We start from the raw sequence: 94,454 nt of genomic DNA on the forward strand, positions 1-94,454 counted from the left end.
CGTCAGATGCACCCAACGTGGCGTTGGGTGCGGTGGGCTGGGTGGGGCTTGTGCCCCAATGTGGCATTGGGTGCGTGGGATGCACCGAATGTGGCGTTGGGTGCGTCAGATGCACCCAACGTGGCGTTGGGTGCGGTGGGCTGGGTGGGGCTTGTGCCCCAATGTGGCATTGGGTGCGTGGGATGCACCGAATGTGGCGTTGGGTGCGTCAGATGCACCCAACGTGGCGTTGGGTGCGGTGGGCTGGGTGGGGCTTGTGCCCCAATGTGGCATTGGGTGCGTGGGATGCACCGAATGTGGCATTGGGTGCGTCGGGGTGGGGCTAGAGGAGCGAGCGTTCGATCCGGTCCATCGGTTTCTCGCCTGCTTTGGGGGTTTCGGCGATCGGTTTCGACGGGGTGCCCATGCGTTCGGACAGGAGGAAGGCGATGATTTCGGCTTCCTGCTCCTGTGCGTCGTCGTAGGTGGCGCGCATCAGCATGTCCCGGACGATGTCCGGGTCCAGGTTGGGGAACAGCGAGCGGGCGCTCTCGTCGTCAAGAAGACCCGAGCCGCGATGGCAGCAGATGATGTGACCCAGCTCGTGCAAGATGATGTGCTCCTGGTGCGCCCCGGTGGTGTTGGCGTCGAAGAAGATCAGGTCCTCGCCCCGTGCGGCCACCCACATGCCGCACGGGTGCGACGCGGGCATCGGCAGCGGCACGAGGGTGATCCGCCGTTCGCGGATCTCGCCGAGGCGTGCGCAGAGCGTCGCCAGGTCGTATTTCGGTGGGAGGTCGAGTTCGGCGATTCGCTGGGCGCCTTCGTCGCGCATCCGCCGCAGCTGCTCGCGCCGCTGCGGGGCTTCGGACGGGGTGCCGGTCACCGCGCCGCTTCGTCCGTGACTGGGGGAAGCCCCTGCATTTTGCGGTACTGGTCCATGATCGTGGTGATCGCCTGGAGGTTTTCCTCGCGCATGCCCGCCGCGCGCATCGCGACCGCCCGGACGCCTGCCTGGCGCATCGCCTCCACCGCGGCCAGCTCCGACAGCACCGACCCGGCGACCTCGTCGTCGAAGAAGTACGCGACGGAGACCCCGAAGAATTTCGCCAGAGCGGCCAGCAGCTCCTGAGAGGGATTGGTCCGCTTGCCGGTGCGCAGCTGAGACAAGTACACCGCGCCGACCTTCAGCTCCGGCGTGGCCCGCTTCAGTTCGGCTGCCACCTCGGCGTTCGTCCAGTGCCGTCCTTGCGGGCGCACGGTGCGGAAGAGGTCGTCGAGTCTGGAGGCCAGGGTGGGCCGGGCATCCGCCGGCTGAGTGTCTTCGGACATGCTGCTACGCCCCTCCAGTTGCAGCTGATTGCTCTCAGCTAAGGCGACTATCTCAGATTAGCTCACAGTTGACAATCGGCGAAGGGCTCCACAAGACTGTGCCTCAACGAGATAGCTGGTGGCTAACTCGCCACATCCGGGCAAGAGCAGCAGGCGTAGTACCGGCCCGGGGCGACGCTGGGGGTGTCGCCCCGCTCGGTCCGCCGAGGCCGGGCCCGGAGGCAGTGGACGTGAGCGGACTGCCTCCGGGCCGGCGCTCCGCGTCCGTCGTGCGGTCCAGGAACCGGTGGTGGAGGACCGGAACCGCGCGTGGTCGGCGGAGAGGTCGGCGGACTGTTTCCTGACGGCGGATCGGTGCCGTGAGGCGGTCGAGGGTGGCCTGCGGACTCGCCGGGCCGCGTGTCTGACGGTCTCCGGGGCATCGGTGATCGAGCGGTCGACGTCCTGGCCTGGTGGGCATGGTGGCGGCGCGTGTCATGCGGAACTGTCAGCGGACCTTCCGGATTGGCGTTCGCGTGCCGGAGGGCTGGCTGAGCCGAACTCCCTGGCGAGCACTGCGACTGCGCGGCCCACTGAGGCAGAACTCCCTGGCGACCGCGCGCCGCCTGGGGAGACGCCAGTGAACTCAGCTTGGTCCGACGGATCAGAACCCGTCCGGCGGCCGCGCACGGCTCATGGAAACGTCGGCGAACCCGGCTTGGTCCGACCGGGCAGAACCCCTTCAGCGGCCGCGCACAGCCCGCCGAGACCTCAGCGAACTCGGTCCGAACGAGCGCAACTCCGGTGCCCGAGCGCAGCCTGCGGAAACGTCAGCGAACCGCTTCCGGCCCAGCGAGCTGCGCCCACTCGGCCGCCCACTGCGCCGCGCGCCGGTGGTCGAGCACTCGCCGCGCCACCCAGAACGCGCCGCCCAGCACTGCGACCGCGCACAGCCAGCAGAAGGCCGCCACGAGCACGCCGTTGGTGACCGCGTCCGCGTGCGTCAGCGGGGCGGTCGTCTGCTTGCCGGTGTCGTCGAGCCAGATCTCGGTGGTCGAGCCCTCGGTCGCGGAAGCGCTGGGCACCGTGATGATCCCGGTCCGCTGCACGCCGTTCGGCGGCTTCCAGACCGCGTTCACGCGCGCGGTGTTGGCGATCGGCGCGCTGTCGCCGACGGAAGCGGCCGGCTGCGTGGCTGTCGTGAGCACCGTGGCGGTGACCTGGTGCCGCGACTGCAGCTGCGCGTCCGACGCGGCGGTCTCCGCGGCGATGTCCGCGCTGCCGATCGTCATGGCGAAGGGAATCGCGATGAGCGCCAGCAGCGTGACGATCCCGGCGAGCACGCCTTCGATCCGGTCCGACCGGCGGACGAGCGGGTTGCGCACGACGCCGAGCCGTCGGAGCAATCGTTTACCAGGGTGTGGTGGTCTGCCTGCCCGAGTCCTGTTCCGCATGCCCCTCATGGTCCTCTTTCGCGCGCGCGAGCGCTGTGTCCCGCACAACGTTTTTCACGTTTTTCCTGGGGATCCGGTGTGTTTCTGCTTACCTCCCAGCCTCGGGTTTACCCGTGTGGGTGACGACGAGTGGAGGTTTGGGCTGCGGTGCCTCGGTTTCGGCCCGGTCCCGGTGCGCGCGCCGCGGTACCGGGGCGAGTGGTCCAGGCCAATGTTTCGCCGGTTCTAACGCCCCGCCGCACGTTGCCCAGACTGGTCTTTCGCCGGGTTTGCCCGCGGATGGGTTGCGGTACCGGAGGTTCAGCGGTGCGGTCGTGCGGCGGATCGTCTGATTCGCACGGTTCGTGTTGGCGGGTAAGCGGTCTTGGGTGTTCACGCCGCGGGCGCCGAACGTTCGGGAGGGGGCAACCGCGGGTTTCCGCCGCCGCCGGCTCGGGCGGGTTCGCCTGCCCGAGCCGCGACGAAATCGTTCACTGCCGTCCGGCCCGGAATCGGGCCATTGCCGCGCACAAACCGAAGAACAATCCCGGTATCCGGGAACCATTCAGTCGACCAGTCGAATCGTCTCGGTAGAGCTGTACGAACGCCGCCGGGTGATCCCGTGTTCGGCGACGATTCCGAGCTGGATGCTGCGATCGGCGGGCGCCCAGTAGCCCGTCCGCACGAAATAGCCGTCCATTGTGCAGAGCCGGTTCGCGCTCTTGCGGGAACTGATCGGTTCCCAGCCCCATTGCCGTCCGGTCTCCTCGACGCCGTTGCGCCGCACGTGCAGCCGCGGGTTCCCGATCTCCCGGCAGTACGCACTGCCGTCCGCGATGTACAGCACGCCGTCGACCTTGTAGAACCGCTTGCCGTCCAACAGGCTCACCTGGCCGGACAGGGTGAAGTGCACCCTGCCGCCATTGTCGCCGTCCATCGTCCAGTCGAGACAGAATTCCTTCGTCGGAACCTCGAGCGACTGGGTCATGGCCGTGTCTCCTTTGCTCGCATGCCGGAGCGTCCAGGAAAATATAAGGAAGAACCGGGTTCCCGGGAGGTATCGGGAACCGTTTTCACCCAAAGAGGCCCAGTGAACACGCATCGTGGTCAGCGCCCGATTAATCGGTGGAATTACCGCCGATGGGGTATCGCGGATACGATAAGTGAATTCCCCTTGCCCGAAACCGGTGGCCGCGCGCGGTCCCGGGCCGGCGGGTCGCGCGGCCCGTGTCGGCAGCGTGACAACTTCCATGACGCTTGTCATAGCCGCCGCCGTGTGCGACCCTCGGGTTATGACGACTGTCATGACCGCCGTGCGACCGGCCACCGCCGGTTCCGTGGCCGATCTCGTCCGGGACTGCTCACCGGAATCGCTGAGCCGCCGGTTCACCCTCGGCGGCCTGCTCGACCCGGAGGTGGTCCTGTCCCGGTACCAGCGATTTCTCCTCGCCGGCACCGCCCTTGTCGCCGAGGTTTCCGGCGTGCCCGCGGGGCTGCTGAACGCGGTCGCAGAGGAGGGCAGCCGCGTTGAACTGGGGCTTCTCGTCGCCGACCGATGGCAGCGAAGGGGCATCGGCCGCGGGCTGGTCGGGCTGGCCGCTGAGCAGTGGCGAGACTGGACGCTCCACGCCACCGTGCAGGATGGCAACGTCGCCGCGGAGGGACTGCTGCGGACGTGCGGGTTCCGCTTCGTCCCGGGGTACGGCGGCGAGAACGAGTACGAGCTGACGGTCACGGAGGAGACGTTCGATGACGGAACGGCCGGCGCGCGACCGGATGGTCTTCAGCGCTGCGCAGTTGCTGCGTACGCAGGGCTTGAGCGGCACCGGCATGCGCGAAGTAGTAGCGCATGCCGGGGCGCCGCGGGGGTCGCTGCAGCACTACTTCCCGGGCGGTAAGGAACAGCTGTTCGGCGAGGCTATCGACTGGGCAGGCCGCTACACCGCGCGCCGCGTGACGCGCGCGATGGACTCGATGACGGACCCGACGCCGTCCGCGCTCTTCGCCGCGATTGTCGAGTACTGGCGCGCGGAGTTCATCGAGATCGGTTACGCCGGCGGCTGTCCGCTGGTGGCCACAGTCACCGACACGGCGGCGTCGAGTGAACCGTTGCGCGAGCGCGCGAAGGACGCCTTTGCGCAATGGCGCAAGCCCATCGTGGCCTCACTGGAGCAGATGGGCGTACCGGCGGCGCGCGCTGCTTCGTTGGCAGTGTTGATGATCAGCGCGCTCGAAGGGGCCGTGGTGTTGGCGCGCGCGGAGCGCTCAGTGACGGCGCTCGACACCATTGTCGAGGAGTTAGGTCCAGTTCTCGACGCTGCAGTGGACAAGCGCCGCCGTCGCTAACGCCGGTTGAGCTTCGCGCGCAACGTCGCGACAGTGTCCGGTTCGTGCAGCAGTTCGGCGAAGTACTTGCTCTCCGACTCCATTCGCTCTTCGACACTCGCGTCGGTGCGGTCGTGCAACAGCGCGCGCGTCGTCGTCAACGCGCGCACTGACCGTGCGGCGAGTGTTGCGACGCGTGCCGAGACACGCTCACGGAGAGCTGTCGCGTCAGGGAGCACTTCGTTGACCAAGCCGAGTTGCTTCGCTTCGACTGCAGGCAGCCGTTCTCCGAACAGCAGCAACTCCGTCGCCCTCTGTGGACCGACTCGGCGCGGCAGTGCGTAACTGCTGCCGAACTCCGGGACCAATCCCAACGGTACGAAGGGGAACTGCAGGTAGCTGCGTTCGGTGGCGTAGACGAGGTCACAGTGCAGCAGCAGGGTCGAGCCGATGCCGACAGCCGGACCGTCCACTGACGCGACCACCACTGCCCGCGTCGCCAGCAATGCCTCCTGAAAGACCCGCGCGGGCGGCTTCGTGCGGTCTCCGGCTTCGTGCGCGAGGAAGTCGCCGAGGTCGTTGCCTGCGGTGAAGGCACCGCCAGCTCCGCTCAGTACGACGATAGGCGTGCGGACAGTGTCGAAGGCGTCTGCGAGGGCGACGTACATCGCCTTCGTGAGCGCGTTCCGCTTTTCGGGCCGGTTGATGGTGATGGTGGTGACCTGTCCGTCGACAGTCGTCTCGATGCTCATTCACAGCTCCGCAACAGCAGCGAGCAGCAGATCGACTTCCGCTGCAGTCGTGTACGGCGCGATGCCAGCGCGTACGGCACCGGTGTCGCCAAGGCCGAGATGCCTTGCGCATTCGATGGCGTAGAACGTCGAAGCAGGCGCGTTGATCCCGCGTGCGCCGAGACGCTCGTACACAGCCTGCGGGGTCAGGCCGGTGACCGAGAACAACACTGTCGGCGTCCGGTGCCGCGTCGGCGAGCCGTAGCGCACGACGCGAGGCAGCGCGGCAAGCCCGTCTTCCAGTCGCCGCAGCAGTGCGTCTTCGTGTGCTTCGAGAGCCGTAAGCGACGTACGCAAACGTTCGCGACGGCTGCCTTCACTCGGCACTAGCCCCGCGAGGAAGTCGATAGCCGCGGTGGTGCCCGCGAGCAGTTCGTACGGCAACGTACCCAGCTCGAAACGCTCAGGCACCGCGTTGCTGGACGGCAGCAGCTTGTCCGGCTGCAGCGTCTCCAGGAGATCCGGCGCGGCAGCGAGAAGACCGAGGTGCGGGCCGAGGAACTTGTACGGCGAGCAGGCGTAGAAGTCAGCTCCCAGTGCAGCGATGTCGACCGGCGCGTGCGGCGTCAGATGTACGCCGTCCACATAGCTCAGCGCGCCTGCTTCGCGCACGGCGTCGGTAATCGCCGGGATGTCCGGACGCGTGCCCAGGAGGTTCGACGCCGCGGTGACCGCTACGAGTCGCGTCCGGTCAGTGAGCAGCGAGGTGATCGATGACGGCGGCAGCTCGCCTGTCTCGGGGTCGAAGTCCGCCCAGCGAACAGTCGCGCCGCGCGCTTCGGCGGCCTGCACCCACGGCCGGACGTTGGCGTCATGGTCCAGCCGGGTGACGACGACCTCGTCGCCCGGGCCCCAGTTCTTCGCGAGAGTGCGGGAGAAGTCGTAGGTCACCTGGGTCATGCTGCGGCCGAACACGACGCCCTCCGGGCGCGCGCCGAGCAAGTCAGCGACGGCTTGGCGGGCTTCGCGCACTACGCCGTCCGCGCGACGCTCTGCCGCGGTGACAGTGCCGCGGTTCGAGATAGCGGCGCAGAGGGTCGAGGACACTGCTTCGCCGACTACGTCCGGGACCTGGGAGCCGCCAGGTCCGTCGAAGTGGGCAGCGCCGCTCTCGAGCGCGGGGAAGTGCTTGCGGATCGCGTTCACGTCGTAGGCCACGGCTGCCAGCTTGCCTGATCCCCGGGCGAGTGTCGTGCTCCGCGCGGGTGCGATCATGCCGCTGTCCCGTTGCCCTTGGAGAGGGGTCCGCCGGTGCTCGCCGAAGAGGTCGAAAAACTGCTCGCCCAGCCGTTGCCGTGGCCGATCGTGCAGGCAGGCGACCCAGTGCTGCGCGCCGCCGCCCGCCCGTACGAGGGCGAACTGAGCGACAGCATGCTGTCCGCACTGATCGAGGGCATGAAGGCGACCATGCACGCCGCGCCCGGTGTCGGACTCGCGGCTCCGCAGATCGGCCTGTCGGTCCGGATCGCGGTCGTCGAGGACGGCGCGCGCGAACGTCCTGGCGTCGCCGAATCCACCCTCGCCACCCGCGGGATCGTCCCCCTGCCGTTCCGCGTGCTCGTGAACCCGGCATACACCCGAGTGGGCGACGAAACCGCCGCGTTCTTCGAGGGTTGCCTCAGCGTGCAAGGCTGGCAGGCTGTCGTCGCGCGAGCCCTGCGGATCCGGCTTCGCGGCAGCGACGAAACCGGTGCCGCGCTGGACGAGGAATTGTCCGGCTGGCCAGCGCGAATCGTCCAGCACGAGACCGATCACCTGCACGGCGTGCTGTACCTGGACCGGGCCGAACTGCGCTCGCTGTCCACCCACGAGGCCGTCGCCCGCCGCTGGACCCAGCCGACCCCCGCCGACGCCGCCCGCGAACTGGGTTTCGACCTCCCCTGATTTCTTCGGCCCCGGTTTTTGTCGGTGCCCGCTGATACGTTCCTCCGCAGTCGCCCCGCCCGGGGCCCGCCACTGGGGAGGAACCTCATGAACTCGTTGCAAGACAAGGCAAAACTCTTCCGCGAACTGCACGCGGCGGACGTGCTGGTGCTGCCGAACGCCTGGGACGCGGGCAGCGCGGTCGCCATCGAACGCGCAGGCGCGCCAGCCGTCGCCACCACCAGCGGCGGCGTCTCCTGGGCACTGGCCAGAGGCGACGGGCAACATCTCACCCGTGCGGAAATGCTGACGGTCATCGCCCAAATCGCCGCGGCCGTAGAGGTTCCGGTGACGGCCGACGTAGAAGGCGGCTACGGCCTGGCCCCTTCAGCCGTCGCGGAAACCGTGACCGGAGTAGTCGAGGCCGGGGCGGTGGGCGTGAACCTGGAAGACTCCCGCGCCGGAACCGGCACCCTGTTCACCCCGGACGAACAGGCCGAACGCTTCACCGCAGCCCGCGCCGCCGCCGCGACGGCCGGTCTCGGAGACCTGTGGCTCAACGCCCGGACGGACGTGTACCTGTTCGGAATCGGCGAACCCGCCGGCCGTTTCGACGATGTGCTGACCCGAGCCCGCGTGTACGCCGACGCCGGAGCGGACAGCATCTTCGTCCCCGGCTTGGTGGACCTCGAGGTACTGGCAGAACTGGCCAAAGCCTCGCCGATCCCGGTGAGCGCCATGGCCGGACCGGGCGCACCCCCGGTGTCAGACCTGGCCGCGGCCGGAGTGCGCCGGGTGAGCGTGGGGACGGCCATCGCCCAGGCTGCGTACTCCTTGGCCCACCACGCGGCGGCCGAGGTGCTGAAGCAGGGGACTTATGGGGAGGTGACTGGTGCGCTGGACTTCGGAACGGTGAACGGCTGGTTCGGCTGACCTGCTCGGGCTGGCGACCGTTGGGGCTGGGGCTGGGCAGGTTCGGCGGTCGGCTGTTGCTGGGCTGAGCCCAGGCAGGTCCGGAGGTTGGACGGTCGGATGGTTGCTGGGCTGGGGTCGGGCGGGTCCGGTGGTCGGCTGGTTGCTGAGCTGGGGCTGGGCGGGTCCGGAGGTTGGAAAGCTGCTGGGCTGGGGTCGGGCAGGTTCGGAGGTCGGCTGGTTGCCGAGCTGAGCCCAGGCAGGCCGGAGGTTGGACGGCTGCTGGGTTTGGGCCCGCCTGGGGGCGGCTCTTCCAGGGGCTGTCTGGGGCTCTTGCACGCTCCGCGTGCAAGAGCCAGGTAGGAGGTCCCAGGCGAGCCAACGCGGCAAGGAACCGTGTTACGCAAGGTGAGGTGAGCGTCTGCGTCGCAACGATTGGCCACTAGCGCGGTCGCGAATCGGCCTTGCGCACGGGCCGCGCTCGGGTGGCTAGACCCGGCAGCTATCCGTGCGCAGGCCAGCTTCGCCGGGCGAGCGGGGTGGTTTTGCCAGGGCGAGCACGGTCAGTTCCGCCGAGCTGAGCTAGGCAGCCCAGTGCCGGGCCGAGCTAGCAGCCCAGGGCCGGGCTAGCAGCTCAAGGCCGAGCCGAGCTAGTCAACCCAGGGCCGGGCCGAACTAGCCAACCCAGGCCGGGCCAAGCCGAACAGGCTGCAGGCTGCGCCGCGCCACAACCCGGCCGTCCACCCGGACAAAGGCTCACCCCACCAAGGCTGCCCCCGCAACCAACCGCCCACCCCGTTCCAGTTCCAGCAACCTCCGCTTGCAGTCCACCCCAGCCGCGTAGCCGGTCAGCGATCCGTCGCTGCCCAGCACCCGGTGGCACGGCACCACGATGCCGATGGGGTTCCGGCCGTTCGCCAGGCCGACCGCACGGGACGCCGTCGGGCGGCCGATCGATTCAGCCAGTTCGCGATAGGTCGTGGTCTCGCCGTACGGGATCCGCAGAAGCGCCCGCCACACAGTCTCTTGGAAAGGAGTGCCGTTGAAAGCTAACGGAAGGTCGAACTCGTCCCGGTCACCGGCGAAGTACTCGTTCAGCTGACGCGTCGTCGCGACGAACGGGCGGTCGTCCCGATCGCCGAAAGCGGCGCGTGGCGGTCGGTATTGCTCGTCGCCGATATACAGGCCGGCGAGGCCGCCGTCGCGGGCCATGAGGGTCAGCGGGCCTTCAGGGCTGTCGATGACGGTGTGCACCACGGTCATGCCGACACCGCGGGAATTCGGTTGATCGGGTGGTCGCCGGTCGCCCAGAGGTGCTGGACCGCGTATGCGCGCCACGGCTGCCACCGGTTGGCGTGCGCGATCAACGCAGCTGGACTCGTTGGCAGGCCTAGGGTTTCGGCGGCGATCTTCACACCTAGGTCGGTCGCGACGAAGGCGTCTGGGTCGCCTAGGGCGCGCATGGCGATGCTCTCCACCGTCCACGGGCCGAAGCCTGGCAGTGCGGCCAGCTGTGCGCGAGCGTGGACCCAGTCACCGCCCGCGGTGAGGTCGACGTCGCCGGAGACCAGGGCTGACACCAGGCCCAGCAGGGTCGCGCGGCGGGACTTCGGCATGGCCAGCGTTTCCGGGTCCAGGTCGGCCAGCGCCTCGGGTGACGGGAACAGGTGTGTCAGGCCGCCTTCCCGGTCTTCGATCGGCGTGCCGTGTGCCAGGACCAGGCGCGCTGCGTGGGTACGCGCGGCTGCGGTCGAGACCTGTTGGCCGAGAACGGCTCGCACGGCGAACTCGGCGGCGTCGGTCGTGCGCGGCACGCGCCTTCCGGGTGCGGCGGCTACCAGGGGTGCGAGGGTTGGGTCGGCGGCGAGTTGCTCGTCGACCGCCACTGGGTCGGCGTCCAGGTCCAGGAGCCAGCGGCAACGGCTGATCGCGGCGGCCAGATCGCGCAGGTCGGTCAGGCTCAGGCGGCACGCGACGTGGTCCGGCTCCGGGCGGAGCGACACCACGCCGTGGCCGTGCGGCAGTCGCAGGGTGCGGCGGTAAGCGCCGTCGCGCCATTCCTCGACGCCCGGGACGGCGGTGGCGATCAGGTGCCCGAAGAGGTTGTCCGGGCACAGGGGTCGGCGGAACGGGAGCCGCAGCGACAGCACGCCCGGAGACTTGGCGCGCTTGCCGCCGCGTACGCGCGAACGCAGTTCGCTCGGCGTCAGGGCGAAGACTGCCCGCACGGTTTCGTTGAACGTCCGGATGCTGGAGAACCCCGCGGCGTGCGCGATATCGCTCATCGGCATCGTCGTGGTTTCGATCAGCAGCCGGGCGGTCTCGGCGCGCTGGGCTCGGGCGAGGGCGAGCGGACCAGCGCCCAGTTCGGCCTGCACTTGGCGTTCCACCTGCCGGACGCTGTAGCCCAACCGTGCGGCGAGGCCCTGCACGCCTTCCCGGTCGACGACACCGTCGCCGATCAGGCGCATCGCGCGCGCCACGACGTCGGCGCGTTCGTTCCACAGCGGCGAACCCGGCGACGCGTCGGGCCGGCAGCGTTTGCAGGCACGGAATCCGGCAGCCTGCGCGGCGGCCGCGCTCGGGTAGAAGCGCATGTTCTCGACCTTGGGCGGCACCACCGGACAGCTCGGCCGACAGTAGATCCGCGTCGTCAGCACAGCGGTGAAAAACCAGCCGTCGAACCGGTCATCCTTCGACTGCACCGCGCGGACACAGCGTTCGGTCTCCTCGTACACGCCGACTAGTCTGCCCCGCCGCGCGCCCGAAACCTCGCGAAAAAACGACATCACCCTGGCGGGGCGACCGGCTCCCGGACCACCGCCCGCGTGTCGACGACGGACAACCGGCACACCAGCCCGGTCAGGCCCCGATGTCCCCGGGTGAAAACCATGAACACCAGATGCGCCAGCAGCCACAACGACGTCCACCCGGAGTCCAGGCCGACCAGGATGAAATAGCCGCCCGAACCGATCAGGAACCGGACGACCGACTGCAGCGCCGAAGGCGGCCGCCCGTCCGCGCGCACGACGGTCAGCAGAACCGCGCGCTGACCAGGCGTCGCGCCGTTGCCCGCCAGCGGCACGATCAGCAGGAGAACCGCAGTGGGCACCCACCGGCCGAGGACGTCGTCGATCAGCGTGTTGTTTTCCAGCGTGCCCTTCGTGACGTACTGCACCGCGAGCGCGATCACGCTCAGCACGACGCCCACCAGCGTGACCGAGATCAGATCGAGCACCATGCCCAGCAGCCGCCGCCGGGCGAGGACTGGACGCGGTTCGTCGGCCGGCCGCAGCCGTCCGGAACGGCGCAGCACGGGTGCGAGAAGAGCGCCGACCGCCGCGCCGACGGTATTCGCCAGCAGGTCGCCGGTGTCGAACAGCCGGTACGGGCACTCCATCAGGAACCACACGCCGGTCAGCTGGGTCGTCTCGATGGCGAGCGACACGAAGAACCCGCTGACGATGGCGAATCCGATGCTCCGGTCGAACAGCCGCCGCAGGAACACGCCCCACGGCACGAAGAAGGCGACGTTGAACAACACCTGGCGCAGCGCCGGATTGTCCAGCAACCCGGTGTTGAACTGCCGCATGTCGTCAAGGAACTGGAGGGGATTCCACACCGGGTGCCGCAGCGCTTCGTGCGTCGCGCAGTACGCCGCGTCGACGTTCGGCAGCGGCAGCAGCGTGTAGGTGACCAACGCGAAGCAGTACACGAGGAAGGCCGGGGCGGCGATCGCTCGCAGCAGGCCGAGTTCGCCGCGTTTGCGATAGCTGATCGCCACGTACGGCATGACCAAAACGAACGCCAGCCCGAATCCGGCGAACACGGCGATCAGCGTGGGACCGCTCCACTGAGTCATCGTTCCTCCACCCGGTGTGAGCGCACAGGCTAGCGGGCAGCAGTAACCTGGGCACGCGGGAAGGAGGAGCAGTGGACGACGACATCGAAGACAACGCCGACACCGGCGTGCTGGATCCCGAGGACACGCTGGAGGACGGCGACCCGTACGACGAGGGTTATTCGCCGCCGGAACGTCCACTCGCGACTCGCGACTGGGGCACCACCGCCGCGGAGGAAGCCGCCGGGGAAAGCTGGGAGGGCCGCCTGGCTCGTGAACTCCCGGAAGTCCGCGCGCCTGACGGCGACGGCTTGGGCGACACCGACGACACCGACGGCGAACTGGTCGACGACGAGGTCGGCGACTTCCGCGCGGGCCGCTTGGTGGCCACCAACGCGGGCTTCGGCCCGGACACCGAGGCTGAGCTGTATGCCTCGGACATCGGTATTGACGGCGGCGCGGCGTCGGCGGAGGAAGCCGCGGTGCACGTCGTCAACCCGCGGGAGTGGTGAACCGCCTGCTGGGCACGTTCTTTGTGCGAATCAGCGGAGTCGGCTGCGGGCCGGGGCAATTGCCGCTGAGCTAGTCCGCCGGGTCCCCGATCCAGACTGACGCCGGAAGCACGTACGGCCGCAGCAGTTTGACCAGTTCGGCGTCCCCGCCTCCGAGCAGGGTTTCCTCGGTCAGCCGCCGGGCGACTCCGGCCAGGAAGTCGGCTATCTGGACCCGCGGTTCGGACCTCGAGTCGACGAATCGCCACCGCGGCACCGGGTCGAGCAGCTGGGCGAGCCGCGCCGGGGTGAGGGACGGCTGCTCGTCGTGAACGACGTTTTCCGGCTGCCAGAACGCGATCGTGTCGGCGAGCGCGGGCATCAACGGGTCGAGCGGCGGGACGAGGCCCGGATCGGCGAGGAGTTCGCCGCGCAACGAGGTCAGCTGCGGGCGGGCCGCGACCAGCTCGCCGAGGACGTCTGTCTGGGCGAAGAATTCGGCGGGGGTGGTCGCGGGGAGGCGACGGCTCGAGGTACGCAGCAGTCCGGTGAACGAGCGCAGGAATTCGGTCCAGCGGCGAGGGCCGTGCCGGCGCGGGCCGTCGTGGTGCAGGGCGCGGGCGCGCGCGTCCGGACGGTGCCGCAGGCATTCCGGATAGGGGGTCTGGTCGACCAGCAGGTCGACGATTTTGCCCGCCAGGAACAAGGCTTTGTCGACGAGCAGCACGCTGGCGGCGTCCGCGAGAGGTTCGGTGAGCAGCCATTCCAGCGCGGCGCGGTTCTTCGCGCGCAGGAGGTGGTTGGCTTTGTATTCGAGCGCGGGCGAACCGATGAGTTCCCGCAGCCGCGCAACGCATTCAGCGGCGGCCTCGGGCTCCAGCCGGACGGCGGCGTGCGCGAAGACCGCGGTGTTCGCGCCGATCAGGTTCACGCCCTCCGAACCGGATTCGTCGCACGCGATCGTCGGCGCCCGCACAAGGTCCGATCCTGCCAGACCGGCGAGGGGAGAGCGACCCCATTTCTCCAGGGGACCCCTGAGGTGGATTCCCGGATGTGCCGGCGGCCCCGGACGTTTCACCATGAAGGGGACGGAGGGAGCCGGTCATGGTGCTCGTCGAAGAGGACGCACACGCACTGGACGACGTCCGGCGCGGGCTGGTGCTGGTCCACAACGGATTCGTCGGGGTCGCGGAATGCTACCTGTGGTCGGTCGGCGGACGGGTCCCGCTGTGGGAAACGCAGGCGATGGACCGGTTGCTCCGCCGGGGCTTGGTGAGAGTCGCCCGCCGCCGGGGCGCGGCGGCGAGCCCGGTGGTGCTGACAGACCTCGGGGCGGCTGCCGCCTGAGTCCTTTATGGACAGTGGGGCTGGGTGGGGTGAATCGGCGCGGCTGGGCGAGCGGTGTGGCCAGGGCGCTGACGGTGCGGCAGAGCCAGCGAGCGATGGGCCGGGCGGAGCGAGCGGGGCGGCCAGGCGATTTCGCGGCGCAGCCGGGCGCGTGAGCGGTGTGGCCGGGCGGGTGAGCGGTGGGTCGGGTGAGCGGTGCGGTCGGGCCGCTGATTGTGCGGCCGGGCGGTTGAGCGATGGGCCGGGCGGACGTCGCGGCTTGCCGCCGACGCGGTCGCGCAGCCACGAGGACACGCGGACACGGAGCGAAACGGTCCCCAGGTGCCCCGGAGCCGCCGGGAGGGCGGTGTGCGCTGCGCTCCCGGCGGTTCCAGGGCGGTCGGGCGGCCGGGGCGGTGATCCCAGTGCACGGCACCGGCGTGCGCCGACCTGGTGAGCAAGCCTTCCGGCTGGATCAATTGCGAACATTAGCCCAGGTCCGAGGCCCGCAGGCGGTGCGTTCCCCGATCGTGTCGGCGGAACCACGCTGGTGGGCGGGTATCGATCGGGGAAAGGGCGGCCAGGGCAGTAGGGGATCGGCACCAGGACTGTGAGCTGCACCGATCAGGGACGCGACACTGGGCGCGGCGCGGCTTGACGGCGGAGCGGCATCGGGCTGGGCGCGGCGTGACGGCGGAGTCAGCGGAGTCAACGGAGCGGCATCGAGCCCGGCACAGCACAGCGGCGAGACCAACCGGCCAGCACCCGGCCAGGAAGCACCACGGCTCGGCCGCGAGGACGAAGCACCACAGCGCGGCCGCGGGACAATCAGCCCCGATCGGGAGGATGATCTGGGCATGGCCGGGTTCAGGGCCCGTCACCGGCGGGCGGTTGCGGACGAGGCGCTGGTCCGCGCGCTTTTCGAGGAGCACGGACGGGCGATGCTCGCCTACGCCACCCGGTTGCTCGGCGATCGCGCGGCGGCGGAGGACGTGGTGCAGGAGGCGCTCGTCCGGGCGTGGCGCAGTCCGGACAGCCTGGTCAACGGGCGCGGGTCGGTGCGCGGGTGGTTGCTCACCGTGGTGCGGAACCTGGTGATCGACCGCTTCCGGGCGAAGGAGGCGCGGCCGCAGGAGGTCGCCGAGTCGCCGTCGGGCGGGCCGGTCGAGCGGGATCACGCGGATCAGGTCGTCGACTCGATGGTGGTGCTCGCCGCGCTCGACGGCCTTTCTCCGGAGCATCGCGAGGTGCTGGAGCAGATGTATCTGCAAGGACGCAGCGTCGCGGAGGCGGCTGAGCGGCTCGGGATTCCTCCGGGCACAGTGAAGTCCCGCTCGTATTACGGGCTGCGGGCGTTGCGGGAAGAGTTCCGGCGAGCGGAAGGGGTGGCCGGATGAACACTGCCGACGAGCACGTCGACCTGGCGGGATACCTGACCGGTCAGCTCTCCTCGGGCGAGCAGCGCGACGTCGAGGCGCATCTGGACGGCTGCGAGCGGTGCCGGGCGGAGGCCGCGTCTCTGCGCGAGGTGCAGAGTTTCCTCGGCGAGCTGCCGCCGGAGGCGTTGCTGGAGGGCCCGCCGGTGGGGGCGGACCTGGTGCTGCGGCGGACGGTCGACCGGGTTCGCGCGGAGTCGCGCGCTCAGGCTGGGCGCGGGCGGTCGATAGCGGTGGTCGCCGCGGTCGTGGTGGCTGCGGTCGCGTTGGGGGCCGGGGTGCTGATGGGGCGCAGCTGGTCTGGGCCCGCGGTGGCGGTGCCGACCCCGCCGCCGCCGTCTGCCAGTGCGGTTCCGGGGACGAAGGTGGTTTCCGGGGCGGACGCCAGCGGGCGGACCCGGCTGACCGCGAGCATCGTGCCGCAAAGCGGGTGGGTGCGCGTGGACGGTGCGGTGACGGGCATCCCTGCCGGACAGAAATGCCTGCTCGTCGTCCTCGGCAAGAACGGCGAGCGCCAGGTCGCGGGCGGCTGGCTGGTGTCGGAGCGGGCGGCGCGGGAGGGCGCGAACCTTTACGGCACGGCGGTGGTCGACCCGGCGCAGGTGGCGGCGGTGGCCATCGAGAACACCGCCGGGCACCGGTTTGTCGAGGCGGCCGTCAGCTGAACCGGCGGTCGAGCCATGCGCGGACGGACTGCCACGGTTCGTCGGCGGGGTCGATCAGGCGGAAGTGGTCGACGCCGGGGAGCTCGACGTAGTCCACGTCGTCGCCTGCTGCTTTCGCCGCGGCCACGTAGTCGCGGCTGTGCGCCACCGGGACCCGGACGTCGGCGTCGCCTTGCACGACCAGTTGCGGACAGCCGATCGGGAGTTGCCGGATGGGCGACGCGGCGGGGTCGTCGCCGGTCAGGAACAGTCCGGCGGCGCCTTCGCCCAGTTCCTCGGTCCGTGCGCGCGGGACATCGGTGATCGGGGCCAGCGCGACGACGCCGGAGAGCCCACCGCCGGCCAGCAGCGCCAGGTGCCCGCCTGCGGAGTGTCCGATCGCGACAGTCGGCAGCGCGTCCGGACGTTCGACGGCGGCGATCGCGGCCTGCACGTCGTCCAGGGTTTGCGGCCAGCCGCCGGTATCGCCGTCGACGCGCCGGTACTCCAGGTTCGCCACGTACCAGCCCGCGGCGACGAGGTCGGCCGCCATCGGGTCGAGCTGGTGCAGGTCGTGCCGGGCGCGCCACCATCCGCCGTGCAGCAGGATCGCGGTGCCCCGCCCGCCCGGGGTCCCGTGGAGTTCGACGAACTGGCTGGGCTCGCTGCCGTAGCGGAGGGTTTCCATGCTGGCCATTAGATCACCATCGCGCCAGCCGTTCGTGCACTCTGGCGAGCCCTTCGTGCGCCGCTCGATACGCCTCGTACAGGCCGGTCAAGTCGGTCTCGGGGGAGAAGGTCCGCTCCACCGAGACGGTCGAGGCCGCTGCGGTTTCGACGTCCGGAAAGCGTCCCGCGCCGACTCCGCCGAGCAGCGCGGCTCCGAGTGCGGCGCTGTCGTGCACCCGGAGGCGTTCGACGGGGCGGGACAGCGCGTCGGCGTGGAGTTGGGTCCAGAGGTCGCTGCGTGCGCCGCCGCCGGAGAATGTCACCGACGGAAGGGTTTCGCCGCAAGCTTCCTCGACGGTTTCCAGTACGTGCCGCGCGGAAAACGCGACCCCGGTCAGCACGGCTCGCGATAGGTCCGCAGTGCTCGTGGACGACGTCAATCCGAGGAAACTGCCGCGCAGGTCCGGATCCCACAGCGGCGCGCGTTCGCCTTGCAGATGCGGCAGGAACACCACGCCGGCCTTGCCTTCCGCGGCGGACGCGAACACCTCCGGCACGGACAGGCCGGACGCTCGGCTCCACCAGCGCACCGCGTCGCCCGCTGCTTGAGTCGGCCCGGCGTGCACCGTGACGTCGCCTCGGGGCGGGAAGGTGACCAGGCCACGGACTGATTCGCTCCGGCGCGAGGCGGCCGCGACCACCAACGACGTCCCGCAGGTGACCATCGCGCGGCCCGGTTCCGTTGTGCGGGTACCGAAAACGGCGCCGAACGCGTCCATGGTTCCCCCGACGACCGGAGCTTCGCCCAATACGGCGGCGTGGCCGAGAGGTTCCTCGGGCGCGAGCAGTTCCGGCAGGCGCTCTCCGAGTCCGTCCACGAGCGCGACGGCTTCGGGCAGGTAGCCGGACGCGCCCGCGATCCGCACGCCGGACAGCAGGTCGGTCGCGACCCGTCCGGTGAGCCGCGCGCCGATGAAATCCTTGGGGCTCAGCATCCAGCGTGCGCGGGACCACAGTTCCGGGTGTTCGCGCGCGAACCACGCGGCTCGCGCGCCGGCGAACGACGCGTCCAGCACGATCGGCCCGCCCCAGATGCGTTTCTTGTCGTCGTCGGTGAAACGCGCGTCGAGTTCCGCGGCGATCTCCGCGCAGCGTTGGTCCTGCCAGATCACCGCCGGAGTGAGCGGCTGCAGTTCGCGGTCGACGAGGAGATGGGTGTTGACCTGGCTGACGATCCCGGCCCCGTGCACCGAACCGGCGGGAAGTCCGGAAAGGACCGTGCGGAGCGCAGTTTCCGTTGCGTGCCACCAGCCTTCCGGGTCCTGTTCGGCCCAGCCGGGTCGCGGCCGCGCGATCGGGTAGGGCACCGAGTGCGCCGCGAGTTCCCGGCCATCCGGCGCGAACGCCGCGACTTTCACCGCGGTCGTGCCGACGTCGATGCCGAGCAGAGCTCCTTCGTCCATGCCACAGGGGTACCAGGGATTCGCTGCCGCCGGGTGTTCGACCTCGGTCGCGGTGATGGCTTTGCGTCAACCTGGCCAAAACCGCGCTGCTGAGGCGGCCGTTCGCGCTAACGTCACGGGCATGATGACGCCCGCCGAAGAGTTCCTGCGCGATTTTCACGACCGGAACCCGGCTGCTGCGTCCGAACTGGCCGAGCGGGGCCGGGTCGACGGGCGCTCGGTGTACGAGGCGTTCGCCGACCACGTGGGCCAGCCGAGCAGCGTGCTCGACCTCGGCTGCGGGGACGGCGCGCTGCTGGCCGTGCTCGCCGGACGCGGTACCGGAAGGCTCGCTGGCATCGACCTTTCGGCCAAGCAGCTGGAGGTCGCGCGCGGGCGGGCCGGGCTCGCCGACGCGGACCTGCGGCCCGGCCGCGCGCAGGAGCTGCCGTTCGAGGACGACAGCTACGACGCGGTCGTGTCGCATATGGCGCTGATGCTCATGTCCGACGTCGAGAAGGTGATCGCCGAGACCGCCCGCGTGCTGCGGCCCGGCGGCACCTTCGCGATCGGCGTGGGCGGCGGCGGGACCGACGCGCTGGAGGTGTTCCTGAAGGTCGCCCGCCCGCTCTTCGCGGTGGTGGCCGAGGACCGTCAGGTGCCGACCTCCGGCGACCCGCGCAGCCGCACCCGCGAAGGCCTGGACGCGTTGCTCGGCCCGGCCGGGTTCGCCCCGGTCGAATGGCGTCAGCTGCTGGTGGACCTGTCCGGCTCGCCGGATGCGGTCTGGCAGACCTGCCACGACACCTATTACCAGGTCGACGCCCTCGACGAGACCCAGCTGATGGGGCTGCGGACCGCGTTCAAGGTGGCGTCCCGGTCGCTGGTGACCCCGGACGGCAAGCTGCCGGCCGGGGCGCTCATCAACGTGGCGACGACACGGCTGACCTGACCGGTGCTCCGAACCACTGCGTGAGGGCGGTTTGGAGCGCTTCGACGTCTGGTGACGCGTCGGAGGACGACCAGGCGACGTAACCGTCCGGGCGGATGAGCAGGGCGGTTGGTGCGTCGCCAGTTGCCGTGGCGGACATGGTGGACACGGTGGTCACGCGGTCGTGCCACGGCGCGGCCGCGTCGGCGAGTGCGGCATCGGGGGTGAGATCGAGCAGTACCGGGCGTGCGGCTCGATACGCGGCGGTCAGCGGGCCCGGATCGGCGAGGGGCAGGTCGGGAGCCCAGCGGCCGCTGTTCGGGTCGGTGCCGTAGTGGATGTCCGCCCCCGACATCAGGTCGGCGACGAGCTGCCGCGCGTCCGGGGAGGCCAGCAGTTCGGCGAAGAATTCGCGCAGCGCGGTGACTTCCGGCCCCGGCGCGACGAGCGCGCTCTGCGCCTGGGTGTGCATCACGACGCGCTCGCTCACCGGGCGGCGCTCGGCCTCGTAGCTGTCGAGCAGTCCCGGCGGAGCCCAGCCCTGAACCTCCGCGGCGAGCTTCCACGCGAGGTTCGCCGCGTCCTGCAGGCCGAGATTCAGCCCGGGGCCGCCGATCGCGGAATGCACGTGGGCCGCGTCGCCGACCAGCAGGACTCGTCCTCGCCGGTACGTTTCGGCGATCCGGGTGTTGCCGCCGGTCAGCCTGCGCAGCAGGAACGGACCGGGGCCGGACGGCGCTTCGAGCGGCAGGTCGACGCCGAGCACCCGCCGCACGCTCGCGCGCAATTCGGCCATGGTCAGCGGCTCGTCCTCGGCGAACTCGGCGGCACCGCCGCGTTCGGCGGTCGACACCGCCGGGTTGGCCGGGTCGAACGGCGCGAACACGAACACCCCGGTTTCCGTCCGGTGGTGCTGGAACGGCGGGAGGACACCGGTTTCCAGCTTCAGCCCGCCGGTCGCCGGATCGACGAAGGATTGCGGGAGCCGGACGTTCGCGCTGCGGGACACCGTGTCGTCCCAGGTGACGCCGGGGAAGCCGATCCCGGCCAGCTTGCGGACGGTGCTGCGTCCGCCGTCCGCGCCGACCAGGTATTCGGCGGCGAGCTGATACGGCCCGTCCGGGCCTCGCACTTCCACGGTCACCGAGGTTTCGTCTTGCGTGAAGCCGGTGATTTCGTGGCCACGGCGGACTTCTGCCCCGAGCGCGGTGACGTGCTCGGCGAGAATCCGCTCCAGTTCGTGCTGCGGCAGGGGCAGCAGATACATCGGATTTCTGGACAGATCGGCGAATTCGATCGGGAACGCGCCGAAGACGAACCGCGGCGCGGGCGTGGGCTCCGGAGCGCCGGCGAGCCGTTCGAACAGCCCGCGGCGGTGCAGCAGCGGCACGACCTGGCCGACGAGACCGTTGGCGCGGCGCACCCCGTCGGGTTCGGCGAGCTGCTCCAGGACGAGAGGGCGGACTCCGGCGAGGCAGAGTTCGGCGGCGAGCATCAGGCCGTTCGGCCCGGCGCCCGCGATGACGACGGCGGTCATGGGGATCTCCTTGCGGGATCAGGGAAGCACTTCGGCGAGAGCGTCGAACGCCTGGTGCACGATGGTGGTCAGGTCCTTCGGCGGAGAGACGCGCAGCCACTCCTGGATGACTGCGCGCAGGACTCCGCCGGCGGTGGTGGCGGTGAGCTGGACGCGGAGGTCGTGGACGTCCGCGCCGAGGCGTTCCGCGATCGCTTCGGCCAATGCTTCTTCGGCCGCGGCGTTGGCTTTGAGGAATTCGCCCGCCAGCGCGGGTTCCGCGATCATGACCCGGACTCCGGCAGTCCATTGTGGATCGGGAGTGTCGCCGGCCGCCGTGTCGCGGTCGGCGTTGAGCTGCGCCAGCGAAGCCTCCCGCAGCGCGGTCCACAGCGGCTCGGATGCCGGGCGCGCACGGAGGTGATCAGCGATCCCGCGTGCCCGGTCCTGGTGCCGCGCGACGATCGCTTCGCCTTTGCTGGAGAAGTAGTTGTTGACTGTGCGCGGGGAAACTCCCGCTTCGCGGGCGATGTCCTCGATTGTCACGTTCGACAGACCGCGCTCGACTGTGAGCCGGATCGCTGCCCAGGAGATGTCGACCCGGGTCTCTTGGCGGCGGCGGTCTCGCAGGTTCGGTCGCTCGGTCATGAGACCACCATAGCGCGGTACTTGCGCGTCGCGCAAAGTTTGCGTGCAGCGCAAGTTTGAGGGCGAAGAAGAGGCCCGGGGCGAGCTGCCCCGGGCCTCTGCGGAGACGCGTCCGGTCAGTCCTTGGTGCTCTTGAAGGCGTCCTTCACCTTCTCGGCGGCCTGCTTGAGGTTGCCCTTGCCCTGCTCCGCCTTGCCTTCGGCCTGCCACTGCTCGTTGTCGGTGACGTTGCCGACGGCTTCCTTGGCGCGTCCCTTAAGTTCCTCGGCCTTGTTCTCAGCCTTGTCGTTCACGATGGGTACTCCCTTCTCGTGCCTCGCGATTCGGCTACCCGCTCTGCCGCCCGGCAAACTCGTGAAAGAAAACACGGAGGTTTGCTCGGCGGGTCAAGGCAGCACCCGGCACAACGCGGCCAGCGCGCCCGACCACGCGCTCGCCGACGGGGTGCTGTAGCCGATCACCAGCGCGTCGCGGTCCGCTGGTGCTTCGGGATGCCGGAACGCGCCGAGACCGTGCATGGCCAGTCCCTGCCACGCGGACCCTTGCACCACCGCGTTTTCCTCGCCGGACGGGACGTCCACCAGTACCTGCAAGCCGGCGGACAGCCCGGTCACCCGCGTATTCGGCGCGTGCTCGGCGAGCGCCGCGACGAGCTGGTCGCGCCGGCGGCGGTAGTGCAGCCGCATCGCGCGGATGTGCCGGTCGTAGCTGCCCGAAGTGATGAACTCGGCCATGGTGAGCTGGTCGAGTACCCCGGAGAACGGGTCTCGTTCGCCCTTGATCTCGGCGGCGGCCCTGGCGATCCGCGGCGGGAGCACCATCCAGCCGAGCCGCAGGCCCGGGGCGAGCGCTTTGCTTGTGGTGCCAAGGTAAATCACGTGCTCCGGATCGAGTCCCTGCATCGCGCCGACCGGGCTGCGGTCGTAGCGGAACTCTCCGTCATAGTCGTCTTCCAGCACCAGGCCGCCGGTCCGGCGCGCCCAGTCCACTACTGCGGCGCGGCGGTCCGGATGCAGTGCGACACCGGTGGGGAACTGGTGCGACGGCGTCAGCAGTACTGCGCCGACGTCGGGCAGGTCGTTGAGGCGCTCGACCATCGCGCCGTCAGCGTCCACCGGCAGTTGCGGGGTGTCGAGGCCGACCTTGGCGAGGTACGCGCGATGCGCCTCCAGGCCGTACGACTCCACGGCGACCGCCGGAGTTTCCCGCTGCTTCAACACTTCGGCGAGGACGATGAGACTGTGCGACGTACCCGTGCAGATCATGATCTGGTCCGGGTGCGCGCGTACGCCGCGCGTACGGGCGAGGTACGCGGCGACAGCTTCGCGCAGCTCCGGGCGACCGTACGGGCCGCCGTAGCCGAAAGCGTCGTCAGGCGCGACAGTCAGCGCGCGGCGCGCGGCTTTGAGCCAGTCTGCCCGGGGAAACGCGGAGAGATCCGACTGGCCGGGGCGTAGATCGTGCACGATCCGGTGTCGCGCCGCGGGCTTCGGCACGGTCGGCGCGGGCGCGATTTCGGCGCGCGGGGCAACCCGGGTAGCGGCCCCTTGGCGTGCGGTGAGCCAGCCTTCGGCGACGAGTTCCGCATACGCTTGCGCCACAGTGTTCCTGGCGATGCCCAGATCAGCGCCGAGCGTGCGGCTGGACGGCAGTTTCGCGCCCGGGACGAGCCGTCCGGTGCGGATGGCGTCGCGCAGGGCCTCCATCAGGCCGTCGCGCAGGCGAGGCCCGCGCAGGTCGAGGTGGAGGTCTTCACTCAGCGAACTGGCCCACTCCGCGCGCACGGAAATGGACCATAACAGAGTGCCAATCGTTCGTAGGGTCGAAGCTATGACCACGACAGAACGACTTCCGGTGCAACCGCCCCGTCTCAAGATGGCGGAGCTGGCGCCCGAGGCCTACAAGGCGATGATCCGTCTCGACGCCGCGACCCGGCGCGGCCTCGATCCGGCGCTGCGGCAGCTGGTGCTGATCCGGGCGTCGCAGATCAACCACTGCGCCTTCTGCATCGACATGCACTCGAAGGACGCGCTGGCCGCCGGCGAAGCGGCCGAGCGCGTCATCCAGCTCTCCGCGTGGGAGGAGTCGAAGCACTTCTACACGGCGAAGGAGGTCGCCGCGCTGGAGCTGACCGAAGCGGTCACCGTGCTCACCGACGGCTTCGTGCCCGACGAGGTCTTCGCTCGCGCCGCCGAACACTTCGAGGAGGCCGAGCTGGCTCAGCTGATCGCGACGATCACGGTGATCAACGCGTGGAACCGGTTCGCGGTCACGACGCGGATGGTGCCCGGCGAATACGTTCCGGGGAAGCACTGAAACTGGTGGTCTGGACCGCTATGTGAGCGGGATCGCGAACCGGTCATACCGCCGGTTTGACCGGGGAATGGGAAAAGGGTGTCCGAGGTTTCGGGCGCCCTTTCCGGGTTTCGTGACTTAATCGGTCCAGTGCGCTTACTGAGCGTGCTTGCGAGGTCTGAAGTGTGCGGGTTTCTCGAAGTAAGCAGCCGCTTAAAAGCTTGGTAGGAGGGCGTTTGGTGTCTTCTTGACGGTCTGTGACGGCGACTACCGACGGTGATTTTGACCCGCGAGGGTGAGGTCGATTCCGGATGCCGTAGTTAGCGTGGTCGGTGCGATCCAGGGACTGTTTCCCGGTCGCTTCCGCTCTCGCTGAAATGGAGTTCCGTGATGACCCGGGGTGACGCACCGGTGGTCTGGCTGATCGCCGGCACCCGGCCGGAGGCGATCAAAATGGCGCCGGTCGTGCAGGAGATGTGCCGGACCGGACGGCTGGACCCGGTGCTCGTCGCGACCGGGCAGCATCCGGAGCTGGTCGACCAGGTGCTCGCGGCGTTCTCGCTGACCCCGGATCTGCGGCTCGCCCTGACCCGGGTCGACGGCGGCCAGCCCGAGTTGCTTTCGCAGCTCGTCACTGGCCTCGACGCGCTCGCCGCGCAGCGCCCGCCCGCGGCGGTGCTCGTGCAGGGCGACACGACGTCCACTGTGGCCGGTGCACTGGTCGCGTTCTGGCGCAAGATTCCCGTGGTGCATCTCGAAGCCGGGCTGCGCTCGTTCGATCTGCAGTCGCCGTTCCCGGAGGAGCTGAACCGGCGGCTCGTCACGCAGGCCGCGAGCCTGCACTTGGCCCCGACCCCGGCGGCGGCGCAGAACCTGCGCGCCGAAAGCATTGACGACAGCGTCTTGCTGGTCACCGGAAACACAGTGGTGGACGCGATTTCCCGGGTGACTGACCGGGGAGTGTCCTTTGCCGACAGTGCGGTCGCCGACGTGGTCGAATCGGCGACGCGGGGCGAGTGCCGGCTGGTGCTGGTGACCGCGCATCGCCGGGAGTCCTGGGGCGAGCCGCTGACTCGCATTCTGTCCGCTGTGGACACTCTGCTGGCGCGGCATCCGGACGTTCGCGTATTGCTGCCGATGCACCCGAACCCGGCTGTGCAGCAGGCGGTCACTTCGGTGCTCGCTGGCAACCCGCGCGTGGTCCTGACTCCGGCGCTGCCTTATGAACAGACCGCGGCGGCGATCGCGGCGAGTTCGCTCGTACTGTCCGATTCCGGCGGTATTCAAGAGGAAGCTCCGACGTTCAAGGTGCCGGTGCTGGTGCTGCGGGACACGACGGAGCGGATGGAGGCCGTCACCGCCGGTTGCGCGATGCTCGTCGGCACGGATGCCGACCTGATTGTGGACACCGCGTCGAAGCTGCTGGCCGACCCGGCGCAGCGGGCGGCGATGAACGCGCGCAGCAATCCGTTCGGCGACGGCCGGGCCGCGGAACGCACCGAGCAAGCGGTGGCCTGGCTGCTCGGCTTGACCGCTGAGGCACCGGAACCGTTCGTGCCTGACCTGGCTGAGGTCGTGCGGTGAACCAGCGGTTCCCGGCATGGTTGCGGCTCGGGATCATTGTCGTCGCGGTGGTCAGCTTGGCGGGCGGGATCGTCGTGGTGGTCTCGGACGACGGCTCCGGTTCGGAAGCGGCCGCTCCGGTCGAACCGGTTCTGCGGCAACCGAAAATCGGACTGGCCGGTCCCGGCGGCCGGGACGACCGGCGCACGCTGGTGTTGTACGACGACGGGCGGCGGTTGCGGCCGAGCCCGCCCGCGACGCAGGTCGCCGAGGAGGCGCAGGCCAACGCGATTCAGACGGCGAACCTGGTTTCCCGTTCCACCGCTTGGCGAATGCTGCCCGCCGCCGACTACCGGCGCGGCGAGCTGAACGAGTACCAGGCGGTCGTCTACGTCGGCACGGTCTACGACGCGCAGCTGCCGCCCGCGTTGCTGGACGACGTTAGCCGGACCCGGCTGCCGGTGGCGTGGATCGGCAGCAACATCTGGCAGCTGTTCGGCCACGCGCCGACGCTCGCGGGGAAATGGGGCTGGACGTGGGCCCCGTTCCGGGAGGACAAGGTCACCACGGTGTCCTATCGGGACACCGAGCTGCGGCGCGATCCGAACGCGGGGGTCGACGTCGTCGGGGTTCGGGTGACCTCGCCGAAGGCAAAGGTGCTGGCGCAGGCGAAGTCCGCTGAAGGCGTGACGTCGCCGTGGGCGGTCCACAGTGGATCGTTCACCTATCTCGCCGAAGTGCCGTATTCCTACGTCGGCGCGGGCGACCGTTATCTGGCGGCTGCCGACATCCTTCTCGGCGTGCTCGCGCCCGACGCTCCGGAACGTCGGCGGGCGCTGGTGCGGATCGAGGACATCGGCCCGCGGACGCCGCCTGCGGAAGTCCGGGCGATCACCGACTACCTCAGCGGTCGCGGAGTGCCGTTCTCGTTGGCGGTGTATCCGTATTACGCGGATCCGCGTGGTGAAGCGAACGGCGGCAAGGCGACGTACGCGCGGCTGGTGGACAGTCCGGATCTCGTTGCGGCACTGCGCGATGCGGTCGCACGTGGCGGAACCCTGGTGATGCACGGGTACAGCCACCAATACAGCGAGACGGCAAACCCGTACTCGGGTACCAGTGCCGCTGACTACGAGTTCTACCGCGCGACCGTTGACCACAAGGACAATGTGCGGCTCAGCGGCCCGGTTCCGGAGGATTCAGCGGAGTGGTTCCGCACTCGGGTCGCTACCGGTCTCGCGGAGTTCGACCGGGTCGGATTGCCGCGACCGGACGCGTTCGAGTTCCCGCATTACGGCGGCTCCGCGGTGGACTACCAGGAGGCGGGCCGGATCTTCCCGATGCGCTACGACCGCGGCAGTTACTACGCCGGACAGTGCGACGGTGGCCAATGTGGACTGACGGATGTGTCCTATCGCGAGGTATACGGCCAGTTCTTCCCGTACCCGGTCCGCGACGTCTACGGGACTGTCGTGGTGCCGGAGAACGTCGGCAACGTCGCTCCGGCCAAGTTCAACCAGCACTCCGCGCGCACCGCCGACGACATCCTGGCCGACGCGAAAACCCATCGCGTGGTGACCGACAGCGTCGTCAGCTTCTACTATCACCCGTTTCTCGGCATCGACGATCTGAAGAAGGTCGTTGACGGCATCGAAGGGCTCGGCTATCGCTTCGTGTCTCCCGCTGCCGTCGCCGCTTGAGTTTCTGCTGGAAGGAAAAGAAATGTCTGTCACCCGGGTCGCTCCTGCGGTCGTGTCCGCCGCCGCGATCGGTGTCGCACCGTTCCACGGGGTGCTGTGGTTCGTCTTGTCCGCAGTCGGATTCGTCGCGATGGCTCTGACGGTCCGTTCGGTCCGGCTGCGTGCCAGCGGATCCCGGGGCCGGCACGCGGCATGACGCAGCCGTGGTGGTTCGTGCTGCTGCTGTGCTGGTGGCCAGCGCACAACCTGGTGCTGGCGGCCTTCGCCTGGCGCGCGCCCCGGCCCGCAGCGGAACGCTCACCAAGGCCGTTGTTGTTCTGGATTGTCATCCCCGCGCTGAACGAGGAACGCGTTATCGCGAATACGGTGCGGAACGCGTTACAGCTTGGCAGTCCGGAAACTCCGGTGCGAGTGCTGGTCATCGACGACGGCTCGGACGACGGCACGCCGGGGATTGTCGCTGGCATCGCTGACGAACGGCTGCATGTCCTACGACGTGACTTGCCGAACGCGCGGCAGGGCAAAGGCGAGGCGCTCAACGCGGGTTACCGCTACATCGACGCCATTGCCGAGCGGGAAGGCACTGTTTCGCAGACTGTCGTCGGCATCATTGACGGGGATGGGCGCGGTAGTGCTGGGCTGCTCACGGAAGTGGCCGCGATGCTGCGGAGCCGCGGTGTCGGTGCGGTGCAGTGCCGGGTGCGGATCCACAATAGACACCGGTTGCTCGCGTTGTTGCAGGACCTGGAGTTCGGCGCGATCGCGGATGCTTCGCAGTCGTTGCGCGATGTTCTCGGCAGCGTCGGGATGGGCGGCAACGGGCAGTTCACCCGGCTGTCGGTGCTGCGGAGGTTCGCTCCGTCGCCGTGGAGCGACTGCTTGGTCGAGGATCTTGAACTGGGTCTGCGGCTGCACCTGGCCGGGGTGCGGATCCGGTACACGCAGCGGGCTTGGGTGACCCAGCAGGGGCTGGAAGACACGCGTCGCCTGCTGCGCCAGCGGACTCGCTGGGCACAGGGAAATCTCCAGTGCTCACGGCATTTGCGCAGTCTCGCGACTTCTCGATTCATCGCGGGGACGGGGTTGTTCGACTTCCTGGTCTACCTCGTGGTGCCCTGGCTGACCGTTCCGCTGTCGCTGCTCGCCGCGGCGCTGCTGGTGATCGTGCCGGTGGCGTTGCTGACCGGGAACTCGTTCGGCGGTCTGGTCGCGGAGACCGGGAACCTGGCGCAGGCGGTGGTGCTGTGGCTGGCCGCGTTGCTGCTGCCGGGGATCATGTGGGCGATCGTCTACTTTGCCCGGTTGCGGGACGAACCGCTGCGCCGGGCGTTGCTGGCCGGGCTGTGTTATCCGGCTTTTCTGTTGCTCGGCGTGCTGGCGACGTGGCGGGCGGTGTTCCGGATCGTCTTGAAGCGGAATGTGTGGGCGAAAACGGAAAGGCTGGCAGAGCTGCCAGCCTGACCGTCCTCACAGGGTGCGCAGCAGCCGTACCGGGTTTTCCATGCAGTCGGCGACGAAGCGGAGGAATCCGCCGGCGGTGCCGCCGTCGCAGACGCGGTGGTCGAACGCCAGGGTCAGCTCGGTGATCTTGCGAGCGGCGACCTGGCCGTCCACGATCCACGGCCGGTCGATGATCCGGCCGACGCCGAGGATCGCGACCTCCGGGTAGTTGATGATGGCGGCCGAACCGTCCACTCCGAACACGCCGTAGTTGTTCACCGTGAACGTCCCGCCGGTGAGATCGGCCGGGGCTAGCCGTCCGGAGCGGGCTTGTTCAGTGCGGCCGGCGAGGGAAGCGGACAGGTCTTCCAAGGTTTGCCGGTGCGCGTTCTGGACCACCGGCACGACCAGGCCGCGGTCGGTCTGCGCGGCGAAGCCGAGGTGCACGGCGGAGGGGATGACGATCTCGTCGCCCTCCAGATGCGCGTTCAGCTCGGGGAACCGGCGCAGGCCGGCGACGGCGAACCGGGCGATGAGCGCGAGCAGGCCGATCTTCGGGGCGTGCGGATCGCTGTTGAGCGCGGTGCGCAGCTGCAGCAGTTCGGTCGCGTCGACGTCCACCCAGACGGTCGCCTCGGGGATCTCGCGGCGAGAGCGGGTGAGTTTGTCGGCGACGGTTTTGCGGAGTCCGCGCAATGGGATTCGTTGCTCGTCCGGTGTTGTCGCCGCAGCAGCGGGGGTTTCGGTCGCGGCGATCGCGCGTTCTACGTCGGCGCGGCTCACGAGGCCGTCGGTGCCAGTGCCGGTGAGCGCGTGAAGGTCTACTCCGGACTCACGGGCAAGGCGTCGGACTAGCGGCGACACTACCCGGATTCGGTCCGAAGCGGACTTCGGTGCGGAGGCCGGGACTGTTGCCGGTGCTTTGCTGCCGCGCGGTCGCCTCGCGCGCCGGCTGCGGGTTTGGCTGGTGCCGTAACCGATCAGGACGTTCCCGCTGCCCTCCGGCGTCACGACGCCGGGTTCGGTGAAGTCCGCGGCACTGTCCACAGTGATCAACGGGCTGCCGACAGTCAGCACTTCGCCCGCCGCTCCGTGCAGAGTCGCGACCCGGCCCGCGAACGGCACCGGAACCTCGACGCTCGCTTTCGCGGTCTCGACCTCCACCACGGTCTGGTCCACGGTGACGGTGTCGCCGACCGCGACGTGCCACGCGACGATCTCCGCCTCGGTCAGACCTTCGCCGAGGTCAGGCAGTTTGAAGACGGCCATCACTTCTCCCCGTCGAGCGGTGCCGCGTCGTCCCACTGGAGCCGTTCGACGGCATCCAGGATCCGGTCGACGCCCGGCAGGTGGTGCTGCTCCAGATTCGGTGCGGGATAAGGAATGTCGAAACCGGCGACGCGCAACACTGGCGCTTCCAGGTAGTGGAAACAGTTCTCGGACAGCTGCGCGGCGACCTCGGCGCCGTAGCCGCAGAATCGGCTCGCCTCGTGCACCACGACCGCGCGGCCGGTGCGGCGTACGGACGCCGCGACGGTTTCGAGATCGAATGGCGCGAGGCTCCGAAGATCGATCACTTCGGCGGAATAGCCCTCTTCGGCGGCGGCTTCGGCAGCTTCGAGCGTCGTGCCGAGGGCACCGCCGTAGGAAATGAGGGTGACGTCGTTGCCTTCGCGGCGGATGACGGCTTTGTCGAGACCGGGCGAACGGCGTTGCGGGTCAACCGTGCCCTTTTCCCAGTACCGGCGCTTGGGCTCGAGGAAAATGACCGGGTCCGGGCTGTCGATCGCCTCGCGCAGCAGGGTGTAGGCGTCGTCCGGCGTGGCCGGGGTGACGACGCGCAGGCCGGCCGTGTGCGTGTAGTAGACCTCGGAGGAATCGCAGTGGTGCTCGACGCCGCCGATGCCGCCGCCGTAAGGCACCCGGATCACCACGGGCAGTTCGACCTGTCCCTTGGTGCGGTTGCGCAGTTTGGCGAGGTGGCTGGTGATCTGCTCGAACGCGGGGTAGGCGAACGCGTCGAACTGCATCTCGATCACCGGGCGCAGGCCGTTCATCGCCATCCCGATCGCGGTGCCTACGATGCCCGATTCGGCGAGCGGCGAGTCGAAGACGCGGGCGTCGCCGAAGCGTGCGGCGAGTCCGTCGGTAACGCGGAAGACGCCGCCGAGTGTGCCGACGTCCTCGCCGAAGACAAGGACGCGCTCGTCCTCGGCGAGTGCGTCGGCGAGGGCGCGGTTGAGCGCTCCGGCGAGGGACAGCGTCGTGTCCAGAGTGGCGGTCATGCCTGGTCCTCGGTGTTCTCGTGTGCCAGTTCGGCGGCCTGCTGGCGCAACGCGGCGGTCGGTTCGGCGTAGACGTGCCGGAAGAGGTCCGCGGGGTCGAGTTCGGTGTCGACGTTCATCCGCTCACGCAACGCCGCTGCTTCCTCTTCGGCGCGCGCGTCGATCTCTTGCTGCGCCTTGTCGTCGAGGAGGCCACGGTCGGTGAGGTACTGCTTGAGCCTGCTGATCGGATCGCGCGTAAGCCACTGCTCGACCTCGGCCTTGTCGCGGTAGCGCGTCGCGTCGTCGGCGTTGGTGTGCGACTCCATGCGATAGGTGAGTGCTTCGATGAGCGTCGGCCCTTCGCCGGCCGCGGCGCGCTGGACGGCCTGCTCGACGACAGCGTGTACGGCTGCGGCGTCGTTGCCGTCAACGAGTACGGACGGCATGCCGTAGCCGACACCCTTGTACGCGAGCGAAGGCGCAGCTGTCTGCTTCTCGAGCGGGACGCTGATCGCGTAGCCGTTGTTCTGTACGAGGAAGACGACCGGTGCTTTCCAGACCGCGGCGAAGTTCAGCGCTTCGTGCGTGTCGCCTTCGCTGGTGGCACCGTCACCGACGAGAACGAGCGACACCGTGTCCTCGCCCTTCACCCGCGCAGCGTGCGCGAAGCCGACAGCGTGCAGCGTGTTGGTGGCGAGCGGCGTGCATTGCGGAGCGACGTTGGCGCGGTACGGGTCGTAGCCGCAGTGCCAGTCGCCGCGCAGCAGCGTGAGCACCTCGACCGGGTCGACGCCGCGCGCGACGACGGCCATCGAGTCGCGGTAAGTGGGGAAAAGCCAGTCCTGCGGGCGGAGCGCGAGGATCGAGCCGATCTCGGCGGCCTCCTGCCCGCGCGCCGACGGGTACACCGCGAGCCGGCCCTGTTTGGTGAGCGCGGTGGCCTGGGTGTCGAAGCGACGGCCGGAAACCATGCCGCGGTAGAGCCGCAGGAGGACGTCGTCCGCGGGCATCGCGAGCTCCGGGCCGGGGACCGGGGAACCGTCGGCGGTCACGAGGCCGAGCGGCTCGTCGCTGGGCAGGAAACAGGACGCGGCAGTGCGTTCCGTGGTGGTCACCGAAAGCTCCCATCGACGAAGACGAGTAGGCCCCGATACTCGTGCTCCAGCGATCAGAGATCCAGACTTGACCGGCAACTGTGGAATGATGGCCGAGTTGTGGAGTCTGGATTGGACGATTGGCTTGCGAGGTGGCGCGGATGTCCCAGCCGGGTGGACAAATGGCAGCGGCGCTGGACGAGGTAGACCTGAAACTGATCGCCGAGCTGAAGAAAGACGGCCGCGCTTCGATGCGCGCCCTCGCCGAACGCGCGCACATTTCCCGGGCCGGTTGCTACACGCGCGTGGAACGGCTGCACCGCGAGGGAGTGATCACGGGGTACTCGGCGGTCACCGATCCGCGCCGGATGGGGCAGGGCTTGGCGGCCTACGTGTACTTGAAGGTCACGCAGAACTCGTGGCGCACGGTGAGCGCGGAACTCAAGCACATCCCGGAAATCGAACACGGCGGCCTGGTGTCCGGCGACAACGACCTGATCCTGTTCGTGCGGACCCGCGACGCGGACAGCTTGCGGGACTTGGTGTTCGAGCGGTTGCAGAACATGCCGGACGTGCTCTCGACGCACACCGTGCTGGTCTTCGACGAGCTGTGACGTTTCGTCAGGCCGCTTTGACCAGGTAAACCGCGAGCCGGAGCGCCCCGGTCGCTTCGAACGGCATCGGCGAGCGGCGGTACCCGGCCCGTTCGTAGAGGGCGATGTTGCGTTCGCTGGACGCGCCGGTGAAGAGGACGAACTGCTTCGTCTCCGGCGGGGCGTGACGCTCGGCGTGTTCGAGGAGGAACCGGCCGAGGCCGCGCCCCGCCAGATCCGGCGCGACCATCAACCGGCCGATCTCCCAGCCGCCGTCCTCGACGGCGCGGGCGCGGACCGCGCCGACCAGCCGGTGCCCCTGCCGGACGACCCAGCCGCGCCAGGTCTCGATCGACTCGCGGACCTGCGCGAGGTCTTCCGTCAGCGCGGGATGCTCCAAGGTGTTGTTGAGCAGGGCTTCCTGCACCCAGCAACACCGTTGGAGCACCATCAGCTCGGCGGCGTCGTCGGGAGTCGCGGGATGCAGGGTCGCGCCGGGGAGGGTTTCGAGGTCCACTGTGCAGTTCTAGCCAGGAACCCCGTCCGGGGCAACGGTTCAGGAGCCCAGGACGAACTCCGTGCCGAAGGGATCGCGGACGGTCACCATGCGTCCGTACGGGCTGTCCTCCGCTTCGACGATCTCGCCGCCGTGTTCGACCGCCCGCGCACCAGCGGCGTCGGCGTCAGTGGAGAGGAACAGGGTGCCCCACACCGGGGCCGAGGCGGTCGGGTCGCCGAGGACGCCGCCGATCTCGTGGCCGTCCGGGCGGCGGAGGAAGGTGAAGTCGACGCCGGGGAGGTCGTCGTTGCCGTCGAGGGTGAAGGCGAAGACCTCGCAGTAGAAGTCACGGGCCGGGCTGGGAGTCGGCGTGACGAGGTCGTTGCGCATCAGGGCGCTGGTCTCGTTGACGAGCCGGGCGCCGGGCAGTTCGCGGCCCTGCCAGATCCCGAACCGCGCCCCGGTCGGGTCTTCCGCGACGGCGACCCGGGCGTGGTCTCCGTCGTCGTGGGGCTGGTCGAGAAGCTTGCCGCCCGCGGCGGTGACGGCTTTGGCGGTGCCGTCGCAGTCGTCGGTGGCGAAGTAGACGGTCCAGCCAGGCCGGGAGTCGGTGGCTTGGCGCAGGCCGGCGACGGGGAGGTCGCGCAGCAGGCAGTGGCTGCCGTCGAAGGTCCAGCCGAGGACGGCGGCGTAGAAGCGTTGCGCGCGGTCCAGGTCCGGCACGGCGAGGTCGATCCAGGTCGGGGTGCCGAGCGGCTGGTTGCTGTCGACGGTGCTCATCGAGGTCCCTTCGTCGGTTATGCCGGCGACGCTAAGGGGCATTGCGGACAGCTGCGGTCCTCGGTTGCTCAGCATGTGGGAGACAGTGGCCGGGCGAGGTTCGGGGCACGCATTCTTGATCGGGAACCCCGGATCGGAATGGCAGGCGAGAATGAGCACGTCCCCGCTCGAAAACCCCGCTTGGGCCGCGCTGAGCGGCCCGCACGCGTCGTTCGCGGAGCAAAAGGGGCAGGTGCTGCGGTATCCGGTGGATGTCTCTCCGTTCCTCGCCGTGCCGGACCAGCCGGACGACCACGTGTGGCACGACATCGCCGACCTCATCGGTCCCGGGGCGTCGACGCTCGTCGTGGGCAAGGTCGGGACGCCGCCGCCCGCGGCATGGACGGTCGAGGCCGAGCTGTCTGGGGTGCAGATGGACGGGTCGGCGGCTCCCGCGGCCGCCGACGCGGAGGCGGTGCGGCTGACCGAGTCGGACGTGCCGGAGATGCTCGATCTGGTGTCCCGGACTAAGCCCGGCCCCTTCCTGCCCCGGACGATCGCTTTGGGCGCCTACTTGGGCATCCGCCGCGACGGGGCGCTGGTGGCGATGGCGGGCGAGCGGATGCGGCTGCCCGGGTGGACGGAGATCAGCGCGGTGTGCACGGATCCGGCGTTCCAGGGACAGCGGCTGGCGGCGCGGCTCGTGCTGGCGGTGGCCGCGGGGATCCTGGAGCGCGGGGATCGGCCGTTTCTCCACGCCGCCGCGACGAACACCGGCGCGATCCGGTTGTACGAGAAGCTGGGGTTCCGGCACCTCCGGCAGATCCAGTTCGGCGCCTACCGGGCTCCGGAGCGGTGATCGGCTGATCCGGCGAGGATTTCGGCCAGGCCGCTCGGGCGGAGCAGCGGATCGATATGGCCGACGGGCAGGGAGTGCACGTCGAAGGGATTGCCGGGGGTCAGTGCGTCGGCTTCTTCGATGAAGTGGTCTTGCAACGCCAGCGGCATGCTGGCGTCTGCGGTCAAGCGGACGTAGCTGTGCGGGATCCGGCCCCAGACGGCCGGGTCGACGAGGTCGGTGCCGGCGTCGCGGGATTCGTCAGGGTCGAGCGTCGAGAGGAAGGCGACGACCTCCGCGTCGGTGCCGCTGGCGGTCCAGGCGCGTTTCAGTGCGGTCAGGTGCGCGGGATCGGTGGTGTGCCAGTTCATCCGGACGGCGCCAAGGCGGTGCGGGTCGCCGACGGCGATCGGGCCGGTGCCGGCCAGCGCGGGGGATCTGAAGGCCGGGGTGGCGAGGTAGTCGGCGGCGGTGCCGGTGACGCAGCACCAGGCCGAGACGTAGACGGTTCGGGCCAGCAGGTCCGGGACGGCGTTGGCGACGCTCGTGACGGTAAAGCCGCCACGGCTGTGGCCGACCAGGATTACCGGCCCGTGTTCGCGTACGCGACGGACGACGTCGATGACGTGAGCGACGTTGTCGGCGTGCGTGATGCCAGCCATCGGTGACGGTTCTTCGGCGAACGCTACGAGGTCTTGGGTTTGGTAGGCGGCAGAGAAGCCCGCCGTGCCGTGGCCGGGCAGGTCGACGGCCAGGCTGCGATGGCCGCGCAGGGCTAGCTCCCGCTGAAGCGCGGTGAAACAGCGTCCGCTGGCGTGGGAGCCGGGCACGAGGACGAACGTGGGCTGCATGCGAGGGATCCTTCCTGGTCTCGGGGGAGCGCAGTGTCCATTGTGGATCTAGGGGGAGTTAGGGGTCGTTGCGCGTGGCGGGCGCGGTTAGCGTGGGTCGGCGAAGAAGGATCCGTGGCCGGGTCGTCCCGGCGCAGACGTCGGAAAGGCGGTGGGACGACATGACGGGTAGCGCGAATTCCGACGAGGACAGCTGGTTTCGCCGCTTCCACACGTCGCCCGAGGCGAAGGCAAGGCTGGTGTGCCTGCCGCACGCCGGGGGTTCGGCTCCGTTCTACTTCCCGGTGTCGCGGGCGCTGACCCCGGACATCGAGGTGCTGGCGGTGCAGTACCCGGGCCGCCAGGACCGGCGGCACGAGCCGTTCCTGACCACTGTCGACGCGCTGGCCGACCGGATCGCCGAACTGCTGCGCGGCCGCGACGACCTGCCGCTCGCGCTGTTCGGCCACAGCATGGGCGCGATGATCGCCTTCGAGGCGACCCGACGGCTGGAGGCCGCGGGCACCGCGGTGGACACGCTCTTCGTGTCCGGCCGCCGGGCACCGTCGCGGCACCGCGACGAGAACGTGCACACCCGCACCGACGACGGCGTGATCGACGAACTGCGCCGGCTGAGCGGAACCGAAATGGACCTGCTCGGCGACGACGACGTGGTGCGGATGATCCTTCCCGTGGTGCGCAACGACTATCGCGCCGTGGAGACCTACCGGTACCGGCCGGGCCCGCCGCTGAAGGCCCCGGTGGTCGCGTTCACCGGCACCGCCGACCCGGTCGCCTCGGTCGACGAGGTCCGGTCGTGGGGCGAGCACACTTCGGCGGGCTTCGAGCTGGTCCCGCTCGACGGCGGGCATTTCTTCCTGACCCGCCACCAGGACGTGATTCTCCGGTATCTGACCGATCGGCTTGTCGACAAGGGGCGTGCACATGTCTGAGGCACTGGCGATCGGATTCGACAGCAGACTCGAGGAACTGCGGGAGATCAAGGAGGCCGCGCGGCGCGGCCCCGACGACGCCGCGACCGCCCGGCAGCACGACCGCGGCAAGCTGACCGCGCACGAACGCATCGAACTGCTTCTCGACCCGGGCTCGTTCACCGAGATCGAGTCCTTGCGCCGCCACCGCGCTACGGCCTTCGGCCTCGAACACCGCAAACCGTACTCGGACGGCGTGGTGTGCGGCTGGGGAACGGTCTACGGGCGCACGATTTTCGTGTACGCCCACGACTTCCGCATTTTCGGCGGCGCGCTCGGCGAGGCGCACGCGCAGAAGATCCACAAGGTGATGGATCTTGCCGCGGCGGCCGGTGCGCCCCTGGTGTCGCTCAACGACGGTGCCGGTGCGCGGATTCAAGAGGGCGTCACGGCGCTCGCCGGGTACGGCGGGATTTTCCAGCGCAACACCCGGTCTTCGGGGGTCATCCCGCAGATCTCGGTGATGCTCGGCCCGTGCGCGGGCGGTGCCGCGTATTCGCCCGCGTTGACGGATTTCGTGTTCATGGTGCGGGAAACCTCGCAGATGTTCATCACCGGCCCGGACGTGGTGCACGCGGTGACCGGCGAGGAGATCACCCAGAACGGTCTCGGCGGCGCGGACGTGCACGCCTCGACGTCGGGTGTCGCCGCGTTCGTCTACGACGACGAACCCAGCTGTCTTGAGGACGTCCGGTACCTGATTTCGCTGCTGCCGTCCAACAACAACGAGATGCCGCCGGTGGAACCGACGGCCGACCCGGCCGACCGCCGCACGGACAAACTGCTCGAGGTGGTGCCGACGGACTCCGCCCGCGCGTACGACATGTGCGCCGTCATCGAGGAAATCGTCGACGACGGCGAGTTCCTTCAGGTGCACGCCGGTTGGGCGACGAACGTCGTGTGCGCCTTGGCACGACTCGACGGTCGGGTCGTCGGAATCGTCGCGAACCAGCCCGCCACGCTCGCCGGGGTGCTCGACATCGAGGCGAGCGAGAAGGCCGCGCGGTTCGTTCAGACGTGCGACGCGTTCAACATCCCGCTGGTGACGCTGGTCGACGTGCCGGGCTTCCTGCCCGGGGTGGACCAGGAACACGGCGGCATCATCCGGCACGGCGCGAAGCTGCTGTACTCCTACTGCAACGCGACAGTGCCGCGGGTGCAGATGATCCTGCGGAAAGCCTACGGCGGCGCGTACATCGTGATGGACTCGCGTTCCATCGGCGCGGACGTTTCGCTGGCGTGGCCGACGAACGAGATCGCGGTGATGGGCGCCGAGGGTGCGGCGAACGTGATCTTCCGGCGCGAGATCAACGCGGCCGACGACCCGGAGGCGGTGCGGCGGCAGAAGATCAAGGAGTACAAGACCGAGCTGATGCATCCGTACTACGCGGCCGAACGCGGGCTGGTCGACGACGTGATCGAGCCCGGCCGGACGCGGGAGATGCTGATCCGGTCGCTGGCGATGCTGCGGGCCAAGCACGCCGACGTTCCGGCGCGCAAGCACGGGAACCCGCCGATGTGATGGCGGCCCGGGTCGCGCGTCGAAGAACGGAGGACGTGATGGGGTCGATTGGAGTGATGGCGGGTCTTGCCGCGGAGGCTCCTGGCGCGCTTGACGAGCCGGACGCCGCGGGGGTGCCGGACGTGGCGCGGGGCGGTTCGCGACCTGGCGGGGCGACTGGCGATGGGCGCGATGAACCGGCAGCGCGCGCAGTCGGTGCCAGCCCGGTGCCTGAATCGCCTGAAGAACGGGCTGGAGCGTCGGGTGGCTTGGCTGCTGCCAGGGGAGAAAACCTTGCGGCGCAGGCGGAGCTGACTGATTCCGAAGCCGCCGGGGCGCAGGATGACCAGCGTGCTGCGGCGGCAGTGCCCGCAGTACGTGTCGTGCGCGGGAATCCGGATGACGGTGAAGTGGCTGCGCTTCTGGTGGCGTTGGCCGCTGTCGGTCAGGCCGCACGTTCTGGGCGCGAGGAAACTGTGCTGCCGTCACCTCGGCAACCGTCGACAAGGTTTGTTCCGGCGACGAGCTGGCGGGCACGGTAGACCCGTCCGGCAAGGACGCGAGAGAGCGGGGCCCGCGTCTGCGCAGGGCGATGCGGGCCTTCTGCCACAAGGTTTTTCCGGCTTGGGCAATCGCGGGGAACGCCGGTCTTCGAGACCGCCGACTGGCGCGAACTGCCGCTCTCGACGGGAACAGCGGCGAACGGCGGCGAGTGGCGGAAACGTTGCGCCACAAGAGAACTACTACGTCGTCCACAACGGACGACACGGGGACAGGTCCAAGATCCATATTCCCAAGCTACCGCCGCAGGTCGAACATCTGCACGGTATCGATCCGGTGAATCAGGCGTGCACCGCGGTGCTGTCCAGATAGGTCAGCACCGCGCGGATGCGGCGGTTCTGGTCCCGGCTGGCCTCCAGGCCGAGCTTCGCGAAGATGTTGCTGATGTGGTTTTCCACCGCTCCCTGCGTCACCACCAATGCCTTGGCGATGGCCGCGTTCGACAGGCCCTGCGCCATCTGCGCCAGCACCTCGGTCTCCCGCGCGGTCAACGCCTCCAGCGGATCCCGGCTGCGGGAAAGCATCTGCGCGACCACGTCCGGGTCGATGGCCGATCCGCCACCGGCGACGCGGCGGACTGCTTCCAGGAAGTCCGCGACGTCGGCGACTCGTTCCTTCAGCAGGTAGCCGACGCCGGAAGTGCCTTCCGCGATCAGGTCTACCGCATAGCTTCCCTCGACGTACTGCGACACCACCAGGACCGGCAGGCCGGGGATTTCCTTACGTGCGGCCAATGCCGCGCGCAGGCCCTCGTCGGTGAAGGTCGGCGGCATGCGGACGTCGGCGATGACCAGGTCGGGACGGTGGTCCCGGATGGCGACCAGCAGGTCGTCGCCGTTGTCGACCGCGGCGGCGGTTTCGATGCCGACGTCCGCGAGCAGGCTTTGCACCCCGGCGCGCAACAGCACCGAGTCTTCCGCGATCACGACGCGCATTTCTCTAGCCTCCACAACAGGATTCACCAGCGGACGGGCAGATCGGCCCGCACGACGGTGGGGCCGCCGGCGGGGCTGACGACGGTGAGCACGCCGTCGATCGTGGCGGCTCGGTCGGCCAGTCCGGCCAGGCCGCCGCCGGGGCGCATCGAGGCGCCGCCGTGGCCGTTGTCGGTGATCTCGACGACCACGGTGTCGTCGTCGCGGGTCACTCGCACGGACGCGCGGTCGGCTCCGGAATGTTTGGTCACGTTGGTGAGCGTTTCGCTCACGATGAAGTACGTGGTCGTCTCGACAGGTGCGGGCGGACGGGGTTCTACGGTAACCTCGACCTCAATAGGGATAGGCATTCTTGCGGTAAGAGAAGACAACGCCGCGTCCAGGCCGCGGTCCTGGAGCACCGGCGGGTAGATGCCGCGCGCCAGGTCGCGCAACTCCGAAACGGCGAGTTTGGCGTCGGCGTGCGCGGCTCCGATGAGTTCGCGGACCGCGGTCGGGTCGTCGAGGTCGAGTTTGAGCTGGGCGCGGCCCAGGCTCATCGCGACGGACACCAGCCGCTGCTGTGCGCCGTCGTGCAAATCCCGTTCGATCCGGCGCCGTTCGGCCTCGACCGCGTCGACTCCGCGTGCTCGCGAGTTCCGCAGCTGCACCGTGCGCGCTTCGAGTTGCGCGGTGCGGTTCGGGCCGAGAAACGACGTCGCCAGTTCGCCGTGCATCGTCCCGATGCGCGGTGCCACGAAAATCCCGAAAGGAGGTACCGCGATGGACACGACACCCGCCACGAATTCCACGATGCCCAAGGGAAAAGCGATGAGCGAGAAGGCGAACTCGCGCCAGGTGGCGGTGTCGAGCAGCCGCGCCTGCCAGACGGCGAGCATGCCCGGTCCGGCCGGGCGGCGGCGGACGGGTTCAGCGATGGCGACGCCGAGCATCTGGTGCGCCCAGCGTCGTTCGAAGGCGCAGTACGAAAGCATCAGCGAGGTCGCGACCAGCAGGATCGGGATGCCGATCCACAGCATCGTCGTGGCGACGCCGACCACCATGGTCACCAGGATCAGCACGAACGCGGCGAACCGGATAGGGAGGCTCAGCACGAGAAACCCGATCGTGCGCATGGTCGGCGGCCGCGTCACGGGCATCGCGCGATCCGTTCCAGTTCCGGTACGAGGTCGTCGAGGGTGGGCGTCGCCAGCATCTCGTCGCGCACTTCGAGCGCGCATTCCCGGAAGGACGGTTCATCCAGCAGCCGGCACACTCCGTCGCGGACGCTCGCGGGCGTCACGTCCTCGAGGTCCACCAGCAATCCGTTGCCGCGCTTCACCTGAGCCACCGCGGAGCCGCGTTCGCTCCACGTGGTGCCCGGGATGACCAGCTGCGGGACGCCGTTCACCACCGCGTTGCCGATCGTCGCGCCGCCGCCCTGGTGCACGATCGCCGAGCACGAGGCGAGGAGTTCGTTCATCGGCACGAAATCGACCGCGCGGACGTTGTCCGGGATCGCGCGCACGGACGCGAGCTGTTCCGCGTTGAGCGTGGCGATCACTTCGATGTCAAGGTCGGCGAGCCCGTCCAGCAGGTCCCCGACGGAGGTCTCCTCGACGCCGAGCGTCTGCCGGTTGGAGATGCCGAGGGTGAGCATCACCCGCGCCCGCTCCGGCCGGTCCAGCACCCAGGAAGGGATCGCCATCGGCTTGTTCTGCGGTACGAACCGGGCCGGGAGGTAGTCGACGTCCACGCCGTCGTAGCGCAGATACGACGGATGACAGTCGATGGTCCGCACGCCGTAGCGGAGGGCTTCGTCGTAGTCGGCTCCGAACCGGCCGACCTCGGCGGACATCCACGTCTCGAACGGGTCCGGCGAGCTGTCCTCGGGGCGGCTGGCTCTGAGGTCGCGGTACTGCGCGCCGATGCGGGCGGTCTGGTCGGCGGCGTACATCATCCGCAGGTGCGGCACGCCCATGGCGTGCGCGACGATCGGCGCGGCGTAGATCAGCGGGTCCCACACCACGAGGTCCGGCTGCCAGTGCCGGGCGAAGCGGATGAGTTCGTCGAGCAGCAGGTCCGGCGTGGTCCAGCGGAACACGTCGACCCAATGCTCGTACACGTTGCGCACGTACTCCTCGGTGTAGCGCTCGGGACGGCTTTCCGAGAGCCGGAATTCGCCGTGCATCGCGTTGTTGCCGTCGACCTGTTGCTGCCGGTGGCGGGCGATGTCGAGTTCGTCGCCGAACCACATGGCGTCCAGCCCGGTTTCGGTGAACGGCGCGACCTCGCGCGGGTTGCGCTGTCCGACGAAGCGCACCTCGTGCCCGGCCGCGGCCAGCGCCCAGCCCACCGGAGCCATGCTGTAAACGTGCGTCCTCGTCGGGAAGACCATCAGCATCACGCGCATCGCGGCAGCTCCGGGTTCGTAGTCAGGGGAGAACAAGGGAAACGGTAGGGCCGCGCCAGGCCGGGGCCCACCCGGTAGGGGACCCCTGAATCCGGCGCGGGCAAGGAGGATTTGGCTCGGCTTTAGATGCCCCTTAGGGGCTAGTGGCGCGCGGGCCGCGGCGGATAGACAGGTAACCGGATCCGGCCGCGTTGCGCCGGAGAAGGACGAGGGAGGCGAACGAGGTGATGAGCATGGCCGTGGCGCCCACCGCGAAAGGCTGGGTCCCGTTCGGCGAGCACCGCACCTGGTACCGGGTCACCGGGCAACCGGGAGGCGCGGCTCCCGCTGTGGTCGTGGTGCACGGCGGGCCGGGCAGCACGCACGACTACCTGCTGAGCCTGGCCGAACTCGCCGGGCACGGATTCCCGGTCGTGCACTACGACCAGCTCGGCAGCGGCGGGTCCACCCGGCTGCCGGACGCCGGGCCGGGGTTCTGGAACCCGGAGCTGTTCGGCGACGAGCTGGACAATCTGGTGCACCGGCTCGGGATCGAAGACAACTACGTCCTCTATGGACAGTCGTGGGGCGGCCTGGTCGTCGCCCGGCACGCCGCCGAACGCCCGGACGGCCTGCGCGGGCTGGTGATCGCCAACTCGCCGGCGTCGTACGAGCTGTGGCGCAGCGAGATGGACCGGCTGCGCGCGCTGCTCCCTCCCGGCGTCGACGAGGGCCTGCGGGCGCACGAAGCGGCCGGCACCACGGACACGCAGGAGTACTTCGACCTCATGCGCGTCTTCTACGACCGGCACGTCTGCCGCGTGCTGCCGTGGCCCGCCGACTATGTCGCCTCGTTCATGGAGATGGCCGACAACAACACCGTGTACTCGGTGATGAACGGCCCCAGCGAGTTCACCGTCACCGGCACGCTCGCGGACTATTCGGTGATCGACCGCCTCGACGACATCGAGGTGCCGACCCTGCTCATTTCCGGTGCGCACGACGAGGCCACCCCGGCCACCGTGCAGCCGTACTACGACCGCATTCACGACGTGCGCTGGGAGATCCTCCCGGAGTCGAGCCACGTCCCGCATCTCGAGGAACCGGAACGGTTCCGCGAAATCCTGCTGGGATTCCTGCAGGAAGTCCATTGCCCCGCCGAAAGAGAGGTCGCCAGTCATGGATGAGGCCAGCCAGGCCGGATCGGCGGTCGTGTTCCCCGGGATGAGCCCGTGCCGGTTCGTCGACTTCGGCAAGTTCCTGCTCATCAACCCGTTCGCGCGCAGGCTCATCAAGGACGCCGACGACCGGCTGGGCTACTCGCTGGTCGACCGCTTCCGCGAAGCCGAGGGCGACTATTCCGAGTACGCCCAGGTCGGGTTCATGCTCACCTGCGTCGCGCTCGCCGAATGGGCCGAACAGGAGTACGGGATGAGCCCGGACTACTGCACCGGCCCGAGTTTCGGCGAGAAACCGGCCAGCGTGTACGCCGGTTCGCTGACTTTCCCGGACGCGGTGTGGATGACCGCGAAGCTCGCGCAGTGCCTCGACGAGTTCTTCGCGACCGAGCACACCGACGTCGTCACGCACTCGTTCGTCCGCACCCCGGAAGAGAAACTGCGCGACGCGCTGACCGAACTCGACGGCCGCGGCGAATGGGCGGACATCTCCTGCTACATCGACCACGACTTCTACATGGTCTCGGTGCGGGAGCGGAATCTCGACTGGCTCAAGCAGACCGTGCGGAGCATGGGCGGGCTGTCGCTGTACACGATGCGTCCTCCGCTGCATTCGCGTGCGTTCGGCGCGTTGCGGCGCAAGGCCGAGGACGAGGTGCTCGGCGGCCTCGACTTCCATGATCCCCTCCTTCCGATCATCGCTGACCAGGACGGTTCGGTGCTGCGGTCCGGCGAGCAGGTCCGCACGATGCTGCTGGACAGCATCGTCGAGCCGTTGCGCTGGCCGGACGTGTGCTCGTCGCTCGAACAGCTCGGCGTGCGCAAGCTGTGGGTGGCCGGACCGGACACGCTGTTCGGCCGTGTCCGGGCCACCACCAGCCGGTTCGAGGTGACCACGGTGAACCCGCGGCTCGCGCTGCAGCCGCGGCGGCGCGGCGCGGGTCCCTCGCGGGTCAGCTAGCCGGCTGCAGCTGCGACAGCGTGCTCCAGAGGCGTCCGGGGTTCTCGAACGTCTCCAGGTTCAGCGCGTCGTCGGAGAACCGGACGTTGTACTTCTCCTCCAGCACCGCCAGCAGTTCCACCGTGGCGAGCGAGTCGAGACCGTATTCCTTGAGCGGGGTCTCGGCGGTCAGCGCCTCGTCGGCGGGCAGGAACGGGAGGTACGGGCGGAGGGCTTCGTCGAAAGAGCTGTCCCACATGGCTACTCCGGTGGCTGGGTCGGGCACTTCACCAGGCAGGGAAACCGACCGCCCGGTTCGGTTTTGAACTTTACCCCGCGCCGCCGCTCCCGGGCGACGCACCGGCACCCCTATTGCTGATCCGGCCAAAAGCAGGCCGACCCCCCACCCGGCAGGCAACCGTTGCTAGGAAGCCATCAGGCCGTGACTGTGGTCGGGTCGGCAAACGATAGGCACAGTACGCGGAGGACCACGATGGACACGACGACCACCTCGGGACTGCACTCGCGGTTTCTGCGCGGGCTGGCCCGTTCCGAGTCCCGCCCGGCGGTCAGCGTCGGCGGGCAGACGCTGACCTACGGCGAGCTGCACGAGCGGGCGCTGCTGTGGGGCGGTGCGCTGGCGGAGTCCGGCGCCCGCACGGTAGGGGTGCTGGCCGGGAAGGGAGTGACTGCCTACGCCGGGATTCTGGCCGGGCTGTACGCCGGGGCGACGGTTGTGCCGCTGCGGCCGGACTTCCCGGCGGCCCGGACCGCGCAGATGGTCGAGGCCGCGGAGGTGGACGCGATCATCGCGGACGAACGCGGGCTGACCGTCGCCCCGTCGGTGAAGACGCTTCTGGCTCCGGAGGTCAGCCAGTCAGGGCTGTGGCAGCCGAAGGCGGCGCAAGCGCTCATCGCGCCGAAGGACGTCCAGCCCGAGGATTCCGCGTACGTGCTCTTCACGTCGGGCTCCACTGGACGGCCGAAGGGAGTCCGGATCGGCCACGGCTCCACCGAGCATTACTTCGGCCTGCTGGACGCGCGGTACGACTTCACCCCGGAAGACGTCTTCTCCCAGACGTTCGACCTGAACTTCGACTGTGCGATGTTCGACCTCTTCTGCGCGTGGGGCGCGGGCGCGGAAGCGGTGGTCCTGCCGGGAGCGGCGTACCGGAACGTGCCGGCGTTCGTGGAGGAGCGCGGCCTCACCGTGTGGTTCTCCACGCCGAGCGCGATCGATCTGGTGCGCCGCACCGGACGGCTGACCCCGGGCGCGATGCCCGGCCTGCGGTGGAGCTTCTTCGCCGGGGAGGCGCTGACCGTCCGAGACACCGCGGACTGGCGGGCGGCGGCGGGCAACGCCGTCACCGAGAACCTCTACGGCCCCACGGAGCTGACCATCACCGTCGCCGGGTACCGCTGGGACGACGAGGAAACCCCGCGCGTGGCGGTGAACGGCGTGGTGCCGATCGGCGCGGTGCACGAGGGACACGAGTATCTGCTCATCGACGAGAACGAGGCGGGGGAAGGCGAACTCGCCATCGCCGGACCGCAGCTGACGCCGGGGTATCTCGACCCGGCCGACGAGAAGGGCCGGTTCCTCGACCGCGACGGGCTCCGGTTCTACCGCACCGGCGACCGGGTGCGCCGGCTCGGCGGCGACGATCTGGCGTATCTGGGACGGCTCGATTCGCAGGTGCAGGTGCTCGGCTGGCGCGTGGAGCTGACCGAGGTGGAGCACGCGCTGCAGGAGTGCGGGGTGCAGGCGGTGGCGCTCGGCGTGGCCGGGGACGGCGGGACCGAGCTGTTCGTCTTCTACACCGGGCCGCGGCGGCCGGTGATCGAGCTGGTGCGGGCGTTGCGGGCGGTGCTGCCCGAGGGCGTCATCCCGCGGCGGTACGAGCACGTGGAGGAGTTCCCGTTGAATTCCAACCGGAAGATCGACCGGAAGACGCTCGCCGCGCGGGCCGCGGAGATCCTCAGCCCGGTCCCCGCCTAGTTGTCCGTGAAGGGCTCCTTGAGGGAATCAGATTCCCTCAAGGAGCCCTTCACGGCTTTCGGGCCGGAGCGGCAGACTGCCAGCTAGGGGCCGTTAGGGGTGTGGATCACCGCCTGCGCGCGGATAGCTTTCCGACGTCGGGGAGCTGTCCCGCGCAGGCACGGTGATTCTACGAATCCTTTCGGGAGTGGCAGTCGTGAACGAATCCGGTTCTCTCGTCCATGCCCTGCTCGACGAGGCGGTGGCCAGCGCGCCGGACGCCGCGGCGGTGCGAGACCGGGCGGGGGTGTGGACGTACGCCGAGCTGGCCGCTTGGAGTCACGCGGTGGAGACGGTCCTCGCGCGGCGCGGGGTGGGGCGCGGCGATCGCGTGGTGGTGCAGTTGCCGACGGACCGGGCGCTGGTCGCGCTCTTCCACGGCACTTCGCGGCGGGGCGCGGTGTTCGTGCCGATCAATCCGGCGATGAAGCAGTTCCACTTCGACTCCGTGGTCGAGAACGCCGAACCGGTGCTGATCGTCCAACCGCCTGAGTTCGCTCCACTGTGGACGGAAGTTGAAGAAGCTCACCGCGAGCAGGCCCGCGTCGAGCCGACTGAGGTCGATCTGGACGACGTAGCGGTGCTCGTGTACACCTCCGGCAGCACGGCCGCGCCCAAGGGCGTCATCGGGCCGCACCGGCAGGTCACCTTCGCGGCCGGCGCGATCCAGGCGGTGCTTGGCTATCGCCAGGACGACGTCGTTTTCTGCCGGTTCCCGATGTCCTGGGACTACGGCCTGTACAAAGTCCTCCTCTCGACGCTCGGCCGCAGCGAGATCGTGCTAGCCGACGCCGAGTCCGATCTTCGGTTGCTGCAACGGATGCGCGAGGTAGGCGCGACGGTCGTCCCGATCGTGCCCTCGCTCGCGACGATGATCGCCACGCTGGCCGAACGCGACCAGGGCGAACCGGCTCCGGTGCGGCTGTTCACCAACACCGGTGCGGCGCTGCCGGATTCGACCATCGCGAAGCTTCGCGCCGCCTTCCCCGGCGTGCGCGTGGTCCGGCAGTTCGGTCAGACCGAGTGCAAGCGGATCACCGTGATGCCGCCCGACGAAGACGCCGAACGTCCAGGCTCCTCGGGCCTTCCGCTGCCCGGCACGACCGTGCACATCCTCGCCGCCGACGGGGCTCCGTTGCCTGCTGGGGAAATCGGCGAGATCGTCGCCGCCGGACCGCACGTGATGCCCGGCTACTGGCGTGCTCCGGAGCTGTCCGCGCGCTCGTTCCGCCGCGACGAAGCCACCGGTGAACTCCGGCTGCACACCGGCGATTACGGCCGGCTCGACGAGGACGGCTACCTCTACTTCGAGGGCCGTCGCGACGACATGTTCAAGCGCAAGGGAATCCGGATGTCCACTTTGGAGATCGAAGCGGCCGCGATGGACATCCCGGGCGTGCGCGCGGCGGGGGCGATCCCGCCGAGCGAGACGCGAGACCTGGCGATCTGCGTGGAAAGCGACCTGCCGCCGACCACTGTGCTCAAGGAATTGGCGCAGCGGCTGGAACCGCAGAAGGTTCCCGCGCTGTGCCACGTCGTGGACGAGTTCCCGCTCACCGCGCACGGCAAGAACGCGACGAAGGAACTGGCCCTGCTGGTGGAAGGTGCCCGCAAATGAGCAAGTACGACGAGCTGGCCGCACGGTTCGGCACGCCGGCCTACGTATACGACCTGGACGTGACCGCCCAGTCGCGCGATCAGCTGTTCGGCCTGCTCCCGGAAGGGTTCGAGGTCTACTACGCGCTGAAGGCCAACCCGCATCCGGAGATCGCCCGCGAACTCCGCGAGGGCGGTTGCCGCGCGGAGATCAGCTCGACCGGCGAGCTGGCCAACGCGCTAACCGCCGGGTTCGCTCCGGAAGACATCCTCTACACCGGCCCGGGCAAGACCGACGGCGAGCTGGACGCGGCGATCACCGCGGGCGTCCGGCTGTTCTCCGTGGAATCCCTGACGGACCTGCAGCACGTGGGTGCCGCGGCGGAACGGCAGGACACCGTCGCACGCTGCCTGCTGAGGGTGAACACCACGCAGGGCAGCGCGTCGACCGGGATCCGGATGATGGGCCGCCCGTCGCAGTTCGGCGTCGACGCTGAGACGTTGCCCGAGCTGATGCCGCTGTTCAAGGCGGTTTCCGGGGCGAAGATCGTCGGCGCGCATTTCTTCACCATGAGCAACGCCCAGGATGAGGACGCGCTGCTCGGCGAGTACGAGTTCGTGTTGCAATCGGCCGCGCAGCTGCGCCAGGAAACTGGACTGCCGCTGGAACTGCTCGACATCGGCGGCGGATTCTCGTCTCCGTATGCGGTTCCCGGCGAGCGCACCGATTACCCGAAGCTGCGCAACGGTTTGGAGCAGCTGCTCGACCTCTATCTGCCCGAGTGGCGCAGCGGCGAGGTCGAGCTGGCTTGCGAATCCGGCCGCTATCTCTCCGGAAGCTGCGGGACGCTGCTGGCTGGCGTGGTGAACGTGAAGGAGAGCCGGGGGCACCGGTTCGTCATTCTCGACGCCGGGATCAACGTGGTCGGCGGGCTTTCCGGGATCGGACGCCTGCTGCCCGCCGCGGTCGGCGTCGAGCAGGTCGGAGACAACCCTGGCCAGCTTGTCGGTCCATTGTGTACTCCTGGTGACTCGCTTTCGAAGGCTGCGAAGCTGCCCGAACTGACGTCCGGAGACTTGCTGACGGTGCCGAACGTGGGTGCGTACGGCGTCACCGCGAGCTTGATCAGCTTCCTCGGCCGTCCCGCGCCGACCGAAGTCGTGGTACGGGGCGACGAGGTCATTTCGGTGTCGCGATTGGACTATCAGCGAGCCTATGAGGTTTCGCCATGAGCGAGGAAGTCCGCGCGTATGGCGGCAGCGTCATCGAAGAGCCCGGCGGGCGCACGGTGATCGTGAGCAGCATGGCGTCGGACTCACACACTTGGAACCTCGTCTACCTCGAACTTCTGGTGGGAGAACTCGGCTTCGACGTCGTGAACCTCGGCGCGTGCGTGCCGGACGAACTGCTGGAGTCCGAATGCGTCAGCCGTCGCCCGGCGATGCTGGTGCTGAGCAGCGTCAACGGGCACGGTTATCAGGACGGGCTGCGGGTCGTGCAACGACTGCGGGCGTTGCCGGAGCTGCGTCGGCTGCCGATCGTGATCGGCGGGAAGCTCGGCACTGGCGGGCCGCTTTCCGACGAGCAGACCGCGGAATTGCTGTTCGCCGGGTTCGACGGAGTGTTCGACGAGCAGAACGCCGCCGCTTTCCGGCATTTCGCGGCCACGCTTCCCGGCGGGGTTACCCAGTTGGAGGGCGCGTGAGCTTCGAGCGGTTCGTAGCGCAGCGGCACGCGGCCGGGGAACTGGTCGTGCAGCCGCGCATGGGCTTCGACAGTCCGGCCGCGATGCGCGCCGGACTGGTCGCGACCAAGCGCGCGAACGCCGCGACCGTCGGCACGATCACGCTCGACAGCTACACCCGCGTCCGCGACACGGAATCCGCGGAACATGCCCTGCGCAACGGAATTCCGCTCAACGGCTACCCGATCGTCACGCATCCGCCCGAGGTGACCCGGGCGATGCTCGACGGTCTCGAAGGCCCGGAGTTCCCGGTGCAGGTCCGGCACGGTTCGGCTCGGCCCGCGGACATTTTCCGTTCGATGATCGCCGCCGGCCTGCACGCCACCGAAGGCGGACCGATTTCCTATTGCCTGCCCTACAGTCGCACGCCGCTCGATGAATCCGTGCGGAATTGGGCGTATTGCTGCGATCTGCTGGTCGACGCCGAACATCCGGGCGGCCGTCCGCATCTGGAGACGTTCGGCGGGTGCATGCTCGGGCAGCTGTGTCCTCCGAGCGAGCTGGTCGCGATCAGCGTGCTGGAGGCGTTGTTCTTCTACCGCAAGGGTGTGCGCAGCATTTCGGTCAGCTACGCGCAGCAGACGAGCCTGCACCAGGACCGGGAAGCTGTTGCCGCGCTGCGCCGGTTGTGCGCGGATTTCTTGCCGGAAGCGACTTGGCACGTGGTGATCTACGCCTACATGGGACTCTTCCCGCGGACGCCGGACGGCGCGATGTTGTTGCTGGGCAAGGCCGCAGAGCTGGCGATGAGCACCGGTTCGGAGCGGCTGATTGTGAAGACCGCCGCCGAGGCGCACCGGATCCCGACCATCGCGGAGAACGTGACCGCGCTCGAACACGCGGCTGCGTCAGCGAAAGGCATCAAGGCCATTGTGGACGAAGACAACCAGGTTTACCGAGAGGCCTACGCCTTGGTTGACGCGGTCCTCAACAGCCACGCGGACCTCGACCGCGCGCTCGTGGTCGCTTTCAAACGCGGCCTGCTCGACGTGCCGTACTGCCTGCACCCGGACAACGCCGGGCAGGCGCGCAGCACGCTCGACGCGGACGGCCGGCTCGGCTGGTCCGAACTCGGTTCGCTGCCGTTGCGCGGGATCGCCGAACGCGCGCCGAGCGGCCGGATCACCTCGTCGACGCTGATGTCGGCGCTTTCCTACGTCCAGCACACCCATGACACCCAGGCATTGGAGCAGCCGATGACCGCGATCGGAGGGGAACCGCGATGAGCACTCGCCGGACTGTCCGGGCGTATCCGTTCGACATGCACGAGACGTCCGTTTCCGAGACCTACCACCAGTTGCAGCGCGACGAGCCGATGAGCCGGGTGCAGCTGCCCTTCGGCGAGCAGGCTTGGCTGGCGACGAAGTACGCCGACGTCAAGCTGGTGACCGCCGACCCGCGGTTCAGCCGCGAGCTGGCACAGGGGCTCGACCAGCCGAGGATGCGCCGTCAGCAGATGGGCGACGGCATCATGGGCATGGATCCGCCGGACCACACCCGGCTGCGCCGCCTGGTGATGAAGGCGTTCACCGCGCGGCGGCTGGAGGCGATGCGCGAAAGCGTCCGCACCCTGACGCACGAGCTGATCGACGCGATGATCGAGACCGGCGCGCCCGGCGACATCGTCGAAGATCTCGCGCGGCCGCTGCCGGTCACGGTGATCTGCAACCTGCTCGGTGTGCCGAAGGAAGACCACACGATCTTCCGCGAGTGGACCCAGGCGCTGGTCAGTGACGCCACGGCGAAGGGCGACGTGCTCGACGTCTACGGCGACCAGCTGGACAACTACGTGGCCCAGCTGGTCGCGCAGCGTCGCGAGGACCCGACCGACGACCTCCTCGGCGCACTCGTCTACGCCCGTGACGCCGGGGACAAGCTCACCGAGAACGAGCTGATCTCGATCGCCGGTGCGGGTCTGCTGACCGGTGGCGTGGAGACGGTTTCCTCGGCGTTGCCGAGCTTCGTGTTCACCCTGCTCACGCAGCCGGAACTGCTCGCGCAGCTGCGGGCACAGCCAGAGATCCTGCCGACCGCAGTGGAAGAACTGCTGCGGTGGGTGCCGATCAACACCGCGGCGATGTTCGCCCGGTATGCCCGCGAGGACATCCGGATCGGCGACGTCGTGGTGCGGGCGGGCGATCCGGTGCTGCCCGCGCTGCACGCGGCGAACCGCGATCCGGAGGTCTTCGCGAATCCGGAGGTCATCGACCTGACCCGCAGCCCGAACCCGCACGTCGCGTTCGGGCACGGCCCGCACCACTGCATCGGGGCGCAGCTGGCCAGGCTGGAACTGCAGGAGGCGCTGAAAGCGATTCTGGAGCGTTTTCCGGAATTGCGGCTCGCGGACGGGCGCGACGGCGTGAAATGGGAGTACGGGGTGATCGTGCGCGGCCCGTCGCTGCTGCGCGTCGCCTGGTGATTTCCCGCCCCTAACGACGTTTTCTGGGGATCCGGCGCGGCGCGAGCCCGCCATACGATCCGACCGACGACCCATGAATGCTGCCTGGCTACCGCGGTGGAGTGCGCAATGCGTGAGAGTGAGAAGAATCGGGAATCCGGCTTCGCGGAGCGGCTGACGCTTCTGCCGTCGGCGGACCGCGCGGGGTTCCTCGCCGGCGTGGTCCACGACGCGACGCGGGCTGCGCTGCAGGCCGCGCTGCCCGAGGTGCCAGCCGTGCTCGACCCGGAGAAAGCGTTCTCCGACCACGGTTTCGACTCGCTCGCCGCGGTGGAGCTGCACGCGCAGCTGACCGATGCGACCGGGCTGGAGCTGCCGGTGACGCTGGCCTTCGACTATCCGACCCCGGCCGCGGTCGCCCGTTTCCTGCACGCCGAGGTGTTCGGCGCGGAGGAATCTGTCGCGGCGCTGGCCAGGGGAGGCTCGGACGACGAGCCGGTCGCGATCGTCGGCATCGGCTGCCGCTACCCGGGCGGCGCGGTGTCGCCGGAAGCGTTGTGGCAGCTGGTCGCCGACGAGGTGCACACCATCTCCGGCTTCCCGGCCGACCGCGGCTGGGACCTCGACAGCCTCTATGACCCGGACCCCGACAAGCCGGGCAGCAGCTACGTCACCTCGGGCGGATTCCTGCCCGGCGCCGGGGAATTCGACGCCGGGTTCTTCGGCATCGCCCCGCGCGAAGCTTCCGCGATGGACCCGCAGCAGCGGCTCGTGCTGGAGACCGCGTGGGAAGCGTTGGAGCGGGCCAAGATCGACCCGTCCACGCTGCGCGGCACTCCGGCGGGCGTCTTCATCGGTGCGGAGGCGCAGGAGTACGGCCCGCGGCTGCACGAAGCTCCTGACGGCCTCGACGGCTACATGCTCACTGGCAACGCCCCCAGCGTCGTCTCTGGTCGCGTCGCCTACGCGCTTGGTCTGGAAGGGCCGACGCTGACCGTTGACACTGCATGCTCTGGTTCGCTCGTCGCGCTGCACTTGGCTGTGCAGGCGTTGCGGCGTGGGGAAACCCAGCTCGCGCTGGCCGGTGGTGTCGCGGTGATGGGCGCGCCGGGCACGTTCACCGCGTTCAGCCGTCAGCGCGGTCTCGCGGAAGACGGTCGTTGCAAGGCTTTCGCAGCCGCCGCGGATGGCACTGGGTTCGCCGAGGGCGTCGGTGTCCTGGTGCTGGAACGGCTTTCCGACGCTGTCGCGAATGGACACACCGTGCTCGCGGTCGTTCGCGGCTCGGCGATCAACTCCGATGGCGCGTCGAATGGCCTTACCGCGCCTAACGGTCCGTCACAGCAGCGCGTAATCAAGCGCGCGCTGGCCGACGCTGGCCTGGGAGCGTCCGATGTGGACGCTGTCGAGGCGCACGGCACCGGCACCCGGCTCGGCGACCCGATCGAGGCGCAGGCGCTGCTCTCCGCCTACGGCCAGGACCGCGAGACGCCGCTGCTGCTCGGGTCGATCAAGTCGAACATCGGCCACACTCAGGCCGCGGCGGGCGTCGCGGGCGTGATCAAGATGGTCGAGGCCATGCGGCACGGCGTGCTGCCGAAGACGCTGCACGTGGACGAGCCGACGCCGCACGTCGACTGGACCGCGGGTGCCGTCGAACTGCTGACTGAACAGCGGGAATGGCCGGAGAGCGAACGTCCGCGCCGCGCTGGCGTTTCGTCGTTCGGCGTGAGCGGCACCAACGCGCACGTCATCATCGAGCAGGCCCCGGCCGTCGAAGCGGCGGAAACCACGAGTGACCAGCTTCCGATCGTGCCGCTCGTTGTGGCCGCGCGCAGCGAAGAAGCGTTGAAGGCGCAGGCTGCTGCGCTCGTGTCCACTGTGGAAAGCACCAACCTGACTGACCTCGGCTTCTCGCTCGCCACCACGCGGGCCGCGCACGACCAGCGCGCCGTGGTGGTCGCGGAGGACGTCGCCGGTGCTGTGCGCGGGTTGCAGGCGCTGGCCGCGGGGGAGCAGGACCCGAACGTCGTGCTCGGCGAGCGCACGCCGGGCAAGCTCGCGATGCTGTTCACCGGCCAGGGTTCGCAGCGCCTCGCGATGGGGCGTGAGCTGTACCTGGCGTACCCGAAGTTCGCTGAGGTCTTCGACGAGGCTGTCGACCACCTCGACGTCCAGATGGAGACTCCGCTGCGTGACGTTCTCTTCGGGGACGACGCCTCTGAGTTGAACGAAACGCAGTACACCCAGTGCGCGCTGTTCGCGGTCGAGGTCGCGTTGGCGCGGCTGCTCGAATCGTGGGGCGTGCGGCCGGACATCCTGCTCGGCCACTCGATCGGCGAGCTGGCCGCTGCGCACATCGCGGGTGTCTGGTCGCTGGCCGACGCGTCGTTGGTCGTCGCCGCTCGCGGACGGCTGATGCAGGCTTTGCCGGAAGGCGGTGCGATGGTCGCCATCGCGGCGACCGAGGACGAGGTCCAGCCGCTGCTCGGCGACCAGGTCAGCCTGGCCGCGGTGAACGGTCTGGCGTCGGTCGTCGTCTCCGGCGAGCGCGAAGCGGTGGAAGCCGTCGTGTCGGTGTTCCGCATGCAGGGCCGCAAGATCAGCGAACTGCGGGTGTCGCACGCGTTCCACTCGCCGCTGATGGAGCCGATGCTGGCCGAGTTCCGCGAGATCCTCGAGGTGGTCGACTACGCGGCCCCGGCGATCCCGGTCGTCTCGAACGTGACCGGACGGATCGCGACCGCCGAGGAACTCTGCTCGCCGGGGTACTGGCTGTGGCACGTTCGCCGCGCGGTGCGGTTCGCCGACGGAGTCCAAGCGCTGGTCGAAGCCGGCGTGACGACCGCGATCGAGGTCGGTCCGGACGCTGTGCTGTCCGCGATGGCAGCCGGCACGAGCGACGCCATCGCGTTCACCCCCGCGCAGCGCCGCGACCGGCCCGAGGCAGCCACCCTCGCGACCGCGCTCGGCCGCCTGCACACCCGGGGCGTCACGATCGACTGGACGGCGTTCTTCGGCTCGGCTCAAGTGGTCGACTTGCCGACGTATGCCTTCCAGCACAAGCACTACTGGCTCACCGCGCCGACCGGACACGGCGACGCGGCGGACTTCGGCCAGCTGGCGTCCGGGCACCCGCTGCTCGCCGCCGAGATCGGCTTGGCGGGCGACGACGGCCTGGTCCTCACCGGTCGCGTCGCGCTGAGGACGCACCCGTGGCTGGCGGACCACGCGATCGCGGGCACCCCGGTGCTGCCGGGCACCGCGTTCGTCGAGATGGCTTTGCACGCCGCCGCCCAGGTCGGTTACGGCGTGGTCGACGAGCTGACGCTGCAGGCCCCGCTCGCGCTGCCGGAGACCGGTGGTGTCGCGCTGCAGACGCTGGTCGGCCCGGATGTCGACGGCCGCCGCACTATCGAGTTCCACTCTCGCCCGGACCACGACGCCGACGCGGCCTGGACCCGGCACGCCGTCGGTGTCCTCGCTGCTGGCCCGGTGGTCGAGCCCGCGCCGCGAGGTGAATGGCCGCCCGCCGGTGCGGAGGTCGTGGCTACCTCGGAGCTGTACACCGAACTGGCCGAGCAGGGTTACGGCTACGGCCCGCTGTTCCAGGGTTTGCGCACTGCGTGGAAGCGCGATGACGTGGTGTTCGCCGAGGTCGCGCTGCCCGCGACCGGCCGTGACGCGGCGTTCGGCGTCCACCCGGCGCTGCTCGACGCCGTCCTGCACGCCACCGACTTCGCACCCGGCGAGGCGCGGGAGCCGGACGAGATCCGGCTGCCGTTCGCGTGGACCGGCGTGCGGCTGCACGCTTCCGGCGCGACCGAGGTCCGGGTGCGGATCACGTCCCCGGCCACCGGTGGCGTCTCGATCGACGTGACGGACGTGGCCGGTACGCCGGTGCTGTCCGTCGAGTCGTTCCGCTCGCGGCCGGTCCGCGAGGCCGACCTCGGCACCCAGGCGCGCGACCTGCTGTACACCGTCGAATGGACGCCGGTCACGGCTTCGGCCGAGCTGCCGGCGCTCGCTTCGCTGGGCTCGATCAGCGGGTTCGACGTGCCGGTGGTCGACTCGCTGGTGTCGCTGGTCGACGTGCCGGACGTCGTACTGCTGCCGGTTTCCGTGCCGGGCAAGAACATCGCAGCCGCTGCCAAGCAGACCGCGCACCGAGTGCGGACTGTGCTGCAGCAGTGGCTGGAAGCTGACCGCTACAGCTCGTCTCGCCTGGTCGTGCTGACGCGCGGCACTCTGGCCGACTCCGCTGTCCGCGGGCTGGTGCGTTCGGCGCAGGCCGAGCACCCCGGCCGTGTGGTCCTGGTGGAGGGCGCGGCCACCGCGGCGACCCTGGCCACCGCGCTCGGCTCGGGCGAGCCGGAGCTGCGGATCGACGGCGACACGGTCTCGGCCGGTCGGATGGTCCGGCTGGTGGCCGAAAGCGGGGAGCCGACCTGGCGCGCTGACGGAACTGTGCTGATCACCGGTGGTACCGGCGGTCTTGGGGCGCAGGTCGCGAAGCATCTCGTCACGAAGCACGGTGTCCGCAGCCTGCTGCTGCTCAGCCGTCGCGGTCTTAACGCGCCGGGCGCGGCCGAGCTGGTCGAAGAGCTGGCGGAGCTGGGCGCGACCGCGAAGGTGGTCGCCTCGGACGTCAGCAAGAAGCGTTCGCTGTCGGCGGCGATCAAGAAGGCTGAGCACCCGCTGTCCGCCGTCGTGCACACCGCCGGCGTGCTGGACAACGCGATGATCGGCTCGCTGACCGCCGAGCAGCTCGACGCAGTGCTGGCCCCGAAGCTCGACGCGGCGTGGGCGCTGCACGAGCTGACCGCCGAGCTGGACCTGTCGGCGTTCGTCCTGTTCTCCTCCTCGGCCGGTCTCGCCGACGGTGCCGGACAGGCGAACTACGCCGCTGGCAACACCTTCCTGGACGCACTCGCCGAGCACCGCCACGCCGCCGGCCTGCCCGCGACGTCGCTGGCCTGGGGCCTGTGGGCACCCGACGCCGGTCAGGCGATCGGCATGGGCGCGACACTGTCCGAAGTGGACCGCAACCGCATCACGCGGCTGGGGCTGGCTCCGCTGACCGTGTCGGAAAGCCTTGCCGCGCTTGACGCCGCGCTCGGCACCGGCGTTCCGGCGGTCGTGCCGACCCGGGTCGACCGGGCCGCACTGCGGTCGCGCGGCGAAGACGTTCCGGCCGTGCTGCGCGGGCTCGTGCCCGCCGGTCGTCGCCGGATCACGGTCGCCAGCGGGGAAGTGACGCCCGAGCAGCAGTTCGCCGAGCGGTTCGCGCACCTCGCCGAGGCCGACCGGGACCGCGCGCTGCTCGACCTGGTGCGCACACACGTCGCGGCCGTCCTCGGCCACGACAGCGCCGACGCGATCAGCCCGGCCCGTCCGTTCGGCGAGATCGGTTTCGACTCGCTCGCCGCGGTCGAGCTGCGCAACATCCTCGACTCGGTCACCGGCATGCGGCTGCCCGCGACGCTGGTGTTCGACTACCCGACGCCGCGCGCGCTCGCCGAATACCTGGCGTCGCGCTTGGCCGGGCTCGCCCCGACTCGCTCGATCACTCCGGTGACCACTGTGGACCCGGAGGAGCCGATCGCCATCGTCGGCATCGCCTGCCGTTACCCGGGTGGCGTCGCGACGCCGGAAGACCTGTGGCGGCTCGTGTCCGAGGGCGAGGAAGCGCTGTCCGGCTTCCCGGTCGACCGCGGCTGGAACGTCGACTCGCTGTACGACCCGGAGCCCGGCAAGCCCGGCCACTCCTACGTCAAGCACGGTGCCTTCCTGCACGACGCGGCTGAGTTCGACGCGGACTTCTTCGAGATCAGCCCGCGCGAAGCGGCGGCGATGGACCCGCAGCAGCGGCTGCTGCTGGAGGTGTCCTGGGAGGCGTTCGAACGGGCCGGAATCGACCCGGTTGCCTTGCGCGGCAGCGCGACCGGTGTGTTCGCCGGTGTGATGTATCACGACTGGGGCACCCGGCTCGGCACGGTTTCCGACGACATCGCGGGCTACCTCGGCAACGGCAGTCTCGCCAGTGTCGTGTCCGGTCGCGTTTCGTATGCGCTGGGTCTGGAGGGCCCGACGGTCACAGTGGACACTGCGTGCTCGTCGTCGCTGGTCGCGCTGCACTGGGCGGTGCAGGCGCTGCGTCGCGGCGAGTGCACGCTGGCGCTGGCCGGCGGTGTCACGGTGATGTCCACTCCGGACACTTTCATCGATTTCAGCCGTCAGCGCGGGCTTTCCGCCGACGGCCGGTGCAAGGCGTTCGCCGAAGCGGCGGACGGCACCGGCTGGGGTGAAGGCGCGGGCATGCTGCTCGTCGAGCGGCTGTCCGACGCTCGACGCAACGGTCACCCGGTGCTCGCGGTCCTCCGCGGCTCCGCGGTGAACCATGACGGCGCGTCGAACGGCCTTACCGCGCCGAACGGTCCTTCGCAGCAGCGGGTGATCGCCAAGGCGCTGGCCGACGCTGGGTTGCAGCCGTCCGAAGTGGACGCTGTCGAGGGTCACGGCACCGGCACCACGCTGGGCGACCCGATCGAGGCACAGGCGCTGCTGGCCACTTACGGCCAGGATCGCGAAGAGCCGCTGTGGCTCGGGTCGATCAAGTCGAACATCGGCCACACTCAGGCCGCGGCGGGTGTCGCGGGCATCATCAAGATGGTCATGGCGATGCAGCACGGCCAGTTGCCGCAGACGCTGCACGTCGACCGTCCGTCCACTGTGGTCGATTGGGAGACCGGCGCGGTCCGGCTGCTGACCGAAGCGCGGGACTGGGACGTCGACCGACCGCGCCGCGCCGCGGTGTCGTCGTTCGGCATCAGCGGCACGAACGCGCACGTCATCCTGGAACAGGCTCCGGCGATCCCGGTCGAGCGGCCTTCCGAGTCGCAGACGATCGTTCCGGTCGCGCTGTCCGGCCGGTCCGCCGCTGCGGTGCGCGGACAGGCGGCGCGGCTGCGTTCTTGGCTCGCTGAGGGCGTTTCCGTCGCGGAGATCGCACGTTCGCTGGCTGCGACGCGGTCCTCTCTGGAACACCGCGCCGTGCTCGTCGCCGAGACTGCGGCAGAACTCGCAGACGGCCTCGACGCGTTGGCTGGCGGGGACGCGCCGACGGGCCAGGTCGTGGACGGGAAGCTCGCCTTCTTGTTCTCCGGCCAGGGCGCGCAGCGCGTCGGCATGGGACGAGAGCTGTACGACGCGTACCCGGCCTTCGCGACGGCGTTCGACGCGGTGTGCGCGGCGATCGACCCGCTGGTGGACGTTCCGTTGCGGGACGTCGTGTTCGGCACCACCGAACTCGCCGACCGCGGCCTGCTCGACCAGACGCAGTACACGCAGACCGGGCTTTTCGCGGTCGAGGTCGCGCTGTACCGGCTCGCCGAGTCGTGGGGTTTCCGGCCCGACGCGCTCGCCGGGCACTCGATCGGTGAGCTGTCCGCGGCCCACGTCGCAGGCGTGCTTTCCCTTGAGGACGCAGCGAAACTGGTCGCCGCGCGCGGCCGGTTGATGGGGGCGCTGAACGACCGGCGCGGCGCGATGGTTTCGTTCTCCACGACCGAAGACGCGGTCCGCGAACTGCTGCACGGCCACGAGGACGCGGTCAGCATCGCAGCGGTGAACGGCCCGGCCGCCGTGGTGATCTCGGGTGACGCGGACGTCGTTGCCGAAATCGAGCGGGCTGCTGGCGATGTCCAAACGCGACGGTTGCGCGTGAGTCACGCGTTCCACTCGCCGCTGATGACGCCGATGCTCGACGAGTTCCGAGAGATCGCCGCCGGGCTTTCGTATGCGGCACCGAAGATCCCGATTGTCTCGACGGTCACTGGGAAACTCGCCACCGACGACGAGCTGCGTTCGCCGGAGTACTGGGTCACCCACGTCCGCGAGACGGTCCGGTTCGGCGCTGCGGTCACGACCCTGGCCGAGAGCGGCGTCCAGACGTTCCTGGAGATCGGCCCGGACAGCGTGCTGTCCGCGCTCGGCCCGCAGAGTGTCGACGCGGAGTTCGTCCCGTTTGGACGGCGCGACCAGGACGAGGTGCGCACCGCGCTCACCGCGGCCGGTCGTCTGCACGTCCGTGGCGCGGTCAAGCTCGGTCCGCTGCTCGGCGACGGTCCGGTCCGGCTCGACCTGCCGACGTATGCCTTCCAGCACAAGCGTTACTGGCTCGACGCGACTCCTTCCGGCGATGTCACTTCGGTCGGCCAGCAGCCGCTGGCGCACCCGATGCTGGGCGCAGTTGTGGCACTGTCCGGTTCGGACACCACTGTCCTCACTGGACGGTTGTCCGCTTCGTCGGTGCCCTGGGTCGCCGACCACGTGGTGAAGGGCGCGATCCTGGTGCCCGGAACCGGGTTCGTCGAACTGGCCGTCGCGGCTGGCGACCAGGTGGGCCACCCGGTGGTGGAGGAGCTGACGCTGCAAGCGCCGCTGATCCTGTCGCCGGACGGCGCGGTCGCGTTGCAGGTCGTGGTCGGCCCCGCGAACGGGGACCGGCGTCCGGTCACCGTGTTCTCCCGCCCGGTCGAATCGGACGGCGACTGGACCCAGCACGCGCTGGGCACGCTGTCCGCGACTGCTCGGCCGGAACCCGCTGGCCTCACCGAATGGCCGCCGGCGGGCGCGACCCCGATCCCGGTCGAGGGCGCCTACGATCGGCTCAACGAGCGTGGCTACGGCTACGGTCCGGCGTTCCAGGGGCTCACGGCCGCGTGGCGCCGGGGCAACGAGGTGTTCGCCGAGGTCGCACTGCCGGAACCGGCCGCGTCCACGGCGGGTTCCTATGGCCTGCACCCGGCGTTGCTCGACACCGCGATGCACGCTGACCTGCTTGGCGACCCGAGCGGTTCGACGCTGCTGCCGTTCGTGTGGAACGGCGTCGCGCTGCACGCGGTCGGCGCTTCGGTGCTGCGGGTACGGATCGTGCGGCTGGACGGCGACGAGCTGTCCTCGATCGAGGTCGCGGACGGCGAGGGCAACCCGGTCGCGTCGGTCGAGTCGCTGGTCTCGCGGCCGGTGCGGACCGAACTGACCGCGCAGCCTGACGCCACGGACGGCTCACTGCTCAAGATCGGCTGGCAGTCCGTGCCGGTCCCGGCCGCGGAGCCGGGCGGCGTGGTCGCGGTCGGCCGTGGCCGGATCGGCGTGGCCGCCACCTACAGCGGGTTCGCAGACCTGCTCGGTGCGGTGGACCGCGGCGAGCCGGTGCCGGGCCTCGTGACGCTCTCGGTGCCTGCCGCGGACGGCGCGGTGCCGGAGGCGGCACGGGCCAACGTGACCTGGCTGCTCGCCGAGATCCAGGCGTGGCTGGCCGAATCGCGCCTGACCGACACGAAGCTCGCCATCGTCACGCAAGCGGCGGTTCCGGCCGGTGGGTCCACTGTGGATGTCACGCAGGGTCTGCTGTGGGGCCTCGCCCGGGCGGCGCAAGCCGAACACCCCGGACGCGTGTTCCTGATCGATGCGGACACGGAGACAAAGGTCGAGACGATCGCCGCGGTGGTCGCCTCGGGCGAGCCGGAGTCGGCGATCCGCGCCGGTGCGGTGCTCGCTCCGCGCTACACCCGCACCGAATCGACCGGCACCGCCTCGTGGGACGGCACGGTCCTGATCACCGGCGGCACCGGCGGTCTCGGCAGCTTGCTGGCGCGTTACCTGGTCGCCGAGCACGGCGTGCAGAGCCTGGTGCTCACCAGCCGCCGCGGTCTTGACGCCCCAGGTGCCGCGCAGCTGGTCGAGGAGCTGACTGATCTGGGCGCGACGGTCCAGGTAGCGGCTTGCGACGTCGCCGACCGCGAGGCGGTTGAACAGCTGATCAACGGCCTGCCGAACCTCGGCGCGGTGGTGCACGCCGCCGGTACCGCCGACAGCGGCGTCTTCGACTCCCTCACCGCAGAGCAGCTTGACGCGGTGCTGCGGCCGAAGGTCGACGCGGCCTGGCACCTGCACGAGCTGACCGCCAACCGGCAGCTGTCCGCGTTCGTCATGTTCTCCTCCGCGGGCGGCCAGGTGCTCCCCGCCGGGCAGGCGAACTACGCGGCTGCCAACGCGTTCCTCGACGGGCTCGCCGAACACCGGCGCGCAGCCGGACTTCCGGCAACCGCGCTGGCGTGGGGCTTGTGGGCAGAGAACACCGGACTCGGCGGCGACCTCGCGGAAGCCGACCTCGCCCGGATGGCCCGCCTGGGCCTGCCCGCAGTGACCGCCGAGCAGGGCCTGGCCCTGTTCGACGCCGCCGTGGCCACCGAAGACGCGGTCATCGCGCCGCTTCGCGTGGACGTCCCGGCGCTGCGAGCACGCACCGACGAACTGCCCGCGCTGCTGCGTGGTTTCGTGCCGCCGAAGGCACGCCGCGTGGCGAAGGCGGCCAAGGCGGCGGACAACGCGCTCGCCGACGAACTGGCCGCGCTGGTCGAAAGCGAACGGGACCGGGTGCTGCTCGACCTCGTCCGCACGCAGGTGGCCACGGTGCTCGGCTACGCGGACAAGTCCGAAGTGGACGGAACACGGGCGTTCAAGGAGCTGGGCTTCGACTCGCTGGCCGCGGTCGAACTCCGCAACCTCCTCGGCACCGCGACCGGCCTGACGCTGCCCGCGACGCTGATCTTCGACCACCCGACCGCCAAGGCCGTCGCGGACTTCGTGAAGGGCAAACTGCTCGGCGCGGTCGCGAAGACCCCGGCGACGACCGCCCGGACGAACGCGTCGATGCAGGAACCGATCGCGATCGTCGGCATGGCCTGCCGCTACCCCGGCGGCGTCCGGTCGCCGGAGGACCTGTGGCGGCTGCTGGTCGACGAGGTCGACGCGGTGTCCGGCTTCCCGACCAACCGCGGCTGGGACACCGAGGGCATCTACGACCCGGAACGCGGCAAACGCGGCAAGACCTACGCCAACCAGGGCGGCTTCCTGCACGACGCGGCGGAGTTCGACCCGGCGTTCTTCGGCATCGGCCCGCGCGAGGCGATGGCGATGGACCCGCAGCAGCGGCTCCTGCTGGAGACCGCGTGGGAGGCCATCGAGCGTGCCGGGATCGACCCGACCGTGCTGCGCGGCAGCCTGACCGGCGTCTTCACCGGCGCGATGTACGACGACTACGGCAGCCGCGCCCCGGGCGCTCCGGCCGACGTCGCCGCCTACATCCCGAACGGCAGCTCCGGCGCGGTCGTCTCCGGCCGGATCTCCTACCTGCTCGGCCTTGAGGGCCCGAGCATGACGGTGGACACCGCGTGCTCGTCCTCGCTGGTCACGCTGCACCTCGCGGTGCAGGCGCTGCGGGCGGGGGAGTGCGGGCTGGCGCTCGCCGGCGGTGTCACGGTGCTGTCGCAGTCGGATCTGTTCGTCGACTCCAGCCGTCAGGGCGTGCTTTCGCCCAACGGCCGGTCGAAGTCGTTCTCCGCGGCTTCCGATGGCGTCGGCTGGGCCGAGGGTGCAGGTCTGCTTCTGCTGGAGCGGCTGTCCGACGCGCAGCGCAACGGGCACGAAGTGCTCGCGGTGGTCCGGTCGAGCGCGGTCAACCAGGACGGTGCGTCCAACGGTCTCACCGCCCCGAACGGTCCGTCGCAGGAACGCGTGATCCACGCGGCCCTCGCCGCCGGTGGGCTGAAGCCGTCCGATGTGGACGCTGTGGAGGCACATGGCTCGGGCACCAAGCTCGGCGACCCGATCGAGGCGCAGGCGCTGCTGGCCACCTACGGCCAGGACCGCGACCGGCCGCTGTACCTGGGTTCGGTGAAGTCGAACATCGGCCACGCGCAGGCTTCCGGTGGTGCCGCTGGCGTGATGAAGGTCGTGCAAGCGTTGCGGCACAACATGTTGCCGAAGACGCTGCACGTCGACGCGCCGTCGCCGGTAGTCGACTGGACCACGGGCGACATCGAACTGCTCACCGAGCCGCGGCCGTGGGTGCGCAACGGTCACCCGCGTCGCGCTGGCGTCTCGTCCTTCGGCATCAGCGGCACCAACGCGCACATCATCATCGAGGAGGCACCGCCCGCCCCGGCGACCGAAATCCGGCGCACCGCACCGGAGCTCCCGGCAATCCCGCTTCCGCTCGCCGGTTCGGTCGCGTCGGCACTCGCCGACCAGGCCGCCCGGCTGGCCGCGCACCTGCGAGCCAACCCGGACGTCAGCCTGACCGACATCGGCTACTCGCTCGCCACCGGTCGCGCAGCGCTCGACCACCGCGCGGTGGTCCTGGCGGCCGACCGCGAAGCGGCGCTGAAGGCGCTCGACGGACTGGCCGACGGCCGGACCCCGGCGGGCACCGTGGCTGGCACGGTCAGCGCGGCGGACCTGACAGCGTTCCTGTTCACCGGACAGGGCGCGCAGCAGCCGGGCATGGGACGCGGGCTGTACGAGGCGTTCCCGGCCTTCGCCGGAGCGTTCGACGAGATCTGCGGACTCTTCGACGCCGAGCTGGACACCCCGCTCAAACAGGTGATCTGGGAAGATTCGCCGCTGCTCAACCAGACCGCGTACACGCAATGCGCGCTGTTCGCGATCGAGGTCGCGCTGTACCGGCTGGTCCAATCCTGGGGCGTCACGCCGGATTACGTCGCCGGGCACTCGATCGGCGAACTGGCCGCGGCGCACGTCTCCGGAGTGTTCTCGCTGGCCGACGCCTGCTCGCTGGTCGCCGCTCGCGGCCGGCTCATGCAGGCACTGCCGACTGGGGGCGCGATGGCGGCGATCGCCGCGACCGAGGACGAGGTGCGAGCCTCGCTGCCTGACGGGGTGGACATCGCCGCGGTGAACGGGCCGCGGTCGGTGGTCATCTCCGGTCCGGAAGAGGCGGTCGTCGCTGCCATGGCGACCTTCGCCGACGCTGGTCGCCGGACGAAGCAGCTGGTGGTGTCGCACGCGTTCCACTCCTCGCTGATGGAGCCGATGCTGGCCGAGTTCGCGGTGGCGGCAGAGAAGCTGACCTACTCCGCGCCGTCGATCCCGGTGGTGTCGAACGTGACCGGCAAGATCGCCACCGCTGCCGAGCTGTGCTCGCCGCAGTACTGGGTGGGCCACGTGCGGGAGGCCGTCCGATTCGCCGACGGCGTCACCACGCTGCTCGGTGCAGGCGTGACCCGGTTCGTGGAGCTGGGGCCGGACGCGGTGCTCACCGGGATGGCGCGCGAATGCGACACCGCGGTGGCCGACCGGCCGGACCGGGTCGTCCAGGTGCCCGCGATGCGGCGCGGCCGGGCCGAGGTGCCGACCGTGTTCACCGCGCTGGCGACGCTGTTCTCCCGAGGCACGAAGATCGATTGGAAGGCGCTGTTCGCCGGTCAGGGCGCGTCCACTGTGGACTTGCCGACCTACGCGTTCCAGAACAAGTCGTACTGGCTCGACGCGACGAAGCCGACCGGAGACGTCAGCACTTTGGGCGCGCAGTCCGCCGGACACCCGCTGCTGGGTGCGCTGGTCGAACTGCCCGACGGCGGTGCGGTGCTGACCGGACGGCTGTCGGTCGCGACGCAGCCGTGGCTGGCCGACCACGTGGTGATGGGGCGGACGATGCTGCCCGGCACCGCGTACGTCGAGCTAGCAGTGCACGCTGGTGACCAGCTCGGGTGCAACCTCCTGGAGGAGCTGACCCAGCAGGCACCGCTGTTGCTGCCGGAAGACGGGGTCGACCTGCGCGTGGTCATCAGCGCGCCGGACGCCAGTGGACGCAGGGAGCTGTCGGTGCACTCGCGGACCGAGGCGGGCTGGGTCCAGCACGCTGCGGGCACGCTGGCCAACGGTGCGGCTGAGGAATTCTCGCTCAGCGAGTGGCCGCCGTCTGGTGCGGAATCCGTTGACCTGACCGGGTTGTACGACGACCTGGCCGGGCTCGGCTTCGGCTACGGGCCGACGTTCCGCAACCTGCGGGCGGTCTGGCTCCGCGAAGGCGAGGTGTACGCGGAGGTCGCGCTGCCGGAAGGCACCGCGGCGAACGAATTCGGCCTGCACCCGGGCCTGCTCGACTCGGCACTCGGCGCGACGGACTTCCTGATCCCGGGCGGTCCGAAGGCGCTGACCGAGACGACCATCCCGTTCGCGTGGAACTCGGTGTCGCTGCGGGCCGGCGGCGCGACCGCGCTGCGGGTGCGGGTCCGGAAGACCGACAGCGGTTCGTCGCTCGACTTGGCCGACGCCTCTGGTGCACCGGTGGCTCAGATTGCCTCGCTGGTCACGCGGCCGGTGTCGGAAGGCCAGCTCGGCGCGAAGGTGCCGGACTCGCTGTACCGGATCGAATGGCAGCCCGCTTCGGGCGTGCGGCTGGTGCCCTCGCTGGACGGCTGGGCCGTGCTCGGTACCGACGACCTCGGTCTCGGCGTGCCTCTCTGCGCTGAGCCGGTGTCTGCCGAGGTCCTGGTGCTGCCGATTGGTTCCGGTTCCGGTTCGGTTCCCTCGCAGGTTCATCAAGTCGTGCAGGAAACGTTGCGGCACTTGCAGAATTGGCTTTCGGTCGGGGACGGCAAGCTGGTCGTGGTCACTCGCGACGAGCTGGCGCAGGCTCCGGTCTGGGGTCTGGTGCGGGCCGCGCAGGCGGAGAACCCGGGCCGGATCCAGGTCGTGGACCTCGACGGTTCGCCCGCGTCGGCTCGGGCACTGCCTGCGGTCGTCGCATCCGGGGAACCGGAAGCGCGGGTGCGCGACGGAGAGGTGCGCGTGCCGAGGCTGACTCGGGTCACCGAGGTCGGCGAGACGGTCGAATGGGACCCGGACGGCACGGTGCTGATCACCGGAGGCGCTGGCCTGCTCGGCGGGCTCCTGGCCCGGCACCTGGTCGCTCGCGGTGCCCGTGACCTGGTCCTGACCAGCCGTCGCGGAATCGACGCAGCCGGGGCGCGGGAACTGGTCGACGAACTGGCCGGCGAGGGCGCAAAGGTGACAGTCGCCGCGTGCGACGTCACCGACCGGGACGAGTTGGCGAAGCTGCTCGACACGCTGCCGCGGCTGACCGCCGTGGTGCACGCGGCCGGACAGATGGACAGCGCGGTGCTGAGCGCTTTGACGCCGGAACAGGTCGAGAACGTGTTGCGGCCCAAGGTCGACGCGGCCTGGAACCTGCACGAACTGACAGCTACCCGGGAACTGGCGGCGTTCGTCCTCTACTCCTCGGCGGGCGGCTTGCTGCTCGCGGCGGGACAGGCGAACTACGCGGCCGGGAACGTGTTCCTCGACGCGCTGGCCGAGCACCGCTCTTCGCTCGGTCTCCCGGCGACCTCGCTCGCGTGGGGTCCGTGGGAAGGCACCGATGGCGAGGTTGACCTGGCGCACATCGCCCGGTCCGGCGTCGCGGAGCTGTCCGCGGCCGAAGGGCTGGAGCTGTTCGACGCTGCTCTGTCGTCTTCCTCGGCAGCTTTGGTGCCGGTGAAGCTCGACCTCAAGGATGCCGACCGCGCTTCGGCTCTGCTCAAGGGGCTCGTCACTGCTGTGCCGCGACGGGCAGCGGTCACCGCGTCGGCAGCGCCGGAAGCCGGGTTCGCCGACAAGCTCGCCACGCTCCCGGCGGACGAGCGGGACTCGGCGGCGCTGAACCTGGTGTGCGAGCACACGGCAGCAGTCCTCGGCTACGACGACGCGTCGGCGGTGGGGGTCGAAAAGGGCTTCACCGACCTCGGCATCGACTCGCTCGCCGCGCTGGAGCTGCGCAACCGGCTCGGCGCCGCGACCGGGCTGCGCTTGCCCGCGACGCTGATCTTCGACTACCCGAGCCCGCTCCCGCTGGCCCGGCACCTGCTGACCGAACTGGCTCCTGCTGCTTCGGAGGAAGCGGTCGAGGAATTGAACGGCACCGACGACGCGGCGGCTGCGGTCGCCTCGATGGACCTGGCCGACCTGGTCCGCTCCGCGATGGGCGGCACCGACGAACGGGGTGAATCCCAGTGACCGACAAGTCCGCTCCTTCGACCGAGCAGATCGTCGCCGCGCTGCGGCAGTCCATGACGGACAACGAACGGCTCCGTGCGGACAACCAGCGGCTGGCCGCCCGGCAGTCCGAGCCGATCGCCATCATCGGCATGGGCTGCCGGTACCCCGGCGGGGTCGCCACGCCCGCGCAGCTGTGGGACCTGGTGGCCGGCGGCGTCGACGCGATCGGCGAATTCCCGGCCGACCGCGGCTGGGACACCGCCGCCCTGCACGACCCGACCGGCACCCGGCCCGGCACGACCTACTCGAACGAAGGCGGCTTCCTGTACGACGCCGCCGATTTCGAGCCGGAATTCTTCGGCATCTCGCCGCGCGAGGCGGTCACGCTGGACCCGCAGCAGCGGTTGCTGCTCGAAACCGCGTGGGAAGCCGTCGAGCGCGCCGGGATCGTGCCGTCGACCCTGCGGGGCAGTGCTACCGGGGTGTTCACCGGCGTCATGTACCACGACTACGGCGCGGGCAGCAGCGACGGCAGCCTGATCTCCGGCCGCGTCTCGTACACGCTCGGCCTCGAAGGCCCGTCGGTGTCGGTGGACACCGCCTGCTCGTCCTCGCTGGTCGCGATGCACCTTGCCGCGCAAGCACTTCGGCGCGGGGAATGCTCGCTGGCCTTGGCGGGCGGGGTGACGGTGATGGTCACGCCGGACATGTTCGTGTACTTCAGCGAACAGCACGGCCTGTCGTCGGACGGTCGCTGCAAGGCCTTCGGCAGCGGTGCGGACGGCGTCGGCTGTTCCGAAGGTGCCGGAATGCTTTTGCTGGAACGGCTTTCCGATGCTCGGCGCAACGGGCACCACGTGCTCGCGGTGCTGCGGGGCAGCGCAGTGAATTCGGACGGCGCTTCGAGCGGGATCACTGTGCCCAACGGCCCCGCTCAGCAGCGGGTGATCCGGGCGGCTTTGGCGGATGCCTCGCTGGAACTGTCCGATGTGGACGCGGTAGAGGCGCACGGGACCGGCACCAAGCTCGGAGATCCGATCGAGGCTCAAGCGTTGATCTCCACCTACGGCAAGGTCGCCACTCCTTCGCGGCCGTTGTATGTCGGTTCTTTCAAGTCGAACGTCGGGCACACCCAGGCCGCTGCCGGGGTCGGCGGGGTGATCAAGATGGTCGAGGCTCTCCGGCGGGGTGTGCTGCCGCCGACGCTGCACGCGGACGAGCCTTCGCCGCACGTCGACTGGGCGGACGGCACTGTCGCGCTGCTGAACGAATCGACGCCTTGGCCGTCGACCGGCCGTCCTCGGCGGGCCGCGGTGTCGTCGTTCGGCATCAGCGGTACGAACGCGCATGTGATTGTCGAGCAAGGCGATCCGGTTCCTTCTCCTTCTCCTTCGGCTGGGCCGGTTACCTGGCTGGTCTCGGCTTCCTCTCCGGAGGCCTTGCGGGCGCAGGCTGGTCAACTGGCTGGGTTCGCGGCTTCGGGTCTTCTTGCTTCGGGTTCTGCAGCTTCAGGTTCTGCTGTGTCGGACTCCGCCGCTTCGGGCTCGGCTGTTTCGGGTCCCTCCGCTTCGGATTCGGCTTTTTCGGGCTCCGCCGCGGATATCGGGCTTTCCCTTGCCACTACGCGAACCCTCGGCGAGCATCGGGCCGGAGTAGTGGCTACCGATCGGGAAGCCGCCGCGCGGGCTCTCGGAGATTATGCAGCAGGCCGAGCCTCCTCCGCGGTGGTCGAAGGCGTGGCTTCTGCTCGACGGACGGCGTTTCTCTTTACTGGCCAAGGCGCCCAGCGAGCTGGCATGGGCCTGAACCTAGTTGCTGCGTACCCCGTCTTCGCCGCTGCCCTGGACGAGGTCGCTGCCGCTCTGGACCTCGACGTTCCCCTGCATTCCCTGCTCGCCGACGCCGACCGGCTCGACCAGACCGGCTACACCCAGCCCGCCCTGTTCGCGATCGAAGTCTCCCTGTACCGGCTCCTGGAGTCCTGGGGCGTCCGGCCTTCTTACCTGCTGGGCCACTCCGTCGGAGAAATCGCCGCCGCACACGTCGCCGGGGTTCTTTCCCTTGCCGACGCCGGAAAACTGGTAGTCGCCCGGGCTCGGTTGATGCAAGCTTTGCCCGCTGGCGGCGCGATGGTGGCGGTGCAAGCTACCGAAGACGAGGTCCTCCCGCTACTAACCGATGGTGTAGGAATCGCTGCGGTGAACGGGCCTCGGTCGGTGGTATTGTCGGGTGCAGAAGAAGAAGTACTTGCGGTTGCTGGGAAATTTACTCGAACTTCGCGGTTGCGGGTTTCGCACGCGTTCCACTCGCCGCTCATGGACCCGATGCTGGACGAGTTCGCCGCGGTGGCGCGCACGCTGACGTACTCCGCCCCTTCGGTGTCCATTGTGTCCACAGTGGAACTTTCGGCGAATGTGGCGACGCCGGACTACTGGGTGCGCCAGGTCCGTTCAGCAGTGCGATTCGCCGACGGCGTGCGAACGCTGGCCGAAGCCGGGGTGGACACGTTCGTCGAGGTCGGGCCGAGCGCGGTGCTGACGGCGATGGGCCAGAGCTGCGCTGAGAGTGCTGTGGTGGGTGGGGCGGGAGGGGAGGGCGGGCCCGCCGGAGGTACCGCCAGCGCAAACGCCATCAGTGTCGCCACCGGTGCCGCCGGTGCCACCACTGTCAGCGCCGACATCGCCACCGCCAGCACTAGCGCCATCGGCACCGCCAGCGCCGACACCGCCAGCACCGCACTCGCCAACGCCGCCTTCGTCCCTGTCCTGCGCAAGGACCGAGCCGAAGCAGAGTCGGCCGCCGCCGCGGTCGCGACCCTGTTCGCGCTCGGCGGGACGGTCGACTGGGACGCGTTCTACGCCGACGCGCACGTGGTCGAGCTGCCGACCTATGCCTTCCAGCGCAAGCGTTACTGGCTGGATAACCCGACCGGCGCGCGGGCTCGCGGCGTCGCCGAGGTCGGCCAACGCGAAGCCGGGCACCCGCTGCTCGGCGCGGTAGTCGGCAATGCGGACTCCGGCGGCGTCGTCCTCACCGGACGGCTGTCGCTGGCCGCGCAGCCGTGGCTGGCCGACCACGTCGTCCAGGGCAACGCGCTGTTCCCCGGCACGGCGTTCGTCGAACTGGCCGTGCGGGCAGGCGACGAGGTCGGCTGCGGACGGGTCGACGAACTCACCCTGGCCGCGCCGCTGATCCTGCCGAAGCAGGGCGCGGTCCGGCTGCAGGTGACCGTCGCCGCCGAGGAAGACGACGGGACTCGAGCGCTGGGGATCTTCTCCCAGACCGAGGACGCTGACGACTGGGTCCAGCACGGCAGCGGCCGGCTCTCCCCAGCCGGTTCGCCGTCCGCGGCGGCCGCGGAATGGCCGCCCGCCGGAGCCACGGAGATCGACGTGACCTCGCGGTACGACGAGCTGGCCGCGCAAGGCTTCGACTACGGCCCGGTCTTCGCCGGTCTGCGTCGAGCCTGGCAGGCGGGCGACGTGCTGGCCGCCGAGGTCGCGCTGCCCGAGCACGCGGACGGCAGCGCGTTCGGCCTGCACCCCGCGCTGCTGGACGCTGCCCTGCACACAATCGGCCTCGCCGGGCCGACCGAGGACAAACCAGTCCTGCCGTTCGCGTGGTCCGGAGTCTCGCTTTACGCCGGAGGCGCGGCGAATCTGCGCGTACTGATCTCGTCGGACGTCGAGAACACCGTCTCGCTCACCGCGACGGATGCGTCCGGCGCACCCGTGCTGCGCGTCGATTCGCTTGCGCTGCGCCCCATCGCGGACGACGCGTTCGCCACCGCCGCACGCTCGGCAGTGGACGATTCGCTCTTCCGCGTCGACTGGATCCCCTGGCAGGGCGACGACGTCACCGCCGTAACCACCGCAATCCTGGGCCACGACCCCTTCGGCCTCGACGGTGAGTCCTATGTGGACCTGGCCGCGCTGCTGGAGTCGATCCGCAACGGCGCGTTGGTCCCGGACGTCGTGTACGTGCCTTTCGCGGCCCCGGAATCCGCCACCCCAGAAGGCGCACGCGCAGCCGTCCATCAGCTCCTTTCCCTGTCCCAAGCCTGGGTTGCCGAGGATGTACTGGCCGCTTCGCGTTTGGTGGTCGTCGCCTCTGGCGCGATCGCCACTCGCCCTGACGAAGGAGCACCGGACCTCACACACGCGGCACTGTGGGGCGTGATCCGCACCGCGCAACTCGAGTATCCCGACCGGTTCATGGTGGTAGACCTCGACAACGGCCCACTCCCGATCGGCTCGGTCCTCGGCGCGATGTACGCCGACGAACCCGGCGTCGCAGTCCGCGACGGCGCGGTTCTAGTCCACCGGCTGGCAAAGTACGTCCCCTCCGGCACCGTCGCCTTCGACCCGGACGGCACCGTCCTCGTCACCGGCGGCACCGGCGTGCTCGGCCAGTTGATCGCCCGGCACCTGGTCACTGAACACGGCGTCCGCCACCTGCTCATCACGAGCCGCCGCGGTCCCGCCGCACCAGGAGCCGACGAGTTCGCCGCCTCCCTGGCCGAACTGGGCGCCTCAGTCTCGTTGGTGGCCTGCGACTTGTCCTCCCGGGACGCAGCCGCCGGTTTGCTCGCCGAGGTCCCGTCCGATCACCCGCTCACCGCGGTAATCCACACCGCCGGTGTCGTCGACGACGGTGTACTCCTGTCGCTGACCCCGGAACGGATGGACGCCGTACTCCGCCCCAAGGTCGACGCCGCGTGGCACCTGCATGAACTGACCGCGTCCATGGACCTGGCCGCCTTCGTGCTGTACTCGTCGGCAGGCGGAACCCTCGGTGCCGCAGGCCAAGCCAACTACTCGGCGGCAAACGTCTTCCTGGACGCCCTTGCGCACCACCGTGCCGCGCAAGGTTTGCCCGCCGTTTCGCTGGCCTGGGGCCTGTGGTCGGAAGGCGGCATGTCGGGCGACCTGGCCGACACCGACCTGATCCGTATGGCCAGGTCCGGCGTCTTCGGCCTGTCCTTCGCCGACGGCCTGGAACTGTTCGACGCGACAGCAGCCGCCGGTCAGCCGTCGCTGGTTCCGGTACGGCTGGACATGTCCGGCCTCCGCGCCGACGCCCACAGTGTCCCCGCGATGCTGCGCGGCTTGGTCCGAGGCCGCCGCCGCGTCGAGGTCGTCGACGATTCCTGGAACCAAGTGCTGCGCCTGTCCGGTGCCGAACGAGTCCGGGCCGCCGTCGACCTGGTCTGCGGCACCGCTGCGGTCGTCCTAGGCCACGAACGACGGGACGCAGTAGACCCGCGAAAGGGCTTCATCGAACTGGGCTTCGACTCGCTCACCGCGATCGAACTGCGCAACCGCCTGGACGTCCTCACCGGAATGCGCCTGCCCGCGACGCTGATCTTCGACTACCCGTCCGTGCAGGTCCTGGGAGAACATCTCGTCGCGGACGGTGCCCCGTCCGCCGTCGACGTGCAACTGGATGCGCTGGAAAACGTCGTGCGAGGCCTGGAACCAGACGAGGTCTCCGGAGTCGTGACGCGGTTGAAAGCAGTGCTGGCGTCGCTGGTCCCGGACGAGGAAGTGGAAGGAGCCAGCGCCGACGAGTTGTTCGCGCTGCTGGACGAGGAGCTGGAAGCCAGGTAAACGCCTTGGGGCCGCCCAAATCCGTCGGGCGGCCCCACCGCTATTTGGTCTCGACCCACCTGGGCAAGTCCCGCGCGACCTCCTCCGGCGACGGCATCCGCGCGATCTCCTCCGCGATCGCCCGAGCCGCATCGCGGTGCTCACTGTGCCGTGGCATCAGCTTCCGTGCGCTCTCAGCAACACTGTCCGCACTCAGTTCTCCGGGAAGAATGCGCAACGCAGCTCCCGCAGCGCTGAGTGCTTCGGCATTGGCGAACTGGTCCGCTCCCTGAGGAAGAACCAGTTGCGGCACCCCGACAGCGAGCGCGCCGAGCGTCGTACCGCTGCCGCCGTGATGCACGACCGCATCGACGTATGGCAACAGCTCAGCCTGCGCGACCCAACTCCGGACCGTGGCATTCTTCGGTACCGCACCGAGCTGGATTTTCCCCGCCGCGACCACCACGTCGACCTCAAGCGCCGACAAGCCTTCGATGGCTGTGGCGAGCACCTCCGCCGTGCCGAACGCGGTGCCGAGCGTGAGGTAAATCAGCGGTCGCGAAGCCCTCTCGACGTGCCACTCCGGCAGCGCCGGTTCGGAATAGGCGACCGGTCGTAGCTCGATCCGCTCAGCTGTCGCGAGAAAGCCCTTGTCCTGCAAAGACGGCGGACAGATGTCGAGATGCGGCAAATCCGGAGCGGGCCGCTCCAGCCCGATCCCGTCGGGAAACATGCGGCCGAACCCGTGCCAGAGACTGGGAATCCCGGCCCGCTCCGCCGCCACGGCCGGGCCCAGCTGCCCCCATTCGTGGATGACGAGGTCGGGGCGCAACCGGGCCAGGTCGGGCTCGAGGTCCTCGGCGTAGATCTCGTAGAACGAATCCGCCGGCCGGAAGGGGCGCAATCCGTTGCGCTGCAAAGGCGCGTGGACGTTCTCCCCAGCAGCGAAATGCACCTCGTGCCCCGCCTCCCGAACGGCGACCGCGAGCGGGATGAGCGGGTAGGTATGACCGACCGACGCGAGGCTGGTGAAGAGCACGCGCACTGCTGACCGGCTCCTTTCTCGACCAGCTGGGCCGATATTTTTGGATGTTATCGTCAGATGTCTTGAACATCTGAGACGAGAGTAGCCTGCTCGCGGTAAGTGCGGCAACGGTGGGGCGCTCGGCTCCCGTTGGCTCCCGTCGCGGGCTGAGCACGGCGCGGCCCCCGGTAGCTCCGCGACCGATGCACTGCCGTCTTAACTCGCTTCCGCAGCCGAGTTTCCGGTGGCGTGCGCCAAGTCCAGCCATTCCCCGACGGGCAACACGCGTGCGCGCCGTCCGGCATGCGCGCGGAACTCGGCCTCAGGGTTGGAAACCTCGACGTAGCCCGCGATCTTCTCCGGCTGCTCAGCCTCGTAGTGCATCGGCACCGCGTACCTGGCGTCCAGGATCTCCGCGGCCACGGCGGCCTGTCTTGGATCCATCGCGGCGGGCAGCGGGCTCGGCGGCTGGAGGTGCGGTGCGTCGACCACTGCGCCGTTGGCGGGGAGAAACGCCGCGTCGAACGGGCTGAAGCGGCGGGCGATGAGCCACCAGTAGCCGTGGAACATCGTGTCGCCGCCGTGGAAAACCCGTTGCCCGTCGGCTTCGACGACCCAGTTCAGCTGTGGGTCGCCCAGTCCGTCGACGGCGGGGACCGCGGTGATGCGGAACGGTCCGATTTCTCGGGTGGACCAGGGTTTTACGACTTCGACGGCCAGCTGATGCTCGGCCAACTCGCGTTCGGCGGACAGTGTGGTCACGTTGTCCACCTCGTCGCCGTGGCCGGGTGCTGGCCGGAGCACTGGCGCTCCCGGTTCCAGCACGTTGGCGAGCGCGGCAGCGTCGGTGTGGTCGCGGTGCAGGTGGGTGACCAGCCCGGCGGTGGCTTTCCCGCTCGCCGCTGCGAGTCCGTTGCTGGACTTCCATTCCGTGAACAGCGGTGAGAGGTCCTGGACGTAGTCGATCACCAGGCGTTCGTTGCTCGCCTCGATCTCCACTCCGGCCCAGCCCAGTCGTCGCGTCCGCATCTCGTGCTCCCTTGCCTCGGTGATCGCCTCGGCAATTTAGCGTACGTGCGTTCTCTAAACAATAGCGAACGCGCGTACGCTATGTTTGGGGTATGTCACCGCGACGCTCAGCGGCCGAAGCAGAGGCCACCCGGGGCCGGATCCTCGACCGGGCGGCCGAGATCGCGTCCGCGGAAGGGCTGGACGGCATCACGATCGGCCGGCTCGCCGAGGAGCTGGAGATGAGCAAGTCCGGGGTGCACAAGCATTTCGGCACCAAGGAGACGCTGCAGATTTCCACGCTGGACAAGGCTTTCGTGGACTTCTGGCACCGAGTGGTGGAGCCCGCGCTGCCCGAATCGCCAGGGCTGCGGCGGCTGCGCGCGGTGTGCGCGAACTCGGTGGATTACCTGGAAGCGCCATTGCTGCCGGGCGGTTGTCTGATGACTGCGGCGCTTACCGAGTACGACGGTCGACCTGGGCGGGTCCGCGACGCCGTGGCCGAGGTGTGGTCGCGCTGGCGAGAGCAGTTGAGGGCGGACCTGGCTGCGGCGGTGGAGAACGGTGAGTTGCCCACCGGGTTTGACGTCGAGCAGGCATTGTTCGAGATCATCGCTGCGGGGCTCGCTTTGAACGCGGCCATGCAGCTTCAGCACGACCGGGCGGCTGCGGGGATGGCGCGTCGCGCGATCGAGCGGGCCTTGGAGCAGGCCTGAGCGGGACTCGAGACGGTGCCGGTTACGACTCGGTGGCCATACCCAGCGAGCACAGCGAGCCGGCCAGGGCGATCAGGTCGTAGCGGGTGTCGTCCTCGTTCGTTTCCCACAGGGCGGAGAGGGTGCTGGCGGCCTGGTCGACGTCGCCGTTGTGCTGCTTCAGGGCGATCCACATCGCGGCGGCGACCGGCTCGCATTCGATGTGGCGGTTGGTCGTGCGGCAGGTCAGCTCCAGGTGGCCGTTGGCGAGCATGCGCTGGGTGACGCCGGGGGCGGTGGTGATCGCCATCATGATGGCCTCCTGGTTGAGGGGGTGTTTCCTTGATGTACCTAGTTTCTCGGAACTGGGGCGCGGGAACCATGGGGTGTGCTCCTGAAGCTTCCCTGGGGTTTCCCCACCCTTATCCCCGGCAGATTCCCGGTTGCCAAGCGGCCAGGGTTGTGGTGATCGTCTTCAGGACGGCGTCCAGCTGGTCGTTCAGGTAGAAGTGGCCGCCGGGGAAGACCTTGACCTGGCAGGGTCCGGTGGTGTGGCGGCACCAGGCTTCGGCCTCGTCCAGGTCGGTTACCGGGTCCGTATCGCCGACCAGGACCTGGATGGGGCAGCTTGGCTCCAAACCTGGCTGGTGCCGGTAGGTTTCCACGGCGGTGTAGTCGCCGCGGACCGCGGGCAGGACCATGCGCAGCAGTTCGTCGTCGCCCAGCACTCCGGCGTCGGTGCCGCTCAGTTCCTTCAGCGCGGCGATCAGGCCGTCGTCGTCGCGCTGGTGGACGAACTCGATGCGGTGCGCGGACGGGGCCCGGCAGGCCGAGGCGAAGAGGCCCAGCGGGGGAGTGCCCTGCGCCTCCAGGCGGCGGGCCACCTCGTAGCCGACGGTGGCGCCCATACTGTGGCCGAACAGGACTACCGGCAGGTCGGACCAGCCGGCCAGGTCGTCGGCGATCGCGTCGGCGATGGCGGCGACCGTGTCCAGACATGGTTCGGCGCGGCGGTCCTGGCGGCCGGGGTACTGGACGGCGACCACCTCGAAGTCCTGCCCCGCCGCGGTCGCGGAGAGCGGGAAGTAGGCGGTCGCCGAGCCGCCGGCGTGCGGGAGGCACACCAGACGCACCCGTGCCCTGTCGGACGGGTGGAAACGGCGGATCCACCGGCTTGTGCGTGCGTTCGCGGGTGTTTCGTCCACTGCGGTCACAAAACCAGGAGTGTTCGGGGCGGATCGGCACTGGACAACCCCTAGCTGCCCGTGCGCGGCAAAGGAGGGGCGGGGCTCATGGCTGCTGCGGCGGCGCGCAATGGTGTGGGCGGCGGGTTGTGGGCGGTGTTCCGGAGAGGTTTCTGCTCCGGATCGAGGATGGACGGCGGGATCCAGTACACGACGCCGTCGCGGATGACGATCTTCCAGCCGCTGTGGTGCAGGAGGCGGTGGTGGCGTTCGCAGCACGAGGCGAGGTTGTCCAGGTCGGTGGCGCCGCCGTGGGCCCAGTGGACGATGTGGTGCGGGGTGGTCCACTTTGGACCGCGGTCGCAGCCGGGGAAGGTGCAGCCGCGGTCTCGGATCGCCAGGGCCCGGCGCTGGGCGTTCGTGGCGGTGCGGGCGGAGCGGCCAAGGTCGAGCACTTGGCCCTCGGTGCCGAGGACGGCGGGGTACACCTTGGCATCGCACAGGATTCGGCGCAGGTGGGAAGCGGGCAGGACGGATTCGTCGTCGGTGAAGATCGCTTTCGCCTTGCTCTGCAGGGTTTCCAGGCTGACGGTCACCGTCGCGACTGCGCGTTCGCCGGCTTTGGTCGGCAGATCGGGGGTGCGGGCGGCCAGGTCGACGATCGCCGCTAGGGCGTCGCCGTGGCGTTCGGCCGGGGTGCGGGGGTCGGGGGTGCCGGGCGCGGTCGCGGGGTCCGGCGCGGCCAGGGGGACCAGCAATTGTTCGATCAGGGTGCCGGTTTCGTGGTCTACGTTGCCGCTGAAGCGGAATCGGCCGGTTCGGGTCCAGTTCCAGTGGAGTTCCCGCCAGGGGCGGGCGGCCTCGGCGGAATCCGTGCCAGAGCCGGAACCTGCGCCCGCACCGGAACCCGAGCCCGAGTCGGAACCAGGGTCAGGAACTGACTCAGGGTCCGAGCCGGAAACGGAGTCAGCCGAAGAATCAAACGAAGCGTCGGAGCCGGGCACCTCGGAAGGATCGTTGTCCCAGTAGATCTTCAGTCGGGTCGCGGCTCGGCGGACCGTGGCGGGGTTGGCCTGCACCGCGAGAGTCACCAGCGTGTCTTCGGCGACGGTGTAGTCCTCGGGGGTGAGCCATCTCGGCGCGTCGGCCAGGAATTCGGCGATCACGGCCGCGTGCTGGGCGGTGATTTCTCCCGCGGTCAGAGCTTTCCAGGTCAGCGGCAGAGTGCCGGTGGCTTGGGCAAGCCGGGTGCGAGCCTCGCGCGGCGTCACGTGCAGGATCGTCGACAGGTAGGCCGCGGTTGAGGAGTAGCCCTCGGGCACAGCGCCGCGGGATTCCAGCTCTCGGATGGTCTCCAGCTGTTCGGCGTAAGCGATGTTCTGTCGTCTCTGGGTGGTCAGGAGTCTGGTGGTCAGATCCCGGTCTGACAGCTGCCAGGCGGGAAGCGTCGTAGTAGTGGACACCTCCTCATTTTCTCGAACGCACGTTCGATTACGCCATAGCTCGAAGTGGTCAACCCCGACTGCGAAGCACGGCCAGCAAGATCACTGTCCGGAGCCAAAACGCAGGCCTCGCAGCGCAAATCTTCCCCTCGCTGCCAGGCGACGACACAGGAAAACCGAGCCCGCCACAACGCAAGGTAATCGTGATCACCTGATTGAGTGACTTTAGATCGCGGTTGGCTGTGCTTAGGGGGCGGCTGCGACTGTGGCAGACGCAGGAAGATGACCGTTGGGTCGAGGAGCTTGCGATGGGCGTGAACTGGGGGCAGAACCGCCGCACCGAGCCGAATGAAGCAGTGTCTCTCCTTGAGGGCCTGCTGATTGAATGCGATGCGGGGGCCGGAGACACGGTATTGGTCGGCGGAGGACCGGCCAGCGGTAAAACGCAGGTGCAGAATCAAGTAGTGGCGCGAGCCCGTGAGCTGGGCGTTCTGACGCTCACCGCGGCGGGCGCGGCCGACGAGTGCGACGTCGACGGAGGCGTGCTCGACCAGCTGCTGGCCAGCCCGGCGTTGCCGCGCGAGGTGCTGGCCGCGGCCGACGGCGAGGATCGGATCGCTGCGTTGTGCAGTGCGTTGCACCGGTTGGCGCGGGAGCGGTCGCTGCTGATCGCGGTCGACGATCTGCAGCACGTGGACGAGACGTCGGCGCGGTTGTTGCTGAGGTTGCAGCGGCGGGCGCGGTCGGCCGCGATGTTGCTGGTGCTGACGCAGCCGGACGGCTGGTATTCGGGCGAGGGCGTCGAGTTCGCCGCGCAGCCGCACCGGTACGTGCATCTCACGCCGTTCACCGTGGAGGCGATCGCGCAGCTGGTCGCGGACCACGGCGACGCCGAGCGGATCCACGGGCTGAGCGCGGGGAATCCGTTGCTGGTCAGCGCGTTGGTCGACGCATCTCGTAGCTCGATGGATGACGGTGCGGCGTATTCCGATGCGGTGCAACGGCTTTTGCATCGTTACGGTTCTCCGCTGCGGGAAGTGGCGACGGCGATCGCGGTGCTCGACACCGACGTGACGACGGACGCAGTGGCGACGGTCGCGGGCGTGGACCCGGTCGAAGCGGAGGCGTCCGCTGGGTTGCTCGTGGAGACTGGGCTGGTCGACGGGGTGCGGTTCCGGCAGCAGCCGGCCGCGGCGGCGGTCGTCGGCGGGTTGCGCGGGTCCGAGAAGGTCCAGCTGCACATCCGCGCTGCTGAGGTGAAGCACGCACGTGGGTTGTCGGCACCGGAGGTCGCGCGGCATCTCGTCGCGGCGGGCGAAGCACAGGCGGAGTGGGCGTTGCCGGTGCTGGTCGCGGCGGCGGAGCAGGTGATGCTCGGCGATGACGTCGACTTCGCCACCCGCTGTCTGCAGCTGGCGGCGTCGACGACCACCGCGTCGTGGGAGCAGCAGATGATTTCGCAGCTGCTGGCCAAGATCACGTGGCGGGTCAACCCGGCGGCGGCCGCACCGCATCTCGCGGCGTTGCGCGAAGCCGGTTCGCTCGACCAGTCCGACCGGATCGCGTTGGTGCGCCAGTCATTGTGGTTCGGTGACCGGGAAACGTTCGAGTCCGCGCTGGTCCGGTTGGGCGACGATCTCGAGCCTCTGCACCCGCGAACGGCCGCCGAGCTGACTCTCGCCGCGCATTGGCATTACGGCACGGCACCGGAGTTGTCGGTCGACGCATCGGATCCCTGGATGCGCACGGCGACAACGCTCGCGTCGGTGTGGCACGCTGGCGGCAGCGAAGAGACTTCGGTGTGCGCGGAGCGGATTCTGCAGAACTGTCGGCTTTCCGACACTTCGCTGGAAGCGCTGGCCACAGCTATCCTCGCGCTCGCGTACGACGGTAAGGCGGAGCGCGCGGAAGGCTGGTGCACTTCGCTGGCCGAGGAAGCTGAGTATCGCGGTGCGGTGACGTGGAAGGCGATGCTCGACGCTCTCGGCGCGAGCCTGCTGCTGCGTCGCGGCGAACCGGCCGAAGCAGCCGAAGCGGCTAGCCGTGCGCTTGCGCTGCTCGACGAACCCAACTGGGGCGTCGCGATCACGTACCCGCTGGCGACGATGCTGACCGCGTACACCGCGGCAGGTGCGTTCAAGGCCGCGGCGGCGGTGCTGCGGCACGCTCTGCCGGAAACGGTGTACACGACACTCGGCGGCGTACGGTTCCTGAGAGCGCGCGGGCAGTTCCACCTGGCCACGAACCGCGGTCTCTCCGCAGTGAGCGATTTCCAGCAGTGCCAACGGATTCTCCGCGAGAGAAACCTTGACCTGCCCGCGGTGGCGCCGTGGCGGACCGACCTCGCCGAGGCGAATCTGCGGCTGCGCAACCCGACCCTGGCGGTCGAGCTGGCGAAACAACAGCTGGCGGACACGTCGGACTCGTTCTCGCAGGCAGTGGCGCTGCGGGTGCTGGCGTTCGCCGGGGAAACCGGTGCGCGGTCCGGTTTGCTGAACCGGGCGGCGGAGGCGTTCAAGGAATCCGGCGACCGGCTTGAGCTGGCCCGCACGGTCCGCGCGATCAATCAGCTGGGTCAGCGCGCGGAACGTTCGGCGGGTCTGGTCAAACCGGTGCAGGTGCCGCGGCAGCCGATGCGTCCGCTCGCACCGAGACCGGTGGCGTCGAGACCCGAGCCGCCTCGTGCGGATCCGGAAGGCGCGGTGGCCACCGCGCTGAGCGAGGCGGAACTGCGCGTCGCGGAGCTGGCGGCGCACGGACGGACCAACCGCCAGATCGCCGAAACACTGTACATCACGGTGTCCACTGTGGAACAACATCTGACCAGGGTGTACCGGAAGCTCGGCGTGGCCGGACGGAGCGCGCTCGCCGGCGAACTGGCCGGTGCCGGACAGTGATCGGGAACAACGAGGGCAGGGCAAGCGTGCTGGACGACGTAGAGCTGCGCGTCGCGGAATTGGCCGCACAGGGGACGCCGGTGGCGGTGATCGCGGAGGTACTGGGAGTGTCCGCGAACATCGCCGCCGGCCACCTGACGGCCGTCTACGTCAAGCTCCGAAACGCGTGAAGGGCCTCTCGCGCGAATTCCGCAAGAGGCCCTTCGCTGGAAACAGGTCAGGATCGGCGGTCGGCGACCACCGCGTCGATGATGTCGTCCAGGCTGCGCGTCGGCACGAAGCCGATCTGGTTATACGCGCGGGTGCAGTCGGGGATGCGGCGCTGCATGTCCTCGTACCCGTCGCCGTACGCCTCCTCGTACGGCACCTTCGTGATGGTGCTGCTCGAACCGGTCGCGCCGATCACGCGCTCGGCCAGTTGCGAGATGGTGGTCTGCTCGTTGCTGCCGAGGTTGAACACCTTGCCGTACGCGGATTCGTCGGCGAGCAGGTCCGCCAGCGCGGGCACGACGTCGTGCACGTGGCAGAAGCAGCGCGTCTGCTGTCCGTCGCCGAACACCGTGATCGGCTCGCCTGCCAGCGCCTGCGTCACGAAGCGCGGGATGACCATGCCGTAGCGTCCGGTCTGGCGCGGGCCGACGGTGTTGAACGGCCGCACGATCACCGTGCGCAGGCCGTGCTCCACCGCGTACAGGTGGGCGAACGTCTCGTCCAGCGCCTTCGCCTCGGCGTAGGACCAGCGGTTCTTCAGCGGCGAGCCGATGATCCGGTCGTCGTCCTCGCGCAGGCCGTCGGCGGTGTTCTTGCCGTAGATCTCGCTCGTGGACGCGACGAGGATCGGCACGTCGTGCCGCAACGCCGCGTCGAGCATGTTCTCCGTGCCGTGCAGGTTGGTGCGCAAGCTGTCCATCGTTTTGTCGAGGATGGTGAACACGCCCACCGCGGCGGCGAGGTGGAACACCGCGTCGATGCCAGCCATGCACGATTCGACCGCGTTCGGGTCGGTGATGGAGCCGCGCACGAAGCGGAAGCCGGGGTGCCCGGCGACGCCGGCGAGGTTGTCCAGGGTGCCGGTGCTGAGGTTGTCCAGCGCGACGACCTCGTCGCCGCGGGCCAGCAGGTGCTCGGTGAGGTGGGAGCCGATGAACCCGGCGCCTCCGGTGATCAGGTAACGCACAGCGATTTCCTCTCAGTTCGCGAAAAGCGCGCGGTCGAAGCGGTAGGTGGCGTCGATGACGGTCGGGCAGTCGGCGAGCCATTCGTAGTCGTGGCCGGGCTGGATGGTGTGGATGAGCGCGACGTCCCAGTCCTGGCCTTCCGGTTCAGGGACGGTGTCGAGCGAACCACCGGTGATGCGGACGTTCGGCACCAGCGGGTCGTAGTAGCCGACCTTCGCGCCCTTCGCGGCGAGGAGGTCGAGGATGTCGAGCGCGGACGACGAACGCACGTCCTGCACACCGGGCTTGTAAGTCACGCCGACCACGAGTACGCGCGTACCCGCCATGCCCTTGCCTTCGCGGGACAGTGTGTTCAGTATGCGGTCGACAACCTGCTTCGGCCGCTCCGCGATGGCGTGCATGGCCTGGGTGACCAGTGGCGCGTTGCTCTGCGTCGCGCGCAGTTGCCACAGCAGGTAGTGCGGGTCGCAGGGGATGCAGTGGCCGCCGACGCCGGGGCCGGGGTGGAAGGCCATGAAGCCGTACGGCTTGCTGGCCGCCGCGTCGATGACCTCGATCGGGTCGATCGCGAAACCGTCGCTGATCTCGGCGAACTCGTTGGCCAGCGCGATGTTCACCGCGCGGAAGGTGTTCTCGTACAGCTTGGTCATCTCGGCCGCTTCCGGCGAGCTGACGCAGTGCACGCTCGGGGTGAGCACGTTGATCACCCGCTGCGCCATCGCGGTGCACACCGGGGTCACGCCGCCCAGCACGCGCGGCGTTTCGGCCTGGGTGTGCGTGACGTTGCCCGGGTCGATCCGCTCCGGGCTGGACGCCACGAACAGGTCGCGTCCGATGGTGAATCCCTTGGCCACCAGCGGTTTCACCAGCAGCCGGTTCGAGGTTCCGACGTAGCTGGTGGAGGTGAGGATGAAGGTCTGGCCGCGGCGGGCGTTCGCGACCAGTGCCGCGCACGCCGCCTCCAGCGGGCGCAGGTCCGGCATCAGGTACTCGTCGAGCCCGGTCGGCACGCACACCAGCACCGCGTCCGCCTCGGCCATCCGCGCCGAGTCCGTGGTGAGCTGGAAATCCTCCTGGTGCACGGCTTTCTCGAGTCTGCGGTGGTCGGCCTCGATGAGGTCGACCTCGCCGGAGCTGATCGAGTCGAGCCGGTTCTGCGACAGGTCGATGCCGATCACGCCGATGCCGCCGGCGTGCAGGCCGAGCGCGGTCGGCAGGCCGACATAGCCCATCCCGATCACCGCGACCGAGGTCAGTTCGTTCCGTTCGGCGATGGTCTCGAATTCAGCGACAGTACTGGTCATTCCTGGTCACCCGTTTCTGGATGGGCTGGGGAAAAGCGAGCGGGAAAAGCGGAGGGCACGCCGGTCATCGGACCGAACGGACGATTTCGAAGGCCTCGGCGAGCCCGGCGCTGATCTGCGAACCGCGGTATTCGGCCAAGGCGCGGACGCCGCGTTCGCTGCGCGGGTTCGGCCACGGCTCCAGTTCTTTGCCGTAGGCGCGCAGCGCTTCGATTTTGCGTTCGAGATGGCTTTCTTCGATGATCTGCCAGCAGTTCGGCCGGAACGTGACGGGCAGCCCGGAGGCCTCTCCGACGTCGGTGGCGGAGCGGATCTCGAAGGTGCGGACCTCGCGGACCGGGCCCTTGCCCGGTCGTCCCGCGACCCGCGCGGCGCGGCTGACCAGCGCGTGGTCGGTGCTCAGGTCGCACATGCTGGTGGCGAAAATGGTGTCCGGCTCGAATTCGCGGACCTCGCGCTCGACGACCTGGTTCAGTTCGAGATGACTGACCGTGTCGAGCCGGTTGTCGCCGAATTCGTGGACTCGCACGCGCTCGATGCCGAGCGTTTTCGCGGCCAGTTCGATCGCGTCGGTGCGATTGGTGACCTCGGCGCCGGCGGCCGAACGCGAACCGTCGTCGTTGGTGAGAATGCAAAGCGAAACGGTGACGCCCTCGTCGGCGAGCCGGGCGATGGTCCCGCCCGCGCCGAGCGTTTCGTCGTCGCCGTGGGCTCCCACCACCAGCAGCCTGCGTGTCAACGTGTGCATACGATTCCCCAGTCCTTGTCCGGGCGGTGAAACCCCCAGCGGAAACGAGCCGTGCGAAATGGCTTGGAACGCCAGCAAAATCTGACATCCGCGGGTGCTTGCGACAACCCCTAAAGACCGTCTAAAGCGGACCTTGGCCGGGCGGGCGGACCGGTGCGGCAGGGGCCGTTAGGGGTGGGTCGGCGTGCGGGCGCGCTCGTATCGTCACGACGTCGGATGGGCATGCGACGCGGAAGGAACGTGGGCACGTGGGCAACTCCGAGGAGAAGCTGGTCGGTGCGCTCCGCGCTTCGGTGAAGGAAACCGAGCGGTTGCGCGAGAAGAACCGCAAGCTCACCGAGGCCGCGCGGGAGCCGATCGCGATCGTCGGGATGGCCTGCCGGCTGCCCGGCGGCGCGGGGACGCCGGAAGCGTTGTGGGAACTGCTGTCCGGCGGGGTCGACGCGATCGGCGAGTTCCCGTCGAACCGAGGCTGGGACCTCGACCGGCTTTACGACCCGACCGGCGAACGGCCGGGTTCGAGCTATGTGCGCGAGGGCGGTTTCCTGCACGACGCGCTCGATTTCGACGCAGACCTGTTCGGCATCAGCCCGCGCGAGGCGCTGCTGATGGACCCGCAACAGCGGCTGCTGCTCGAAACGTCCTGGGAGGCGTTCGAACGCGCCGGGATCGCGCCGCATTCGGTGAAGGGCAGCCCGACCGGGGTTTTCGCGGGCACGATGTATCACAACTATCAGGGCAGCTATGGCTCTTCCGGCGTGATTTCCGGTCGCCTCGCCTACACGTTCGGGCTCGAAGGACCCGCGGTGACCATTGACACCGCGTGCTCGTCCTCGCTCGTCGCGCTGCACTTGGCGGTGCAGGCTTTGCGCAATGGCGAATGCACGCTCGCGCTCGCCGGTGGTGTCTCAGTGATGTCGACGCCGCGCACGTTTGTCGAGTTTTCCCTGGACGGCACGCTCGCTCGCAGCGCACGTTGCCGTACTTTCGCCGATTCGGCGGACGGTACCGGCTGGTCCGAGGGTTGCGGCATGCTGCTGGTGGAGCGGCTGTCCGACGCACAGCGCAACGGGCATCCGGTGCTGGCGCTCGTCCGCGGCACCGCGATCAACCAGGACGGCAGGTCCAACGGCATGACCGCGCCGAACGGGCCCGCGCAGCAGCGCGTGATCCGGCAGGCGCTGGCGAACGCGCGGCTGCGGCCGGACGAGATCGACGTCGTCGAGGCACACGGCACCGCGACCAAACTCGGCGACCCGATCGAGGCGCAGGCGCTGCTCGCGACCTACGGCCAGGAACGCGAAGAGCCGCTGTGGCTCGGGTCGATCAAGTCGAACGTGGGACACACCCAGGCCGCGTCCGGCGTCGCCGGCGTGCTGAAAATCGTGCTGGCGCTGAACAACGACCTGCTCCCGAAGACGCTACATGTCGACAAACCGACTCGGCATGTGGACTGGTCCGCGGGCAAGGTCGAGCTGCTGACCGAGGCCCGGCCGTGGGAGCGCGGGGAACAACCGCGCCGCGGTGCGGTGTCGTGCTTCGGGCTGAGCGGGACCAACGCGCACATCATTCTGGAGGAAGCACCGGCACTGGAGGCTTCCGAGAACCCGCGCGACGAGGCGGCGCTCCCGGTCGTCGTTTCCGGCCGGACGCCGCAGGCGTTGCGGGCGCAGGCGGCGCGGCTGGCCGAACACCTTGCGGCACAGCCGGAGCTGGAACTGCTCGACGTCGCCGCCACTTTGGGCGCGTCGCGGACGCACCTGGATCACCGGGCGGCCGTGATCGGAAAGTCCACTGAGGACGTTCTGCCCGCCTTGAACGCGCTCGCGAACGGCGAGCTGGGTGCGGTGAGCGGGCTGGCACGCGGTGAAGCGTCGTTGGCATTCCTGTTCTCCGGTCAGGGATCTCAACGGGTCGGGATGGGACGTCAGCTGGAGGTCTTCCCCGTCTTCGCCGAGGCTTACGCGGCGGCGTGCGCGGAGCTGGACCGCCATCTCGACCGGCCGATCCGTGCGGTGATCGACGGGGACGCGGACGCGTTGGCGCAGACCGCGAACACTCAGGCCGCGCTGTTCGCGTTCGAGGTCGCGCTGTTCCGGCTGGTCGAGTCGTGGGGGCTCACGCCGGCTGCGTTGTGCGGACACTCCATCGGCGAACTTGCCGCCGCGCACTGCGCGGGAGTGTTCTCGTTGGCTGACGCGGCAAAGCTGGTCGCCGCTCGCGGGCGGTTGATGCAGGCGTTGCCGAAGGGCGGCGCGATGGTAGCCGTCGAAGGCACTCCGGAAGAGGTCGCGGAGCACGATCCACAAGGGACGGTCGACGTCGCCGCGGTCAACGGGCCGCGCTCGGTGGTGTTGTCCGGCGCTGAGGACGTTGTTCTCGCAGTGGCCGCGAAGTTCAGCGAAGCCGGTCGGCGGACGACGCAGCTCAAGGTTTCGCACGCGTTCCACTCGCGACTGATGGAGCCGATGCTCGCCGAGTTCCGAGCGGTCGCGCAGAGCATTGCCTACGCGCAGCCGACCATTTCGCTGATCTCCAGTGTGACTGGCGAAGAGGTCTACGCCGAGCTGGCCGATCCCGAGTACTGGGTGCGCAACGTCCGCGAGCCGGTCCGGTTCGCCGACGCGGTCCGCGCGCTGGCGGCGGAGGGGGTGAACCGGTTCCTCGAACTGGGGCCGGACGCACCGCTGACTGCCGTGGTTCCGCAGTCCGCCGGTGATGCCGTTGCCGTTCCGGCTCAACGTCGTGACGTCCCCGAGGACGTGGCACTGCTGACCGCGTTGGCGACACTGCACGTTCGCAGCGTGGTGACCGACTGGGCCGCGCACTTCGCCTCTCGTGGCGCGAGCCGGGCCGACCTGCCGACGTACGGCTTCCAGCACCAGCGTTACTGGCTGGAGGTTTCGTCCGAATCCGGGGATGTTTCGTCGATGGGTCTCGACCCGGTTGACCATCCGTTGCTCGGTGCGGCGACATTGCTCGCGGACGCGGACGGCGTGGTGCTGTCCGGTCGTGTGTCCACGGCGACGCATCCGTGGTTGGCTGACCACGCCGTCGGCGGTTCGGTCCTGTTGCCCGGCACGGCTTTTGTGGAACTGGCTGTGCGAGCCGGGGACGAGGTCGGTTGCGGCCGAGTTCAGGAGCTGACCCTGCACGCGCCGCTCGTGCTGCCCGCGAAGGGCGCTGCGCGGATTCAGGTGCGCATCGGCATTCCGGCCGCGGATGGGACGCGGCCGATCAGTGTCCACTCGCGACCCGACGATCTCGCCACCGCCGTTGGCTGGACCCGGCACGCGGACGGCACGCTCGCGTCCGCCGCTTCCGGAACGAACTTCGATCTCAGCGAATGGCCGCCGTCCGGTGCCGAGGCGGTCGACGTCGAGGGGATGTACGAACTGCTGGCCGAGCACGGAATGGCCTACGGGCCGGTGTTCCAAGGCCTCCAGGCGGCGTGGCAGCGCGGTGACGACGTGTACGCCGAGATCGCGCTGCCTGAGCAGGAGCGGATCGCAGCCGAAGCTTTCGGCCTGCACCCGGCGGTGTTCGACGCGACCCTGCACGCCGTGGGGCTCAGCGCGGCGGCCGGGGAAGGAACGACGCTGCCGTACGCCTGGTCCGAAGTGGAGCTTTTCGCGACAGGTGCGTCCTCGCTGCGAGTCCACGTGCGACCGACCGGTGAACAGGCTGTGGAACTGCGTCTCGCCGACAGCGCCGGGGCTCCGGTGGCGCGAGTCGGCACGCTGAAGCTGCGGCAGATCAGCGAGGAACAGCTGGCGGCTGCGACTCCGACTGGCTCGGACGAACTGTACGAAGTGGACTGGGTGCCGACGACTCTGCCGGAAGCGCAGGCAGCCTACGAGGTCTACTCGGCGAAGGCCGGTAAGGACGCGGCCTCGGCGAAGAAGGCCGTCCACAGTGCACTGTCCAAACTGCAATCAGACAGCAAAGAGAAGCTGCTCGTCGTGATCGGCGACGATTTGGCTGGGGCTGCGGTGGCCGGGCTTGTCCGGTCGGCGCAGGTGGAGAACCCAGGCCGGATCGTGCTCGTCGAAGGCGACGCGACCGACGAGCAACTCGCAGCCATCGCGGCGGCGGACGAATCGGCGGTGCGGGTTTCCGAGGCTGAGGTGCGCGTGCCGCGGCTCGTCCGGTCGACGCCGGAGCCGGGGGAACCGGTCGACTGGTCGGCTGGAACCGTGCTGCTCACCGGCGGTACCGGGGCGCTCGGCCGGATCGTCGCCACGCACCTCGCGAAGCAGGGCGCGCGGCAGTTGCTGCTGGTCAGCCGTCGTGGCGACCAGGCGCCCGGCACTGTGGACCTCGTCACGGAGCTGGCCGAACTCGGCGCGGAGACAACTGTCGTCGCGTGCGACCTCACTGACCGCAGGGCAGTGACCCGGCTGCTGAAGAAGCACCCGGTCGCTGCGGTCGTGCACGCCGCGGGTGTGCTGGACGACGGTGTGCTGCCGTCGATGACTCCGGAGCGGATTGACGGCGTCTTCAACCCGAAGGCGCTCGCTGCCTGGCACCTGCACGACTTGGTCGGCGACGTCTCCGCGTTCGTCACTTTCTCCTCGGCCGCCGGTGTGCTCGGCGCTCCCGGCCAGGCGAACTACGCCGCCGCGAACGCTTTCCTCGACGCTCTCGCCGCGCGCCGTCGCGCCGAAGGCAAGCCGGCGCACTCGCTCGCGTGGGGAATGTGGGAATCGGCGGCCGGGATGGCTGGCGAAACGAACGGCAAGCGCGGGCTCGGCGCGTTCACCGCGGCCGAGGGCCTGGCGCTGTTCGACACCGCCGTCAGTTCGGCGGGCACGGTCTTCGTGCCGGTCAAGCTCGACCTGCCCGCGTGGCGCGAGGCTGGCGCGGTGCCGGACCTGCTGCGCGGCTTGGTCCCGACGGCTCGGCGCACGGTCTCCGATCGAGAGGCCGGGACGGATTCCTTGCTGGGCAAGCTGGTCCGCCTTCCCGCCGACAAGCGCCTCGACCACCTGCGCGACCTGGTCCTCGAGCACGCGGCCGCGGTGCTGGGGCACGCGTCGACGGACGTGATCGACGCCGACCGGGCGTTCAAGGACCTTGGTTTCGACTCGCTGACCGCGGTCGAGCTGCGCAATACGCTCAACGAGGCCACCGGCCTCAGCCTCACCGCGACGCTCGTTTTCGACCATCCCACGGCCGGCGACCTCGCCGCGCACCTGCACGACGAGCTGCTGGGCGACCTGGAGGCGGACGCGGCCGGGCCGGAGACCACCGTCATGGGCAGCGACGAGCCGATCGCGATCGTCGGCATGGCCTGCCGGTTCCCGGGCGGCGTGACGACACCGGAAGAGCTGTGGCAGCTGGTCGCCGCTGGGCAGGACGGGACGAGCGACTTCCCGGCCGACCGCGCCTGGGACATGGACCACTGGCTGGAGCAGGTCGCGCCCGACGGCGGCACCCCGCGCGGCGGATTCGTGCCGGACGCCACCGATTTCGACGCGGCGTTCTTCGGCATCAGTCCCAAGGAAGCCGTGATGATGGACCCGCAGCAGCGGATGCTGCTGGAGTCGTCGTGGATCGCGCTGGAGAACGCCGGTGTGGATCCTTTGGCGCTCAAGGGAAGCACGACCGGGGTGTTCGTCGGCGTGATGCAGTCCGACTACGACCCTGGTGACGCGCTCGAACAAGGCGGCGGGGCTTATCGCGGCTCCGGCGCGCTGAGCAGCGTGGTTTCCGGACGGGTTGCGTACGCGTTCGGTCTCGAAGGGCCTGCGGTTTCTGTGGACACCGCTTGCTCGTCGTCGTTGGTGGCTTTGCACCAGGCGACGCAGGCGTTGCGCGGAGGCGACTGCTCGCTTGCGTTGGTGGCGGGGGTTTCGGCGCTCGTTTCACCGGCACCGTTCGCGCAGTTCGTTGACGGTGCTGTTGCGCGCGATGGCCGGTGCAAGCCGTATTCGGCAGCGGCTGACGGGTTCGGCTGGGGCGAGGGCGTCGGAGTGCTCGTGATCGAGCGGCTGTCCGACGCACAGCGCAACGGGCATCACGTGCTTGCGGTGGTGAAGTCGAGCGCGGTCAACGCGGACGGAGCTTCGAACGGTCTCAACGCGCCCAGTGCTCCGGCACAGGAGAAATTGATCCGGCACGCTTTGTCGGCGGCCGGTCTGGCTGCGTCCGATGTGGACGCTATCGAGGGACACGGCGCGAGCACTCCGCTGGGAGACCGGATCGAAACCGCCGCGCTGCTGGCTACCTACGGCCGGGAGCGGGCGGCGGACCGTCCACTGTGGCTTGGTTCGGTGAAGTCGAACATCGGGCACACTCAGGCAGCGGCGGGCGTCGCGGGAGTGATCAAGATGGTGCAGGCGTTGCGGCACGGAGTGTTGCCCGCGACGTTGCACGCCGCCGAGCCGACACACGATGTCGACTGGGCTGCCGGAACTGTGCGGCTGCTGAACGAGGCTCAGGACTGGCCGGAGGTGGACCGGCCGCGGCGTGCTGCGGTGTCGGCGTTCGGGTACAGCGGGACCAACGCGCACGTGATCCTGGAGCAGGCTCCCGACGTCGTGCCGGAAACGGCTGAGACGGTTGACTCTGGTGGTGTGTTGCCGCCGCTCGTGCTTTCCGCGCGGACCGCGGCGGCGCTCCCGGACCAGGCTCGGGCGTTGCTGGCACACCTTGACGCGTACCCGGCGCTGGATGTCGTGTATTCGCAGGCCAATCGTCGGCCGTTGTTCTCGCATCGGGCCGCGGTCGTCGGCTCGAACGCGGGTGAACTCCGTGCCGCGCTGGAAGCTTTGTCCACTTCGGACTCTGCGGTGACCGGACGGGCACGCTCTGGTGGGCGGACCGCCTACCTCCTGCCGGGACAGGGCAGTCAGCGGGTTGGGATGGGGGCGGAGTTGTCCGCTGCGTTCCCGGTGTTCGCGCATGAGCTGGAGCGGGTCGCGGCGAAGTTCGATCAGCATCTCGGCCGGTCGTTGCGCACGGTGATGTTCGCCGAGGCTGGCTCGGTGGACGCGCAGTTGCTGGACCGGACCCAGTTCAGCCAGGCCGCGGTGTTCTCCTTCTCGGTGGCGCTGTACCGGCTGCTGGAATCGTGGGGACAGCGGCCGGACGTGCTGGTGGGGCATTCGGTCGGGGAGATCGCGGCGGCGCATCTGGCCGGGGTGTTCTCTTTGGACGATGCGGTGAAGCTGGTCGCGAACCGGGGCCAGCTCATGGCGGAGACCCGGGCCGGTGCCGTGGTCGCGGTCGAGGCCAGCGCGGACGAGGTGCGGCCGATGCTGGGCGACGACGTCGCGCTGGCCGCGGTGAACGGGCCTCGGTCGGTGGTCGTATCCGGTGTGGACGGTTCGGTCCAAGCGATCGTTGCCCACTTCGAGAAGCTTGGCAGGCGTACTAACCGGCTCGCGATCGACTGTGCGGTTCATTCTCCGTTGCTGGACGAGATTCTCGAAGAGCTGGAAGAGATCGCGCAGGAGCTGACATTTGAGGCACCGGCTGTGCCGGTGATCTCGACCGTCACCGGTGCCGAGGTGACGGACGAGCTGTCCGACCCGGCGCACTGGGTGGCGAACTGCCGGAACACGGTGCGCTTTGCCGACGCGGTGCGGGCTTCGGGGGCGACTCGGTTTGTCGAGCTGAGCACGAATGGCGTACTCACCGCGGCTGCTGAGGCTGTGGTCGAGGAAGCGGAGTTCGTTCCGGTGCTTCGGCGCAATCGTGGCGAGGTCGCTTCGACGCTCCTGGCTGCGGGTCAGCTTCACGTCCTGGGCGCTGGACTGGATGTCCGACGGATGTTCTCCGGAGGGTCCGCGGCTACCGTTCCGTTGCCGCCGTATGCGTTCCACCGGACGCGCTACTGGCCGTCGGTGGACATGGAAGCTCGGCGGGCGACTGGAGCTGGGCTCGCGACGTGGTTCGGGCCGGCGTTGACTGTCGCTGGATCGTCCACTGTGGTGTTGAGCGGTACGTTGCCGGCGGATGAAGCGTTCCCGGTGGCGGGTTTTGTGGAGCTGGCGACGCGGGCTGGGGACGAGGTCGGCTGCGGGCGGTTGGTGCGGTTGACTGTCGAGTCGCCGTTGGCGTCTGAGCATCTGCAGATCGTGGTTGGCGGGCCGGAGGAAGCTGGACAGCGTCCGGTGACTGTCCATTCGCGACGCGGTGAGACGTGGATCCGGCATGCTGAAGGCGTTTTGGCGGTGGACGACGGAGCTGAGCCGGAGAGCCTTGGGCAGTGGCCGCCTGCTGGTGCGGAACCAGTGGCTGCTGGACAGCTCGACGCCGCTTGGGTGGTTGACGGTGTGGTGTTCGGGGAAATCGAAGTCACGCCGGACGAGCAGTTCGGGCTGCATCCGTCGGCTCTTGACGCGGCACTGTCCACGGTGGGCGGTGAGGCAGTGGAATGGCGGGACTTCCGGCTGTTCGCCACTGGTGCGGCGAAGTTGCGGGTTCGCGTGACTCCGCTTTCGGACGATCGGGTCGCGGTGTTGTTCGCGGATCGTTCGGGGCGGCCGGTTGCCGCGGCTGAGTCGGTGACGTTGCGGCAGCTCTCGGTTCCGGAGGCGGCGACCTCGGGGCGGGCCGTGGTGAAGAAGCGGCGTGCCGTGTCTGACGTTGACTCGGAGCTGGAGTTGACGGAGAAGGGGCTGCGGGCGTTTGTGCTGGAGCAGGTCGCTGGGCTGCTCGGGTATGACGATATTGCGTCGCTCGACGAGGACGCGCATTTCTTGGAGATCGGGTTCGATTCGCTGAGTGCGGTTGAATTGCGGAACCGGATCGGCGGGGTGCTGGGGATTTCATTGGCCGCGTCGGTGGTGTTCGATCATCGGACGCCGGCGGGGTTGGCTCAGCATTTGTTCGCGGTGTTGACCGGGCCGGTGGCTGAGGCTGGCGGGGATCCGGTTACGGAGATGTTCTTTGAGGCTGTCCGGGGTGGGCAGGTGGAGAATGGTCTCGCGTTGCTGGGGGCGGCGGCTAAGTTGCGGCCTACGTTCCGTTCGGTGGCGGAGCTTTTGGAGGAGCCTCGGCCGGTGGAGCTGGCTTCGGGGGCTGCTGGGGTGAAGTTGCTGGCGGTTCCTACTCCGGCGGGGATGGGGGGTGCGTATCAGTACGCGAAGCTGGCGGCTCGGTTCCGCGGGGTGCGGACGGTCGCGGCGTTGCCTACGCCGGGGTTTGTGAAGGGCGAGTTGCTGCCTGCTGATCTTGAGGCGTTGCTGGATGTGCTGGCGGAGAGTGTGCGGCTGGCTGGGGATGGGCCGTTTGTTTTGGCGGGGCATTCTTCTGGTGGGGTGCTGGCTTATGCGCTGGCTTCCCGGGTGGATGCGGCTGGGGTTGTTTTGCTGGACAGTTATGCGATGGATGACGGCGGGGACGCTGGCGATACCGTGCGGGATATGGCTGCGGGGATGGTTGAGCGGGAAGAGCTGTATGGGCCGTTCGATCGGGATAAGTTGACGGCTATGGCTTATTACCTTGGGCTGCTGGACGGGGTTGAGCTGGCTGAGGTTGAGGCGCCTGTGGTGTTGGTTCGGCCGGATCGGCGGTTTGTTATTGCCGGGGATTCCGCGGAAAGGGCGGAGGAGGATCCGGCTTTGTGGCGGACTGGCTGGGATCGGGCGGATGTTGTGGTGACTGTTCCTGGGGATCATTTCAGTATTGTGGACGGGGATGTGGAGACTACGGCCAAGGCTGTGGAGGAGTGGGTGGGGAGTCTCGGGTGAGTGGTGTGGGGGCGGCTCGTCGCCTGGCGGCGACATTGCGCCCGGGTGAGTTGGGGGCACCCCGAAGCTGATTGTGATGACGGGAGGAGGGTGCTTGTCAAGGCGGGAAAGATGCCTTGACAAGCAC

66 protein-coding genes and 1 pseudogene are annotated in these 94,454 nt (G+C 69.3%); 33 read left to right on the forward strand and 34 right to left on the reverse strand.

Features of this window, described 5'->3' with window-relative positions:
- Positions 1-322 precede the first annotated feature (322 nt).
- The 4 genes from ACWGIC_RS20820 to ACWGIC_RS20835 form a co-directional block, all read right to left on the reverse strand.
- Positions 323-865, reverse strand: a complete 543-nt coding sequence (locus ACWGIC_RS20820; RefSeq protein WP_452077587.1) for a toxin — start codon at positions 863-865, stop codon at positions 323-325.
- Entirely contained in the window at positions 862-1,311 is a 450-nt protein-coding gene (locus tag ACWGIC_RS20825) for a helix-turn-helix domain-containing protein (protein ID WP_043828603.1), read from the reverse strand. The genes ACWGIC_RS20820 and ACWGIC_RS20825 overlap by 4 nt, the downstream gene beginning before the upstream one ends.
- Before the next feature lie 809 nt (positions 1,312-2,120).
- Positions 2,121-2,696 carry an Rv1733c family protein gene (locus ACWGIC_RS20830; RefSeq protein WP_452077588.1) on the reverse strand — a complete coding sequence of 192 codons (576 nt, stop codon included), beginning with the start codon at positions 2,694-2,696 and terminating at the stop codon, positions 2,121-2,123.
- Between the two features lie 592 nt (positions 2,697-3,288).
- Positions 3,289-3,711 (reverse strand): hypothetical protein, encoded by a 423-nt coding sequence (locus ACWGIC_RS20835; protein ID WP_452077589.1) that lies wholly within the window; start codon positions 3,709-3,711, stop codon positions 3,289-3,291.
- A 316-nt stretch (positions 3,712-4,027) separates the two neighbouring features.
- Here ACWGIC_RS20835 and ACWGIC_RS20840 point away from each other — a divergent pair, with 316 nt between their 5' ends.
- Entirely contained in the window at positions 4,028-4,621 is a 594-nt protein-coding gene (locus tag ACWGIC_RS20840; RefSeq protein WP_452077648.1) for an N-acetyltransferase family protein, read from the forward strand.
- Positions 4,521-5,069 (forward strand): TetR/AcrR family transcriptional regulator, encoded by a 549-nt coding sequence (locus ACWGIC_RS20845; protein WP_452077590.1) that lies wholly within the window; start codon positions 4,521-4,523, stop codon positions 5,067-5,069. The genes ACWGIC_RS20840 and ACWGIC_RS20845 overlap by 101 nt, the downstream gene beginning before the upstream one ends.
- Here the strand turns inward: ACWGIC_RS20845 and ACWGIC_RS20850 are convergent.
- Together ACWGIC_RS20850 and ACWGIC_RS20855 are read right to left on the reverse strand one after the other, a co-directional pair.
- Entirely contained in the window at positions 5,066-5,800 is a 735-nt protein-coding gene (locus ACWGIC_RS20850) for an enoyl-CoA hydratase-related protein (protein ID WP_452077591.1), read from the reverse strand. The two genes, ACWGIC_RS20845 and ACWGIC_RS20850, sit on opposite strands and share 4 nt — an antisense overlap.
- Positions 5,801-6,997, reverse strand: a complete 1,197-nt coding sequence (locus ACWGIC_RS20855; RefSeq protein ID WP_452077649.1) for a cysteine desulfurase-like protein — start codon at positions 6,995-6,997, stop codon at positions 5,801-5,803.
- A gap of 93 nt (positions 6,998-7,090) precedes the next feature.
- On the opposite strand from ACWGIC_RS20855, the gene ACWGIC_RS20860 reads away from it, so the two are divergent.
- The gene (locus ACWGIC_RS20860; RefSeq protein ID WP_452077592.1) at positions 7,091-7,723 is read left to right on the forward strand and encodes a peptide deformylase; all 633 of its coding nucleotides are present in this window, start codon (positions 7,091-7,093) and stop codon (positions 7,721-7,723) included.
- 87 nt (positions 7,724-7,810) lie between these two features.
- Positions 7,811-8,635, forward strand: coding sequence for an isocitrate lyase/PEP mutase family protein (locus tag ACWGIC_RS20865; protein WP_452077593.1), 825 nt, complete (start codon positions 7,811-7,813; stop codon positions 8,633-8,635).
- A 735-nt stretch (positions 8,636-9,370) separates the two neighbouring features.
- On the opposite strand, the gene ACWGIC_RS20870 is transcribed toward ACWGIC_RS20865, so the two are convergent.
- From ACWGIC_RS20870 to ACWGIC_RS20880, 3 genes are read right to left on the reverse strand one after another with little or no spacing between them, the layout of a single operon-like run.
- Positions 9,371-9,877, reverse strand: coding sequence for a methylated-DNA--[protein]-cysteine S-methyltransferase (locus ACWGIC_RS20870; protein ID WP_452077594.1), 507 nt, complete (start codon positions 9,875-9,877; stop codon positions 9,371-9,373).
- Complete coding sequence (locus ACWGIC_RS20875) at positions 9,874-11,352, reverse strand: AlkA N-terminal domain-containing protein (protein WP_452077595.1); 1,479 nt, start codon at positions 11,350-11,352, stop codon at positions 9,874-9,876. Before ACWGIC_RS20875 ends, ACWGIC_RS20870 begins: the two co-directional genes overlap by 4 nt.
- 50 nt (positions 11,353-11,402) lie before the next feature.
- Positions 11,403-12,476, reverse strand: coding sequence for a VanZ family protein (locus ACWGIC_RS20880; protein ID WP_452077596.1), 1,074 nt, complete (start codon positions 12,474-12,476; stop codon positions 11,403-11,405).
- A gap of 71 nt (positions 12,477-12,547) precedes the next feature.
- Between ACWGIC_RS20880 and ACWGIC_RS20885 the strand changes: the two genes are divergently transcribed.
- Positions 12,548-12,967: a DUF5709 domain-containing protein gene (locus ACWGIC_RS20885; RefSeq protein WP_452077597.1), complete on the forward strand. Its 420-nt coding sequence runs from the start codon at positions 12,548-12,550 to the stop codon at positions 12,965-12,967.
- Between the two features lie 70 nt (positions 12,968-13,037).
- Here ACWGIC_RS20885 and ACWGIC_RS20890 read toward each other — a convergent pair whose 3' ends face one another.
- Entirely contained in the window at positions 13,038-13,922 is an 885-nt protein-coding gene (locus tag ACWGIC_RS20890) for a DUF3800 domain-containing protein (RefSeq protein ID WP_452077598.1), read from the reverse strand.
- Positions 13,923-14,050: 128 nt separating this feature from the next.
- Here ACWGIC_RS20890 and ACWGIC_RS20895 point away from each other — a divergent pair, with 128 nt between their 5' ends.
- The 3 genes from ACWGIC_RS20895 to ACWGIC_RS20905 all read left to right on the forward strand — a co-directional run bounded on the left by ACWGIC_RS20895 (position 14,051) and on the right by ACWGIC_RS20905 (position 16,373).
- Entirely contained in the window at positions 14,051-14,293 is a 243-nt protein-coding gene (locus tag ACWGIC_RS20895) for a hypothetical protein (protein WP_452077599.1), read from the forward strand.
- Between the two features lie 836 nt (positions 14,294-15,129).
- Positions 15,130-15,669 (forward strand): sigma-70 family RNA polymerase sigma factor, encoded by a 540-nt coding sequence (locus ACWGIC_RS20900; protein WP_037810598.1) that lies wholly within the window; start codon positions 15,130-15,132, stop codon positions 15,667-15,669.
- Positions 15,666-16,373, forward strand: coding sequence for an anti-sigma factor family protein (locus ACWGIC_RS20905; RefSeq protein ID WP_452077600.1), 708 nt, complete (start codon positions 15,666-15,668; stop codon positions 16,371-16,373). Before ACWGIC_RS20900 ends, ACWGIC_RS20905 begins: the two co-directional genes overlap by 4 nt.
- Here the strand turns inward: ACWGIC_RS20905 and ACWGIC_RS20910 are convergent.
- Positions 16,366-17,049, reverse strand: a complete 684-nt coding sequence (locus ACWGIC_RS20910) for an alpha/beta hydrolase family protein (protein ID WP_452077601.1) — start codon at positions 17,047-17,049, stop codon at positions 16,366-16,368. The genes ACWGIC_RS20905 and ACWGIC_RS20910 overlap by 8 nt on opposite strands.
- Before the next feature lie 4 nt (positions 17,050-17,053).
- Positions 17,054-18,484 (reverse strand): xylulokinase, encoded by a 1,431-nt coding sequence (locus ACWGIC_RS20915; RefSeq protein WP_452077602.1) that lies wholly within the window; start codon positions 18,482-18,484, stop codon positions 17,054-17,056.
- 121 nt (positions 18,485-18,605) lie between these two features.
- Here ACWGIC_RS20915 and ACWGIC_RS20920 point away from each other — a divergent pair, with 121 nt between their 5' ends.
- Positions 18,606-19,415 carry a class I SAM-dependent methyltransferase gene (locus ACWGIC_RS20920; RefSeq protein ID WP_452077603.1) on the forward strand — a complete coding sequence of 270 codons (810 nt, stop codon included), beginning with the start codon at positions 18,606-18,608 and terminating at the stop codon, positions 19,413-19,415.
- On the opposite strand, the gene ACWGIC_RS20925 is transcribed toward ACWGIC_RS20920, so the two are convergent.
- From ACWGIC_RS20925 to pdxR, 4 genes are all read right to left on the reverse strand, one after another.
- A complete protein-coding gene (locus tag ACWGIC_RS20925; RefSeq protein WP_452077604.1) occupies positions 19,387-20,931 on the reverse strand; it encodes an FAD-dependent monooxygenase in 1,545 nt (514 codons plus the stop codon). The genes ACWGIC_RS20920 and ACWGIC_RS20925 overlap by 29 nt on opposite strands.
- A gap of 18 nt (positions 20,932-20,949) precedes the next feature.
- Entirely contained in the window at positions 20,950-21,558 is a 609-nt protein-coding gene (locus ACWGIC_RS20930) for a TetR/AcrR family transcriptional regulator (protein WP_452077605.1), read from the reverse strand.
- Between the two features lie 116 nt (positions 21,559-21,674).
- Positions 21,675-21,851, reverse strand: a complete 177-nt coding sequence (locus ACWGIC_RS20935) for a CsbD family protein (RefSeq protein WP_452077606.1) — start codon at positions 21,849-21,851, stop codon at positions 21,675-21,677.
- Positions 21,852-21,944: 93 nt separating this feature from the next.
- A complete protein-coding gene (gene pdxR / locus ACWGIC_RS20940) occupies positions 21,945-23,342 on the reverse strand; it encodes a MocR-like pyridoxine biosynthesis transcription factor PdxR (protein ID WP_452077607.1) in 1,398 nt (465 codons plus the stop codon).
- A 46-nt stretch (positions 23,343-23,388) separates the two neighbouring features.
- Between pdxR and ACWGIC_RS20945 the strand changes: the two genes are divergently transcribed.
- From ACWGIC_RS20945 to ACWGIC_RS20965, 5 genes are all read left to right on the forward strand, one after another.
- Positions 23,389-23,874, forward strand: a complete 486-nt coding sequence (locus tag ACWGIC_RS20945; RefSeq protein WP_452077608.1) for a carboxymuconolactone decarboxylase family protein — start codon at positions 23,389-23,391, stop codon at positions 23,872-23,874.
- Positions 23,875-24,243: 369 nt separating this feature from the next.
- On the forward strand, positions 24,244-25,437 hold the full coding sequence (gene wecB, locus ACWGIC_RS20950; protein WP_452077609.1) for a non-hydrolyzing UDP-N-acetylglucosamine 2-epimerase: 1,194 nt from the start codon (positions 24,244-24,246) through the stop codon (positions 25,435-25,437).
- Positions 25,434-27,116, forward strand: a complete 1,683-nt coding sequence (locus tag ACWGIC_RS20955; RefSeq protein ID WP_452077610.1) for a DUF2334 domain-containing protein — start codon at positions 25,434-25,436, stop codon at positions 27,114-27,116. The genes wecB and ACWGIC_RS20955 overlap by 4 nt, the downstream gene beginning before the upstream one ends.
- A gap of 22 nt (positions 27,117-27,138) precedes the next feature.
- Complete coding sequence (locus ACWGIC_RS20960; RefSeq protein WP_452077611.1) at positions 27,139-27,312, forward strand: hypothetical protein; 174 nt, start codon at positions 27,139-27,141, stop codon at positions 27,310-27,312.
- Entirely contained in the window at positions 27,309-28,577 is a 1,269-nt protein-coding gene (locus ACWGIC_RS20965) for a glycosyltransferase family 2 protein (RefSeq protein WP_452077612.1), read from the forward strand. The genes ACWGIC_RS20960 and ACWGIC_RS20965 overlap by 4 nt, the downstream gene beginning before the upstream one ends.
- Positions 28,578-28,583: 6 nt before the next feature.
- Here the strand turns inward: ACWGIC_RS20965 and ACWGIC_RS20970 are convergent, their stop codons facing one another.
- The 3 genes from ACWGIC_RS20970 to pdhA are packed head-to-tail and all read right to left on the reverse strand — an operon-like array spanning position 28,584 to position 31,938.
- Entirely contained in the window at positions 28,584-29,825 is a 1,242-nt protein-coding gene (locus ACWGIC_RS20970) for a dihydrolipoamide acetyltransferase family protein (protein ID WP_452077613.1), read from the reverse strand.
- Positions 29,825-30,841 carry an alpha-ketoacid dehydrogenase subunit beta gene (locus ACWGIC_RS20975; RefSeq protein ID WP_452077614.1) on the reverse strand — a complete coding sequence of 339 codons (1,017 nt, stop codon included), beginning with the start codon at positions 30,839-30,841 and terminating at the stop codon, positions 29,825-29,827. The genes ACWGIC_RS20970 and ACWGIC_RS20975 overlap by 1 nt, the downstream gene beginning before the upstream one ends.
- Positions 30,838-31,938, reverse strand: coding sequence for a pyruvate dehydrogenase (acetyl-transferring) E1 component subunit alpha (gene pdhA / locus ACWGIC_RS20980; RefSeq protein WP_452077615.1), 1,101 nt, complete (start codon positions 31,936-31,938; stop codon positions 30,838-30,840). The genes ACWGIC_RS20975 and pdhA overlap by 4 nt, the downstream gene beginning before the upstream one ends.
- A gap of 161 nt (positions 31,939-32,099) precedes the next feature.
- Between pdhA and ACWGIC_RS20985 the strand changes: the two genes are divergently transcribed.
- Positions 32,100-32,531, forward strand: a complete 432-nt coding sequence (locus ACWGIC_RS20985) for an Lrp/AsnC family transcriptional regulator (RefSeq protein ID WP_452077616.1) — start codon at positions 32,100-32,102, stop codon at positions 32,529-32,531.
- Between the two features lie 7 nt (positions 32,532-32,538).
- Here ACWGIC_RS20985 and ACWGIC_RS20990 read toward each other — a convergent pair whose 3' ends face one another.
- Both ACWGIC_RS20990 and ACWGIC_RS20995 read right to left on the reverse strand, forming a co-directional pair.
- Entirely contained in the window at positions 32,539-33,027 is a 489-nt protein-coding gene (locus ACWGIC_RS20990) for a GNAT family N-acetyltransferase (RefSeq protein WP_452077617.1), read from the reverse strand.
- A gap of 39 nt (positions 33,028-33,066) precedes the next feature.
- The gene (locus ACWGIC_RS20995) at positions 33,067-33,789 is read right to left on the reverse strand and encodes a VOC family protein (RefSeq protein ID WP_452077618.1); all 723 of its coding nucleotides are present in this window, start codon (positions 33,787-33,789) and stop codon (positions 33,067-33,069) included.
- A 151-nt stretch (positions 33,790-33,940) separates the two neighbouring features.
- Here ACWGIC_RS20995 and ACWGIC_RS21000 point away from each other — a divergent pair, with 151 nt between their 5' ends.
- Complete coding sequence (locus ACWGIC_RS21000; protein ID WP_452077619.1) at positions 33,941-34,627, forward strand: GNAT family N-acetyltransferase; 687 nt, start codon at positions 33,941-33,943, stop codon at positions 34,625-34,627.
- On the opposite strand, the gene ACWGIC_RS21005 is transcribed toward ACWGIC_RS21000, so the two are convergent.
- On the reverse strand, positions 34,606-35,457 hold the full coding sequence (locus tag ACWGIC_RS21005) for an alpha/beta hydrolase (protein WP_452077620.1): 852 nt from the start codon (positions 35,455-35,457) through the stop codon (positions 34,606-34,608). The genes ACWGIC_RS21000 and ACWGIC_RS21005 overlap by 22 nt on opposite strands.
- Before the next feature lie 161 nt (positions 35,458-35,618).
- On the opposite strand from ACWGIC_RS21005, the gene ACWGIC_RS21010 reads away from it, so the two are divergent.
- The 3 genes from ACWGIC_RS21010 to ACWGIC_RS21020 are packed head-to-tail and all read left to right on the forward strand — an operon-like array spanning position 35,619 to position 38,471.
- Complete coding sequence (locus ACWGIC_RS21010; RefSeq protein ID WP_452077621.1) at positions 35,619-36,389, forward strand: thioesterase II family protein; 771 nt, start codon at positions 35,619-35,621, stop codon at positions 36,387-36,389.
- A complete protein-coding gene (locus tag ACWGIC_RS21015; RefSeq protein WP_452077622.1) occupies positions 36,382-37,950 on the forward strand; it encodes an acyl-CoA carboxylase subunit beta in 1,569 nt (522 codons plus the stop codon). The genes ACWGIC_RS21010 and ACWGIC_RS21015 overlap by 8 nt, the downstream gene beginning before the upstream one ends.
- 56 nt (positions 37,951-38,006) lie before the next feature.
- A complete protein-coding gene (locus ACWGIC_RS21020) occupies positions 38,007-38,471 on the forward strand; it encodes an acyl-CoA carboxylase epsilon subunit (protein ID WP_452077623.1) in 465 nt (154 codons plus the stop codon).
- 300 nt (positions 38,472-38,771) lie between these two features.
- Here the strand turns inward: ACWGIC_RS21020 and ACWGIC_RS21025 are convergent, their stop codons facing one another.
- Genes ACWGIC_RS21025 through ACWGIC_RS21035 form a run of 3 tightly spaced genes read right to left on the reverse strand, consistent with a single transcriptional unit; the run spans position 38,772 to position 41,817 of the window.
- The gene (locus ACWGIC_RS21025; protein ID WP_452077624.1) at positions 38,772-39,425 is read right to left on the reverse strand and encodes a response regulator transcription factor; all 654 of its coding nucleotides are present in this window, start codon (positions 39,423-39,425) and stop codon (positions 38,772-38,774) included.
- A 23-nt stretch (positions 39,426-39,448) separates the two neighbouring features.
- Positions 39,449-40,564, reverse strand: coding sequence for a sensor histidine kinase (locus ACWGIC_RS21030; protein WP_452077625.1), 1,116 nt, complete (start codon positions 40,562-40,564; stop codon positions 39,449-39,451).
- On the reverse strand, positions 40,555-41,817 hold the full coding sequence (locus ACWGIC_RS21035; RefSeq protein ID WP_452077626.1) for a nucleotide disphospho-sugar-binding domain-containing protein: 1,263 nt from the start codon (positions 41,815-41,817) through the stop codon (positions 40,555-40,557). Before ACWGIC_RS21035 ends, ACWGIC_RS21030 begins: the two co-directional genes overlap by 10 nt.
- A 233-nt stretch (positions 41,818-42,050) precedes the next feature.
- Between ACWGIC_RS21035 and ACWGIC_RS21040 the strand changes: the two genes are divergently transcribed.
- A complete protein-coding gene (locus tag ACWGIC_RS21040) occupies positions 42,051-42,983 on the forward strand; it encodes a proline iminopeptidase-family hydrolase (protein WP_452077627.1) in 933 nt (310 codons plus the stop codon).
- The gene (locus ACWGIC_RS21045) at positions 42,976-43,935 is read left to right on the forward strand and encodes an ACP S-malonyltransferase (RefSeq protein ID WP_452077628.1); all 960 of its coding nucleotides are present in this window, start codon (positions 42,976-42,978) and stop codon (positions 43,933-43,935) included. Before ACWGIC_RS21040 ends, ACWGIC_RS21045 begins: the two co-directional genes overlap by 8 nt.
- On the opposite strand, the gene ACWGIC_RS21050 is transcribed toward ACWGIC_RS21045, so the two are convergent.
- Positions 43,928-44,200, reverse strand: coding sequence for a phosphopantetheine-binding protein (locus ACWGIC_RS21050; protein ID WP_452077629.1), 273 nt, complete (start codon positions 44,198-44,200; stop codon positions 43,928-43,930). The genes ACWGIC_RS21045 and ACWGIC_RS21050 overlap by 8 nt on opposite strands.
- A gap of 207 nt (positions 44,201-44,407) precedes the next feature.
- On the opposite strand from ACWGIC_RS21050, the gene ACWGIC_RS21055 reads away from it, so the two are divergent.
- The 8 genes from ACWGIC_RS21055 (at position 44,408) to ACWGIC_RS21090 (ending at position 73,167) form a co-directional block, all read left to right on the forward strand.
- Complete coding sequence (locus ACWGIC_RS21055; RefSeq protein ID WP_452077630.1) at positions 44,408-45,913, forward strand: AMP-binding protein; 1,506 nt, start codon at positions 44,408-44,410, stop codon at positions 45,911-45,913.
- 187 nt (positions 45,914-46,100) lie between these two features.
- Positions 46,101-47,570, forward strand: coding sequence for an AMP-binding protein (locus ACWGIC_RS21060; RefSeq protein ID WP_452077631.1), 1,470 nt, complete (start codon positions 46,101-46,103; stop codon positions 47,568-47,570).
- Entirely contained in the window at positions 47,567-48,781 is a 1,215-nt protein-coding gene (locus ACWGIC_RS21065) for a type III PLP-dependent enzyme (protein WP_452077632.1), read from the forward strand. The genes ACWGIC_RS21060 and ACWGIC_RS21065 overlap by 4 nt, the downstream gene beginning before the upstream one ends.
- On the forward strand, positions 48,778-49,254 hold the full coding sequence (locus ACWGIC_RS21070) for a cobalamin B12-binding domain-containing protein (protein WP_452077633.1): 477 nt from the start codon (positions 48,778-48,780) through the stop codon (positions 49,252-49,254). The genes ACWGIC_RS21065 and ACWGIC_RS21070 overlap by 4 nt, the downstream gene beginning before the upstream one ends.
- Positions 49,251-50,519, forward strand: coding sequence for a methylaspartate mutase (locus ACWGIC_RS21075; protein ID WP_452077634.1), 1,269 nt, complete (start codon positions 49,251-49,253; stop codon positions 50,517-50,519). The genes ACWGIC_RS21070 and ACWGIC_RS21075 overlap by 4 nt, the downstream gene beginning before the upstream one ends.
- The gene (locus ACWGIC_RS21080; protein ID WP_452077635.1) at positions 50,516-51,712 is read left to right on the forward strand and encodes a cytochrome P450; all 1,197 of its coding nucleotides are present in this window, start codon (positions 50,516-50,518) and stop codon (positions 51,710-51,712) included. Before ACWGIC_RS21075 ends, ACWGIC_RS21080 begins: the two co-directional genes overlap by 4 nt.
- Before the next feature lie 96 nt (positions 51,713-51,808).
- Positions 51,809-67,576, forward strand: coding sequence for an SDR family NAD(P)-dependent oxidoreductase (locus ACWGIC_RS21085; protein WP_452077636.1), 15,768 nt, complete (start codon positions 51,809-51,811; stop codon positions 67,574-67,576).
- Complete coding sequence (locus ACWGIC_RS21090) at positions 67,573-73,167, forward strand: type I polyketide synthase (RefSeq protein WP_452077637.1); 5,595 nt, start codon at positions 67,573-67,575, stop codon at positions 73,165-73,167. The genes ACWGIC_RS21085 and ACWGIC_RS21090 overlap by 4 nt, the downstream gene beginning before the upstream one ends.
- Before the next feature lie 40 nt (positions 73,168-73,207).
- Here ACWGIC_RS21090 and ACWGIC_RS21095 read toward each other — a convergent pair whose 3' ends face one another.
- Both ACWGIC_RS21095 and ACWGIC_RS21100 read right to left on the reverse strand, forming a co-directional pair.
- Positions 73,208-74,191: a glycosyltransferase gene (locus ACWGIC_RS21095; RefSeq protein WP_452077638.1), complete on the reverse strand. Its 984-nt coding sequence runs from the start codon at positions 74,189-74,191 to the stop codon at positions 73,208-73,210.
- A 195-nt stretch (positions 74,192-74,386) separates the two neighbouring features.
- On the reverse strand, positions 74,387-75,199 hold the full coding sequence (locus tag ACWGIC_RS21100; protein ID WP_452077639.1) for an MBL fold metallo-hydrolase: 813 nt from the start codon (positions 75,197-75,199) through the stop codon (positions 74,387-74,389).
- Between the two features lie 92 nt (positions 75,200-75,291).
- Between ACWGIC_RS21100 and ACWGIC_RS21105 the strand changes: the two genes are divergently transcribed.
- Positions 75,292-75,894, forward strand: a complete 603-nt coding sequence (locus tag ACWGIC_RS21105; protein WP_452077640.1) for a TetR/AcrR family transcriptional regulator — start codon at positions 75,292-75,294, stop codon at positions 75,892-75,894.
- Positions 75,895-75,916: 22 nt separating this feature from the next.
- Here the strand turns inward: ACWGIC_RS21105 and ACWGIC_RS21110 are convergent, their stop codons facing one another.
- The 3 genes from ACWGIC_RS21110 to ACWGIC_RS21120 all read right to left on the reverse strand — a co-directional run bounded on the left by ACWGIC_RS21110 (position 75,917) and on the right by ACWGIC_RS21120 (position 78,520).
- Positions 75,917-76,186, reverse strand: coding sequence for a hypothetical protein (locus ACWGIC_RS21110; protein WP_051166163.1), 270 nt, complete (start codon positions 76,184-76,186; stop codon positions 75,917-75,919).
- 109 nt (positions 76,187-76,295) lie between these two features.
- Complete coding sequence (locus ACWGIC_RS21115) at positions 76,296-76,997, reverse strand: thioesterase II family protein (RefSeq protein WP_452077641.1); 702 nt, start codon at positions 76,995-76,997, stop codon at positions 76,296-76,298.
- Positions 76,998-77,128: 131 nt separating this feature from the next.
- Positions 77,129-78,520, reverse strand: a complete 1,392-nt coding sequence (locus ACWGIC_RS21120) for a DUF222 domain-containing protein (protein ID WP_452077642.1) — start codon at positions 78,518-78,520, stop codon at positions 77,129-77,131.
- A gap of 287 nt (positions 78,521-78,807) precedes the next feature.
- Here ACWGIC_RS21120 and ACWGIC_RS21125 point away from each other — a divergent pair, with 287 nt between their 5' ends.
- Entirely contained in the window at positions 78,808-81,396 is a 2,589-nt protein-coding gene (locus ACWGIC_RS21125; protein ID WP_452077643.1) for a response regulator transcription factor, read from the forward strand.
- The gene (locus tag ACWGIC_RS21130; protein WP_452077644.1) at positions 81,393-81,566 is read left to right on the forward strand and encodes a hypothetical protein; all 174 of its coding nucleotides are present in this window, start codon (positions 81,393-81,395) and stop codon (positions 81,564-81,566) included. The genes ACWGIC_RS21125 and ACWGIC_RS21130 overlap by 4 nt, the downstream gene beginning before the upstream one ends.
- 47 nt (positions 81,567-81,613) lie before the next feature.
- Here ACWGIC_RS21130 and ACWGIC_RS21135 read toward each other — a convergent pair whose 3' ends face one another.
- From ACWGIC_RS21135 to ACWGIC_RS21145, 3 genes are all read right to left on the reverse strand, one after another.
- Positions 81,614-82,573, reverse strand: coding sequence for an NAD-dependent epimerase/dehydratase family protein (locus tag ACWGIC_RS21135; protein WP_452077645.1), 960 nt, complete (start codon positions 82,571-82,573; stop codon positions 81,614-81,616).
- Positions 82,574-82,585: 12 nt separating this feature from the next.
- Positions 82,586-83,878, reverse strand: coding sequence for a nucleotide sugar dehydrogenase (locus ACWGIC_RS21140; RefSeq protein WP_452077646.1), 1,293 nt, complete (start codon positions 83,876-83,878; stop codon positions 82,586-82,588).
- A gap of 64 nt (positions 83,879-83,942) precedes the next feature.
- Entirely contained in the window at positions 83,943-84,626 is a 684-nt protein-coding gene (locus ACWGIC_RS21145; protein WP_452077647.1) for a PIG-L deacetylase family protein, read from the reverse strand.
- 248 nt (positions 84,627-84,874) lie between these two features.
- Between ACWGIC_RS21145 and ACWGIC_RS21150 the strand changes: the two are divergent.
- Positions 84,875-94,327 (forward strand): annotated as a pseudogene (locus ACWGIC_RS21150) (type I polyketide synthase); the annotation flags it as partial.
- Positions 94,328-94,454 lie beyond the last annotated feature (127 nt).

It is taken from the genome of Amycolatopsis sp. NPDC054798 (genome assembly GCF_053611505.1).

Coding starts and splice junctions, on each gene's coding strand:
- ACWGIC_RS20825 (WP_043828603.1), bottom strand. CDS start 1,311: ATGTCCGAAGACACTCAGCCGGCGGATGCCCGGCCCACCCTGGCCTCC.
- ACWGIC_RS20835 (WP_452077589.1), bottom strand. CDS start 3,711: ATGACCCAGTCGCTCGAGGTTCCGACGAAGGAATTCTGTCTCGACTGG.
- ACWGIC_RS20840 (WP_452077648.1), top strand. CDS start 4,028: ATGACCGCCGTGCGACCGGCCACCGCCGGTTCCGTGGCCGATCTCGTC.
- ACWGIC_RS20850 (WP_452077591.1), bottom strand. CDS start 5,800: ATGAGCATCGAGACGACTGTCGACGGACAGGTCACCACCATCACCATC.
- ACWGIC_RS20865 (WP_452077593.1), top strand. CDS start 7,811: ATGAACTCGTTGCAAGACAAGGCAAAACTCTTCCGCGAACTGCACGCG.
- ACWGIC_RS20870 (WP_452077594.1), bottom strand. CDS start 9,877: ATGACCGTGGTGCACACCGTCATCGACAGCCCTGAAGGCCCGCTGACC.
- ACWGIC_RS20880 (WP_452077596.1), bottom strand. CDS start 12,476: ATGACTCAGTGGAGCGGTCCCACGCTGATCGCCGTGTTCGCCGGATTC.
- ACWGIC_RS20895 (WP_452077599.1), top strand. CDS start 14,051: ATGGTGCTCGTCGAAGAGGACGCACACGCACTGGACGACGTCCGGCGC.
- ACWGIC_RS20900 (WP_037810598.1), top strand. CDS start 15,130: ATGGCCGGGTTCAGGGCCCGTCACCGGCGGGCGGTTGCGGACGAGGCG.
- ACWGIC_RS20905 (WP_452077600.1), top strand. CDS start 15,666: ATGAACACTGCCGACGAGCACGTCGACCTGGCGGGATACCTGACCGGT.
- ACWGIC_RS20910 (WP_452077601.1), bottom strand. CDS start 17,049: ATGGCCAGCATGGAAACCCTCCGCTACGGCAGCGAGCCCAGCCAGTTC.
- ACWGIC_RS20915 (WP_452077602.1), bottom strand. CDS start 18,484: ATGGACGAAGGAGCTCTGCTCGGCATCGACGTCGGCACGACCGCGGTG.
- ACWGIC_RS20920 (WP_452077603.1), top strand. CDS start 18,606: ATGATGACGCCCGCCGAAGAGTTCCTGCGCGATTTTCACGACCGGAAC.
- ACWGIC_RS20925 (WP_452077604.1), bottom strand. CDS start 20,931: ATGACCGCCGTCGTCATCGCGGGCGCCGGGCCGAACGGCCTGATGCTC.
- ACWGIC_RS20930 (WP_452077605.1), bottom strand. CDS start 21,558: ATGACCGAGCGACCGAACCTGCGAGACCGCCGCCGCCAAGAGACCCGG.
- ACWGIC_RS20945 (WP_452077608.1), top strand. CDS start 23,389: ATGACCACGACAGAACGACTTCCGGTGCAACCGCCCCGTCTCAAGATG.
- wecB (WP_452077609.1), top strand. CDS start 24,244: ATGACCCGGGGTGACGCACCGGTGGTCTGGCTGATCGCCGGCACCCGG.
- ACWGIC_RS20960 (WP_452077611.1), top strand. CDS start 27,139: ATGTCTGTCACCCGGGTCGCTCCTGCGGTCGTGTCCGCCGCCGCGATC.
- ACWGIC_RS20965 (WP_452077612.1), top strand. CDS start 27,309: ATGACGCAGCCGTGGTGGTTCGTGCTGCTGCTGTGCTGGTGGCCAGCG.
- ACWGIC_RS20970 (WP_452077613.1), bottom strand. CDS start 29,825: ATGGCCGTCTTCAAACTGCCTGACCTCGGCGAAGGTCTGACCGAGGCG.
- ACWGIC_RS20975 (WP_452077614.1), bottom strand. CDS start 30,841: ATGACCGCCACTCTGGACACGACGCTGTCCCTCGCCGGAGCGCTCAAC.
- ACWGIC_RS20985 (WP_452077616.1), top strand. CDS start 32,100: ATGGCAGCGGCGCTGGACGAGGTAGACCTGAAACTGATCGCCGAGCTG.
- ACWGIC_RS20995 (WP_452077618.1), bottom strand. CDS start 33,789: ATGAGCACCGTCGACAGCAACCAGCCGCTCGGCACCCCGACCTGGATC.
- ACWGIC_RS21000 (WP_452077619.1), top strand. CDS start 33,941: ATGAGCACGTCCCCGCTCGAAAACCCCGCTTGGGCCGCGCTGAGCGGC.
- ACWGIC_RS21005 (WP_452077620.1), bottom strand. CDS start 35,457: ATGCAGCCCACGTTCGTCCTCGTGCCCGGCTCCCACGCCAGCGGACGC.
- ACWGIC_RS21010 (WP_452077621.1), top strand. CDS start 35,619: ATGACGGGTAGCGCGAATTCCGACGAGGACAGCTGGTTTCGCCGCTTC.
- ACWGIC_RS21015 (WP_452077622.1), top strand. CDS start 36,382: ATGTCTGAGGCACTGGCGATCGGATTCGACAGCAGACTCGAGGAACTG.
- ACWGIC_RS21020 (WP_452077623.1), top strand. CDS start 38,007: ATGGCGGGTCTTGCCGCGGAGGCTCCTGGCGCGCTTGACGAGCCGGAC.
- ACWGIC_RS21025 (WP_452077624.1), bottom strand. CDS start 39,425: ATGCGCGTCGTGATCGCGGAAGACTCGGTGCTGTTGCGCGCCGGGGTG.
- ACWGIC_RS21030 (WP_452077625.1), bottom strand. CDS start 40,564: ATGCCCGTGACGCGGCCGCCGACCATGCGCACGATCGGGTTTCTCGTG.
- ACWGIC_RS21035 (WP_452077626.1), bottom strand. CDS start 41,817: ATGCGCGTGATGCTGATGGTCTTCCCGACGAGGACGCACGTTTACAGC.
- ACWGIC_RS21040 (WP_452077627.1), top strand. CDS start 42,051: ATGGCCGTGGCGCCCACCGCGAAAGGCTGGGTCCCGTTCGGCGAGCAC.
- ACWGIC_RS21045 (WP_452077628.1), top strand. CDS start 42,976: ATGGATGAGGCCAGCCAGGCCGGATCGGCGGTCGTGTTCCCCGGGATG.
- ACWGIC_RS21055 (WP_452077630.1), top strand. CDS start 44,408: ATGGACACGACGACCACCTCGGGACTGCACTCGCGGTTTCTGCGCGGG.
- ACWGIC_RS21065 (WP_452077632.1), top strand. CDS start 47,567: ATGAGCAAGTACGACGAGCTGGCCGCACGGTTCGGCACGCCGGCCTAC.
- ACWGIC_RS21070 (WP_452077633.1), top strand. CDS start 48,778: ATGAGCGAGGAAGTCCGCGCGTATGGCGGCAGCGTCATCGAAGAGCCC.
- ACWGIC_RS21080 (WP_452077635.1), top strand. CDS start 50,516: ATGAGCACTCGCCGGACTGTCCGGGCGTATCCGTTCGACATGCACGAG.
- ACWGIC_RS21100 (WP_452077639.1), bottom strand. CDS start 75,199: ATGCGGACGCGACGACTGGGCTGGGCCGGAGTGGAGATCGAGGCGAGC.
- ACWGIC_RS21105 (WP_452077640.1), top strand. CDS start 75,292: ATGTCACCGCGACGCTCAGCGGCCGAAGCAGAGGCCACCCGGGGCCGG.
- ACWGIC_RS21110 (WP_051166163.1), bottom strand. CDS start 76,186: ATGATGGCGATCACCACCGCCCCCGGCGTCACCCAGCGCATGCTCGCC.
- ACWGIC_RS21125 (WP_452077643.1), top strand. CDS start 78,808: ATGGGCGTGAACTGGGGGCAGAACCGCCGCACCGAGCCGAATGAAGCA.
- ACWGIC_RS21140 (WP_452077646.1), bottom strand. CDS start 83,878: ATGACCAGTACTGTCGCTGAATTCGAGACCATCGCCGAACGGAACGAA.
- ACWGIC_RS21145 (WP_452077647.1), bottom strand. CDS start 84,626: ATGCACACGTTGACACGCAGGCTGCTGGTGGTGGGAGCCCACGGCGAC.